Origin of the sequence: Roseobacter sp. OBYS 0001, from assembly GCF_019654895.1 — a bacterium.
Lineage (GTDB): Bacteria > Pseudomonadota > Alphaproteobacteria > Rhodobacterales > Rhodobacteraceae > Roseobacter > Roseobacter litoralis.
Genome location: NZ_BPES01000011.1, coordinates 1 through 115343, shown reverse-complemented (window position 1 = coordinate 115343; position 115343 = coordinate 1). Strand labels below are relative to the sequence as shown.

At 57.3% G+C, this 115343-nt stretch carries 94 protein-coding genes (1 of these 94 running past the window's edge); 58 read left to right on the top strand and 36 right to left on the bottom strand.

Annotation, left to right across the window (positions count from 1 at the left end; all coding sequences use genetic code 11):
* On the bottom strand, positions 1–962 hold the 5' portion of the coding sequence (gene puuE, locus K5Q35_RS17960) for an allantoinase PuuE (RefSeq protein WP_374758658.1). Its footprint begins 451 nt before the window's first position; 962 of the gene's 1413 nt are visible here — the first part of the coding sequence; it begins with the start codon at positions 960–962; the stop codon falls past the left edge of the window.
* A gap of 147 nt (positions 963–1109) precedes the next feature.
* Here puuE and uraH point away from each other — a divergent pair, with 147 nt between their 5' ends.
* Positions 1110–1463, top strand: a complete 354-nt coding sequence (gene uraH / locus K5Q35_RS17955) for a hydroxyisourate hydrolase (protein WP_013960299.1) — start codon at positions 1110–1112, stop codon at positions 1461–1463.
* 54 nt (positions 1464–1517) lie between these two features.
* Here the strand turns inward: uraH and K5Q35_RS17950 are convergent, their stop codons facing one another.
* A complete protein-coding gene (locus tag K5Q35_RS17950; RefSeq protein ID WP_220800808.1) occupies positions 1518–2447 on the bottom strand; it encodes a LysR family transcriptional regulator in 930 nt (309 codons plus the stop codon).
* A gap of 100 nt (positions 2448–2547) precedes the next feature.
* On the opposite strand from K5Q35_RS17950, the gene K5Q35_RS17945 reads away from it, so the two are divergent.
* Together K5Q35_RS17945 and K5Q35_RS17940 are read left to right on the top strand one after the other, a co-directional pair.
* Positions 2548–3780 carry a urate hydroxylase PuuD gene (locus K5Q35_RS17945; protein ID WP_220800807.1) on the top strand — a complete coding sequence of 411 codons (1233 nt, stop codon included), beginning with the start codon at positions 2548–2550 and terminating at the stop codon, positions 3778–3780.
* 237 nt (positions 3781–4017) lie between these two features.
* The gene (locus K5Q35_RS17940) at positions 4018–4962 is read left to right on the top strand and encodes an N-acetylmuramoyl-L-alanine amidase (RefSeq protein WP_220800806.1); all 945 of its coding nucleotides are present in this window, start codon (positions 4018–4020) and stop codon (positions 4960–4962) included.
* A gap of 68 nt (positions 4963–5030) precedes the next feature.
* Here the strand turns inward: K5Q35_RS17940 and K5Q35_RS17935 are convergent, their stop codons facing one another.
* Positions 5031–5909: a LysR family transcriptional regulator gene (locus K5Q35_RS17935; RefSeq protein WP_220800805.1), complete on the bottom strand. Its 879-nt coding sequence runs from the start codon at positions 5907–5909 to the stop codon at positions 5031–5033.
* A 108-nt stretch (positions 5910–6017) separates the two neighbouring features.
* Between K5Q35_RS17935 and K5Q35_RS17930 the strand changes: the two genes are divergently transcribed.
* Together K5Q35_RS17930 and K5Q35_RS17925 are read left to right on the top strand one after the other, a co-directional pair.
* Positions 6018–7577 (top strand): proton-conducting transporter membrane subunit, encoded by a 1560-nt coding sequence (locus tag K5Q35_RS17930; protein ID WP_220800804.1) that lies wholly within the window; start codon positions 6018–6020, stop codon positions 7575–7577.
* A 21-nt stretch (positions 7578–7598) separates the two neighbouring features.
* Entirely contained in the window at positions 7599–10001 is a 2403-nt protein-coding gene (locus tag K5Q35_RS17925; protein WP_220800803.1) for a YbcC family protein, read from the top strand.
* Between the two features lie 67 nt (positions 10002–10068).
* On the opposite strand, the gene argE is transcribed toward K5Q35_RS17925, so the two are convergent.
* From argE to K5Q35_RS17900, 5 genes are all read right to left on the bottom strand, one after another.
* Positions 10069–11217, bottom strand: a complete 1149-nt coding sequence (argE, locus tag K5Q35_RS17920; protein WP_220800802.1) for an acetylornithine deacetylase — start codon at positions 11215–11217, stop codon at positions 10069–10071.
* A gap of 12 nt (positions 11218–11229) precedes the next feature.
* Positions 11230–13299, bottom strand: coding sequence for an FAD-dependent oxidoreductase (locus K5Q35_RS17915; protein ID WP_220800801.1), 2070 nt, complete (start codon positions 13297–13299; stop codon positions 11230–11232).
* Between the two features lie 105 nt (positions 13300–13404).
* Complete coding sequence (locus tag K5Q35_RS17910; protein WP_220800800.1) at positions 13405–14340, bottom strand: LysR family transcriptional regulator; 936 nt, start codon at positions 14338–14340, stop codon at positions 13405–13407.
* 207 nt (positions 14341–14547) lie between these two features.
* Entirely contained in the window at positions 14548–15222 is a 675-nt protein-coding gene (locus tag K5Q35_RS17905; RefSeq protein WP_220800799.1) for a DUF1028 domain-containing protein, read from the bottom strand.
* Positions 15219–15635, bottom strand: coding sequence for a RidA family protein (locus K5Q35_RS17900; protein WP_013960310.1), 417 nt, complete (start codon positions 15633–15635; stop codon positions 15219–15221). The genes K5Q35_RS17905 and K5Q35_RS17900 overlap by 4 nt, the downstream gene beginning before the upstream one ends.
* 275 nt (positions 15636–15910) lie before the next feature.
* Between K5Q35_RS17900 and K5Q35_RS17895 the strand changes: the two genes are divergently transcribed.
* Positions 15911–17206: an NAD(P)/FAD-dependent oxidoreductase gene (locus K5Q35_RS17895; RefSeq protein WP_220800798.1), complete on the top strand. Its 1296-nt coding sequence runs from the start codon at positions 15911–15913 to the stop codon at positions 17204–17206.
* Between the two features lie 45 nt (positions 17207–17251).
* Here K5Q35_RS17895 and K5Q35_RS17890 read toward each other — a convergent pair whose 3' ends face one another.
* From K5Q35_RS17890 to K5Q35_RS17870, 5 genes are all read right to left on the bottom strand, one after another.
* Positions 17252–18289: a histone deacetylase family protein gene (locus K5Q35_RS17890; RefSeq protein WP_220800797.1), complete on the bottom strand. Its 1038-nt coding sequence runs from the start codon at positions 18287–18289 to the stop codon at positions 17252–17254.
* A gap of 66 nt (positions 18290–18355) precedes the next feature.
* Positions 18356–19390 carry an extracellular solute-binding protein gene (locus K5Q35_RS17885; protein ID WP_220800796.1) on the bottom strand — a complete coding sequence of 345 codons (1035 nt, stop codon included), beginning with the start codon at positions 19388–19390 and terminating at the stop codon, positions 18356–18358.
* 17 nt (positions 19391–19407) lie between these two features.
* A complete protein-coding gene (locus tag K5Q35_RS17880; RefSeq protein WP_220800795.1) occupies positions 19408–20217 on the bottom strand; it encodes an ABC transporter permease in 810 nt (269 codons plus the stop codon).
* A 3-nt stretch (positions 20218–20220) separates the two neighbouring features.
* The gene (locus K5Q35_RS17875) at positions 20221–21147 is read right to left on the bottom strand and encodes an ABC transporter permease (RefSeq protein WP_220800794.1); all 927 of its coding nucleotides are present in this window, start codon (positions 21145–21147) and stop codon (positions 20221–20223) included.
* Positions 21147–22238 carry an ABC transporter ATP-binding protein gene (locus K5Q35_RS17870; protein ID WP_220800793.1) on the bottom strand — a complete coding sequence of 364 codons (1092 nt, stop codon included), beginning with the start codon at positions 22236–22238 and terminating at the stop codon, positions 21147–21149. The genes K5Q35_RS17875 and K5Q35_RS17870 overlap by 1 nt, the downstream gene beginning before the upstream one ends.
* 351 nt (positions 22239–22589) lie before the next feature.
* Between K5Q35_RS17870 and K5Q35_RS17865 the strand changes: the two genes are divergently transcribed.
* On the top strand, positions 22590–23618 hold the full coding sequence (locus K5Q35_RS17865; RefSeq protein WP_220800792.1) for an extracellular solute-binding protein: 1029 nt from the start codon (positions 22590–22592) through the stop codon (positions 23616–23618).
* Positions 23619–23754: 136 nt separating this feature from the next.
* Here the strand turns inward: K5Q35_RS17865 and K5Q35_RS17860 are convergent, their stop codons facing one another.
* Positions 23755–27660: an Ig-like domain-containing protein gene (locus tag K5Q35_RS17860; protein ID WP_220800791.1), complete on the bottom strand. Its 3906-nt coding sequence runs from the start codon at positions 27658–27660 to the stop codon at positions 23755–23757.
* Between the two features lie 695 nt (positions 27661–28355).
* Here K5Q35_RS17860 and K5Q35_RS17855 point away from each other — a divergent pair.
* From K5Q35_RS17855 to K5Q35_RS17820, 8 genes are all read left to right on the top strand, one after another.
* On the top strand, positions 28356–30089 hold the full coding sequence (locus K5Q35_RS17855) for an ABC transporter substrate-binding protein (protein ID WP_220800790.1): 1734 nt from the start codon (positions 28356–28358) through the stop codon (positions 30087–30089).
* A 98-nt stretch (positions 30090–30187) separates the two neighbouring features.
* Complete coding sequence (locus K5Q35_RS17850; RefSeq protein WP_013960321.1) at positions 30188–31252, top strand: ABC transporter ATP-binding protein; 1065 nt, start codon at positions 30188–30190, stop codon at positions 31250–31252.
* Positions 31252–32325, top strand: a complete 1074-nt coding sequence (locus K5Q35_RS17845; protein ID WP_220800789.1) for an ABC transporter ATP-binding protein — start codon at positions 31252–31254, stop codon at positions 32323–32325. Before K5Q35_RS17850 ends, K5Q35_RS17845 begins: the two co-directional genes overlap by 1 nt.
* The gene (locus K5Q35_RS17840; protein ID WP_013960323.1) at positions 32322–33185 is read left to right on the top strand and encodes a carbohydrate ABC transporter permease; all 864 of its coding nucleotides are present in this window, start codon (positions 32322–32324) and stop codon (positions 33183–33185) included. The genes K5Q35_RS17845 and K5Q35_RS17840 overlap by 4 nt, the downstream gene beginning before the upstream one ends.
* Positions 33182–33979 carry a carbohydrate ABC transporter permease gene (locus K5Q35_RS17835; RefSeq protein WP_013960324.1) on the top strand — a complete coding sequence of 266 codons (798 nt, stop codon included), beginning with the start codon at positions 33182–33184 and terminating at the stop codon, positions 33977–33979. The genes K5Q35_RS17840 and K5Q35_RS17835 overlap by 4 nt, the downstream gene beginning before the upstream one ends.
* Entirely contained in the window at positions 33979–34377 is a 399-nt protein-coding gene (locus K5Q35_RS17830) for a DUF2160 domain-containing protein (protein WP_259650575.1), read from the top strand. Before K5Q35_RS17835 ends, K5Q35_RS17830 begins: the two co-directional genes overlap by 1 nt.
* An 80-nt stretch (positions 34378–34457) precedes the next feature.
* Entirely contained in the window at positions 34458–34856 is a 399-nt protein-coding gene (locus tag K5Q35_RS17825) for a BlaI/MecI/CopY family transcriptional regulator (RefSeq protein WP_013960326.1), read from the top strand.
* Complete coding sequence (locus K5Q35_RS17820) at positions 34840–35979, top strand: M56 family metallopeptidase (protein ID WP_220800788.1); 1140 nt, start codon at positions 34840–34842, stop codon at positions 35977–35979. The genes K5Q35_RS17825 and K5Q35_RS17820 overlap by 17 nt, the downstream gene beginning before the upstream one ends.
* Positions 35980–35996: 17 nt before the next feature.
* On the opposite strand, the gene K5Q35_RS17815 is transcribed toward K5Q35_RS17820, so the two are convergent.
* Positions 35997–37337, bottom strand: a complete 1341-nt coding sequence (locus K5Q35_RS17815) for an aspartate aminotransferase family protein (RefSeq protein ID WP_220800787.1) — start codon at positions 37335–37337, stop codon at positions 35997–35999.
* A gap of 103 nt (positions 37338–37440) precedes the next feature.
* Entirely contained in the window at positions 37441–39831 is a 2391-nt protein-coding gene (locus tag K5Q35_RS17810) for an FAD-dependent oxidoreductase (RefSeq protein WP_220800786.1), read from the bottom strand.
* A gap of 110 nt (positions 39832–39941) precedes the next feature.
* On the opposite strand from K5Q35_RS17810, the gene K5Q35_RS17805 reads away from it, so the two are divergent.
* The 9 genes from K5Q35_RS17805 to K5Q35_RS17765 all read left to right on the top strand — a co-directional run bounded on the left by K5Q35_RS17805 (position 39942) and on the right by K5Q35_RS17765 (position 49415).
* Positions 39942–40802, top strand: coding sequence for a MurR/RpiR family transcriptional regulator (locus K5Q35_RS17805; RefSeq protein WP_013960330.1), 861 nt, complete (start codon positions 39942–39944; stop codon positions 40800–40802).
* A gap of 35 nt (positions 40803–40837) precedes the next feature.
* Complete coding sequence (locus K5Q35_RS17800; protein WP_013960331.1) at positions 40838–41806, top strand: TAXI family TRAP transporter solute-binding subunit; 969 nt, start codon at positions 40838–40840, stop codon at positions 41804–41806.
* A 97-nt stretch (positions 41807–41903) separates the two neighbouring features.
* Positions 41904–44504, top strand: coding sequence for a TRAP transporter permease (locus K5Q35_RS17795; protein WP_220800785.1), 2601 nt, complete (start codon positions 41904–41906; stop codon positions 44502–44504).
* Positions 44501–44929 (top strand): universal stress protein, encoded by a 429-nt coding sequence (locus K5Q35_RS17790; protein WP_220800784.1) that lies wholly within the window; start codon positions 44501–44503, stop codon positions 44927–44929. The genes K5Q35_RS17795 and K5Q35_RS17790 overlap by 4 nt, the downstream gene beginning before the upstream one ends.
* Before the next feature lie 288 nt (positions 44930–45217).
* On the top strand, positions 45218–45550 hold the full coding sequence (locus tag K5Q35_RS17785; RefSeq protein ID WP_259650574.1) for a potassium channel family protein: 333 nt from the start codon (positions 45218–45220) through the stop codon (positions 45548–45550).
* 97 nt (positions 45551–45647) lie between these two features.
* Positions 45648–46118 (top strand): CIA30 family protein, encoded by a 471-nt coding sequence (locus K5Q35_RS17780; protein WP_220800782.1) that lies wholly within the window; start codon positions 45648–45650, stop codon positions 46116–46118.
* Between the two features lie 132 nt (positions 46119–46250).
* Positions 46251–47675: a circularly permuted type 2 ATP-grasp protein gene (locus tag K5Q35_RS17775; protein ID WP_013960339.1), complete on the top strand. Its 1425-nt coding sequence runs from the start codon at positions 46251–46253 to the stop codon at positions 47673–47675.
* Position 47676: 1 nt separating this feature from the next.
* On the top strand, positions 47677–48618 hold the full coding sequence (locus tag K5Q35_RS17770; RefSeq protein ID WP_220800781.1) for an alpha-E domain-containing protein: 942 nt from the start codon (positions 47677–47679) through the stop codon (positions 48616–48618).
* A complete protein-coding gene (locus K5Q35_RS17765) occupies positions 48618–49415 on the top strand; it encodes a transglutaminase family protein (protein ID WP_013960341.1) in 798 nt (265 codons plus the stop codon). Before K5Q35_RS17770 ends, K5Q35_RS17765 begins: the two co-directional genes overlap by 1 nt.
* Positions 49416–49578: 163 nt before the next feature.
* Here the strand turns inward: K5Q35_RS17765 and K5Q35_RS17760 are convergent, their stop codons facing one another.
* The 4 genes from K5Q35_RS17760 to K5Q35_RS17745 form a co-directional block, all read right to left on the bottom strand.
* The gene (locus K5Q35_RS17760; RefSeq protein ID WP_013960342.1) at positions 49579–50358 is read right to left on the bottom strand and encodes an IclR family transcriptional regulator; all 780 of its coding nucleotides are present in this window, start codon (positions 50356–50358) and stop codon (positions 49579–49581) included.
* A gap of 17 nt (positions 50359–50375) precedes the next feature.
* Complete coding sequence (locus tag K5Q35_RS17755) at positions 50376–51737, bottom strand: TRAP transporter large permease (protein WP_013960343.1); 1362 nt, start codon at positions 51735–51737, stop codon at positions 50376–50378.
* Positions 51737–52405: a TRAP transporter small permease gene (locus K5Q35_RS17750; protein ID WP_013960344.1), complete on the bottom strand. Its 669-nt coding sequence runs from the start codon at positions 52403–52405 to the stop codon at positions 51737–51739. Before K5Q35_RS17750 ends, K5Q35_RS17755 begins: the two co-directional genes overlap by 1 nt.
* A gap of 117 nt (positions 52406–52522) precedes the next feature.
* On the bottom strand, positions 52523–53755 hold the full coding sequence (locus K5Q35_RS17745; protein ID WP_013960345.1) for a TRAP transporter substrate-binding protein: 1233 nt from the start codon (positions 53753–53755) through the stop codon (positions 52523–52525).
* Positions 53756–53862: 107 nt separating this feature from the next.
* Between K5Q35_RS17745 and K5Q35_RS17740 the strand changes: the two genes are divergently transcribed.
* Positions 53863–55458, top strand: coding sequence for a GMC family oxidoreductase (locus K5Q35_RS17740; RefSeq protein ID WP_374758652.1), 1596 nt, complete (start codon positions 53863–53865; stop codon positions 55456–55458).
* 125 nt (positions 55459–55583) lie between these two features.
* Complete coding sequence (locus K5Q35_RS17735; protein WP_220800819.1) at positions 55584–58796, top strand: reductive dehalogenase; 3213 nt, start codon at positions 55584–55586, stop codon at positions 58794–58796.
* 55 nt (positions 58797–58851) lie between these two features.
* On the opposite strand, the gene K5Q35_RS17730 is transcribed toward K5Q35_RS17735, so the two are convergent.
* A complete protein-coding gene (locus K5Q35_RS17730; protein WP_220800778.1) occupies positions 58852–59535 on the bottom strand; it encodes a DUF1045 domain-containing protein in 684 nt (227 codons plus the stop codon).
* Positions 59536–59686: 151 nt separating this feature from the next.
* Here K5Q35_RS17730 and K5Q35_RS17725 point away from each other — a divergent pair, with 151 nt between their 5' ends.
* On the top strand, positions 59687–60649 hold the full coding sequence (locus K5Q35_RS17725) for an NADPH:quinone oxidoreductase family protein (RefSeq protein ID WP_220800776.1): 963 nt from the start codon (positions 59687–59689) through the stop codon (positions 60647–60649).
* Positions 60650–60659: 10 nt separating this feature from the next.
* The gene (locus tag K5Q35_RS17720) at positions 60660–61022 is read left to right on the top strand and encodes a YigZ family protein (RefSeq protein ID WP_013960350.1); all 363 of its coding nucleotides are present in this window, start codon (positions 60660–60662) and stop codon (positions 61020–61022) included.
* Here K5Q35_RS17720 and K5Q35_RS17715 read toward each other — a convergent pair.
* The gene (locus K5Q35_RS17715) at positions 61009–61986 is read right to left on the bottom strand and encodes a DMT family transporter (protein WP_013960351.1); all 978 of its coding nucleotides are present in this window, start codon (positions 61984–61986) and stop codon (positions 61009–61011) included. The genes K5Q35_RS17720 and K5Q35_RS17715 overlap by 14 nt on opposite strands.
* A 151-nt stretch (positions 61987–62137) precedes the next feature.
* On the opposite strand from K5Q35_RS17715, the gene K5Q35_RS17710 reads away from it, so the two are divergent.
* From K5Q35_RS17710 to K5Q35_RS17665, 10 genes are all read left to right on the top strand, one after another.
* Positions 62138–63076: an ABC transporter ATP-binding protein gene (locus K5Q35_RS17710; protein WP_013960352.1), complete on the top strand. Its 939-nt coding sequence runs from the start codon at positions 62138–62140 to the stop codon at positions 63074–63076.
* Positions 63073–63834 (top strand): ABC transporter permease, encoded by a 762-nt coding sequence (locus K5Q35_RS17705; RefSeq protein ID WP_013960353.1) that lies wholly within the window; start codon positions 63073–63075, stop codon positions 63832–63834. Before K5Q35_RS17710 ends, K5Q35_RS17705 begins: the two co-directional genes overlap by 4 nt.
* Positions 63835–63902: 68 nt before the next feature.
* The gene (locus K5Q35_RS17700) at positions 63903–64700 is read left to right on the top strand and encodes a S49 family peptidase (protein ID WP_220800774.1); all 798 of its coding nucleotides are present in this window, start codon (positions 63903–63905) and stop codon (positions 64698–64700) included.
* 174 nt (positions 64701–64874) lie between these two features.
* Complete coding sequence (locus tag K5Q35_RS17695) at positions 64875–65822, top strand: calcium/sodium antiporter (RefSeq protein ID WP_013960355.1); 948 nt, start codon at positions 64875–64877, stop codon at positions 65820–65822.
* 22 nt (positions 65823–65844) lie between these two features.
* Entirely contained in the window at positions 65845–66624 is a 780-nt protein-coding gene (locus K5Q35_RS17690; protein WP_220800772.1) for an SDR family oxidoreductase, read from the top strand.
* A gap of 289 nt (positions 66625–66913) precedes the next feature.
* On the top strand, positions 66914–68791 hold the full coding sequence (gene uvrC / locus K5Q35_RS17685; RefSeq protein ID WP_220800770.1) for an excinuclease ABC subunit UvrC: 1878 nt from the start codon (positions 66914–66916) through the stop codon (positions 68789–68791).
* 102 nt (positions 68792–68893) lie between these two features.
* The gene (gene pgsA / locus K5Q35_RS17680) at positions 68894–69562 is read left to right on the top strand and encodes a CDP-diacylglycerol--glycerol-3-phosphate 3-phosphatidyltransferase (RefSeq protein ID WP_220800768.1); all 669 of its coding nucleotides are present in this window, start codon (positions 68894–68896) and stop codon (positions 69560–69562) included.
* Complete coding sequence (gene moaD / locus K5Q35_RS17675) at positions 69559–69804, top strand: molybdopterin converting factor subunit 1 (RefSeq protein ID WP_013960359.1); 246 nt, start codon at positions 69559–69561, stop codon at positions 69802–69804. The genes pgsA and moaD overlap by 4 nt, the downstream gene beginning before the upstream one ends.
* Before the next feature lie 3 nt (positions 69805–69807).
* Entirely contained in the window at positions 69808–70251 is a 444-nt protein-coding gene (locus tag K5Q35_RS17670) for a molybdenum cofactor biosynthesis protein MoaE (protein WP_220800762.1), read from the top strand.
* A 90-nt stretch (positions 70252–70341) separates the two neighbouring features.
* Positions 70342–70791: a universal stress protein gene (locus tag K5Q35_RS17665; RefSeq protein WP_013960361.1), complete on the top strand. Its 450-nt coding sequence runs from the start codon at positions 70342–70344 to the stop codon at positions 70789–70791.
* A 12-nt stretch (positions 70792–70803) separates the two neighbouring features.
* On the opposite strand, the gene K5Q35_RS17660 is transcribed toward K5Q35_RS17665, so the two are convergent.
* Genes K5Q35_RS17660 through ubiA form a run of 3 tightly spaced genes read right to left on the bottom strand, consistent with a single transcriptional unit; the run spans position 70804 to position 74068 of the window.
* Positions 70804–71133 (bottom strand): hypothetical protein, encoded by a 330-nt coding sequence (locus K5Q35_RS17660; protein ID WP_013960362.1) that lies wholly within the window; start codon positions 71131–71133, stop codon positions 70804–70806.
* A gap of 34 nt (positions 71134–71167) precedes the next feature.
* Positions 71168–73045: an OmpA family protein gene (locus tag K5Q35_RS17655; RefSeq protein WP_220800753.1), complete on the bottom strand. Its 1878-nt coding sequence runs from the start codon at positions 73043–73045 to the stop codon at positions 71168–71170.
* 60 nt (positions 73046–73105) lie between these two features.
* Positions 73106–74068, bottom strand: a complete 963-nt coding sequence (gene ubiA, locus K5Q35_RS17650; RefSeq protein ID WP_220800752.1) for a 4-hydroxybenzoate octaprenyltransferase — start codon at positions 74066–74068, stop codon at positions 73106–73108.
* On the opposite strand from ubiA, the gene K5Q35_RS17645 reads away from it, so the two are divergent.
* The 3 genes from K5Q35_RS17645 to K5Q35_RS17635 all read left to right on the top strand — a co-directional run bounded on the left by K5Q35_RS17645 (position 74069) and on the right by K5Q35_RS17635 (position 76799).
* The gene (locus K5Q35_RS17645; protein WP_259650573.1) at positions 74069–74812 is read left to right on the top strand and encodes a 16S rRNA (uracil(1498)-N(3))-methyltransferase; all 744 of its coding nucleotides are present in this window, start codon (positions 74069–74071) and stop codon (positions 74810–74812) included. It begins immediately after the preceding gene.
* A gap of 30 nt (positions 74813–74842) precedes the next feature.
* Positions 74843–75364 (top strand): hypothetical protein, encoded by a 522-nt coding sequence (locus K5Q35_RS17640; RefSeq protein ID WP_220800744.1) that lies wholly within the window; start codon positions 74843–74845, stop codon positions 75362–75364.
* A 64-nt stretch (positions 75365–75428) separates the two neighbouring features.
* On the top strand, positions 75429–76799 hold the full coding sequence (locus tag K5Q35_RS17635; protein WP_220800742.1) for a glutamate--cysteine ligase: 1371 nt from the start codon (positions 75429–75431) through the stop codon (positions 76797–76799).
* Between the two features lie 53 nt (positions 76800–76852).
* Here K5Q35_RS17635 and K5Q35_RS22715 read toward each other — a convergent pair whose 3' ends face one another.
* The 9 genes from K5Q35_RS22715 to xdhA all read right to left on the bottom strand — a co-directional run bounded on the left by K5Q35_RS22715 (position 76853) and on the right by xdhA (position 87658).
* A complete protein-coding gene (locus K5Q35_RS22715; RefSeq protein WP_259650572.1) occupies positions 76853–77509 on the bottom strand; it encodes a VPLPA-CTERM sorting domain-containing protein in 657 nt (218 codons plus the stop codon).
* A 273-nt stretch (positions 77510–77782) separates the two neighbouring features.
* Positions 77783–78193: a universal stress protein gene (locus tag K5Q35_RS17625; RefSeq protein WP_013960369.1), complete on the bottom strand. Its 411-nt coding sequence runs from the start codon at positions 78191–78193 to the stop codon at positions 77783–77785.
* A gap of 180 nt (positions 78194–78373) precedes the next feature.
* Positions 78374–79450, bottom strand: a complete 1077-nt coding sequence (locus K5Q35_RS17620; RefSeq protein ID WP_220800735.1) for a BMP family ABC transporter substrate-binding protein — start codon at positions 79448–79450, stop codon at positions 78374–78376.
* A gap of 53 nt (positions 79451–79503) precedes the next feature.
* Complete coding sequence (locus tag K5Q35_RS17615; protein ID WP_220800734.1) at positions 79504–80424, bottom strand: ABC transporter permease; 921 nt, start codon at positions 80422–80424, stop codon at positions 79504–79506.
* Positions 80424–81506, bottom strand: a complete 1083-nt coding sequence (locus tag K5Q35_RS17610; RefSeq protein ID WP_013960372.1) for an ABC transporter permease — start codon at positions 81504–81506, stop codon at positions 80424–80426. Before K5Q35_RS17610 ends, K5Q35_RS17615 begins: the two co-directional genes overlap by 1 nt.
* A 41-nt stretch (positions 81507–81547) precedes the next feature.
* Entirely contained in the window at positions 81548–83062 is a 1515-nt protein-coding gene (locus K5Q35_RS17605) for an ABC transporter ATP-binding protein (protein ID WP_220800732.1), read from the bottom strand.
* Positions 83059–83991: a xanthine dehydrogenase accessory protein XdhC gene (gene xdhC / locus K5Q35_RS17600; RefSeq protein ID WP_220800729.1), complete on the bottom strand. Its 933-nt coding sequence runs from the start codon at positions 83989–83991 to the stop codon at positions 83059–83061. Before xdhC ends, K5Q35_RS17605 begins: the two co-directional genes overlap by 4 nt.
* The gene (xdhB, locus tag K5Q35_RS17595) at positions 83991–86288 is read right to left on the bottom strand and encodes a xanthine dehydrogenase molybdopterin binding subunit (protein ID WP_220800727.1); all 2298 of its coding nucleotides are present in this window, start codon (positions 86286–86288) and stop codon (positions 83991–83993) included. The genes xdhC and xdhB overlap by 1 nt, the downstream gene beginning before the upstream one ends.
* A complete protein-coding gene (gene xdhA / locus K5Q35_RS17590) occupies positions 86285–87658 on the bottom strand; it encodes a xanthine dehydrogenase small subunit (protein ID WP_220800725.1) in 1374 nt (457 codons plus the stop codon). Before xdhA ends, xdhB begins: the two co-directional genes overlap by 4 nt.
* 223 nt (positions 87659–87881) lie before the next feature.
* Between xdhA and dnaE the strand changes: the two genes are divergently transcribed.
* Positions 87882–91406, top strand: a complete 3525-nt coding sequence (gene dnaE / locus K5Q35_RS17585; protein ID WP_220800723.1) for a DNA polymerase III subunit alpha — start codon at positions 87882–87884, stop codon at positions 91404–91406.
* 41 nt (positions 91407–91447) lie between these two features.
* Here the strand turns inward: dnaE and K5Q35_RS17580 are convergent, their stop codons facing one another.
* Positions 91448–91642, bottom strand: a complete 195-nt coding sequence (locus K5Q35_RS17580; RefSeq protein ID WP_011570120.1) for a SlyX family protein — start codon at positions 91640–91642, stop codon at positions 91448–91450.
* A gap of 114 nt (positions 91643–91756) precedes the next feature.
* Here K5Q35_RS17580 and hisS point away from each other — a divergent pair, with 114 nt between their 5' ends.
* Genes hisS through hisG form a run of 3 tightly spaced genes read left to right on the top strand, consistent with a single transcriptional unit; the run spans position 91757 to position 95120 of the window.
* Complete coding sequence (hisS, locus tag K5Q35_RS17575) at positions 91757–93352, top strand: histidine--tRNA ligase (protein ID WP_220800721.1); 1596 nt, start codon at positions 91757–91759, stop codon at positions 93350–93352.
* Complete coding sequence (locus K5Q35_RS17570; protein ID WP_220800719.1) at positions 93349–94431, top strand: ATP phosphoribosyltransferase regulatory subunit; 1083 nt, start codon at positions 93349–93351, stop codon at positions 94429–94431. Before hisS ends, K5Q35_RS17570 begins: the two co-directional genes overlap by 4 nt.
* Positions 94428–95120 carry an ATP phosphoribosyltransferase gene (hisG, locus tag K5Q35_RS17565; RefSeq protein ID WP_220800717.1) on the top strand — a complete coding sequence of 231 codons (693 nt, stop codon included), beginning with the start codon at positions 94428–94430 and terminating at the stop codon, positions 95118–95120. Before K5Q35_RS17570 ends, hisG begins: the two co-directional genes overlap by 4 nt.
* Positions 95121–95127: 7 nt before the next feature.
* Here the strand turns inward: hisG and K5Q35_RS17560 are convergent, their stop codons facing one another.
* On the bottom strand, positions 95128–95577 hold the full coding sequence (locus K5Q35_RS17560; RefSeq protein ID WP_013960383.1) for a DUF1489 family protein: 450 nt from the start codon (positions 95575–95577) through the stop codon (positions 95128–95130).
* A 92-nt stretch (positions 95578–95669) separates the two neighbouring features.
* Between K5Q35_RS17560 and K5Q35_RS17555 the strand changes: the two genes are divergently transcribed.
* From K5Q35_RS17555 to fusA, 13 genes are all read left to right on the top strand, one after another.
* Positions 95670–98165: an adenosylcobalamin-dependent ribonucleoside-diphosphate reductase gene (locus K5Q35_RS17555; RefSeq protein WP_220800715.1), complete on the top strand. Its 2496-nt coding sequence runs from the start codon at positions 95670–95672 to the stop codon at positions 98163–98165.
* Positions 98166–98517: 352 nt separating this feature from the next.
* Complete coding sequence (gene secE / locus K5Q35_RS17550; protein WP_011570082.1) at positions 98518–98715, top strand: preprotein translocase subunit SecE; 198 nt, start codon at positions 98518–98520, stop codon at positions 98713–98715.
* A 208-nt stretch (positions 98716–98923) separates the two neighbouring features.
* Entirely contained in the window at positions 98924–99457 is a 534-nt protein-coding gene (gene nusG, locus K5Q35_RS17545) for a transcription termination/antitermination protein NusG (protein WP_013960388.1), read from the top strand.
* 125 nt (positions 99458–99582) lie between these two features.
* Positions 99583–100008: a 50S ribosomal protein L11 gene (gene rplK / locus K5Q35_RS17540; RefSeq protein WP_013960389.1), complete on the top strand. Its 426-nt coding sequence runs from the start codon at positions 99583–99585 to the stop codon at positions 100006–100008.
* 1 nt (position 100009) lies between these two features.
* Positions 100010–100708, top strand: coding sequence for a 50S ribosomal protein L1 (gene rplA, locus K5Q35_RS17535; protein WP_013960390.1), 699 nt, complete (start codon positions 100010–100012; stop codon positions 100706–100708).
* 239 nt (positions 100709–100947) lie between these two features.
* Entirely contained in the window at positions 100948–101463 is a 516-nt protein-coding gene (gene rplJ / locus K5Q35_RS17530) for a 50S ribosomal protein L10 (RefSeq protein ID WP_011570078.1), read from the top strand.
* A gap of 74 nt (positions 101464–101537) precedes the next feature.
* Positions 101538–101909, top strand: coding sequence for a 50S ribosomal protein L7/L12 (rplL, locus tag K5Q35_RS17525; RefSeq protein ID WP_013960392.1), 372 nt, complete (start codon positions 101538–101540; stop codon positions 101907–101909).
* A gap of 257 nt (positions 101910–102166) precedes the next feature.
* Positions 102167–106303 carry a DNA-directed RNA polymerase subunit beta gene (rpoB, locus tag K5Q35_RS17520; protein WP_013960393.1) on the top strand — a complete coding sequence of 1379 codons (4137 nt, stop codon included), beginning with the start codon at positions 102167–102169 and terminating at the stop codon, positions 106301–106303.
* 207 nt (positions 106304–106510) lie between these two features.
* Positions 106511–110755, top strand: a complete 4245-nt coding sequence (gene rpoC / locus K5Q35_RS17515) for a DNA-directed RNA polymerase subunit beta' (protein WP_220800707.1) — start codon at positions 106511–106513, stop codon at positions 110753–110755.
* Between the two features lie 162 nt (positions 110756–110917).
* Complete coding sequence (locus K5Q35_RS17510; RefSeq protein WP_220800705.1) at positions 110918–111787, top strand: DMT family transporter; 870 nt, start codon at positions 110918–110920, stop codon at positions 111785–111787.
* Positions 111788–112151: 364 nt separating this feature from the next.
* A complete protein-coding gene (gene rpsL, locus K5Q35_RS17505) occupies positions 112152–112523 on the top strand; it encodes a 30S ribosomal protein S12 (protein WP_011570072.1) in 372 nt (123 codons plus the stop codon).
* 12 nt (positions 112524–112535) lie between these two features.
* Positions 112536–113006, top strand: coding sequence for a 30S ribosomal protein S7 (gene rpsG, locus K5Q35_RS17500; protein ID WP_013960396.1), 471 nt, complete (start codon positions 112536–112538; stop codon positions 113004–113006).
* A gap of 81 nt (positions 113007–113087) precedes the next feature.
* Complete coding sequence (fusA, locus tag K5Q35_RS17495) at positions 113088–115214, top strand: elongation factor G (protein ID WP_013960397.1); 2127 nt, start codon at positions 113088–113090, stop codon at positions 115212–115214.
* The last annotated feature ends 129 nt before the right edge of the window (positions 115215–115343 follow it).

Below are 115343 nucleotides of genomic sequence, written 5' to 3'. Positions count from 1 at the left end.
AAAACCCCGCCAAATTCAGCCACAAAAGTCTCCTTGTCCATGTCAGACGGGGCGGCCGTGTCGACTGGCGGATGTGTCTTGGCCCAATGCTCGGCAATCTCAAGCCTTGTGGCAAACCACACACCGTCGTGGGATTTGAAGTGCTCAATCGCGCGTTTCAGCGCGGCGGCGCGACCGGGGCGCCCGATCAGGCGGCAATGCAACCCGATGGACAGCATCTTGGGCTGACCGGCCATACCTTCTTCGTAGAGTACATCAAAACTGTCCTTGAGGTAGCTTTCAAACTGATCGCCAGTGCTGAAACCGGCCTGAATGGCAAAGCGCATGTCGTTGCAGTCCAGCGTATAGGGCACGATCAGCTGGTCGCGCGCGCCCTCCCTGATCCAATAGGGCAGATCATCGGCATAGCTGTCCGCTACATAGTCAAACTGACCGGTCTGGGCGACCAGACGCACGGTGTTGTTTGAGCAGCGCCCGGTGTACCAGCCGCGCGGCGGTGTGCCGATAACTTCATGGTGCAGCTTGATGGCCGCCTCAATCTGCGCGCGCTCTTCTTCTTGGGGCATGTCTTTGTGCTCGACCCACTTGAGCCCATGGCTTGCAATCTCCCAGTCTGCGGCTTTCATCGCTGCGACCTGTTCGGGGGCCCGCGCAAGGGCTGTTGCCACACCGTAAACGGTCAGCGGCACGTCTTTCAGCAGGCGGTGCACCCGCCAGAAACCTGCACGCGCGCCGTATTCATAGATCGATTCCATGTTCCAGTGCCGCTGACCGGGCCAAGGCTGCGCGCCGGTTATCTCTGACAGGAACGCCTCCGAGGCGGCATCGCCATGCAGGACGTTGTTCTCTCCACCTTCTTCGTAGTTCAGAACGATCTGCACGGCGATCTTTGCGCCGTTTGGCCATTTTGCATTCGGAGGGGTCTCGCCGTATCCGGACATATTTCGGGGATAACGCTTCACAGTCATATCCTTTTTGTGTGATCAACGTATAAATCAAAACAATCCAATCCTTTTTCAAAAAAAATGCGAAGCAGCCTCTTGTGAAGGTTTCTTTGCTGATTGGAGTGAACTCTGCATATAAATCAGTCAAAGCAATGCGAGGAAAGTATGACCGGTTATTTGACGACACATGTGCTCGATACAGCACGCGGCTGCCCTGCCAAGGGCATCAGGATCGAACTGTTCCGGTTGCAGGGGGATTCGCGACAGCATCTTGTCTCGCTGGTTACGAATGATGACGGGCGGACAGATCAGCAGATTTTGCCAGAGGATGCGTTTGAACCCGGCACCTATGAACTCGTTTTTCATGCGGGTGAGTATCTCGATGCAATCGGTGTCGCGCCCGAGACACCCCGTTTTCTGGATGTCATTCCGATCCGTTTCGGGATGTCAGAGGCCACGCATTACCATGTGCCGCTGTTGCTGTCGCCTTTCGGGTATTCCACCTATCGCGGCAGCTGAAACGTCATGCGAAAGACCTGAAGAATCCGCCGCTGTCTGAAATCAGATATTTCGTCAGACGCTATAGGTCGGATCAGAGCCGTCGCGCACGAATGCGGCGATGCGTTCAATAACGAAATCCATGAACAGACGTGTTTTTGGGTCCTGCCCCTTTCTGTGTGTGAAAAGGCAGGCCATCTGGCTGGGTTCGGGCGGGGTTTTCGCCGCCACTGGCACCAGCCGCCCGGCCTTGAGGTGGTCACTGATTTCAAACACAGGCTTGAGCGTAATGCCGTGCCCGGCCAGCGCCCAGTCTGTCAGAACATCCCCGTCATCAGATTCGTACCGCCCCGTGACACGGTATTTTTTCAAACCCTCCGCCGTCCTGAGCCGCCACTGAAACTCTGTCGCGCCGGGAAACCGCAAGTTGAGGCATTCGTGCCGGTCCGCAACCAGTTCATCGCCAGACGTTGGGTTGCCGCGCGCCGCGATATAACTGGGGGCCGCACAAAGAATGCGCGGCACATCCGCGATTTTTCGGATGCGCAGGGTGCTGTCCGCAGGCTGGCCGAGGAAAAACGCCAGATCCAGCCCTTCGGTGGTCAGATCAACCTTGCGGTCGGTCAGGCGCAAACGGATGCTGACCTCCGGGTAGGCCGCCAGAAACGCAGGCACCTGCGGCGCGATCAGGCGTCGCCCCAAACCAAGCGGTGCCGCAACATAAAGCGCGCCCTTAGGGTTTTCGGTGATATCAACGACTTGTGCTTCGGCATTTTCGACCGAGCTGAGAATTTCGCAGGCCCCGCCATAAAACGCCTTGCCCTGTTCGGTCGGGGTCAGGCTGCGTGTGGTGCGCTGAAACAAACGCACGCTGAGGTGGTCCTCAAGTTGCGAGATGCGCGATGACGTCACTGCGGGCGAAATACGCAGATCGCGCCCGGCGGCGGACATACTGCCTAATTCGTAGACACGGACAAAGGTGCGAATGTTATCCAGATACGACATTGTTTTGTTTTTTTTGATGCTCTTTGGTCTTTTGTGTCAATAGCAGAATAATCGAGCACCGCATAGACTGGGTGCATCTCGTCAACACAGGAGAGAAACCATGTACGATCTGGCAATCATTTGGGACTGGATCGCCTTTTCGGTCCGGTGGCTGCATGTCATCACCGCGATGGCGTGGATCGGTGCATCGTTTTACTTCATCGCGCTTGATCTGGGGTTGCGCAAGGCGGCGCAGATGCCTGCCGGATGCCACGGTGAGGAATGGCAGGTGCATGGTGGCGGGTTTTACCACATTCAAAAGTACCTCGTCGCGCCTGAAAACATGCCGGAACACCTGATCTGGCATAAATGGCAGAGTTACTTCACCTGGATTTCCGGTGCCGCCCTCCTGATGATCGTCTATTGGGTCGGGGGGGCGCTTTACCTGCTGGACCCCACCAAGGCTGCGCTGTCCTTGTGGCAGGGTATCGCGATTTCCGGCGGCTCACTGGCGATTGGCTGGCTGTGTTATGACTTCTTGTGTCGCTCCAAGCTGGGCGAGAGGCCAACCGTGTTGATGCTGCTGTTGTTTGTCATCCTTGTGGTGATGTCATGGGGCTACAATCAGATATTCACCGGGCGTGCCGCGCTTTTGCATCTGGGGGCTTTCACCGCAACGATCATGACCGCGAATGTGTTTTTCATCATCATGCCCAACCAGCGGATCGTGGTCAAAGACCTCAAGGAGGGGCGCATACCGGATGCGAAATACGGAAAGATTGCCAAATTGCGCTCCACACATAACAACTACCTGACGCTGCCTGTGATCTTTTTGATGCTCAGCAACCACTATCCGCTGTCCTTTGGCACGCAATATGCGTGGATCATCGCCAGTCTGATCTTTTTGACCGGGGTTACGATCCGGCATTATTTCAACACGATGCACGCCACCGGCAAGGGGCCGCATTGGACATGGGCCGTCACCGTCCTGTTGATGTTGGTCATCGCCTGGCTCTCTACAGTGCCCGGTCACGAAACATGGGAAGAAGCAGAGGCGCGTCCGCTGACTGCCTATGAGCAGCGGTTTGCCTCGGCTGAAGGTTTTGAGGCGGCTTATGACACAGTCGTTGGCAATTGTTCCATGTGCCACGCGCGCGAACCCGTTTGGGGGCGCATGCAATGGGCGCCCAAAGGCGTTTATCTGGAAACCGAAGCGGATGTGGCACGCCATGCCGGTCAGATTTACCTGCAGGCCGGGATCAGTCACGCGATGCCGCCACCGAATGCCTTGCAGATGGACGCCGAAGCGCGCGAAACGCTTGTGGCTTGGGTGCGCGCGGCGCGCAGCCAGTAGTCGTTTTCCCAGATGTGCGCTCGTGCAAAAGGCTGACCTTTCTGCGGTCTGGGACCCTAAGAGCGGGTGAGACGACACACTTTTCCCTTGTAAACCTGACGAAACGCCATCCAAAGTAACCGACCTTTGCCGTCGCAGATGTGTACTGCCGTGCAGGTTGTATTTTGATTTTTCACCATTTCGGCTTAAGGTTGAGCATCTTTTAGATATTTTTATTCATATTTTCAGAGGTGCATTATGCTTTCTATTTCCGATGATTTTGCCGATGGCGCGAAGAGAATTACGAGTTTGGGGGCCGGTAACCCGATGACGCCAACGCGCATCGTTCTGCATTACACCGCCGGTTCCAGCCTGTCAGGGGCCGTTAACGCGCTCAAATCCCGCGGTCTTTCCTATAATGTGCTGGTCGATCTGGATGGCAGCTTGCATCAGGCGCGTGCGTTCAACCGGCGTGCAGGTCACGCGGGGCGCAGTAATTTCAAAGCGACATCCGGGCTAAAGAACCAATCGTCCCTGAATGGGTCAACCATTGCGATCAGTCTCGTCAATCTGGGCTTTCATGAACATTTTTCCGGGGGGCACTGGTGGTATGCCAGATCCAGCGGCAAGCTGCGCGGGCCAAAAGTGGTGGATGTCGAGGCCAACAAGATGTCGTCGATCTATAATCCGGGGCTGGTGATGCATTGGGTGCCTTACACGGACGCGCAGGTGGCGTCTTGTGAGGCGCTGATCGAGGCGCTGGTGGCCAAATACCCGAGCATCACCGAAATCGTCGGCCATGATGATGTGTCGATCAACGCCAAACTTGATCCCGGCCCCGCCTTGCCGACCCAAGCGTGGCGCGAAAAGTTCAACATGCAGGGCGACCTCGGGCTTGAGGCGGCGGTGAATTCTCCCGATGGGACGCTGAATATGCGCGATCGGCCCGCGTACCTTGGCGGGCGCGTGGTCAAGGTGCTGTCGCAGGGGGACAAGGTTCATATCCGCTCTGTTGCATATTCGAGCGGGCGCAGCAGTGCGGCGCTGATCAATTCATCCGGGCGGGCACTGACCGGTTGGGCGTCCATTGATGTGGAGGGCGACAATAAACACCATGGGTTCGTGTACATGGGCTATCTGACGAAAACGCCGTTGCACGCTGACTATGCGCGCAAGCTTCTGGAAGGCGCAGCTGTTTTCTAAAGACGCCCTTCAAAAGAGGTAGGATGGTGTACTGCTGAACAGCACATGTTGCGTATGGGAGGAATGCCTCAAAGCGCGCGGCTTTTCAGCAGGTCGCTCAAAATCGGATTGGGAAAGCGGCGCGTGATCGTGACCGCGTAAAAGGTCTCACCAATATCGGGCAGCTGGCCCACTTCGATCAGCCGACCGCTGTTCAGCTCATCCTGCACGACAATCGGCGGCAGAACTGCGAGGCCAACGCTCTCGCGCGCGAGCAGTCGCATCATGGCCATATCGTCGACCTCTGCGGCGATTTGGGGCCGGACGCCCAAACGTTCCGTCCACGCATCGAACCCGATCCGAATACCGGTGTCTGCAATGGGCAGAATGACCGGCTCCGTGCTCAGCAGTTCGGGCAGGCTGCGGTTCCCGGTCAGCCGCGCGGGCGTGCCCACAAGGCTGACGGGCTGTTCGGACAAGCGGTGCGATACGAATGGGGTCACCGCATCGCGCGCCGGGGGCTGGTTGATCAGCACGATATCTAGGTTCAACGCCTCAAGCGCGCGCAACAGATCGGCGCTGGTGCCAGAGCGCAGGATGATATCCACATCCGACCGGTCCAGAATCGGGCGCAGAAACTCCATCTGAAAATTGCGCGACAGGGTTGCGAGGGACCCGATGCGGATCGCCTGCCGCTCGCGTCCTTGTTCCTCCAGCGTGCCCACCAATTCGCGTCCGGCCGAAAAAATCGCATCCGCATGATCCAGCGCGATCCGGCCCGCTTCGGTCAGGATCAACTGGCGCCCCCGCCGTTCAAACAGCGCATGGCCAAGCTGCGCCTCAAGTTGCTTGATCTGGATGGAAACGGCGGATTGCGACAGGTTGAGCCGTTCTGCCGTGCGGGTCAGATTGCCGTCATGGGCCACCGCCCAGAAATATCGCAAGTGGTGATAATTGAATTCTGACATACACATTTATAAAACAGAACGAAATAGAATAAACAATGAATTTTATTTATATCAGTCAGCAGACTACCTCTTGGCCTGAGCATCCGCCCGCGAGAAGGAGTCTTCGCTTTGTTACACGCTGTCCTGCCGTTTCTGGCACCCCTTGCCCTGATCTTTGCCGCCGTCCTCGCCTTTCGTGGACAGCAGTTACGACCTGTTCAGACGTTGCGCGGTGTTGAGGCTGCGTCGCTCGCCGCTTTGGCCGTTGCGGTTGTTTCCGGTGTGTTACTTATCCTGAATGGTCCGATAAGCAGCGGGCTTATTGGTCTTTCGGGTCTGGGCTTTTCCATCCGGCTTGATGCGGTGAGCGCGGTCATGCTGCTGCTTGTCACCTTTGTGGGGTGGGTCGTGGTGCGTTTTGCCGCGACCTACATGGATGGCGAGCCGCTGCAGGGGCCATTTACCGGCTGGCTCTGTGCCACCTTGGGGGCTGTGATGCTCCTGGTGATTGCGGGCAATATCGTGCAGCTGACGCTCGCGTGGGTTGCAACGAGCATCTTCCTGCACAAGCTGCTACTGCATTATCCCGACCGGGTTGCTGCACAGCGGGCCGCACGCAAGAAATGGGTCACTGCGCGGGCCGGGGATGTGGCACTGCTGGTCGCGGCTGTTCTGCTCTATCGTCAGTATGGCACCGGTGACATCGCGGATATCCTCGCAGCCGCCAGAGCGGGCGAGGGGCTGGACACCGCCGTCTACATCGCAGGTGCGCTGATGCTGGCGGCCATCCTCAAATCGGCACAGTTTCCCATGCATGGCTGGCTGACCGAAGTCATGGAAACCCCAACCCCGGTGTCGGCGCTGCTGCATGCAGGTGTGATCAATGCAGGGGGATTTTTGCTGATCCGGTTTGCGGATGTGATGATCCTGTCGCCAGCTGTGCTGGCGGTCCTGATCATCATCGGTGGCTTCACCGCGCTGTTCGGCGGTCTTGTGATGCTGACGCAGTCGGCGGTCAAGACGTCACTGGCGTGGTCCACCGTGGCGCAGATGGGGTTCATGATGCTGCAATGCGGGCTGGCCTTGTTCCCGCTTGCGCTGCTGCATATCGTGGCCCACTCACTTTATAAGGCGCATGCCTTTCTGGCCTCTGGCATGGCGGTGGATGGGGTTGCCTCCATTCGTCGTCCCGGGCCTGTCGCCATCCCGAATGGCAAGGCGGTCGGGCGTGCCTTTGTGATTGCGCTGGCAATCTATGCGGTCGTCGGGTTCATCTTTGGTGTCGCCGGAAAGTCGCCGCAGGCCATCGTGCTGGGGGCCATCCTGATTTTCGGCGTGGCTTACCTGCTGGCGCAGGGGCTGGCGGATGCCGCGCCAAGGGTTCTGACACAGCGCACCGCCGCCTATTCGGTCGCCGCCGCATTCGGGTATTTCGCGCTGCAAACCGCGGCGGAGTGGCTGATGTTTGGCACATTGCCCGCCACACCGGCACCGGGCCCGCTGGAATGGGCGCTGATCGTTCTGGCCCTGCTCAGCTTTGGCATCGTTGCGATTGCGCAGGCGATGTTCCCGCTCTGGGCCTATCACCCTGCCGCCGCCGGATTACGGGTGCATCTGTCCAACGGGCTTTATGCCAATGCCGTCTTCGACAAGCTGCTGCGCAGCTGGTCAACCAAACGTGCTTCCTGAACGCAGCAAAGGATCAAGATCATGAATACCAATTCCGAACTTTCGCTTGAAAACCTCAATGCTGCCGGTGATGCCGCCGCGCGTGCGATCCCGCCGCTCTGGCCACTCGCGTCCTCTGTCGCGGTCAACCCCTACCTCGGTCAGACCGCTGAAACGCTGGCGCAGGCAGGGGCGCGGCTGGGCCGTGCCGGGGGCGTGTCGGTCACGATGCCGCGCGCGTGGTATGCCGCGCGGATCGCGGATGGCACGATTACAGATGCGGACCTGTCGGCGGCTCTGGCCGTGAACCCGACAGCGGCGGCTGATCTGAAAGCCCTGAAAGCACGTGCCGAACAGCCTGAGAGCGCGCAGAAACCCTTGCCAACGCTGGCTGACCTTGCCGCCGGAGCATCCGGCATCGACTGGCCCGGCATCCTTGCGGATCGCATTGGTCTCTGGGCAGCGGGGTATTTTGATCAGGGTCAGGCGCTTTGGGCTGCGCCGCACAGGCGCGGCGCCTATGATGCATGGCGCCAATACGCGACCCATGACCTGACGCCCGAAATCGCCGGGCTGAGCGGTTTTGCGCAATTTGTCAGCGAAACGCCCGATACGGCGGATCAGGCAAGCACGCGGGCGGCAAACCGTTTGGGTCTGAGCGATGCCGCGCTTGAGACCTACCTGCATCAGCTGTTGTTCACGCTGGGCGGTTGGGGGCAAGTAGCGCGCTACCGGCTGTGGCAGGCAGAGCTTGCCGGCAAGAGCGATGCGACAATCACGGATATGCTGACGATCCGGCTGCTGTGGGAAGAAGCGCTTTTCACCCAATACGAAGATGAGATCGGTGCCGAGTGGCAAAAGATTGTCGCTGCACATGCCGCTCCCGTCGTGTCGGATGCGGATTTGCAGGTGAACGCGGTGCTGCAAGAGGCGTGGGAGCGGGCAGGTCAAAGAGATCTGGCCGAGACGTTTTCCATCCCCGCGCCCAAGGCTGACGACACGCGCCCTGCGCTGCAGGCAGCCTTTTGCATCGACGTGCGTTCAGAGGTCTTCAGGCGCGCGCTCGAAAGCCTGACGCCCGAAATCAAAACGCTCGGCTTTGCGGGTTTCTTTGGTTTGACGCCCGCGCATAAGGGTTTTGCCTCGGATGTGGATGAGTTGCGCCTGCCGGTTCTGCTCAACCCCGGTCTGACGTCCACGTCGCAGGGCGATGATGCAGAGGCGGATCAGACGGCCCGTTTCAAGGCCCGCGCCAGCCGGGCATGGGGCCGGTTCAAACTGGCGGCGGTTTCCTCTTTCGCCTTTGTGGAGGCGACGGGACCAATCTATGCGGGCAAACTGGTGCGCGATGCGCTCAACATGGCCCCGAATGACGTGCCGGGCGGGCCGATGCCCCGGCTGGACCCGTCGGTTGATCTGGCCGCGCAAACGGATGCGGCGGAAACCATTCTGCGGGCCATGTCGTTTACCGACAACTTTGCGCGTCTCGTCGTTCTGGCGGGACATGGGGCCAATGTGGTCAATAACCCTTTTGCAAGCGGGCTGCATTGCGGGGCCTGTGGCGGGTATTCGGGTGAGGTGAACGCGCGTCTGCTGGCCGGTTTGCTGAACAATGTGGACGTGCGCAGCGGGTTGGTTGAACGTGGGATTACGATCCCCGAAGATACGATCTTTGTCGGCGCGTTGCATGACACGACCACCGATGCGGTCACGCTTTATGAGGCGGATCATCCGTCAAAGGCGCATGCCGCTGACCTCAAACAGGCCAAGGCGTGGTTCCTGTCCGCAGGGTTCGTCACCCGCGCGGAACGTGCGCTGCGCCTGCCGCGGGCGGATGGGACTGACGACATCGCCCTGCGCTCCAGAGACTGGGCGGAAACCCGGCCGGAATGGGCCTTGGCCGGATGCAAGGCCTTTGTTGCGGCCCCGCGCCAGCGGACAGCGGGCAGGAGCCTTGAGGGGCGGGCGTTTCTGCATGACTACGATTGGCAGCAGGACAAGGGGTTCGGCGTGCTGGAATTGATCATGACCGCACCCGTCGTCGTCGCCAGCTGGATCAGCCTGCAATATTATGGCTCGACCGTGTCGCCCGATGTGTTCGGCTCCGGCAACAAGCTTTTGCACAATGTCACCGGCGGCATCGGCGTCGTTGAGGGCAACGGCGGGACGCTGCGCACGGGCCTGCCATGGCAATCCGTGCATGAAGGCGAAGATTTCGCCCACGAGCCTTTGCGCCTGTCGGTTTGCATCGAAGCGCCGCGCGAAGCGATGAGCGATATTCTCAAGCGTCATGACGGGGTGCGGGCCTTGTTTGACAACCGCTGGCTGCATTTGTTCGCGCTGGATGAAAATGGCCAGATGGCGTGGCGCTATGAGGGCGACCTTGAATGGTCGCAGATGCCAGTCGCTTCTGAGGCCATGCCCGAAACCGAGGTGGCTGCGTAAAGCCACTGACTTTGCCGCGCGGTCCGTATCGGGCTGCGTGGCCAAAGGATGCAACTGCGCGGCTGCCCTAGCCGGTCAGATCCTGCAGTACACGCGTCATCATTGCATCGCATTGATCAAGTTGCGCAAGGTCGAGACCCTCATCCGCTTTATGCCCGTCGCGCGCCATATCGCCCGGCCCGATCACCAGCGTGTTCAATCCAAGTTCGGCGAAAAAACCGGCCTCGGTGCCAAAGGCAACCTTGGTCGTCTCACCGCCTTGGGTGATCTTGCGTGCCCAATCAATCGTCGGGGCATCCGGTGCAACGCACAATCCCGGATAGCTGGTGCGCTGCTTTATCGTCACCGCGCCGTCCGGGGCGAAGGCTTGTTTGCTGCGCGTGGCGGCGGCGTTGATCTCGGCCAGAATGTCGCCGGGTGATGCATCGGCAAGATGCCGGAACTCCATGGTCAGCGTCACAAGGTCTGGCACGATGTTCAGCGCCTGACCGCCGGAAATCTGCCCGACATGGATCGTGGAATAGGGGATGTCATAGGCATCGTCTTTGACTCCCTCGGCCAGTCTGGCCTGAAGTGCTTGCAATTCGGTTACGAAATGGGACGCCACATGGATCGCATTGACGAATTGCGGGGCCAGCGCGCTGTGACCTGCCTGCCCGTGGCATGTGATGTCCAACGCTGATTTGCCCTTGTGCCCGATGGCGATCTGCATGGCGGTCGGCTCGCCGACGATTACGACATCGGGTCTCGCGATAAGGGGCTTCAGCTCTGGCAGCATCTCGCGCAGCCCGACGCAGCCGATCTCTTCATCGTAGGACAAAACGAGGCTGAGCGGGGCTTTCAGGCATCTCGACTGTGCTTGTTCCGCCATGGCGAGGGCAGAGGCCAGAAACCCCTTCATATCTGTCGCCCCACGCCCAAAAACGCGCCCCCCCTCTTGCGTGAGCTTGAAGGCAGGGCGGGTCCAGTTTTGCCCCTCGACAGGCACAACATCGGTATGACCTGACAGGCAGATGCCCCCGTCGATCCGGGGTCCGATCCGGGCAAAAAGCCCTGCCTTGTCGCACGCCGGTGACCAGATCCGCGTCACCTCAAAGCCGCACCCGCTCAGCAGCGCCTCGGCCCAGTCGATCAGATCGAGGTTGCTGTCACGGCTGACCGTCGGAAAGGCCACCAATCTGTCGAGCAACGCCAGAGTGCGGGTGGGGTGCGGCATGAAGGCTCCGGTTTAATCTCGTGCAAGCTCGGTTATTTCACGGCGAAAGGGAAGGGCATCCCCGATGTCGTCCCCGTCGAGTTCGCGCGCATATCTGTGACCTGCGTAAGTGGCCCACGCGATAGGGCCGGGCGCGTTGGCATCGCCGATCAGCTTGACCGCCTTTATGCCCGCATCCGCCCACTCATCCTCGCGGGACTTGAGGTCCAGATAAACGCCGTTGTTCTCGTGTTTTGAGGCGACCATCACGACGGCTTCGCAGGCGTAATTGCGGATCGTATCCGTGTAAACGCAGTTGGCTTTGACATGATCCTGCGCGATTTCAGCAACGCCATGGTTGAGGATGATTTCCACGCCCAGACCTGCCAGTTTTTTGTGGATCGCATGTTGTTCAAGCGTATTCACCGTCCAGTCCGACAGATAGGCAGAGGGCGTGACGATCGTGACATCGCAGCCCTCCTGAACCAATAGTTCAGCCAGAACGCCGCCCATGTAATAGTGATCATCATCATAGATCACGACCTTGCCGGCGGGTTTTGTGCCCCCCATGATGTCGTCGGGTGTATAGAGCGGCATCTTGGCATCCAGCGGCATCGGGACCACGTGCTGTCGGCTCACCCCATCGCGACGCCACTGCGCCCCCGTTGCGATACAGACGTTTTCAAACCCGAATTCGAGGATGCTGCCCGCGTCCAGTTCGCTGTCAAAATAGGTTTCGACGTTGGGTTTCTGGCTGATCTGGTATTCGCGATAATCCACGACGCGGCCCCATGCGCTCAGCCCCGGCAATTGCCGCTCGCGGGTGACGCGGCCGCCTAAAACGGTGCCCGCTTCGGCAAGGGCCACGTCATATCCGCGTTCAGACAGGGCGCGTGCCGCCTCCAGACCCGCCGGGCCAGACCCCACGACCAGTACGTTCTCGCTGGCGCCTTTGGCGTTCATCTGTTCAGGGTGCCAGCCTTTGCGCCATTCTTCCATGAAGGTAGGATTCTGCGTGCAGCGGCTGATCGACATGGTCATATCCCCCGTGATGCAGATGTTGCAGCCAATGCACTCGCGGATATCTTCGATCCGCCCTTCTTCAATCTTTTTGGGCAGGAAGGGGTCGGCGATGGATGGGCGTGCGCAGCCGATGAAGTCAAGCGTGCCCGAGCGGATCATCTTGGCCATTACGTCGGGCGAGGTAAACCGCCCCACGCCTACAATCGGCTTGTCCGTCAACTCGTGAATGCCGCGCACCAGTTGCTCTTGTGCGGCTTCTTCTTTGAACCGTGAGGGGCCGGAGCAATCCTCCCACGTGCCCTGAGCCAGATCCCAAAGGTCCGGCAGATCGCGGTTTATCTCGATAAAGTCGCGCACCTCGGCGTTTGAAAACCCCAGATCACCGATTGTCTCATCCAGCGAGACACGCAGCGTGATGCCCATCGTGTCCCCGACGGCCTCCTTTATCTCGGTAATAACCTCATTGACGAACCTTGCGCGGTTCTCAAGACTGCCGCCATATTCGTCGCTGCGCTGATTGGTGGCGCGGCTCAGAAAGTGCTGGAAAATGCCAAAGCCATGCGCGCCATAAAGGCAGATCAGATCAAACCCTGCCGCCTTGGATCGCTTGGCCGCGTTCACGAACCACCGCCGCAGATCGCGAATGTCGGATTTGTCCAGCGCACGCGCCTGAACCGGGTCATTGGTAAAGGTGCGGATCGGCATGGCAGACACGGCCAGCGGGACCTCTTTGGTATAAAGGTTCGGACCATTTATCCCTGAATAGGCAAGCTGGATACCTGCCAAGGCACCGTATTCCTTCATCTTTTCCGACATTTTGCGCAGCTGCGGGATGTCTTGATCTTCCCAGAGGCGCAATTCGATGAACGGCGTGATTTCGGAGGTGTGGTGCATTTCGCATTGCTCGGTAAACACAACGCCCCATCCACCCTGCGATTTGATGCCCCGCATGGCGGCGGCAGCTGACGGGTCACGATACCCCCCGCCATTGCAATGGGGCACCTGATAAAACCGGTTCTTCGCGGTGACGGGCCCGATCTGCATCGGCTCAAACAGAATATCGTAGCGTGGATCGCGCACTCTTATCTCCTACAGCTGCGTTTGCGGCAGTCTACCCGGCTCCCTGTGACCTCAACAGTCGGGCTTGCAAAAGCGTTGATTAGGGCGGCCCTAAGGCTTGGTGCTTCAAAGGTCCCGGATCAGGTTTAATCCGGGTACATGCCCGTCTTTATGCTCGTTCTTGCAGTGTTCGATAAAGGTGCGGATGACATTGACGCTTTCCGCCTCGGATGAGGTCAACAGTCCCAGCTTCATCGGGCGCATGTCGCCTTCCAGAGGGATGAAACGCAGCGGTTTACCGTCGGGGGACAGATCATTCAGAGGGCGCACATTCACGATCGAAAACCCGAAACCGTTTGCAACAAGACTGCGCATCACGGCCATATCGCGGGTCCTTTCAGCGATCTGCGGCTTCAGGCCGGTGGCACCAAAGAACGACAGAAAGTATTCAGAACTGAAGGGCAGGTCGAGCAGCACCATCGGGAAGCCCAGCAAATCGGTGACGCTGATGCTGGCTCGTCCTGCCAGAGGGTGATCTTCGCATAAAATCGCGTAAGGGGGCAGTGTCGCAATCGGTTGAAATTTCAGATCACTCGGCAAATCAAGATCATACGTCAGGGCAACGTCAATTTCACTGCGCCTGAGCATCGAGAAGATCTGCGCCTGATCCAGTTCATGCTGTGTTACGCGGACGTCTGGATAGAGCTTTTCGAAACTTGCCCTGAGGGCGGGGACCACCACCTGCGCAAACGTCAAGAGCCCGCCAATTGACAAAGGGCCCTGCACGTTGCCGGAAATATCTGCGGCCAGATCAACCAGACCTTCAGCGTTTTGCAACACCAGCTTGGCTTGTTTGAGCATCTCGCGGCCCGCGAGGGTCGGCGACAGCCCTTGCGCATGCTGACGCACGAACAGCGGCAGGCCGAATTCCTTTTCCAGCTGATTGATCGCCGCAGAAATTGACGGCGAGGACACGTTCACCTTTTCGGCCGCCAGTGCAATGCTGCCCATCTCGCCGACCGCGACGAAGTATTCCAACTGACGTAGGGTGAACCTTAGCATGTGTTTTGCCGTTCGATCTGGGTCACGCTTTGTTTTTATCCATCCGGGGAGTCATGCCGCGTTACATACCCTATGCATGCACCGAAAGATCAGGTTCAGGCCAGAGCGTTTCATCGCGCGGGCTGAAAAATGTGCCACTGGTAGGGTTGCAGGGTCAGTTCAAAGGCAAAACAGGCGCTGGGTCGTCTTTCGCCAAAGGCGTAACCGTCAGGCGTCGCCCGGAACGCCATATGAGGGCGCCTCGCGCGGATCGAGGGCGCGTTGGACGTAAGCCTCCAGTTGCGGTTTGTAGACGTCCCACGCGGTCGCGACGTTTTCAATCGGGCACTCGGTCGTCCAGTCGCAGCGCAAATCTGCAACGGGCCAGCTGACCTTGTCGACAATCATCATCCCCGCTGAATGGACCGGTCCGGCTTCTCCGCCCGCTGCAAGCGCTGCGCGCAGGGCTGAGATCAAACGATCACCGATATGACCGTCGCTGCGCAAAAAACCGTCCAGCATGGCTTGTGGGACACCATCATTGTCCAACAGGTTCCCGCCAGAGGCTGCGTTTTGCGCCGTTGCCTGTGTCCAGATGCCCAGTGAGTTCGGACCGGAATGAATTGCGGTTCGCCCTGTGGCGTCAACGGCCAGAACCTGACGATATTCAATGTGCTTGCCCCGTGCGCGCACCTGTTCGATTGCCTGCGCCGCGTCCAGACCCTGCGCCATCAGATCCAGCGCCAGCGGCCCCAGACTGGGGTCGGTGATGTTTTGTGAGGCAACCGCGCCAATTCCGGCGCGGGCATAGGAACAGCGGGCAGCAACGGCTGGTGAGGAGGAGGAGATTGCAACGCCGAACATGGCCGTGTCAGCGCAGCGGGCGACAATGGAAAAGGTCATTCCGGGATCACCGCCGTGCCATCAATCTCAACCAGCCATTCGGGGCGGGCAAGCGCCTGCACCACAAGACCTGTTGAGACAGGGTGCACGCCTTTGATGTATGCGCCCATGGTGCGATAGACGGCCTCGCGGTGGCGCACATCGGTAATGTAGACGACGACCTTGACCAGATGCTCCATCCCGCCGCCTGCTTCTTCAATGAGTTGTTTGATGTTCTGCATGACCTTATGGGTCTGTGCGACTGGGTCATGGCTGTCAAGATTGACCGCGTCATCCAGATTTTGCGGGCATTGGCCGCGCAGCCAGACGGTTTTGCCGCCCTGCGTGACCACGGCCTGACACAGATCATTATCGAGGTTTTGCTCTGGATAGGTGTCGGATGTGTTGAATTTCCGGATACGGGTATGCGCCATTCTCATTTCCCTTTGTGCCAGTCGTAGCCGCGCGCGCGGCCAGATTGCGCCGGAGCGTGCCGCAAATCACGGGCAGAGTCATGGGCTTTTGCGCCAACACAACGCACGGTCTCCCTCACTGGTGGTTAGCCTGTGGCTAAGGGCGCGCCTGAGACGTGGTACTTTAGGTTCAGCCTAAGCAATGCTGAATGATTTACTGTTTTCGCAGGCCAGATGTGCGGCCTAGGTTGCCTGATCAAGACCCGCACCGTCGAAACCTGTGAAAGGATCAAACCATGCCTGCTGAAAAAACAGATACGTTGGTTGTCGGTGCCGGTCAGGCCGGTATCGCCATGAGCGAGCATCTGAGCGCGCATGGCATTGCGCACGTCGTGCTGGAGCGCGACCGGATCGCGGAGCGTTGGCGCACGTCGCGCTGGGATTCGCTGGTCGCCAATGGTCCGGCCTGGCACGACCGCTTTCCGAACCGTGATTATGATGACCCCGATCATGATGCCTTCATCCCCAAAGAGGCCGTTGCCGATTACTTTGTCGATTATGTGGACCAGATCAACGCGCCGGTGCGCTGCGGGGTCGAGGTGGAACAGGTCACGCGGCGCAGGGCGGGTGGCGGTTTCGATGTCAAAACAACCGGTGGTGACTTTGAGGTCCAGCATATCGTTGCGGCAACCGGCGCGTTTCAAGATCCTGTCATGCCCGCTCTTGTGCCACCTGCGGATGGCCTTATGCAAATTCATTCCAACGCCTACCGCAACCCCGCGCAATTGCCAAAAGGGGCGGTGATGGTCGTCGGGGCCGGGTCATCCGGTGCGCAGATCGCCGAAGAACTGATGAATGCAGGCAGGCAGGTCTATCTGTCGGTCGGCCCACATGACCGCCCGCCACGCGCCTACCGGGGGCGTGATTTCTGCTGGTGGCTGGGTGTTCTGGGAAAATGGGACATGCAAACCCCCGGACCGGGGACCGAACATGTGACCATTGCCGTCAGCGGTGCAAATGGCGGGCGGACCGTTGATTTCAGGCGTTTTGCTGCGCAGGGCATGCAGCTTGTGGGCCGAACGCAGGCGTTCCGGGAGGGCCAGTTGCATTTTGCCGATGACCTGCGCGCGAATATCGCGAAGGGGGATGCAAACCACCTCTCCCTGCTGGATGAGGCGGACACTTACATCGAACGTTTGGGCCTCGATCTGCCGCCGGACCCGGAGGAGCGCAAGCGCTGGCCCGACCCCGCCTGTCTGACGCAGCCGATCCGCACGCTTGATCTGGCTGAGGCGGGGGTGACGTCGATCATCTGGGCCACCGGGTTTTCCTGCGACTACAGTTGGCTGCAGGTCGATACCTTTGATGAAAACGGCAAGCCGATCCACGCGCGCGGTGTTTCAAAAGAGCCGGGGATCTATTTCCTCGGACTGCCATGGCAGTCGCGGCGCGGCTCCTCGTTTGTCTGGGGCGTGTGGCATGATGCAAAATTTGTGGCGGATCACATTGCTACGCAGCATAGCTATCTGACCTATCGCCCATCACAGCAGTCACAAAGCGAAGACACCGTGAACAAGGTCGCCACTGGCTGAGTGGCGCCGGATCAATACGCGCATGCGCCGATCCGGCCCAATCGTTTATGGGGCATTCGCGCGTTCGAATCCTTGCAGAACATTGACCGCATTGACGCCGATCTCATCGACGTCATAGCCCCCTTCCATGATGAAATGGGTTGACAGCCCTGCGCTGGCGATATCGGCACCCATGGTCAGGAAATCATCACTTTTCAGTTTGAAAAAACTGATCGGGTCGGTTTCGAACGTATCAACGCCCAGTGAAATGATCAGCACGTCGGGTTTGTATTCAGCGATGCGCGCAAGCCCTTTGTGCAAGGCTGCCTGCCAGACATCAAAAGGTGTATCGGGTGGCATTGGGAAGTTGAGGTTGAAGCCTGTGCCGGCACCGCTGCCTGTCTCTTCGGCGTGACCAAGGTGATAGGGGAAGGTCTCCAGCGGGTCGCCATGCAACGAGATAAAAAGCACATCGCTGCGGTCATAGAAAATATCCTGCGTGCCGTTCCCGTGGTGAAAATCAACATCGAGGATCGCAACGCGTTTGGCCCCGTGATCAAGGAAATGCTGCGCGCTGATCGCGGCGTTGTTGAAGAAGCAATAGCCGCCATACATATCCGCCGTCGCGTGATGGCCCGGTGGACGGCAGAGCGAAAAGACAGCCCCCGCACCGGCACGAATACGGGCCGCCCCCGTCAGCGCGACCTGCGCACTGGCGTAGGCCGCCTCCCATGTGCCTTCCGTCAGGCTCGTTTCACCGGCAAGCGCGTAGTAGCCCAACTGGCCTTCGACATGGTTTGGCCGGATATGTGACATGCGCCGCCCGACCCATGTTGTGGGGATCGCCTCACCGTTAAACCCCGCCTCTTTCCAGCGCGCGGGGGCCGTTTTCAGAAAGGCGACGAACTCGGTATCATGGATGGCAAGGATCGGGTCCATGCCGAAATCATCGGGATCGCTGACCGGGCCCAGATCGGTTTCGCGGACGCGATCCAGCACGTATTCGGCGCGGCTGGGCCGCTCGAAAGGTTCGACCAATTCACCGCCGCAGAGCTCCGTCTTGGCGTCGCGGAGCTTGTGTTTTTCCGTGTAGATGGTTTCCATCGGGGGTCTTTCTCAGTCATTCTTGGCACCGGGCGATGCAGCCTGCAGCGCCCGGTGCCAGTGTCCCTATTTCTTGAGGTTGGTCCAGATGCGGTCATAGACGGCCTGCACTTCCTGCGTGCATGTTTCGACAAATACGCCCTCAATACCCGCCGGTGGGTTGCCTTCGGGTTCCAGCGCCAAGGTTGGATCGTGAAAGGCCTCGCTGCCTTCGATCGCATCACGATAGCGGGCGTAGTTCGTCACGGCGGCGATGTTTTCAGGTTCCAGCAGGAAATCCATGAACAATATCGCATTTTCCGGGTTTGGTGCGTCTTTGAGCAAGACGACGCTGTCCATCCAATTCACCCAACCCTGTTTGGGAAAGGCATATTGAAGGGTCGCGCGCGCCTCACGGGCTTTGGCGCCAAAACCGTTAAAAATCATGCCCGCAGCCACATCGCCGGCCTCCAGCACTTCCTTGGCGGTATCGGAGTTGAAAGAGGCCCAATGTGGTTTTGCCGCCTGTAGCATTGCATCCAGCGCCTTGAGCTGTTCACGGTCGGTTGAACACTGCGGGATGCCCATATGTACAGCGGCGAGTGCGAGAACTTCGCCCTGACTGTCGATCATATTGATCTTGCCCTGCAATTCCGCGGGCGGGTTAAAGATAATGTCGGTGGTGTTTATGTCACCGGAATAAGCCGCCGTATCTACCGAAAAGCTGGTCGTGCCCCCTTGATAGGGGATCGAATGCCGCAAGCCCGGATCATAGGCTGGGTCTTTGAATTCGGCTTTGATGTTGGCCATATTTTTGCGCGCACCCTCGGGGATCTCACTCGCCATGCCTTCCGCAATCAGGATAGAGACCATGTAATCGGTCGGAACCACTACGTCATAGCTGCCCAAGGCCCCGGCTTTCAGCGTGGCCAGCATCGCTTCGTTGGAATCGTAGGTGTCCATGACCACTTCGACATCGTGTTCTGCCGCGAATTTGTCGAGCAATTCCTGCGGGATATACTCAAACCAATGATAGATGGAGAGCTTTCCCTCGGCCTGTGCGCCGCCCGTTGCCAAAATGAGTGCCGCGATGGCGGCTGTTGATCTGAGTAGTGGTTTCATTGGTTTTCCCCGTTGGTTTATTTCTTGTCGCCGGATTTACTGACGAAATATGAGATCGTGACCATCACGATCGAGAATGCCAACAACATGGTCGAAATGGCCATGATATTGGGTTTGATGCCCTGTTTGACCGCCCCGAAAATCGCCGTCGGCAACGTTTCCACGCCCGCGCCTTTCACGAAATTCGTGATGATGAAATCATCCAGCGAAATGATGAAGGCGAGCAGAAACCCCGAAATGATACCGGGCATCATCAACGGCAGCAGGATCTTGGTGAACGCCTGCCGCTTGGTGGCATAAAGGTCCATGGCGGCTTGTTCATATGTGTCCTCGATGCCCTGCATGCGCGCGGCAATGGGCAGATAGGCAAAGGGAATGCAAAAGGCGATATGTGCCAGCAGAATGGTCAAAAGACCCCGGTCAAAGCCAATGGAGTTGAAGAAAATCAGCGTTGCTACGGCGGTGACGATTTCCGGCACCATCAGCGGCAATGAAATCAGCCCCAGCGACACAAGGCGCAGTCGAAAACGCCCGCCCCGGATCATGGCCGTTGCCGCAAAGGTCGCGATCGTCGTGGACATCGTGGCGGCGATGATGGCGATGACAAAGCTGTTGCGTGCCGCGACTTTGAACTTGGCACTTTCCGGTCCGACAAAGACGTCTTTGTACCATCTGAGGGAAAAACCTTCCCAGACCACGATGGATGCGGAGGCGTTGAAGCTGTAGATCATGACCACCATCAGCGGCACATAGAGGATCAGCAGGCACAGCACTGTGATCTGGGCGAAGCCGGGATAGGCTTTGACGTCGAATTTGCGTGCGGCCATGGCTTAACCGCTCCCGCGATTGGCGCGTGCCTGCTGGCGCGCGTAAAAGAGCAGGATCAGCAACACGAGGGTCAGCAGGATCATGGAGGCCGCCGCCCCAAAGGGCCAGTTGCCTGCGTTGCCCTTGAACTGCTCTTCGATCAGTGAGCCGATCATGAAATTCTTGGCCCCGCCCAGTAGGTCGGGGGCGAGAAACGCGCCCAAAGAGGGTACGAACACCAGAATGCAGCCCGCGATGACGCCCGGTTTGATCGAAGGCAGAATGATCCGCCGCAGCGTCGTCCATTTGGAGGCATAAAGATCCGATGCCGCCTCGCTGAGGGAAAAGTTGTAGCGTTCAACGGCGGCGTAGATCGGCAGGACCATGAAGGGCAGGTAGGAATAGAACAGACCGATCTGCACGGCGAAATTGGTGTTGATCATCTGCAGGGGGCTGTCGATCAGGCCGCTCCACATCAGGGTGTTGTTGATCGGCCCTTCCTCGCGCAGCATGAACCGCATGGAGACCGTGCGGATCAAAAGGTTGACCCAATAGGGAATGGTGATCAGGAACACCCAGAGCGGGCGCACATTTGCAGGGCGCGTGGCGATGAAATAGGCGGTCGGAAAGCCGATCAGCAGGCTGAGGATGGTCGCCAACCCGGCCTGCCAGATAGAGCGCCAGAAGATTGTGATATAGGTCCATTCGATGGTGCAGGGTTCATCACCAAAAAGGCCCCGGTCGCAGAAAAACTGTTCGTAAGCTGCGAACGAGAACTCCCAGATGACGCCACCGCGAAATTCCTTGGTCAGGAACGAATAGACCAGCATCAGCGATACAGGCAGCAGCACAAGCACGATCAGCGTGACCCAGGCGGGCATCAAAAGCCACGTGCGTGCTTCCTTGTAAGTATCGCCCTGTGTACCGCCGCTGGCAGTGCCGCCCGCCATCAGTTCGCCAGCAACCGGGCAGAGCCGAATTCGACATCGACGAAAACCTCCGCGCCGGGTTCAAAGGTCATCGTCCTGCCTGTTTCGGAGTTCTGCGTGCGCACGGCCAATTGCATCCCGCCCTGCAGATGCACAATGGTCTGCACATCTGTTCCGGCATAGATATTTTCAACGACTTGTCCCTGAAAGTTCTCTGTTTCAACTTTGGTGCTGCGCAGTTTTATCCGTTCAGGGCGGATGGACATATGCACCCTGTCGCCGATGTTTATACCCTCCACCGCGTCGCAGGTCAGGGTGAGGCCATTTGAAAACGCACAAAGCACACGGGTTCCGTCGCGCGATTTGATCGTAACCTCGATCAGGTTGGTCTCCCCGATGAAATCAGCGACAAACCGGTTTGCAGGCTTTTCATAAATGTCGCGGGCATCGCCGAGTTGCTGTAACTCGCCTGCGGACATCACCGCAATCCGGTCGGACATCGTCAACGCCTCGTCCTGATCATGGGTCACAAAGATGAACGTGATGCCCGTCTCGCGTTGCAAATGCTTTAGCTCCAGCTGCATCGCTTTGCGCAGTTTCAGATCGAGGGCCGACAGTGGCTCATCCAGCAACAAGACCTTTGGTTGCGGGGCCAGCGCGCGGGCCAGCGCCACACGTTGCTGCTGGCCGCCAGACAGTTGCGAAGGCTTGCGATTGGCGAATTGCGATAACTGCACAAGTTCCAGAATTTCGCCCGCCCGCGCGCGTGCCTGCGCCTTGGGTTTACCCAGCATCTCCAGCCCGAAACTCACGTTTTCCATCACGTCCATATGCGGGAACAGCGCGTAATTCTGAAAAACCGTGTTTACCGGGCGCTTGTTGGGCGGCAAATCCTCAATCTCTTCGCCATAGAGGAATATCTCGCCTTCGGTCACGTCTTCGAAACCGGCGATCATCCGCAGAAGCGTTGTTTTCCCACAGCCGGACGGGCCAAGCAGCGTGAAAAATTCATTGTCTCTGATCGACAGTGAGATCGTTTTGAGAGCGGTGAAATCACCATAGCGCTTTACGGCATTTCGCACATCAATCGCGTTTGGAACCTCTTGAGACACCGGCTCTCCCCAAAGTCGTCAGAATTTAACAAAACATATTGAGCGGTCTTGTACCACGTAAGCATTCTCTGCCTCAGCCTGTATTAGGCACAGCCTAAGGGGATCGTTCTTTTTCTACATTAATCAGACCATTTTTTGATCAACCCGCACAGACAGGGGGCAGTCGCGCAAGTCTTTCTACCTGTGGTTTAGGCGTCTTCCGGGGGTCGGGGCTGCAGACCGTGCAACACCGCTCAGGATCATAGCACAGCGATCCGTGATTATGTCATTGATGGTCGCAAACGTTGCGATTTTCTGCTTTGTTTCAACGCAAAGCGATAAAAAAGCAAACAACAACTCGGAGAGAACAACATGAAGCTACTGAATTCCACCGCCCTCGCCACCGCATTATTCGCCACCAGCGTTGCTGCCGAGGGCGAGTTGGTTCTGTATCACTGGTTTGAGTATATGCCGCAGGAATTGCTGGAAAAGTTCACCGCTGAAACCGGCGTAAACGTCACCATGGATACATATGATTCAAACGAAGCCATGCTGGCGTCGCTCAAGGCCGGTGGTATGGGCACCTATGACCTCGCCGTGCCGGGCGACTATATGGTTGAGATCATGGCGGGCGAAGGTTTGCTGGACACAATTGCGGATGGTGAGTTGGCCAATAAGGGCAATATCGCAGCGGAATGGGCGGACCCCAGCTTTGACCCCGGACGCAAGCATTCAATCCCCTATCAATGGGGTTCTACCGCTTTTGCGGTTGATACCGATGCGTTCAGCGGGAACATCAATACGACGGATATTCTGTTTAACCCGCCTGCCGAACTGTCGGGAAAAATCAACATGCTGGATAGTCAGGGTGAAGTTCTGGCCATGGCGTCCCTGCATATGGGCATCCCGCAGTGTTCAACGGATCGTGCGCAACTCAGCGCTTTGAACGATATGCTGCAGGAGGCCAAAACGCATTGGGCGTCTTTCAACTCTGACACCGCCAAAGAGGTTCTTGTGTCCGGTGATGTGGATGTTGGCATGATCTATGACGGCTTCAGCGCCAAGGCCCGTGCGGAAAAAGCGTCGATCACATATGCTTTCCCGGCCGAAGGGTACGTTGTCTGGATGGACAATGTGGTTTTGTTGAACGACGCGCCAAACCGGGACAACGCCATCAAATTCATGGATTTCCTGCTGGAACCCGAAAACATCGCGGCAGTGTCGAATTATGCCCGCTATGGCAATGGCGTGACGGGCACCGGTGAATTCCTTGACCCGGAACTGGCGACTTTGCCTGAATCAAACCCGCCAGCAGATGCGGGTGCGGGTGCCTTTATTCAGGTTTGCGATGAGGCGACACAGGCGGTGTACGATCAGATTTGGGTCAATCTGAAAAAGTAGTCCGGCGATAGCATGGATCCGGCGGGTTTACGCACCGCCGGATCCCGGAGCCAAAGACGATGGCCTCTGCCACGCATAGATGTCCCGCGGCGCAGGCTGGCGCACAAAATCTCTCCCACAGGTAAAAGCCACCGGATCAGGCCATGAAGCTATCCAGATAGATCAATCCGTCTTGCAGGGCGAGATACCCGGCAACCTCGTTTGTGTGGTCCACTTCAGTGTCCGCAGACCGCTCTTCCTGCACAAACATCGAGACGCCGTTTGCGTCGATCTCGCTCAGGCGCAGCGTGGCCGTGTCAACGCCGTCTGTGGTTTGCATGTCTGCAATAAAGACGGGCGTGTCGGTAAAGGGTTGCGTGAATACAAAGCTGTCGGCGCGTTCATCAAGCTGATCGCCTGTGCGCACGGCTTCCAACCCGCCGCTGCCGCCGGTTTCAATGGCGATCCAGGAGACGGTCTCGGCGACATGGGCGCCGCCGGCTTCTTCCTCTTCGATCTGAACCTCGAACCCTTGGTCGGTGACGCTGCGGATGCGCGTGGCAAGGGCTGCAGCGTCGTTCACCGTGGTGGTCTCCGCAAAGACAATGGCATCGTCCAGCGTTTCCCCAAAGGCGACAGCGGCGAACCCAACGCCAACAGACGCCGTTGACGCGACGATGGTCTGGCCGCTGTTTAGGGTGTGTGAGCCTTCGGCGATGGCCAGCCATCCGATATCCTCGACGCCATGAACCCCGTCCAGATAATCCCATTCGTCGATCTGGAACTCGAAACCGTTGTCGGTGACATTTCGCACTCGCGTGGTCAATTCTTGCGCATCGTTACTTGTGACGGGACCCAGCACCACGACTGCGTTTTCGATTTGCGTGTCAAACGCCACGCTATGCCATTGATCTGGTCCCGTTTGACCTACCGAAGCGACCCCACCTTGTCCGATAGCATCCGTCAGCAGCGGTTCGTCCAACCCGTTGATGGTTACCGTCACGGAGGCGCTGGATATAGCGCCATCCGCATCCGTGACGGAATAAACAAACTGATCTGTCGCGGTCTGCCCTGTACTCAATGCATCGAATGCACCGTTCTGATCATAGGTGAGGGTCTGGTCGGTATCCCATTTGACGCGCGCGCCCGAAGCAAGCGTGACCGTCTCACCGATGGTAACTGGCTGACCTTCGATGCCGGACAAAGACAACACATCGCCGTCTAAATCCACATCATTCGCCAGAACATCCAGCGACAGCGCCACGTCCTCGGTCACGGTTGCGGTATCGTTCTGCGCCACGGGTGCGGTGTTTGGCTGGTCATTGACAAAGATCAGGCCACCCTTGAGCGCCACGACACCAAGGGTTTCATCCGTATGGCCAATTTCGGTGTCTTGAGATTGCTCTTCCTCGACAAAGAGAGAGACGCCCGTGGCGTCAACAGCGGCGAGGCGCGTGGTTGATGTGTCTGCGCCATCAGTGGATTGCATGTCGGCCAGCACCACCGGCGCGGTCACAAAGTTGGCGTTAAAATCATAGCGCGACGCTGTCTCGTTCACCTCATCCGGGGTGATGAACGCCTCGAAAATCGCGTTTTGACCGGTTTCAATCGCGATCCACGACACGGTTTCATCCACATGCGCGCCGCCTGCTTCTTCTTCGGTGATCTGCGTCTGAAAGCCCTGATCGGTGACGTTGCGGATGCGGGTGGTCACGGCACTGGCCTCATTGAGTGATGTAACCTCAGCCAAAACCACGGCGTTGCTCAGCGTTTCACCAAAGCTGAGCGTTTCAAGGCCGGTGCCAACGGATGCGGTCGCGGCAACAATCGTCTCGCCGCTGCTGAGCGTATGGGATCCCTCGGACACGGCCAGCCAGCCGATACTCTCGCTTGCGTGGACCCCGTCCAGATAATCCCATTCGTCGATCTGGAACTCGAAACCTGTGTCCGTGACATTGCGCACCCGTGTGCTGAGCGGGGCATCGTCAAAGTCACTTGCCGGGCCCATCACGACGACAGCGTCTGCAATTGCCGTTGCAAAGCTGACCGTGTGCCATTGACCAGGGCCGGCTTGTGACACGGTGGCCACGCCACTTTGCCCGACGGGTGCCGTCGCAGGGCTATCATCCACGCCGTTCACCGTGATCGTCACAGTAGCCGTGTTCGATTGGTCACTGTCATCGGTTGCGGTATAGGTGAAACTGTCGGTAGCTGATTGCCCCTCGTTAAGGGCATCGAACGCGCCGTTGGGGTCATAATCGAACGTCCCATTCGGATCGACCGTCAGCAATGCGCCGGAGGCGAGGGCAATCTGACTGCCGACATTCGCGGCTTCGTTGTTCACGGTGGCGACGCTGAGCGGGTCGCCATCGCCATCGGTGTCATTGGCCAGAATACTGGCCGCTGCAAGCGCGCTGGCCTCATCGGTTGCAAAGGTGTCGTCGCTCGCAATGGGTGCCGCATTGCCGCCCAGCCCATCCAGAATGTTCTGAAAGCTGAAGGTCTGATCATCAAAGCTGAGGAATTCAACAGTGTTTTCTACAAGGTCCATCGCGACATTGATCACAGAAAGGAACGTGCCGCTGATGCTGAAGGAATAGTTTGAAAACAGACCGAGAAAATCGACCGTGTCGGTGCCGGAGCCGCCGTAATAGGTGTCATCCCCAAGGCTGTCGTTAAAGGTGTCGTTGCCACCATTGCCCCTGAAAACATTCGAGGCATCATTGCCAAAAAACGTATCCGATCCCGAACCGCCAATGGCGTTCTCGATGATCGTGCCTTCAGCGAGCGTCAGATTGCCCGTCAGACCGCCGATGTTGGAGATAGACGGTGCCGTCGCGAACTGGCTGGTGGGGGTCAGGTTGATCAGTTGGTTTGCGGAATATCCACTGAAATCAAGCGTGTCGATGCCGCCTGCATCCACAATCGTCGAGGCGGTTCTGTTTGCATAGGTTGCAAACTCAGCCCAGATGTTCGACGTGCTGGCGGAGATATTGGTGTTGAACCCATAGACCGTATCGCCCAGAAACGCGTTGCTGATGCCAAAATTCGTGCCGCCAGAGCTCTGATCGCCGTACATGTCCTGCAAGGCGATCCAATCCACGGCCATGGGTGTCTGGAGAAAGGCAAAGCTGGCCGGGATCGTGGTGTTTTCGTTCTGGCTGAAATACGACATCATCGTCGCCTGCCAGCTGTCATTGTCAAAATCGGCATCACTCGGAAATGAACCGCTGCCATTGTAGAGACCCTGATGACCCAAGCCCAATGCATGGCCGACTTCGTGGAAAATCGTCTGCAGCGTGTAGTCGTTGTAGGTCGATGTACCCCCGGACCAGTCTTGTCCAATGTTGATCCATGAATATTGCACGCCTGCTGAAAACCCTGTTGAGTTCGCATAGGCACGACCCGCGTCGGTGTCCTTGAAGAAAATATCCGTGAAATCGGCGTTCGAGGAACTCGTCTCAACGAATGAGATACCGAGCACCTCGCCAAAGACATCCATGACATCGCGGACCAGATCAGCACGCGGCGCTGTCAGCCCATTTGTGTCCGTGCCAGCGCGGTTCACGTTTGAAAAACCGCTGACATTGTAATGCAGTACACCGCTTTTTGGATTGAGGCCCGAATCCGTCAGGTTGAATTGTCGTGGGACGGTGCCAAAGGCTGTCCAGAAATCTGTCGTCAGAAAATCAGCCAGATCGCTGAGCTGTGACGGGGCGGACAAGTTGACTGCCCCAAGCTCGTTGTCCGGATCATTCGCGGCGATGGCTCTGGTGAGAACGAGGTCTTCGGGGGGCATGCCGCCGCAGCCGATACAACAGCACCCGGTCAGGTGGTTGATCTCGACAAAAGGGATATTGTCTTGCGTTTCATCAGCGCCAAAAAGACCGGGTGTGAAAGAAACGACGGGTTTGGCACCACCGGAAAGGTTGTCCGCGGCTGTGGTGTTCGCATCCGAAAGAGACTGCGCCAGCCGGGAGGTCTGGCCATACGTGCCCAGACTGTCTTCAAAGGCCAGAACGCTTTGGCCCGAGCCACTGGTTGTTTTGATATTTCCACTCATGAAAGGGCCACCGATTGGTCACTCATCTTACGGTCCATTCTAATTGATATTAAAATTTAAATACTTCGTATCGTCCCGAAATTTGTAAAAGAAAACGGACGATTACTGCAATGTTTCAATTGGCCGCTATCGTTTTCGGCAGTGTTTCGCGGCTTTTAGTCATACTTTAATTAAAAGAGGCGGGTTGGTGCGTGTCCAAATCGACGTGAAGTGCTGGGATAATGAATGTTCTGTAAAAGCCGCATTTCGCGCGCAAACCTGTTGGTTTTTCTTTTTTGCTGAACGTCTCCTTTTTGCGGGTCAAGGGCTCAGATTTGAGCATGTGAACACATCGTTTTGAGGCGTCCATTAACCATAGTACAGAGCGAATAAGGTTAATCTTTTGTTAATGCCCGCATGCAGCAAGAAACCAATGCAGGTGCTATTTCGCGACGGTGAACGGCCCGGATCATGCGTGCATGCACGCTTTTCTTTTGAGGCGCTGATAGGGTGCTACCACAGTAACAGTGCGCGCCGGAAAGACTCGCATCAAAGGTCTGTCGAGTTGAGCGGAGTATTGCCAGTCATAAATAGTCAAATAAAAACAGTGGTATGAATATCTACTAAATATTTAGTTTGACAGAATTGTGCAGATAACAGTAGCGTGATCCCGCTGGCACAGGCTGGCGACTTTAAAAAATTTGGGAGGAGAAAAGATGCGCAAGTATCTGCTCTCCGCGACCGCGGCTATGGCCGTCATCGCGGGGTCTGGGACTGCTTTTGCCGATACGGCTGCAGCTCAGAAATGGATTGATCAGGAATTCCAGCCATCGACCCTGAGTAAAGAAGAACAGCTCGCTGAAATGGAGTGGTTCATTCAGGCGGCGGAACCCTTTGACGGAATGGAAATCAACGTCTTGTCCGAGGGTATCCCGACCCATGGATACGAATCCGAGGTGCTGACGAAAGCCTTCGAAGAGATCACCGGGATCAAGGTAAACCATCAGATCCTCGGTGAGGGCGAAGTCGTGCAGGCGGTGCAAACCCAGATGCAGACCCGCCGCAACCTCTATGACGGGTATGTCAACGATTCCGATCTGATCGGGACGCACTCACGTTTGCAACTGGCCTACAATCTGACCGAACAGATGGCCGGCGAATGGGCCGACACCACGTCGCCGACGCTGGACCTTGATGACTTCATGGGGATTCAGTTCACGACGGGTCCCGATGGGAACCTCTACCAGCTGCCGGATCAGCAGTTCGCGAACCTTTACTGGTTCCGCAAGGACTGGTTTGACCGCGAAGACCTCAAGGCGGCGTTCAAGGAAAAATACGGCTATGAACTAGGCGTGCCGGTCAATTGGTCCGCCTATGAAGACATCGCGGAGTTCTTTTCCAACGACGTCAAGGAAATCGACGGCGTGACGATCTACGGCCACATGGACTATGGCAAACGTGCACCTGATCTGGGCTGGCGGATGACTGACGCATGGCTTTCCATGGCCGGTGCCGGTTCGGTTGGTGAACCCAATGGCGTCCCGATTGATGAATGGGGCATCCGGATGGAGGCGGGTTCCTGCAACCCGGTTGGCGCATCTGTAACCCGTGGGGGCGCGGCGAATGGCCCGGCGGCTGTCTATGCGATCCGCAAATGGGACGAATGGCTGCGCAACTATGCCCCTCCGGGTGCGGCGAGCTATGACTTCTACCAGTCTTTGCCAGCGCTTGCGCAGGGTAATGTCGCACAGCAGATCTTCTGGTACACGGCCTTTACCGCAGACATGGTGAAACCGCAGTCTGAAGGCAACAATACCGTCGATGCAGACGGCAACCCACTGTGGCGGATGGCACCCAGCCCGCATGGTCCCTATTGGACCGAAGGGCAAAAGGTCGGCTATCAGGATGTGGGATCGTGGACATTCCTGAAATCAACACCCACTGATCGTGCGCAAGCGGCATGGCTTTATGCTCAGTTTGTCACCTCCAAGACCGTTGACGTCAAGAAATCCCACGTGGGTCTGACCTTTATCCGCGACAGCACGGTGAATCACGAAAGCTTCACCGAACGCGCGCCCAAACTGGGCGGTCTGGTGGAATTCTACCGCTCGCCCGACCGTGTGGCATGGTCACCAACCGGCATCAACGTGCCTGACTATCCCAAGCTGGCTCAAATCTGGTGGCAGCAGATCGGTGACGTGAACTCCGGTGCGTTTACGCCGCAGGAAGCGATGAACCGTCTCGCCGAAGAGATGGACATCACCATGGCACGCATGCAGCAGGCCGATGAAGCAGCCAACGTCTATGGTGGCTGTGGTCCGCGCCTCAACGAAGAACGCGATGCCGAGTTCTGGTTTGCCAATGGCGGTGCCAAGCCCAAGCTGGACAACGAAAAGCCGCAAGGCGAGACCGTCAACTATGATGATCTCGTTGCGCGCTGGAACCAGTAAGCCAACCTGCGGCCCGGCAGTCGTGTCGGGCCACTGAACACAGCCGGAGCATCCGATGCGATGCTCCGGTTTCAAGGACCGAGGGCGCAAGGTACAAGATGAGCATCGAACTGATAGACGCCACCAAGGTGGTCCGGGGGATCACCCATATCAAACCCACATCACTGGTTTTGCACACGGGGCACTTCAACGTGCTCTTGGGGCAGACAGGAGCAGGCAAGACATCCCTGATCAAATTGATGGCGGGCCTTGATCCGCTGGCGTCCGGCAAAATTATGATGGATGGGCAGGACGTATCGAAACTCTCGACACAAAAGCGCAACATCGGCCTCGTGCATCAGTTTTTCGTAAACTACCCCCATATGACCGTTTACGATAATATCGCCTCGCCGCTGAAAGTGGCCGGGATGGCCAAGTCAGAGATCGCAGGACGGGTGGAGGAGGCGGCAGACATTTTGCAACTGCGCCCGATGCTGCACCGCCGACCGCAGGAATTGAGCGGCGGGCAACAGCAGCGCTGCGCCCTTGCGCGCGCCATTGCCAAAGAAAGCCGCGCGGTGTTTCTGGATGAGCCGCTGGCCAATCTGGATTACAAACTGCGCGAAGAACTGCGCGAGCAATTGCCAGAGCTTTTCGCCGGGCGCGGAACGGTTGTGGTTTATGCCACGTCAGAACCCGAAGAGGCTTTGATGTTGGGAGGGCAAACGGCCCTCATGGATGACGGTTTGGTTACTCAATTCGGCACGACCGCCGAGATTTATCGCAAACCCGCGACGCTGACGGCGGCACGGGTGTTTTCCGACCCGCCGATCAATGCCGCACAGATCACCAAGACGGGCGGCATGGCATCGCTGGACACTGGCGTGACATGGCCACTGTCAGGTCCTGTCGCTGATCTGGCGGATGGCAGCTATACGGTTGCTGTGCGGCCCCACCATGTCACCCCGTTTTCAGCCTCGCAAAATGAGGTGGAACTGAACGGCGTGGTGCAGGTGACCGAGCTTTCGGGGTCGGAATCCAGCGCGCATTTCCAAATGGGGAATGAGGGTTGGGTGTCATTGGCACATGGCGTGCATCCCTATCAAATCGGCGAGGAGCATCGCTTTTTCATGGACATCAGCAAAGCCTTTTACTTTGCCCCGGACGGGAGCCTCGTTGCCTGATGGCTAAGATCACGCTTTCAAACCTGCGCCATTCCTATTTCCCAAATCCGTCGGGACCTGAGGACTATGCGCTTAAAGCAATCGACCTCGATTGGCAGGACGGGGGCGCCTATGCGCTTTTGGGGCCATCAGGGTGCGGTAAATCCACCTTGCTGAACATCATTTCGGGGCTGCTGGTTCCGTCGGAGGGGCGCATCCTGTTTGACGGCAAGGACGTCACCGACCTGCCACCCGATCAACGCAACATCGCGCAGGTATTCCAGTTCCCGGTGATTTACGACACAATGACGGTGCGCAATAACCTTGCGTTCCCGTTGCGCAACCGTGGTGTGCCCGAAGCAAAGATCGCAGAGCGCGTGGCCGAGATTGCGGGCATGCTTGATGTGGAAGACATGCTTGATACACGCGCCGCGCATCTGTCGCCGGACAACAAGCAAAAGATCTCAATGGGGCGCGGATTGGTGCGCGATGATGTGAATGTGGTAATGTTCGATGAGCCACTCACCGTCATTGACCCGCATTTGAAATGGAAGCTGCGTTCCAAGCTGAAAGAGCTGCACCAAAGGGTGCGAGCCACCATGATTTACGTCACCCACGACCAGACCGAAGCGCTGACCTTTGCGGATCAGGTGGTCGTCATGCAGGACGGCGAGGTGGTGCAGATCGGCACGCCGGTTGAACTGTTTGAGCGGCCGCAGCATACGTTTGTCGGCCATTTCATCGGCTCGCCAGGCATGAATGTGCTGCCGGTGGTCGAAAACGGCGGTGCGGTGCACTTTGAAGGCCATCCTGTCGCGCTCGAGGGATCAATCGCGGGCGAGGGCGGCAAGACCGCCATCGGCATCCGCCCCGAATTCGTCACGCTCTCCGATGCGGGCTTGCCTGCGCGGGTGCGCAAAGTGTCCGATGTGGGCCGCCATTCTGTCGTTGAGGCGATGGTGGGCGACACACCCGTCAAAGCGGTCGTCGAGGGCGATGTGCCCGAGCAGGGCGCGCCCGTGCATCTGGCGTTCCGGCAGGATCAGACACGCCTTTACCGAAACGACTGGATCGCGACGGAGGCCGCATCATGAAAACCGAAAACCAAAAAGCATGGTTCTTTGTGCTGCCGGTGCTGTTCCTTGTGGCGTTCAACGCACTTGTCCCGATCATGACGGTCGTGAATTATTCCGTGCAGGAGACGTTTGGCAACAACCTGTTTTTCTGGCAGGGGTTGGACTGGTTCGAACAAATCCTGCGTTCTGAGCGGTTTCACGCAGCCCTCGGCCGCCAGTTTCTCTTTACCGGCCTGATCCTCGCAATCGAGATACCACTGGGCATTATCATTGCCCTCTCCATGCCGAAACGTGGCATCTGGGTGCCGGTGTGTCTTGTGCTGATGGCCTTGCCGATGCTGATCCCGTGGAACGTGGTGGGTGCGATGTGGAACATCTTTACCCTGCCAAAGATCGGGATGATGGGGTACTTTATTAATGACGTGCTGGGCGTGCGCTATGACATGACGCAGGACCCGCTGGCCGCATGGATCACGATCATAGTGATGGATGTGTGGCACTGGACTTCATTGGTGGTGCTGCTGTGTTATGCGGGCCTCGTGTCGATCCCGGATGCCTATTATCAGGCGGCCAAGATCGACGGCGCGTCCCCTTGGAAGGTGTTTCGCTACATCCAGCTGCCCAAGATGAAAACCGTTCTGACCATCGCGATCCTGCTGCGGTTCATGGATAGCTTCAACATCTACACCGAACCCTTTGTGCTGACCGGTGGGGGGCCGGGCAATTCGACGACGCTGTTGTCGATTGATCTGGTGAAAATCGCGCTGGGCCAATTCGATCTGGGGCCTGCGGCGGCCATGTCGCTGATCTACTTTGCGATCACATTGCTGGTGTCGTGGCTGTTTTACACATTGATGACCAAGGATGACGACAAATGAGAAAACGCTCCCTCATCCCCATTTTCTATATCATCTTTCTAATGCTGCCGATCTACTGGCTCGTCACGATGAGCTTCAAGACCACCAATGACATCCTCTCGGGCTTCAGCCTCTTTCCCGAGACATTCACACTGGACAACTACCGGGTCATTTTCACGGACCCGACATGGTACTGGGGATATTTCAATTCGATCATCTACGTGTCGATGAACACCGTGATTTCGATCTGTGTGGCCCTGCCCGCGGCCTACGCGTTCTCGCGCTACCGCTTTCTGGGGGACAAGCAGCTGTTCTTTTGGCTGCTGACGAACCGGATGGCCCCTGCGGCGGTGTTCGCGCTGCCGTTCTTTCAGCTTTACTCATCCGTTGGCTTGTTCGACACGCATCTCGCGGTGGCTTTGGCGCATTGCCTGTTCAACATCCCGCTTGCGGTCTGGATCCTTGAGGGGTTCATGGGCGGTGTGCCCAAGGAACTGGATGAGACGGCCTATGTGGATGGCTATTCCTTCCCGCGCTTTTTCGTCACGATTTTCCTGCCGACAATCAAGGCCGGTGTCGGCGTTGCCGCCTTCTTTTGTTTCATGTTCTCGTGGGTTGAGCTTTTGCTCGCCAAAACCCTGACGGCGGTTGCAGCCAAGCCAATCGCCGCCACTATGACCAAAACGGCATCCTCTGCGGGATACGAGTTGGGGCTGCTGGCAGCGGCAGGCACCTTGACCATCATTCCGGGCGCTATCGTGATCTACTTTGTACGCAACTATATCGCGAAGGGCTTTGCCCTGGGGAGGGTGTGATGAAACGGCTGACAGTCTTATTGACATTTCTTCTGGCAAGCCGAGTCCTCGCCCAAGGCTGGGGAAACGTCGCCCAACAGGAGGAAGAGACGGGGTTTTCGTGGACCGAGCCGCTCTGGCCGGAGTTCTGGATGGCCTGGACGCCCGCAACGTTCTTGCTGTTTTGCGGTATATTCAGTGCCATGGCGATCCTCACCATTCTTGAAATACGCAGGCCGGGCGGGGACGAACGGCGCGGTATCCTCGGGCTGACCACCACGCGGGGCGACAGGCTGTTTATTTCCCTTTTGGGGACGTCTTACATCTTTCTTGCGTGGCTCGGTCTGGTGGGCCAGCCCGTCTGGTGGCCGGTGGGCATTTCCATCGTCTGGGCCATATTTTGTTTTCGAAAGGTATGAGAAATCTCTTTGGAATACGAAAATCATAGTATTTACTTACAGGCGTTCTGGCATGAGCCGCGCCAAGGGATGGCTTTTTCATGAGAGAACGCAAAAAAAGTGAGCTTCTGACTGAGGTGGAGTTGGAATTCATGAACGAGCTGTGGGCCTTGGGGGAGGGGACCGTGCGCGATGTGTTAAGTCAATTGCCCAAAGAACGTGACCTTGCCTATACGTCCGGCGCGACCATTCTGCGGATCCTTGAGCAGAAAGAGTTCGTGACCAGCCGCAAGGTGGGCAAACAGCTTGTCTATAAGCCTGAGTTGGAGAAAGACGTCTATCAATCCCGCTCGCTTAAGGATCTGTCGCGCAAACTCTTTGACGACACCCCGGAATCCCTTGTGGCGCGATTGGTCAATGACGACGAATTGACCGAAGAAGCCCTTGGCGAAATCCGCGCACTTGTAGACCGGAGGTTGAAAAATGATACCGGCGGATAAGCTGCTAGACGCCTATGTGAATGCCAATATCCTTTTTGTCTGTGCGTATGTTTTCTGGGTGTTGGTGCGCGGGCGGCTCAGCCTTTTTGGTCTGGAGCGCGCCTATGGGACGCAATTGCGGTTGCTCAACAGTATTTTCCTGACGATCTTGCTGGCGCCTCTGATCGCGATGGGTTTCGGGCTGCTGCAACAGACCGGGCTTGCTCAGGGTGTGACGCTGAACCTGTCTGATATGGTGGTTTCCTACTACCTGAACGGCGGTCTGCAGATGCGCGCAACAGAGTTTGAGGCGCTGGTGACGCTGCGCAACACGGTCACGCTGAACATCGTGTCCGGCGTGGGGTGGTTTGCCTGGCTGACCATGGCTGTGCTGGGTATGGGCTTTGTCATAGGGGTGATGCGTTTGGTGGTGTCCGTGATGTGCTTGCGACGGATTGTGCGGGGCAGCTATGCTTGGCGTCGTTTTGGCAGGGTGCATTTGCGATTGTCAGACCAATCGCTTGTCCCGTTCTCCACGCGTGGTTTTTACAACTATTACGTGGTGATCCCATCTCACATGCTGGCGGAGGCACATGAGCTTAAGGTGTCTTTGGCGCATGAGTTTCAGCATATCCGGCAGGGTGATCTTGAATGGGAAATCCTGATCGAGGCGCTCAAGCCGGTCTTTTTCCTCAACCCGGTTTATCACGCATGGAAGCGGCAGGTCGAAAACCTGCGTGAGCTGAATTGCGACAGCGAGGTTTTGTCGCGCGGTCGCATCGATATGCGCGAGTATTGCGATACGCTTTTGTCCGTGTGTCAAAAAACCCTCAGCCGCGACCGTGACTTTGTCATCGCCGTGCCAAAGGTGACGCTGGTGAGCGCTGACAGACCCACATTACGGCAGGGCGGCAAGAGCTTTCTGGAAGCGCGCATTCTGTCGCTCACGAACTTGCGGGATGCCAAGCAATCGCGGCTCGCCGTTCTGGCATTGGTTTTGCCTTTCGTTGCGGCAGTAGCGCTGCTGTCGCTGGCGATCCAAACCCCGCCAGATTGGAGCCAGGATCGCTTGATGCTCTCCACGGTCGTTAACCTCGAACGGCTTGATGAAATAAACCGCTTGTCCGCATTTGGCCGTAACTAAGCGAGCGTCAGACCCGGTTAAACCGCAGCAGGGTCAGCACCGATAACCTGTTCAAGGGCTGTCGCCAGCTTGCCGACCAATTCATCGATCTGGCTGTCTTCAATGATGAAAGGCGGCGCCAGCAGCACGTGATCGCCCGCCCGTCCGTCGCGCGTGCCCGCCATTGGATAACAGATCAGCCCTGCGTCGAAGGCTGCTGTTTTGATTTTCGCGGCATATCCCTTTGCAGGGTCAAAGGGTGTTTTAGTTTCCCTGTCCTCAACGATTTCGATGCCCTGAAACAGCCCTCTGCCGCGGATATCGCCCACATGTGGATGTTGACCGAATTGGTCATGCAGCGCTTTTGACAGCACCTCGCCTTGCCGCCGGGCCCGATCGCATAGTCCGTCGCCAACAATCTTGCTCACCACCGCCAGCCCGGCAGCGGCGGCAACCGGATGGCCGAGATAGGTGTGACCATGCTGAAAAAAGCCTGTTCCGTTCTTTATTGTTTCGTAGATTTCGCCCGTGCACAGCATCGCCCCAATGGGTTGATAGCCCGCGCCAAGCCCCTTGGCGATGCACAGGATATCAGGCGCGATCCCATCTGCATCGCAGGCAAACAGATGGCCCGTCCGACCCATGCCGCACATCACTTCATCAAGGATCAGAAGCACGTCGTAGGTGTCACAAATCTCACGGATGCGCTTGAAATACCCTTCAACAGCGGGAACAGCACCGAGTGTCGCACCCACCACAGGTTCGGCCATGAAGGCCATGACGGTTTCAGGCCCAAGGCGCAAAATCTCGTCTTCCAGCTCCTGTGCGGCACGAAGACCATAAGCAGCGGCACTTTCACCCTCTTCACGCAGCACATATTCGTAACAGGGTGCGATATGATGAACGTCAAACAGCAAAGGCGCAAATTGCTGCCGCCGCCATTCATTCCCGCCTGCCGCCAATGCGCCAAGCGTATTGCCATGATAGCTTTGCCGCCGCGCAATCAGGTGCCGTTTTTCTGGCTGACCCTTTTCGACAAAATACTGCCGCGCAAGTTTGATCGCGGCCTCCGTCGCCTCGGAACCGCCAGAGACGAAATAAACACGTTCTATGTCAGCGGGTGCATGTTCAATCAACAGATCGGCGAGCGCTTCGGCTGGTTCAGACGTCAAAAACCCGTTATGCGCAAAGGCAAGGTCAGCGACCTGTTTCTGTATGGCGGCGATCACATCCGCATCACCATGTCCAAGGCAGGAAACAGCAGCACCGCCTGATCCATCCAGATACGCCTTGCCGGTGCTATCATAGAGATAACACCCCGCGCCACGGACGGCGGTGGGGATGGCTTTTTTACAATGACGCGGAAACACATGCGACATCAGGTTTCTCCTGTGCAAAGCGGAATGGCAAAGTGAGCGTTGGTTTTTTCTAGAGCATGGCGCGCGCAGAATCCATCTGGGTCTGCCGGGGCGGTTTGGTTGATCATGGGCGCATCCGCACACCGCTGGGATCAAACGCCGCCGCAAACTGCATGCGTCCGGTGTATTTGGTCCCTGCGATATCGATCTCGACCGCGCCGCCATCAACGGCAGCGTTTACATGGGCCAAGGCGACAGGTGCGCCAATCCGATACCCAAAACTGGCAGAGGTTATCTGGCCGATGATGTCCGGGCCTGCGTAAACCGGTTCATGACCCAGAGGCACGGCGGTTTCATCGTCAAAGACAATCGTGACCAGAGAGCGTTTTGACGTCTGCGCGCGCTCTGCCAAAGCCTGTGCACCGATAAACCCACCGGTCTTTTTCGCCATGCCGTGCATGCCAACCTCGACCGGGCTGAGATCACCGTCAAGTTCATGTCCCATGGCCGCGAACCCTTTTTCAATGCGCATGGAGGATTGCGCAAAAAGACCTGCAGGGACAGCACCCGCAGATTGGAATGCTGCGTAAATCGCCTGCGCGTTTTCGGCTTTGCAGGTGATTTCCCAGCCCGCTTCGCCCACATAGGACATACGCACGGCGCGGACATGTTTGCCTGCAATGAATGCAGGCCCGACTTTGAAATACCCAAGGTCGCATAGTTCCGGTGCACCCGTCGCGGCAACGATGCGTGCGGCCTCCGGCCCCATCAGGCAGAGAACGGCGTAGTCTTCGGTGCTGTCTTTCAGCGTGACGTCAAAACCGTCGCTCTGCCGCAGTGCCCAAGCCAGATCGCGCTTGATCGCATTGGTGCCGACGAAAAGCCTGTAATGATCGTCTGCGATGCGGTGTGCCGTGATGTCGCTTTCATAGGTGCCGCGCTCATTCAGCAGGGGGGTGTAAATCGCTGTTCCGGCGGGGCGATCCATGTTGCGCATGGCCAGATGCTGCAGAAAGGCGCAGGCATCGGGGCCTGTCACTTCGATTTTGCCAAAGGGGGATGCGTCAAAAACTGCGGCGGCCTCATGTGCTGCGTGGACTTCCCTGCGCACATTCTCAAACCAGTCGGGCCGTCCAAAGGTCATCTTTGGGTCCGCTGATTTGCCAAAATAGAGCGGCCTTTCCCACCCGTAGACCTGACCGAAATGCGCATTGGCCTTGGCGTATTCCGCATGCAGCGGCAGCACGCGCAGATCGCGCGCGGTCTTAAGCTGACGTCCGGGGTAGGCGATTTCATAATGTGTGCCAAGGATTTCAGGCGCGCGGGCCATCAGATGATCAACCGAGTTGAACACAGGCGCGAAACGCTTGGCGTCCGCTTCGCCAAGGTCATAAGCAGTATGCCCATGGACGATGCAATGGGCCAGATTCATGCCCGCCCCGCCCCCGGATGCCATGCCGACCGAATTCATGCCGCAGCCCAAAAACAGCCCGCGTGTCTCAGCCGTTTCCCCAAGCATGAACATACCATCGGGCGTAAAGCTCTCGGGGCCATTCAGCAGCATTTTAACTTCTGCCGTTTCCAGACAGGGCAGGCGGTGCAGGGCGTTGAGCATCATGGGCTCGAAATGATCCCAGTCTTCGGGCAAGAGGCCAAATTCGAAATTCTGATCCAGAACTCCGGGGGCAATTGGCTTGCCCATCGGCTCAAAGCACCCCACCAACAAACCGCCGCTGTCGTCGCGAATGTAAAGATGATTGTCATGATCGCTGAGGGTCGGCACATTGCCCTCGATCCCCTCAAGCGGTTTTGTCAGCAGGTAAAAATGTTCGCAGGCCAGCGCGGGTACCTCGGCACCTGCCATGCCACCAATCTTGCGCGACCACAGCCCCGCACATAGTGCCACGGCATCGCAACTGACGGTTCCCTTTGTTGTTTCGACACCCGTGATGCGCCCGTTTTTAGTCAGAATGCCGGTGACGCCTGTGTTCTCGAAAATGCCTGCGCCGTGGCTTTTGGCTGATTTGACCAGCGCGGCACAGACGTCTGAGGGTGAAACGCGGCCATCCTCAGGCGACCAGACAGCCCCCAGCACATCGCTTGCGTTCATCAGGGGCCAACGCTCTTGTGCTTCGCCCGCACTGACCCAATCGGCCTTGATGCCAAAAGCATGCGCAAGGGCTTCTTGCCGTCTGACGTGAATTGCCCGGTCTGGTGTTGTCGCGATGGACAGGGACCCTTTCTGGATCCAACCCACATTCTGGCCGGTTTCCTTTTCCAACTGCGCATATAGATCCACAGAATACTGGATCATGCGCGTCAGGTTGCGCGAGTGTCTGAGCGCGCGCACCTGCGCCGCGGAATGCCATGTGGTGCCCGAGGTGAGCTTGTTGCGCTCCAGCAGGATCGCGTCTGTAACGCCCATCTTGGCCAGATGGTAGAGGGTCGAGCAGCCCATGATGCCGCCCCCGATGACGACGACGGAGGCATGTGCAGGTATTTCTGAAGGTGTCATGGTATTTCTTTCGGTTACACGCCATTTGAAACACTTGTTTCAGCCATTGACAATATCAAAACATATGAAACAGTGTATTTAACGTTTAGGATGGAGCCATTATTGCCAACATGACAGTTCAGGACAGGATCAGCGGGTCATATGCAGATTTGAGCGACAAGCTGAGGGTTGCTGCAAAATTCGTGTCGGAAAACCCTGCGGAAATTGCAACGCGCTCTCTGCGCTCGGTTGCACAGAGCAGTGGCGTATCACCGGCGACGTTTTCGCGGCTTGCGCGTGCGCTGGGGTATCGTGACTACGAACAGTTGCGCGAAGAGGGCCGTCTTGTCGTTGAGCGTCAGATGTCGCCATTCTCGGAACGCGCGGCCAAACTACGCGCGCAGGCAGGCAAGGAGCAAGGCCGCGCGCTGCTTGAACATCAATCCGCAGCCTGCATTGCAAATGTCGAAAAGCTGGTTGCAAGCGTAAACAGGGATGCGCTTGAACGCGCCGTCCGGCAAATTGACGAGGCGAAGACTGTTTTGTTGGTCGGCTCCATGGGGTCGGCGGGGGTTATCGATTATCTGGGATACATGGGCCAGTGGTTCAAACAAAACTGGAAGGTGGCAGGGCGCAATGGGATTGAGCTTTCTGCCACGCTGTCGCGGATCAATGAGGGCGATGTCGTCGTCGGACTGGTCAAAGCACCATATGCACGCCGTACCGTCGCTGCGCTGAAAGCTGCGCAAGACAGGGGGGCGAAAACGGTTGTCATTTCTGACAGTCCGACATCTCCCGCATTGCAATTTGCCAATCATAGCTTCATCGTGGCGACACAGAGCCCTCAGTTCTTTTCATCCTATGCGGCAACGCTAGTATTACTGGAGACGATAATTTCTATGCTCATCGCCCGGGCCGGACCCGATGCTGAAGAGCAAATACGCGCAGCAGAACAAACTATTGAGCGTCTTGGAGAGAACTGGACGCCATAAATACCGAATTGCAACATATAAAGGGAGATCAACACATGTTCGCAAAACACTTTCTGACAGGGGCGGCAATGGCCGCTTCGCTTGGCATGGCTGGAGCCGCAAGTGCCGAGCAGACGTTTATCACGATTGGCACAGGTGGTGTCACGGGCGTTTACTATCCAACCGGCGGTGCAATTTGCCGTCTTGTGAACAAGGACCGCAAAGAGCACAACATCCGCTGCTCTGTGGAGTCCACTGGCGGGTCTGTCTATAACACACGCACAATTCGCGAAGGTGAATTGGACTTTGGCATTGTTCAGTCAGACGTTCAATCCGCAGCCATGGAAGGTGTTCGTGCCTTTGACGGGGATGAACCATACGCTGATCTGCGCGCAGTTTTTTCAGTACACCCTGAACCGATGCATGTGATGGTCCGCGAAGACGCAGACATTAATTCCGTCATGGATATGAAGGGCAAGCGGGTCAATATCGGCAACCCCGGATCGGGCACGCGCGTGCTTGCAGACGTCCTGATGGAAGCTGCCGGTGTTACGCCGGGTGATTTCTCTCTTGCGGCGGAATTGAAGTCGTCAGAGCAAGCAGCAGCGCTGTGTGATGGCAAGATTGATGCAGCTATCTGGGCCGCTGGTCTTCCAAACGGCTCCACCATGGAGGCGACGTCGACCTGTGGGATCAAAATCCTCGACCTGACGACCTCGGGTACGGACAAGGTACTGTCAGCCAACCCTGCCTATGCGGCAGCGACCATCCCGGCGGGCCTGTACCCGGGCAATGACGCAGAAATTGCGTCCTGGGGTCCCAAAGCCACCTTCGTGGCAGATGCCAATACACCGGATGAAGTGGTGTACGTGCTTGTCAAAGCGGTTTTCGAGAACTTTGAAGATTTCAAGAAACTGCACCCTGCCTTTGGTCGCCTGACGGAAGAAGAGATGATCAAGGATGGCCTCAGCGCCCCGCTGCACCCCGGTGCTGCGAAATACTATGCTGAGCGTGGCTGGATGTAAGCCTTTCAGAATTGAAACAGCTCCCGGCGCTCTGAGCGGCGGGAGCAAAAACCGATAAAAACAAAAATAAATTGATATTCCCAACAAGGGGGACAGCATGACAGATGCACAGTCAAAGGGCCCGGATACGGCCCTTCAAGATATCGTGGCCGATGCCGATACCGGCGGGCGCAACCCGGACGACGCATTTGGCAGAGCGGCTCTTTGGTATCTGCCCCTGGTCTGGGCAATCTATCAGCTTTGGATCGCATCCCCCTTACCGTTCATGCTCGGCATGGGCGTCTGGAACGACACGCAGACGCGCGCCATCCACCTTGGCTTTGCGGTCTTGCTGGCCTTCCTCGCCTTTCCGGGGCTGAAATCCAGCCCGCGCAACCGTATTCCGGCGATCACATGGGCCGTAGCGATCGTCGCGGCGATTGCAGCCTCGTACCTTTGGTGGGACTATCGCGGCGTCGCCCAACGCACCGGCGCGCCCAACACGACAGATGTGGTGATCGCGGGCATCGGGATCGTTCTGCTGATGGAGGCCGCACGACGGTCCCTCGGGTTCCCGCTGATGGGTGTGGCGCTGTTTTTCCTCGCCTATGTTTTCTTTGGATCTTGGTCAGGCTTGCCAGAAGTGGTGCAATGGAAAGGGGCCTCCTTCGAGAAGGCGATGAGTCACATGTGGCTCACGACCGAAGGGGTGTTTGGCGTCGCACTTGGTGTTTCATCAGGCTTTGTGTTCCTGTTCGTGCTGTTTGGTGCTTTGCTCAATCAGGCGGGGGCGGGCAACTATTTCCTCAAGCTGGCTTTCGCGGCACTCGGCCATCTGCGCGGCGGCCCGGCCAAAGCGGCGGTTATCGCCTCGGCTGCCACCGGACTGATCTCAGGGTCTTCGATTGCCAACGTGGTCACGACAGGCACATTCACGATCCCACTGATGAAAAAGGTCGGTTTTCCGGCCACAAAGGCTGGCGCGATCGAGGTGTCCTCTTCGATTAACGGGGTGCTGACGCCACCTGTCATGGGCGCGGTTGCCTTTTTGATGACGGAATATGTGGGCATATCCTACGTCGAGGTTGTGAAAACCGCTATCGTGCCTGCCGCCATTTCATACGTGGCGCTTGTCTACATCGTTCACCTTGAAGCGCTGAAAATGGGCATGACGGGTACAAGCCGCATGCACCCGGTCAAGTTTATCCTTGGCGCGATTTTCATCATTGCGATTTCTATCGTTATTGCGGGCGGTACGCTCTTTTTGTGCGGCTTTCTCGTCGACGTGATCAGTTCAACCTTTGGCGGCGCATCTCTCTGGGTCATTCTGTCGATCATGCTGGTCGCTTATATCGCGGCTGTGCGCTACGCGGCTCAGGGTCCTGATCTGGATATGAGCATCGACTCCATGCAGCACCTGCCGCCCACGCGCGAGATTTTCAAGACTGGCGTGCATTACCTGATGCCGATCCTTTTGTTGATGTATCTGCTGATGATTGAAAGAAAGTCGCCGGGGCTGTCGGCTTTCTGGTCCACGATCTTCATGCTTTTCATCCTGCTGACGCAGAACCCGCTAAAGGCCTTTTTCAGAGGCGAGGGGGAGGCCCTGCGTCACGTGCGCGAAGGTCTTTCTGACATCGCGGAAGGCATGATTGCCGGGGCGCGCAACATGATCGGACTGGCCGCCGCGATGGGCGTCGCCGGTATCATCGTTGGTGCGGTGACCCTGACGGGTATCGGTCAGGTCATGGCCGAATTCGTTGAATTTCTGTCGGGCGGGAACCTTCTGGCGATGCTGTTCTTCGTCGCGGTGATTTCGATCATTTTGGGGATGGGTCTGCCGACAACGGCAAATTACATCGTCGTATCCTCATTGATGGCCGGAGTTGTTGTCGAACTGGGTGCTCAATCGGGTCTGATTGTCCCTCTGGTCGCGGTGCATATGTTCGTGTTTTACTTTGGTATAATGGCGGATGTGACGCCCCCTGTGGGACTGGCGAGTTTTGCCGCCGCCGCGATTTCCAAGGGCGATCCGCTGAAGACCGGGTTCCAGGCGTTCTTTTATTCGATAAGGACCGCGCTTTTGCCTTTCCTGTTCATCTTCAACACGGATCTTCTGTTGATTGATGTGGGGCCGGTGCAGGCCATCTTCGTGTTTATCGTGGCCCTGATCGCCATGCTGTTGTTTGCCGCCGGGACGATGAATTACTTCATGGTGAAATCGAGGCTTTATGAAAGTGCCGTGCTGCTGTTTGCGGCCTTTATGCTGTTCCAGCCGGGGTATTTCCTGAACCGGATTGCACCGGAATTCGAAACGATGCCGGGCACGCAACTCTTTGAAATGGCGCAATCGGCTGAATCGGGGGCGTCGCTCAGGGTGCGATTGGTTGGTGAAAACCTCAACGGTGACATGATCGACGCGCGCTATCTTTTGCCGGTGGGGGATGCAGGTGCCGACGGGGTTACCCGCCTGTTTGATGGCGCAGGCATAGAATTCCGTGAGGAAGACGACAGGATATTTGTCGACAACCTCAACTTTGGCGGACCAGCCGAGCAATTGGGCATCGATTTTGACTGGGAAATTGTCGAGTTGGAAGTCGAAGCGGACAGGATACCCAAAGAGGTCTTTTACCTCCCCGCTTTCCTTTTGGTGGGCGGCGTTTACCTGCTGCAAATGGGCCGCAAACGCAAACAGGAAGCGAAGGAGGCCGTCGCATGACAAATCACATCCTGTGTTCTGTTGATCTGACCCATGAGGATGAAGCTGCCAAATTGCTGCGTGAAGCTTACAATCTGGCGGGTTTCTATGGTGCCACGCTCAGCGTTGTGACGGTCCTGCCGGATTATGGGTCATCATGGGTCGGCTCGTTTTTCAAAGAGGGCACGATGCATGACGCCGCCGAAGCGGCAAATGAGGCGCTCCATAAACTCGTCAGCGATACGCTGCCACAGGCGGAAGGTGTCCAGCATATCGTTGAGATCGGCGTGGTTTATGAAAAGGTTCTTGAAGCCATCGCGTTGAGCCACGCTGACCTCGTTATCGTTGGTGCGCACAAGCCGGACCTCGCCGATCGCTTTATGGGGCCGAACGCCGCCCGTATTGCGCGACACGCGGGGATATCGACGTTGGTTTTGCGGGTGTAATCGATTGAGTTGATACAGGTGTGTTCGCCAAGGCTGTGATGATCCGAAAGGCCCGTCGCTAAAATGCCCGTTCCTGTTGAAACCGGGTCTGTGCAACGGCAACTGTTTTGCCTTTAGATTGCAGCGCGTTTTTGCTATCGCGTCCGACAAGTGTCATCTGGATGTATATCTGACGTGTCCGTTCTGTTTCAAATCACGCTAGGCAGCTCGTTACTGGTGTTGTGCACCTTTATTCACGTGGGTGTCATGGTGTCGTTGACCCGGCGACTTCGAATGATGAAGCAGGCCATGGAGCCCACCACCCAAAAGAAATATTTTGCGGTCCATTCGGCTGTCGTCTTCGCATTGATGCTGTCGCACACGATACACCTCTATATCTGGGCATTCTCTATCTGGGCCCTTGGGGCTTTACCGGGCTACGAAGAGCCGATCTATTTTGCACTCGTGACCTACACAACTGTTGGGTATGGGGACACAACGCTTGGGCCTGCCTTCCGCATTTTTGGGGCCATGGCATCAGTGAACGGGATTCTTGCGTTTGGAATGACGACAGCTTTTCTGGTTGGTTTGTTTCCGCGTGTCCTTGGCTTGCCGACAGAAAAGGACGACCCGGAACCGTGATGCATTGTCGCCGCGAAAACCGCATTTCAATTGTCGGCTCTTTTAGGGGCCGGTCCATGATCTTTCTGTGCCAAAGCGATGTACTCTTGGGGGCTTTGTGAAACTGAACCCGACATGGGAATATGTGTCGGACCGTGTCATGGGCGGTGTGTCCGACGGTAGCTTGTCCATTGATATGGACGCTCAACAACCGGTGGCGCGACTGACGGGGCACGTAAGTCTGCAGAACAATGGTGGTTTTATTCAGATGGCTTTTGATCTGTCCCCGGACGACGGCGTGGTGGATGCATCGGATTGGACCGGTTTGGAAATCAAATTAAGGGGCAATGGCGAAAGCTATGATGTCAGGTTGCGCACTGCACAGCTGAGCCGACCGTGGCAGTCTTTTCGCGCACAAGTCACATCAACCGCATCGTGGCGCGTTGCACGTCTTCCCTTTTCTAGTTTTCAACCGCACCGAACCGATAGTACGTTTAACCCTGCGGCCCTGCGCAGGATTGGCATTCTGGCGATTGGCAAAGCGTTTGAGGCTGACATTAGCGTCGCGCACATCGGATTTTACCGCTAGCCTTGCCTGAACACGATGCTGGAATTGGTCAATATTTAGGCAAATGTCATATTTTTCAGCCTGTTAGCTATGCCGTCAGGGCCTTTTCATAAACGTGGTTGCACCCTTTGAACGGTCCGCTACGCTGGCAACATGACAAAAAAAATAAATCACTTCAGTGAGATGACGGCAGGGGATGATGTGCGCGCACCTTATCGCCACTATCAATCCTGGTTTGCCGGACAGGACGTTAACAGATTGTCGCGAAAAGCGCAGGAAGCGGAAGTCTTCTTTCGACGCACCGGGATTACATTCAACGTTTACGGCCAATCGGACGCCGAAGAACGGCTGATCCCTTTCGATCTGGTGCCGCGTATTCTGTCGGGGGCGGAGTGGACAAAGCTGTCGCGCGGCATCGAACAGCGCGTGCGGGCAATCAATGCGTTTTTGCACGACATCTACAATCGGCAGGAAATCCTGCGTGCGGGTATTGTTCCCGTTGAACTGATCGCAAAGAACGCAGCATTTCTGCCGCAGATGATGGATTTTACACCGCCCGGTGGCGTCTATACGCATATTGTCGGGACAGATATCGTGCGCACCGGCGAAGATGATTTCTACGTGTTGGAAGACAATGCGCGGACGCCATCCGGTGTCAGCTACATGCTCGAAAACCGCGAAACGATGCTGCAGATGTTCCCCGAGCTTTTCAGCAAGATCAAAGTGCAGCGCGTGAGCGATTATCCCAAGAACTTGCGCCGCTCACTTGAGGGCTCGGCACCTGCGGGATGCACCGGGCGACCGTGTGTTGTGGTGCTTACCCCGGGCATTCACAATTCTGCCTATTATGAACACAGCTTTCTCGCGGACCAGATGGGTGTCGAACTGGTGGAGGGGCACGACCTGCGCGTCATTGACGGGCACATCGCAATGCGGACCACACGCGGCTACAAGGTGATCGATGTCATCTACCGGCGTGTGGATGATGATTTTCTCGACCCACTCACCTTTAATCCCGCATCCATGCTGGGTGTGCCGGGTATTATGGATGTGTACCGTGCCGGAAATATCACGATCACGAATGCGCCGGGCACAGGGGTTGCGGACGACAAGGCAATCTACAGCTACGTACCTGAAATCATTGAATTCTACACCGGTGAAAAGGCGATCCTGAAAAATGTTCAGACGCACCGTTGTTCAGAACCGGACACGCTGAAATATGTGCTCGATAACCTCGCGGATCTGGTGGTCAAAGAGGTGCATGGCTCGGGCGGGTACGGCATGCTTGTAGGACCGGCCGCCAACAAAAAGGAACTGGCGGATTTTGCGGATAAGCTAAGGGGCAACCCTGCGAACTATATTGCGCAGCCGACGTTGTCGCTCTCGACTGTGCCCATATTGACCGACGCGGGTCTTGCCCCGCGGCATGTGGACCTGCGCCCCTTTGCACTGGTGTCCCCCAATTCCATCAACATCGTGCCGGGTGGTTTGACACGCGTGGCGCTGACCGAAGGCAGTCTGGTTGTGAACTCAAGCCAAGGTGGCGGAACCAAAGACACTTGGGTATTGGAGAGCTGATATGCTGGGCAAAACCGCAGGTGGATTATTTTGGATGTTCCGCAATCTGGAACGTGCCGGAAATACGGCGCGTCTGATTGAGGCAGGGTTTCGCATCGCGCTGACGCGATCAAACGATCCGGAATCTGAATGGAAATCGGTCATCGTAACCTCGGCGTCGCGGCCGGCGTACACAGCCAAACATGATGGTTATGACAGCGCGCGGGTCACGGATTTTCTGTTGCGCGACCCGGACAACCCGAACTCGGTTCTATCCGTGATCAAGGGCGCGCGCGACAATGCGCGACTGGTGCGCACGGCACTGACCACCGAAGTCTGGATGGCGGTCAACGAAACATGGATGGTGCTGACAAAAGCCCTGAAAGATCCTGTTCCGGAAACCGATTTGCCCGAAGTTTTGAGCTTGATCCGCCAGCAATCGGCGTTGGTACGCGGCGCATTGCATGGCACGATGCTGCGCAATGACATCTATGATTTCAGCCGTTTGGGGAATTTCATCGAACGGATGGACAGCACGGCGCGGATCATTGACGTGAAGTATCACGCCCTGCTGCCTGCCACGTCTTTTGTGGGCAGCCGCATGGACAACGTGCAATGGGAAATGATCCTGCGGTCGGTTTCAGCACATGCCTCGTTTCGCTGGGCTGTCGAGGGAGATTACAACGCACCCAACATTGCCAGCTTTCTGATCCTCGACCGTCGCCTGCCGCGATCTCTGGCCTTTTGCGCGTCACAGATCGTGGATCACCTGACCTATCTTGCGGACGAATACCGCGACCGTCCCCAAAGCCTTGATCTTGCGCAGGATCTGAACGCACGTCTTAGGGACCGCGATATCAGTTCGATTTTTGATGAAGGGTTGCACGAATTTCTGAATGCGGTGATCCGGGATACAAACACGCTTGGTCTTCAGATCCAGCAAGATTACAGGTTCAACGCATAATGGAACTCTCCATCCGACATAAAACCGAATACGCGTATGAAGCGCCAGTTGGTTTTGCCTTGCAGAAGGTACGGCTGCATCCGCTGGATTCTGGCCTGCAAACGGTCCATCGCTGGAGCCTCGACGTTACCGGTGGCAAGGTGGAGGCGAGTTACAGTGATCACTACGGCAATCATGTTGATCTGGTCAGCGCCGAAACCGGCACGCAAAAACTGCAGCTTGTCGCCAGCGGGGTCGTGCAAACGCGTGATACCGCCGGTGTCGTGGGCAAAGTGTACGGGTGCGCGCCACTTTGGCATTTCGCGCAGAACACGCCGCTGACCAAGGCGGGACCGCAGATTACAGTACTCGCTGAGACTGTCGGCGCTGAAAAGGACAGGCTGGATGGGCTGCACGCGCTGAGCGCGGCGATCCTGAAAACGGTGCCTTACGAGGCTGGCCACACACATTCATCGACCCCGGCCGAAGAGGCGGTGAATGTGGGCAAGGCCGTGTGTCAGGATCATGCAAACATCTTCGTGTCTGCCGCCCGGGTCGCCGGATTGCCCGCGCGCTATGTCAGCGGATACCTGTTGATGAACGAAACCATTGATCAGGATGCCAGCCACGCATGGGCCGAAGTCCATCTTGATGACCTTGGATGGGTCGGCTTTGATGTGTCCAATGGTGTCTCCCCGGATGAAAAGTACATTCGCATTGCCATCGGGCGAGATGCGCATGACGCAGCACCAGTGTCCGGTCTGCGCAGCGGGTCCGGGGCAGAGAGCATGATGGTCTCTTTACAGGTCCAGCAGTAACCCGGAGCAGCGCGGCAAAGACATGTTGGATTGAGGTCAAATAGCCTCTGGCTTGCGCCTGTGTCGCGCTTTCATGTGCTGTAACAGCGTGGCCTCGAAGAATGAACAAGCGGTTCAATCAATGCGTTTAAACAAGCTACGTTTGGGTGGATGGCGTCGTCGGCTAGGAGTTGATCAGCTCTGACAGATCGCTTGCAGCGGCAAACAGACTGTCAACTTTGGCGACAAGGTCCTCAAGGCTCTGGCGTTGCAAGGGTGCATGCACGGACAGGGTTGAGACCAGCCTCTTTTGCGTATCATAGATTGGGACAGCGACCGCTGCCATACCTTCCATGAACTCTTCGGCATCCGTGGAGAAACCACGTTTGCGGGTCAGTTCCAGCTCTGCCTTGAGCGCGTCTCGGTCGGTGATTGTGCCGGGGACATATTCATCCAATTTCAGATTGGCCAGCAGTCTGTCGAGATAGGCGGGGCGCAGTGCAGAGAGGTACATCTTGCCACTTGCGGTGCAATGAAAGGGCACGTTTGAGCCGACAGGCAGTTGAATACGCAAGGGCCAATGGGTTTCCACCCGGTCGAGATAGGTCATCCCTTCGCGGTCAGGTGTCGAGATGTTGCAGGTCTCTCCGATTTCCTCGGCAAGGCGGCGCAGGATCACGAGTCGCAGCATGCGCACCCGTTGCGAAGAAACCGTGTTGACCGCCAGTTTGCGCAATCGAGGGCCGGGACTATAGGACCGGCCGTCGATGTCGCGCTGTAAGAACCCTGCTTCCTCCGCGGTGTGAAAGAGGCGGTGCAGGGTTGGTTTCGGCAAGTTCAGCGTATCTTTTAACGCCGAAGGCGTGACCGGAACCCCAACCCTGGCGACCTCTTCAAGCAAGACCAGCAGCCGCAAATTCGTCGGTATCTGGCCGTGCTTTTCAGGAGAGAGGTCGTCAGGCATAGTGGTTCCGTCTCAGGTTACTGCATGAACCCAACCAACCACAAAGCGGTGATCGGCGTGAGTGCGACAAATACCCAAACTATCAGCAGCGCAGCAAGGTACATCGTGGAGAACCTGAGCAGCCTGAAGTAAGGCACCCCTGTCACCCCTGAGGCCACATATAGGTTCAACCCGTAGGGCGGCGTAATGAACCCAATTGACGCACCCACAAGGAAGACAACCGCAAAGTGGACCGGATCAACACCGACAGACACGGCAATCGGGGCCAGAATTGGCGCAAGGATGATGGTCACAGGCAGGGATTCAAGGATCATGCCCGTGATGAAGACAATCGCCATCGCCGTAAACAGCACCGCGTAGTACCCGCCCATGCCGGTCACGAACTCGCCGATGTATTCTTTTGCACCCAGCGATGACAGGACCTGTTGCATCGCAACCGACACCGCGATCAGTGGCACCAGAATACCTGTAATCTGTGCGGACCGGGACACGATGCCTGGCACGCTTGGCAAGGTGAAACCTTCGACGACAAACATCGACAGAAAGCTCTTTTCGTTCACTGGCACGTCGGCATCACTACCGAGGACCTTGTTGAGCGGATAACAAAGCAGACCCACGAACACACAAAAACCAACGGTCACACCCGCAGCCTCGGTTGGCGAGAATTTACCCGTGTAGATACCCCAGAGTACCAGCCCGATTGCAAAGAACCCGAGCCACGCCCCGAATGCGGTTTTGATCACCCGCTGAAAGGACAGACCGATCAGGATACCCCAGCCATTGATCGTGCAGACGATGAACGCAACCGTCATCATGGCGAGGACCATCATCGTTCCGGGCACGATACCCGCGATGAACAGCTCGGAAATGGGAAGGTTCATCAGGAACCCGTAGACGATAAAGATGATCGACGGCGGAATGATGATGCCGACCGTACCGCCCGCCGCCGCCGTGGCCGCAGAAAAGCGTTCGTCGTAGTTGCCTTTGACCATTTCGGGATGCAGCATCGACCCGATCGTAGCTGTTGTGGCTGAGTTCGACCCTGAGATCGCCGCGAAAAGCCCGCATGCCGCGATGGATGCCATGGCCAAACCGCCGCGCAGCCACCCCAGACAGGAATAGGCAAAATTCGATAATCGTCGCGCAATTCCGGATTGGTTAATCAAATCCCCGGTCAGGATGAACAGGGGCATGGCAAGCAGGGCAAAGCCCTTGCTGAACACGTTGATCAACTCGTTGCCAGTGTTGGCCAGCGGCAGATCAATGACAAAGCTACAGCCAATCACCCAGTAGAAAATGACGAGCAGGACAGGCGTGCCGAGCATGAACAAAGCCGTGACGGCCAGCGAAATAAGTGTAATCCAAGATCCATCTGACATTATACGTCTCCGCCGATAACAGCTTGTTTGATGATGGGGGTGCCGGAGCGGAAATTGTTCCAGTCCTCCAGCCAGTTTCCGATGACGCGGCCTGACATGAGCGTGAATGCAATCGGGACGGTCAGGTAAAACCACCATTTCATGACATCATCGACGCCATCGACCAACTGAAAATTGTCAGCGGACAGTGCGGTAAACCGCAAGGAGGTTGTAATAGCGATCCAGCAAAAACCGAGCCACAAAGCAGCGTCCAGCGTCAGTGTCGCCATCTGCCCGACAGGGCGCATTTTTGAGCGAAATTCACTAAAACTAAGGTGCGTGCGCAGTTTGACGTTATAGGAACAGGCAAACCACGCCATGACCATGAAGAGGAAGGGGGGAACCGTCGTGGACCCGGACCATTGGTGCGAGAAGACAAAGCGGTCGATCACACCCCAGCAGATGATACCCGCGATGATGAGATACATTGTAACTGACAAGCCACGTTCAAGATGCTTTTCGCAGAACGGGACAAACTTGTAGAACAGATGCGCCAGATACCCGCAAACGAGCGTGGCCACGAAACAGAACAGCCACATGCCATCTGTGTCAAACGCGCTTCTCTTTTCCCAGGCACTACCTGAAAAAAGAGCAGGAACAATAGCTACGGCTTCAGAAATTAAAGACATATAGATCTCCCCCTCACTTTAGGAATTCCACCATTATGAGGTGGTATTTTTGAGATAATAAGGCCGACCCAAACGCCTCTTCGGGTCGGCCCTTTCTCATTGTGCGTCAAGCCTGATTTAGGCTTTCCACCACCGGCGAGGTTCAACATTCTCGGGCAAGGTGTCACCGGGAATCTTGCGTACTTCGTCGTAGATGTCCTGATAAGTATCAAGGCCACCGGACCAGCCGTTGAGCCGCTCGCGCCATGATTCCCACAATTGTGGTTGATACTCTGGCGAGCACATTTCTTCGGCTTTCTTGATCTCTTCGGCAGACAGGAACGCGTTGCGCACGTTGTTCTGGGCAAAGATCGTGTTTGGCAGCTGTGGATCAGACTGACCAACAGTGTTGATCAGCGCGACCTCATTCGCGGCCTGAACATGGACCTGCGCCAAATAGGACGATTCCATCACAGCATCCTGCAATTCGCCACCAAGGCTGTCAAAGACAGACGCAGACATGGCTGTATGCTCTGTGCCGCAGAAGAAGTTCAGGTGAACCGACTGCGATACAACTGGTGACATATTGGCATAGGCAACGGCAGATGCCCATGTTTCGGCACCGTCAATCAGGCCCTGCTTGAGGCCATCAAGGGTTTCTTCCCACGCCACCGGAACCGGGTTGAGGTTCAGCGCTTCCATAGCGATCCGGCCAAGCTGTGTCCCTGTGACACGGTTCTTGGTGCCTGCAAGTTGTTCAACGGACGTCACCAAAGGCTTGTCTTCAAAGTTCAGGCCCAACTGGATGCCGCGTAGTTCTGCATGGCTGAACAGGAACTTCAGGCCGTGGCGCTTTTCATAGGGCTCGCGCAGCAGAGCCTGCGACGCGGGTGAATAGAGGAAGTGGTACTGATCCGCCCGGTTGCGGAACATGTAAGCGTAATCGAGAACGTTCAGATATGGGGCACCACCCGCAGAGTTCTGCGTGGATGCCGCATAGATATCGACGATACCTTGCTGCGTTTTCTCAACGCAGGATGTTTGTCCACAGATCTGATTGTCGCCGATGAACTCGACGCGAATCTCGCCGTCCGTGCGGCTTTCGAGGTCGCGCGCGAATTCCAGACAGCCTGCGCGTTCAATCAAAAGGTTGCGTGCATTGAAGCCCGAAGCACCAAACTTCAGCGTATACTTCGCCTCTTTCGCAAAGCGTTTTTCATATGTGGATTCAGCAGCTTTTGCCAAATTTGCAAAACTCATTGCACCGCCGAACGTGCCGGCTGCAAGGAGGGTCGAGCTCATGCCGTAGCGACCTGCGATTTTAAACAGATCGCGGCGTGAGATGCCCTTCAAATTGTTATGTAATTTCATGCGTTCCTCCCTGAACGTCGATTATTGAGACATTTCGTCCCAAAAAACCCTAGTATGGTTAATCGTTTTTGCCTAGAGTTTTTTTATTCTACATGGGGGAGTGCGTCGTGGAAGCAGATTTTGTCATTGTCGGAGCAGGTTCAGCCGGTTGTGTCCTTGCCAATCGTTTAAGCGCTGACCCCAAAAACAAGGTGATCCTGTTGGAGGCAGGCGGGCGCGATCTGAACCCGTGGATCCACATCCCCGTTGGATACTTCAAAACCATCCACAATCCAAACGTTGATTGGTGTTACAAAACCGAACCCGATCCGGGTCTGAACGGGCGGTCCATTGAATGGCCGCGTGGCAAGGTGCTGGGCGGGTCGTCATCGCTGAACGGGTTGCTCTATGTCCGTGGGCAACCACAGGACTATGATCGCTGGCGGCAGATGGGCAATACCGGGTGGGGCTGGGATGATGTTTTGCCGCTGTTCAAGCGGGCCGAATGCAATGAACGCGGTGCGGATGAGTTTCACGGGGATCAGGGGCCGCTTTCGGTCTCGAACATGCGTATCCAGCGGCCCATCACGGATGCATGGGTCGCGGCGGCGCAGGCTGCGGGTTACAAATATAATCCCGATTACAATGGCGCCGAACAGGAAGGCGTCGGCTTTTTCCAGTTGACCAGCCGCAATGGGCGGCGGTGCAGTTCTGCGGTGGCCTATCTGAATCCTATCAAGAAACGGCCCAACCTCAAGATCATTACGCATGCGCAGGCGGACAAGGTCGAGATCAAAGAGGGCCGCGCGGTTGGTGTGACCTATACGGATCGGTCTGGTCAACAGCACATGATCCATGCCCACCGCGAGGTTATCCTGTGTGGCGGGGCGATCAACTCGCCGCAGCTTTTGATGTTGTCGGGGATCGGCGATGCGGAGCAATTGTCTGAACACAACATAGACGTCAAAAAGGCCCTGCCGGGAGTTGGCAAGAACCTGCAGGACCATTTGCAGGCGCGTCTGGTCTATAAATGCAACGAACCCACACTCAATGATGAGGTGACAAGCCTGATGGGGCAAGCCAAGATCGGGCTGAAATACGCCTTGTTCCGTGCTGGTCCCATGACCATGGCCGCCAGCCTTGCCACCGGGTTTCTGAAAACCCGCGATGATCTGGAAACCCCTGATATCCAGTTTCATGTGCAACCCTTGTCGGCGGAAAACCCGGGCAAGGGGGCGGACAAGTTCTCAGCCTTCACGATGTCCGTGTGTCAGCTGCGCCCTGAAAGCAAAGGTGAAATCAGACTGGCCTCGGCCAATGCGCGCGCCTACCCCAAGATCATCCCCAATTATCTCTCGACTGAGACGGATTGCCGGACGGTGGTCGCTGGCGTCAACATCGCCCGCTCCATTGCGCGCCATGCCCCGCTGACCTCCAAGATTTCGCAGGAGTATCGCCCGCATGAAAGTCTGGATATGGATGACTTTGACGCGACACTTGATTGGGCACGCAACAATACCGCCTCCATCTATCACCCCACTGGCACCTGCAAAATGGGCGATGGCGCGGATGCGGTCGTGGATCATAAATTGCGCGTTCACGGCATCGACGGGCTGCGCGTTGCCGATTGCTCAATCATGCCCGAGATCGTCTCAGGCAATACCAATGCGCCCGCGATCATGATCGGAGAAAAGGCGTCCGATCTGGTTTTGAACGCTGCCTGATGCGCGTGATGGCGCAGGGCTGGTAAAGCCGCGCCGTTTGCGTATAGGTTTGATTGATCTGGCGGTGCTGCTGCCCGGTGAAGGGTGCCGTTGTGGTCTCCTGTCAGGCTGATTGAGTGTCCACAGTGACGACAAGGTTTTTCTCTACCGCAAAACGCCCGCCGCACCTTGGCCCTTACCCGATGGAACGCTTGCAGCGTGGCGCAATGCCCGACCTTACGTCCGTGCCTGCGATGAAGCCCCTGTCGTTTGAAAACCACGATGACCCGCTGTCGATCATTCATGCGATGGATGAATATCAGGCCACCATGGATGCGATCCGCGACGGTTTGGTGAACCGCACGCGGGCGACCTGCCCGGATGACCCGGATGAGCGGTCCAAGCATTTGAAAGCCTTCGGCTATTTCAGCGATGCGGCCATGGTGGGCGTTGGGCCTGTGCCCCGAAGCGCCTTGCTCGCGCAGCCTGTGCGAAATGCGGGCATTGATCGCTTGGCGCAGGAACTCAAGGCCAAACAGGTCAAGACGCTGGCGTCTGGCATCGATACGATCATGGCGGATTTGCAGGAAAGCGTGCAGGCACCCCCCAGCACCATCGTGGATCATGAGCACGCGCTGGTCTTTCTTTATGACATGCCGCGCGACCCACGCGCCGACGAAACGGGCGCCGCCTGGATCCAGCATGCGCAGGCGCATCGGGCCTGTCTGCGCGCGTCCGAAACGGCGGTCGTTCTGGCCGAATACATCAGGTTGCTGGGCTGGGATGCCAAGGCGCATACCGCCACCAGCACGGACGTTGATCTGAACCAGTTGACCGTCGCGGCAGGCTTGGCCGTTGTTGATGCCGGTAAACTGGTGAACCCCTTTGTGGGGGATCGTTTTGGGGTGGCGGTTGTCACGACGACACTGCCAGTCGCGCATGACCGACCGCTGCGTCCATTGCCCGAGCAAAGATGGCTGAAAACAAATGCACCTGCGTGGTGGGTTGGCTATGGAACCGCAAAATCAGCACTGAACAAGGACCCGTTTGCGCGGCGCGATTTTGCCAAAGGACCGCACCCTTTCGAGACGCTGAAACGGGTTGAGCAGCCGACGACCTATATTGATGAGGCGCATGTCGCGCGGGTGCCCAAACGGGCGGACATGTTCGCGCGTGCGCAATTCGGTGATCTGGGTAAGGCGGTGCAGAAGGCCGCCGCCGGGGGCTACTACGCGCGCAAATCGGCCCCTTCGATGGCGCAACGGCGGATGTTGGGTGCTTTGATCCCGTTTCAGGATGGCCCCGAAGCGGGGCAGAAACACATTGCGACCGCAGAAGAGAACGCAGCTAACATCAAGGCCACGAGTTACTTTCTGGGCGTCGATGCGGTCGGCATCAGCCGTTGCCCAGACTGGACGTGGTATAGCCATGATGCAACGGGTGCCGTGCTGGACCCGCCGCATGATCAGGCGATCAGCATGATTATAGATCAGGGTTTCGAGACGATGGAGGGGGCCTCGGGCGATGACTGGATCAGCGTGGCGCAATCCATGCGGGCCTATCTGCGGTTCTCGCTGCTCGGCGGGGTGATCGCGCGTCAGATCAGGCGCATGGGCTATAAGGCCAAGGCGCACACGGTCATGGATGGCGAGGTGCTGCAACCGCCCCTGTTGCTTTTGTCCGGTCTGGGCGAGGTCAGCCGCATTGGTGAGGTGATCCTGAACCCGTTTCTGGGGCCGCGCCTGAAATCCGGGGTGGTGACGACCGATATGCCGCTTGCGCATGACAAGCCGATTGATTTCGGGCTCCAGCGGTTTTGCGAAAGTTGCAACAAATGTGCGCGCGAATGCCCCTCGGGCGCAATCACCGCAGGGCCGAAAAAGATGTTCAACGGCTATGAAATCTGGAAATCGGACAGCCAGAAATGCGCAACCTATCGCATTACGACCAAGGGCGGTTCGATGTGTGGGCGCTGCATGAAAACCTGCCCGTGGAACCTTGAGGGTTTGTTTGCGGAAAAGCCGTTTCGCTGGGCGGCGATGAAGGTGCCAAAGGCCGCACCGGTGCTGGCGCGGTTGGATGACGCTTTGGGCAATGGGGGGCTGAAGCCCGTCAAAAAGTGGTGGTGGGACATCGAGCTTGATCAGGACGGCGGCTACCACCCTGCGCGCGCACCGGTGAATGCGCGGGATCTGCAGGTCGACCTCGACCTGAAATACGCCGATCAGACGCTGGCGGTATACCCGGCACCGCTGGCCCCACCGCCTTGGGCCTACCCGTTTCCGATGGACCGTGAGGCGGGGATCGCGGCCTATCAGAACCTGATATCTGCAGCGGAATACAAGCGTCGGCGCAAGGCCGGCGAAACAGGTGCCTGGGCGCACGCTTACGCGGCCGACACCAATGACAGCCCTGTCGTTCAGGTGCAGGTCGCGCGCGTTACCCATCTGACGGATAAAATCAGTCACTACCTGCTGAAAGCGACAGATGGTGCGGTGCTGCCCCGCTGGGACGCCGGGGCGCATCTGGACATTGTCATCGCGCCTGATGCCCTGCGCCAGTATTCCCTGATGGGAGACCCGGCAGATCGCACATGCTATGAAATTGCGGTGTTGCGCGAAGAGACCGGCAAGGGCGGTTCGCGGCTGCTGCACCGTATTTTCGCTGAGGGCCGAAAGGTCTTTGTCTCCAGACCGATCAACCATTTCCCGCTGGTGCGCGACGCCGACCACAGTTTTCTGATAGGTGGGGGCATTGGGCTGACACCCATGATCGCGATGGCCCATTCGCTTCATGCTGAGGGGCGGTCGTTCGAGGTGCATTACTCGGTCTCACATCAGAAAACGGCGGCATTTGTGCCGCTGCTGCACTCCGTGCCATGGGCAGACAGGGTGCATGTTTACAACAGTGAGAATGGTACGCGCGCACCGCTCGATGCGATTTTCCTCGCCCCCCGGACAGGTGCGCATGTCTACGCATGTGGCCCTGATCGCTATATGGCGGCCGTTATGGAGGCGGCCGAGAAGGCGGGCGTCTCTGAAGAGGCGCGCCATCTGGAGTATTTCACGGTTCCCGACCTGCCGGAGTATCAAAACCATGATTTCACGCTGGCATTGAAAGACGGTCGGCGCATCCCGGTGCCCGCCGATCAATCTGCCGCGCAGGCGCTGATTGCAGCGGGCGTCGCCGTTGACCTGAAGTGTTCCGACGGTCTGTGCGGCGTGTGCAAATGCGGCGTTATCTCGGGTGAGGTCGAGCATCGGGATTTTGTTCTGTCCGCTAAACAGCGCAGCGATCAGATGATTTTGTGCCAGTCGCGTGCGCTGCAGGATGGCGGTGAATTGGTGCTTGATCTGTAAAACACGCCGCCCGCGTTTGTGGATCAGGTGGGGAGCGACCTCATGCGGCTGGCCTTCATATTGCGGCACCGGTCTGCGGGTCGCGCAGCCTCGCCTGTTCTATCGACTTGAAAGTACCATCCGCGCGTTCGCCGACAAGCGTGATCGTGGCGATTGTCAGCGGTGCAATTTGCGCTGGTGCGAAATGCGCCTCGGCCTGCGTCATCACCCTGTCGCGGATGTGTTTGGGGAGCGGACCGCTCAGCGTCATGTGAAACCGAAACGAGTCCATCACATGGGCATATCCCCATTGTTCGAGGTTCTGGCGATGCGCCTGCGTCATATGCGGTTTTGTTTTTCGCAGACGCTCCGCTTCGCTCATGGGCGCGCGAAAAAGGTCAAGCCGCGTGACGCAGTTGGCTGCAAGGCTTTGCAAGGCATCCTTATTTCCAAAGGGCTCCAACGCCACAAACCCGCCGAGACGTCTGACCTCGAGCCCCTCCAACGCGACGGGCGCGAGGTTCTGACCCAGATCGCGAAACGCACAAAGCAGGTGATTTTCCGTGACCCCGTCCGCAAGAAAGAACGGCGCTTTCAGGGTGGCATGAAACCCGTATTTGCGCGGGGTCGCGACGATATCAAGGTCTGGTGAACCGACGGGCTGGCCTTTGGCGATGTCCCATCCAAGCCAGCGCGCACCAAGCTCGGCAAACCGCCCGGGCGGTGGCGTGTAGTAGATGGCATAGCGGGTGTAGGTCATGCTGTGTCCGGCGGCTTGGTCGCACCGCTGTCCTGACATGACGACCACAGGCTTGCCAAGACCAAAAGGCGCATCGCACCGCTGCGCCCCTTGCAAATACGCACGCCCTCTGGGCAGATAGGCGCAGAATGCGGCAGTAAAGGATGTTTCGATGCGCGCGATGCAAGTGACGGAACTTGGCAAACCCCTCAGCCTGCGAGACATACCGCACCCCTCCGCCGGGGCCGGGCAGGTTGTCGTCAAGGTGCACACCTGCGGTCTGAACTTTGGCGATTTGCTGGCGATCAAAGGCACCTATCAGGAACGGCCCGACGTGCCCTTTACCCTTGGTATGGAACTCTGCGGGACGGTCACCGAGGTGGGGCAGGGCGTGGATAGGTTCACGGTCGGTCAACGGATCGCTGCCTATTGCGGCTTTGACGCCTTGGCGGATTTCGCGGCAATTTCCGCCGATATCTGTGTGCCGATCCCGGATGTCATGTCCGATGAAGATGCCGCCGCTTTCCTCATTGCCTATGGGACCAGCCATGTTGCGCTCGATTATAAGGCGCATCTGCGTGCGGGGGAGCGATTGCTCGTGCTTGGGGCCTCGGGCGGCGTTGGGCTGACGGCGGTCGAGTTGGGCAAATTGATGGGCGCAGAGGTGATCGCAGTGGCGCGGGGGGCGCAGAAACTACAGGTGGCCAAGGCGGCAGGTGCGGATCATCTGATCGATTCCGAGACGGATGATATTCGGGACTGCGTCAAGGCATTGGGCGGCGCGGATGTGGTCTATGACCCGATCGGGGGTGAGCAGTTCAAGGCGGCCTTGCGGGCGTGCCGACCCGAGGCGCGCCTGATCCCGCTGGGGTTTGCCTCGGGCGAGGTGCCGCAAATTCCGGCCAACCATCTGCTGGTCAAGAACCTGACGGTGATCGGCTTTTACTGGGGTGGTTATACGCGGGTGAACCCAAAGGTCCTGACAGATAGTTTCGAGGTGCTGACCGATTGGTATGTGGCCGGAAAGATCAAACCACATGTCAGCCATGTCCTGCCGCTGGAGCAGGCCAATGAGGCGCTTGATTTACTACGCACGCGCAAAGCAACCGGCAAGGTTGTGGTCCGGGTGGCGTGAGGGGCTGGGCGTGCAGGTTTTCGAAGGGATCATAAGCGATCGCGGGTCAAAATATGCCGTCTCCGGCGGGCCCTGCGCAGATGAAACAGCGGCCAAGGCCTTTGTCAAAGCGCTGCTGCGGCGAAAGAAATTTGCCAAGGCGACGCATCATTCATGGGGCCTTTTGACTTCCAGCGGTCCGCTCAAAAATGATGACGGTGAGGCCGGGGCCGGTATGGTGATCCTGCGCATGTTGGAGCGCGAAGGGCTACAGGACGAAATCGTTGTCGTGACGCGCTGGTACGGGGGCAAGCATCTGGGCGGAGACCGTTTCCGCCATGTGCAGGACGCGGTGCGGTATTATCTGGAGCGACGCGACGCTATTGACGCTTGATCGGGCCGCGCGCCACCACGCGGGCTTTTTGCTGCTCGCGCAGGAACACGAACAGCCCCGAGCCGAGGATAAGCGCGATACCCGCCCAGACCTCCCAGACCGGGAGTTGCGCAAAGATCAGCCATCCCCAGAAAACCGCCAGAGGCAGCCCGACATATTCAAACGGCGCGACTGTTGCGGCATCCGCGATACGGTAGGCTTGGCTCAGGCAATAGCCGATGATAGCGGCATTGGCGCCCATCCCGAGGATGAACCACCAGTCTATGCCCACCGGCCAAATCCACGCGCGCAACAGAAATTCTACTGAGGCGTTTTCTGTCCCCGCCGCGAACCGGCCATCCCCGGCAACAAGATAGAACCCCAGCGAGACCACGATGAACGACATGTGAATGTAGACCGACAGCGCAGAGGCTTTGCTGCTGACCCCAAGTTTTCGCGTCATCAACTGGTTGAGCGCATACATCAAGGCGGCAAAGACGGGCAGCAACAATACAAGACGCGACGCCTCAAGCGTGTCAGCGCCCGCCCAGGGCCGCTGCATCAGGATCACACCGCAAAACCCGACCAGAACGGCCGTCATGCGCAGGATGCCAACCTTTTCCCCCAGAATCGGGATCGACAATAGGGTGATCAAAAGGGGTGCGGCAAAAAACAGCGCCGTTGCATCCGCCAGCGGAAGCGCGGCAAGGGCCGCAAAATAGCTCATGTTCGCTGCGACAATGAGCAGGCCGCGTATCGCGTGCAATACAGGTTGGCGCGTTTTCAGAATGCGCCAGCCGCCTTCCATCTGGACCAGAAACACCGAAAATGCGAGCCCCAGAACCGAGCGCAGAAAGACGAGTTCGTGCAGTGGATACTGGCCGGAAAGCTGTTTGATCAGCATATCATTGACGGAAATGGCCAGAACCCCGAATAGGATGAACAGGATCGCAAGGCCTGACTTGTTCTCAGCAACAGTTGTCATTTGCTACCCATATCATGCAAACGATGCAGGTCTTGCACAGATGCGACACGCTGCACCGCATCCGGGACGCAGAGGTACTGCGCATTTCTGCTCTGTCCATTCCGGCCACCTGGCCCTATTTGTTCGGGCAATTCTGTGGGGGAGCGTTCAAATGACGGCCATTCTTGAGATCAAGGACCTGCGCAAAGTCTATTCTGACGGGTTCAAAGCGCTCAACGGTGTCAGCCTTGAGATTGAAGAGGGCGAGATCATCGCCCTGCTTGGGCCGAATGGGGCAGGCAAAACGACGCTGATTTCCACTGTTTGCGGGATCACGCGGGCCAGCGGCGGGAGCGTGCGCGTGGGTGGGTTTGACATCATCAAGGATTTTCGCGCAGCCCGGGGCATGATCGGTCTGGTTCCGCAGGAGGTCAATCTTGAGCCCTTTGAGCGTGTGATCAACACGGTGCGTTTTTCGCGCGGGCTGTTTGGCAAGCCGAGTGATGACACAAAGGTGGAGGCGATCCTGCGGCAACTGTCTTTGTGGGACAAGCGCGACAATCAGATCCGTGAGCTGTCCGGCGGCATGAAACGACGTGTGTTGATTGCCAAAGCTTTGAGCCATGAGCCACGCCTGCTGTTTCTGGACGAACCAACGGCAGGTGTGGATGTCGAGTTGCGCAAGGACATGTGGGAGATCGTTGCGGATCTCAAGGCGTCTGGTGTGACAATCGTGCTGACGACCCATTACATCGAAGAGGCCGAAGCCATTGCGGACCGGGTTGGCGTGATCGCCAAGGGCGAGTTGCTGTTGATCGAGGAAAAATCCGAGCTGATGAAGCGCATGGGGCAAAAGCAGCTTCAGGTGCAACTGACCCAAACGCTCGACGGCATTCCCGCGGCTTTGGCGAAATACGGCCTCAGCCTTGCTCAGGACGGTCGCTCACTGACCTACACCTATGACACGCGCGCGGAACGCACGGGCATTACGTCGCTGTTGGCGGATGTTGCGGCTGCGGGGCTCGTGCTGCGCGATGTCGTAACGCGCCAAAGCAGTCTGGAGGACATTTTCGTTGATCTGGTCCATCAAGACGCGGAGGTCGAAGCATGAACCTGATCGCCGTAAAAACCATCTTTATGTTCGAAATGGCCCGGTTCTTCAGAACCATCGCACAAAGCCTGCTGTCCCCGGTCTTGTCCACATCGCTTTACTTTGTGGTTTTCGGCGCGGCCATTGGCAGCCGCATTCAGGAAGTGGACGGGGTCAGTTATGGCGCGTTCATCGTGCCGGGGCTGATCATGCTGTCGGTAATCACGCAGGCGATTTCCAACGCATCCTTTGGCATCTATTTCCCCAAGTTCATCGGGACGACCTATGAACTCCTTTCCGCCCCCGTGAGCTTTCTTGAGATCGTCGCGGGCTATGTGGGTGCTGCTGCCGCAAAGGCGATGTTTATCGGGGTGATTATTTTGGCCACGTCCTTTGCTTTCGTGGACATTCAGATCGCGCACCCAATCGCGATGATACTGTTTCTCGTCCTGACCTGCCTCAGCTTTTCGCTTTTGGGTTTCATCATCGGCATATGGGCAAGCAATTTTGAACAGTTGCAACTGGTGCCTTTGCTCGTGATTACCCCTCTGGTTTTTCTGGGTGGCGCATTTTATTCAATTTCGATGCTGCCGCCGGTTTGGCAAACGATTTCGCTTTTCAACCCGGTCGTCTACCTGATTTCAGGATTTCGATGGTCGTTTTTCGGCGCTGCAGATGTGCCGATTGGCCTTTCCCTTATGGCTATTGCAGCCTTTACGGGCGTGTGTCTGCTGGTGATCGGCTGGATCTTCAAAACCGGTTGGCGTCTTCGGCAATAAAGTGACGTGTGAAAACTCTTGTCGTATCCGCCTTGTTTGATGCGGGACGTCATTCTACATGAGCACACATGAAACGTTGGATACCCTTTCTGAAATCAGACCCGACCATCGCAGTGATCCGCCTGGCTGGTGTGATCAGCGCCGCGGGCCGTGGCACTTTGAACGACGAAAGCCTCGCGCCTGCGATTGAAAAGGCTTTTTCGCGCGGCAAGCCTGCGGCCGTCGCTCTGGAAGTGAATTCACCCGGTGGCAGCCCCGTGCAATCCTCCTTGATCGGTGCACGCATTCGGCGGTTAGCCGAAGAAAAAGGCATACCCGTGATCGCATTTGTCGAGGATGTGGCCGCATCTGGTGGCTATTGGCTCGCGGCGGCTGCGGATGAAATCTACTCGGACGAAAGCTCGGTTGTCGGATCGATCGGTGTGATTTCGGCGTCTTTTGGGGCGCATGAGCTTTTGGCACGCCAAGGCATAGAGCGTCGTGTCTACACGGCAGGCAAGTCAAAATCCATGCTTGACCCGTTCCGCCCGGAAAATCCCGAAGATGTGGCCCGCCTGAAAGGTTTGCTCGAAGACATCCATGGCAATTTCAAAGATCACGTCTCCGCGCGCCGCAGCGGCAAACTGCCCGAGGACCGCGATCTGTTCACCGGAGAAGTCTGGTTGGGACGCCGCGCCGCTGAGCTTGGGTTGATCGATGGTATCGGCCACCTCAAACCCATGATGATTGAGCGCTTTGGCGACAAGGTGAAGTTTCGCAGCTATGGCGTGCGCAAACCCCTGCTCAGCCGCTTTGGCAGCCGTATCCTAGACGATACGTTGCACAGTATCGCAGAACGCAGCGCCTTCGCGCAGTTTGGTTTGTAACCGGATGATTTTCAAGATCGTCACTCTGTTTCTCGTCTTCATGGGGGTGCTTGCCATGTTCGGCAAGATGCACTGGTTGGGTGGAAAACGCCTCGCGTCGGCCAAGTGCAAATCCTGCGGACGCTACCGTATCGGGCGGGGTCCCTGCGGGTGTGGCGATAAAGGAAACCGTACATGACGCCTTGGCTGTTGTCCGGCCTTGGGCTGCTTATCCTCCTGCTTGCTGGCGATTCACTGGTCAAGGGTGCGGTGAACCTGAGCCTGCGCCTTGGGGTGCCTGCACTGATCGTGAGCCTGACAATCGTGGCCTTTGGCACCTCTGCCCCTGAGCTGCTGATTTCGGTGCAGGCCGTGCTGGACGGTGTGCCGGGATTGGCCTTGGGCAATGTGGTCGGATCGAACACGGCGAACATCCTGCTGGTGCTTGGTATTCCGGCCTTGCTGGCGACGATGCACACCTCAGAATGTGACACGCGTAAGACATATATTCACATGATCCTAGCGTCTGTCCTTTTCATAGGTTTGGCTTATCGCGGTGTCTTTGACTGGATTGCGGCGCTTGTTCTTCTGGGCGCTCTGGCGCTGGTGCTTGGGGACGCTTTTCGGGACGCCTACAATCACAGCACGTCAGAATGTGAGAACCCCGAAGAGGACCTCGAAGGGGTTGATCCAAATCTGCCGATGTGGCGGATTTTTATCTTTCTCGGGTTGGGGTTGGTTGGTTTGCCCTTGGGCGCAAGCCTGCTGGTCGAAAATGCGACGGTGATTGCAAAAGAATACGGCATCTCCGACACGGTCATCGGCTTGACGCTCGTCGCGATCGGGACCTCGCTGCCGGAACTGGCGACGACTGTTATGGCCGCCTTGCGCCGTCAGGCTGATGTAGCCTTGGGCAATGTCATCGGCTCGAATATGTTCAACCTGCTGGCGATCATTGGCGTTGCGGCCTTTGTGGGGCCGATCCCGGTTGATCCCGAGTTCATGCGGTTTGATTTTTGGGTCATGCTGGCGGCGTCCTTCCTGCTTTTGCCTTTCGTCTTTTTCGGATGGAATATTACGCGGGCATGGGGGGTGGTTCTGTCGGTGCTGTATATCGCCTATCTTGTCTTACTTCTTGCGTGACACGGGATCGGAGGCTTTTCTGATGACAAGGGCGTTGGTAACAGGTGCGGGCCACAGGCTGGGACGTGCGATGGCGGTGTATCTTGCGGGACGCGGCTACCGGGTGGCGGTGCACTATGCCTCATCAGCTGAGGGGGCCACAGAAACGGTGCGCCTGATCGAGGCAGCGGGGGGGCAGGGGCATATGTTGCAAGCCGATCTGCTGGACGATGCGCAGACGGCCAACCTCTTTGTGCAGGCCCGTGACTGCCTTGGCGGGGACATCACATGCCTGGTCAACAACGCATCCATTTTTGAATATGACACCATCGACACTGCCACACGAAAAAGCTGGGACCGGCATATGCAGAGCAATCTGCGCGCGCCTTTCATTCTGACGCAGCAAATGGCGGATCAGCAGATGGCACCGAAAACCGATGACGCGGGCGAGCCTTATGCGTCGGGGGTTATCGTCAATATGATCGACCAGAGAGTGCGCAAACTCTCGCCGGAGTTCATGACATACACGCTGGCCAAGATGGGGCTATGGGCGCTAACCCAGACGACGGCACAGGCGTTGGCTCCTGCGATCCGTGTGAACGCCATCGGGCCCGGCCCGACCTTGCAGGGTGGACGGCAAACCGATGAACAGTTCAGGACGCAAAGAGCGCACACGGTTCTGAAACGAGGATCGAATCCGGCAGATATCAGCGCAGCGCTCGGGTATATTCTGGATGCACCAGCCTTGACAGGTCAGCTGCTTTGCATCGATGGCGGGCAGCATCTGGGCTGGGAAACGCCAGACATACTTGGGGTTGAATAAGTCAGTCCGAGAAAAGTTTTGCACGTTTCGGATCGTCGTTACAAAAGTATTACAAAAATGCTAATATTTTCAAACCCTTGCCAGATCTGCAAGAAAGTTTTCTGTAAAAACAAGGGGTTGAGTTTGTGCCTGTTTTTTGGGCATTTCGTGGAAACATCAAGAAAAAAAGGAAAAATCCCGGCTGGGTGCAAGTTATCAGCAGAGTTGTCCACAGGTTCGGTGGACACCTTAAGCCTTGCAGCCACCTGCGTTACAGTGCAGCCGAAACGGGAATCATGTAAAGAGCGTTATGACAGTTAAAGTTGACACTCATCCGGAAGGCGAGGTGCTGGGCTGCGAGGTTATTCAGGGCTATCTGAAAACGCTTGATGTCTCACCGGGCGTATACCGGATGCTCGATTCTGAGAGCCGGGTGCTCTACGTCGGCAAGGCGCGCAACCTGCGCGCGCGCGTGTCGAGCTATGCGCGGCCAACTGGTCATACGCCCCGCATCGCACGGATGATATCCCTGACGGCGTCGATGATGTTTCTGACCACAAAGACAGAGACCGAAGCCCTGCTGCTTGAGCAGAACCTCATCAAACAGCTCAAGCCCAAGTTCAATGTGCTGCTGCGCGATGACAAGAGTTTTCCAAACATCCTCGTTTCTGCAGATCATGATTATCCGCAGATCAAAAAGCACCGCGGGGCGAAGAAGGAAAAGGGCAGCTATTACGGCCCCTTCGCGTCGGCGGGGGCGGTGAACAGAACGCTCAACCAGCTGCAACGCGTGTTTCTGCTGCGAGATTGTTCCAACAGCATGTTCGAGAGCCGGACGCGCCCCTGTTTGCAGTACCAGATCAAACGCTGCTCTGCGCCCTGTGTTGGCAAGATATCCCCGCAGGAATACCGGCAGACGGTCAAGGATGCGGAAAAGTTCCTGACGGGCAGAACGACGGATATTCAGGCGCGGCTTGCGCGTGATATGTCGCAGGCCTCCGAGGCGATGGAGTTTGAGCGTGCGGCAGCTTTGCGCGACCGTATCAAAGCGCTGACGCAGGTGCAGACCGCGCAGGGAATCAACCCCAAGGGCGTGGCCGAGGCAGATATCGTGGCGCTGCATCTGGAAAACGGACAGGCCTGCGTGCAGGTGTTTTTCATTCGCGCCAATCAGAACTGGGGGAACCGCGACTACTATCCGCGCGTCGGGGCGGACGTAGATGCGGCCGAGGTTCTGGAGGCATTCCTCGGTCAGTTTTATGACACCCGCGAACCGCCGCGCCAGATCATATTGAGCAGTGACATTGAAAACCCGGACCTGATGGCAGATGCCTTGTCCGGAAAGCTTGGCCGCAAAGTTGAATTGATCGTACCCAAGCGCGGTGAGAAGGCGGAGTTGATCGATGGTGCCCTGCGCAACGCCCGCGAGTCCCTTGCACGCAAGATGGCAGAGACCGCGACGCAGGCGCGCCTGATGAAAGGGCTGGCCGAAGCCTTTGACCTCAAGGCCCCGCCCGAGCGGGTCGAAGTCTATGACAACTCGCATATTCAGGGGGCCTTTGCCGTCGGTGCGATGATCGTGGCCGGGACCGAGGGGTTTTTGAAAAATCAGTACCGTAAGTTCAACATTCGCGGGGAGGATCTCACCCCCGGCGATGATTTCGGTATGATGAAAGAGGTGCTGACACGGCGCTTCAAGCGCCTCATCAAAGAGGATCCGGAACGCAAAGAGGGGCACTGGCCAGATCTGTTGCTGATCGACGGGGGCGCAGGACAGGTCAGTGCCGTGGCGTCGATCATGCGGGAGTATGGCGTTGAGGACATTCCGATGGTTGGCGTTGCCAAAGGCGTCGACCGCGATGCAGGCAAGGAAGAATTCTATCGCACGGGCAATCGCCCTTTTGCCCTGCGCCACAATGATCCGGTCCTCTATTTCATCCAGCGGATGCGGGACGAAGCGCACCGATTTGCCATTGGCACACATCGGGCCAAGCGGTCCAAGGCTGTGGGGGCCACCCCGCTTGATGATGTGCCCGGCGTTGGCGCTGCCCGCAAACGCGCGCTTCTGGCGCATTTCGGTTCGGCCAAGGCGGTTGCGCGCGCCAATCTTACTGACCTCAAGGCAGTGGACGGCGTTTCGGGCGCTTTGGCGGAAAAAATATATGACTATTTTCACGAACGCGGCTGATCTGTTCACGCCCCGTTCAGTGATTGGGGGTTTTATTGCCGTAAGCGGTATTGCACTTGGTTGTTGCTTTCACCCGCAAACCCGGCGGTGTAAGGTGTTGACATGAGAATGACTATTCCAAACCTGTTAACCATTACCCGCCTGATAGCTGCCCCGATGGTGGCGGTCATGTTCCTCTATTTCACGCGACCCTATGCGGATTGGTTCGCGTTGATCCTGTTTGTCACGGCTGCCGTGACGGACTGGTTTGACGGCTATCTTGCGCGCGCGTGGAAGCAGGAGACCAAGCTGGGCACGATGCTGGACCCGATTGCGGACAAGGCCATGGTGGTGATCGCCCTCATGGTCATCATCGGCTTTTCCAGCTGGTCGCCCTGGCTGGTTTTGCCCGCCACGGTGATACTGTTTCGCGAAGTATTTGTGTCAGGGCTGCGCGAATTTCTGGGCGATACGGCCGGCACTTTGAAAGTGACTGTATTGGCCAAATGGAAAACGACGCTTCAGATGGTTGCCATTGCGGTGCTCTTTTCGCACGGTGTCTTTGAACATTATCTGGGGATGTCCGCCTGGGGCATGGATCAGACGATGGTCGATGCTGTTTTTGCGGGTGCTGAACCGGACCTGCAAGGTTTGCGCTGGAAACACATGGCAATGGAATGGGCCGGGTCGATTGGGCTGACTCTATTGTGGATCGCGGCAGCGCTCACGTTGATAACCGGTGTGGATTATTTAATGAAAGCCATGCCGTATCTGAAGGATGACGACAAATGAATGTGCTTTATTTTGCCTGGGTTAGGGAACGTATTGGCACCCCGCGCGAGACTGTCGAGACGTCGGCGGCAACCGTGAACGATCTCGTGGCGGAACTGCGCGCCAAGGAAGAGCGTTATGCTGCGGCCTTTGCCGATACCTCGGCTTTGCGCGTCGCGATAGATCAGGAGTTGTGCGAATTTGACGCCCCGCTCGCGGGCGCAAAAGAGGTTGCGTTCTTTCCGCCCATGACCGGAGGTTGACGCATGCGGGTCGTGGTGCAGGACGCCCCCTTTGACTTTGGCCATGAGGCACAGACCTTTGCGTCAGGGCATAACAGTATGGGAGCGATTGTCACGTTTACGGGCATCGTGCGGGACACACATGAAGCCCCGCTTGAGGCGATGGAGATTGAGCATTACCCCGGCATGACCGAGGCGGCATTGACGGATATTGGCGAGCAGGCAATGTCGCGTTGGTCGCTGGGCAATGCGCTCGTCATTCACCGTCATGGCCGCTTGGTGCCGGGCGAAATGATCATGATGGTCGCAACCGCTGCACGCCACCGCAAGGATGCATTCGAAGCTGCGGAGTTTCTGATGGATTACCTTAAATCCCGCGCGCCTTTCTGGAAGCGCGAGATCACGTCCCAAGGCGCATCATGGGTTGCCGCGCGCGACGAGGACGAAGCCGCGCTGGAGCGATGGTAACCAATACGCTGTAGCGTTGATCCAAGTCATATCGCACGTAGTGCTGTTCGAGGTATAATCTTCCCATCAGAAATAGAGGGAGATTAGACGATGTTTTCGACAATTTGTGTGGGCTATGACGGTTCAGAACCTTCGGATAACGCTATTCGGATGGCCTGTGATCTGGCGACGAAATACGATTCATCCGTGCATGTCGTGCATACGCCGCATCCCGAAACTGTTGCCTTTGCCATGGGGGCTGTTGCGGGTTACCACGTTGCAACAACGATGCCCTCAGCCGAAGAAACAGCCAAATCAACGGCTGTGATGCTCGAAAAAGCCATCGAAACTGCCAAGGCTGCCGGACACACCGGTGAGATCAAAACCTATGTGGGTGAAGGCGATGCAGCGAAAGCGCTGATCGAATACGCAAACAGCGTTGACTCCGACCTGATCGTGACCGGGCGCCGTGGGCTCGGCAATCTTTCTGCGCTCGTACTGGGCAGCACGTCGCAAAACGTGGGGCATCATGCAAGCTGCGCCCATCTGACCGTAAAATAACGCGATACGCCGTCAGCCAGCCTGTTGTTTCTGGTTGACGCGTGCACGCATCTCTTCGGCTTCGTGACGGGCGTCGCGAAGCCCATCCATCGCCGCGCGCAACTCGGCTTCGGTCTGCGCAAGTTGGTTGGTCAGTTCGGCTTCGCGCTGTTGCAAGTAGGTGATCGCCTGATCGCGGGTTTCCTCCGCTTCATGCAGTTCCTGGCTCATGCGGTCCAGCTGCGCGACATCATCGGCTGCGACGCGTGAAAAACGGTGCACCAGCCAATTGGCAAACCATCCGAGGCAAAAGGCGATAAACAGCATGATTGCTGTCGCCACCACAAATTGCGGGCTGGTCATTCTACTGTCCTTTCGACGTACCGGTTGGCGCGGATTATTCGGTTTCTGTCACTGTATCGCTTTTTTCGGCAATGCTTTCCAGCGCAGATTCGCCCTCTGGCAGACTTGGTTCGGGTCGGATCAGTTTAAATTCGATGCGCCGGTTGGCCTCGCGCCCCTCTTCGGTGTCATTGTCGGCAATCGGGTTGGCCTCGCCGTAGCCCTTCGCGATGAAGTTTGATGTCAGAACCTTGCGCGCCCTCAGTTCATTCAGCACCGATTGTGCCCGCGCCTGACTGAGCGAGCGGTTCATTTCCTCGCGGCCCTGACTGTCGGTATGACCCTGCACCTCGAGTTTCAGATCCCCGCAGACCCGCAATACATCGGCGATTTGATCCATGGTGGTGAGTGCTGCCGCATCTATTGTTGCCGAACCGGGTTCAAAGTTGATTTTGCCCCCGGCCACGATGTCGGCGATCTTCATTTCGCACTCTTCGGCAGTGGGCAAGGCTGCAACAGGGTCGAGCGCTTCGACGTAGGCAATATCGACGTCAAAGGCTGCATCATTGCCCAGTTTTTCCACCATCAGTCGCGCAATTGTCTCGCTGGCCTCAGCGTTGCCGGATCGTCCCGACAAGGTGATGCGTTCGGGTGTGACCGTCACGGCCCCGCTGTTGAGAAAGCCAAGCGCTTCGATGCTGGCCAGAACGCGCGTGGACCAATCCATTGGCAGGTCCGCGACATTGCGCGTTGCCGTATAGACATTGTCCGATCCGAATTTGGCCTTTGCAAAACTGTCCGCGACATCGCGTATCGCTTCGCCCGGCATCCGACCGCGCAATTGCACCTGCCCTTCCGGGCTGAGGGTTGCAATGAACTCAGACGGGCCGCTGTCCGCATCACTTGGCGATGGCAAAACGGCGTTCAGGACAAAGACGTCTGGCAGGGTCGCTTCCAACTCGCCAATAACCCGGTCAAACAGACCCGCATCTGTCCCTTCAGCCGCAGCAAGGGTGACATCGGCATCGGAAAAAGTGACCGTCCCGTCGCCCAAGGTGTTGAGCGCGTCAATGGCGTTTACGACCGCTTCGGTCCATGAGGGGGATGGCACGCCCATGCCAACGGTGCAGCGTCCCGGACCCGTCAGCCCGGCCTTGAAAGCCGCATCCAGAATACGGCCCCTCGCCTCATCCGTATCGGCGGAGCAGGCGTCAAATCGCGTGCCGCTGCCGTCTTTCACGAATCGGAGTGTAAAGGGCGTGATCACCGGACGCGGGGCAGTGATATTCAGCGATACGCGCAGCGCGGGAGGTGCAATCCGGAACAAATGCGCCTCCATCTCGGCCTTGTCTGCGGCGCTGTCCGCAATGGCCGTTATTGAGACGCGACCGGCATCGACCGACACTTTGGCGCGCGGTAAATCCTTGATAGCGGTGATGGCATAGGCCACCGCGTCCTCCCAGCCACTTGGGGCCGGGTAGTCGGCGGTTTCCAGGAGGTCCGTGACGGGCAAGTCGCTCATTGCCGAGAACCCCTCCATGATCGCCGCGCGGTCGGTGCTTTGCGGGATCAGCCCTATAACGGAAACACCTGCGGTATTCCTGAGGACTTCGGCTGAAAACCGCGGTGCCTCCAATTCAGCGACCGCTGCCACTTCCATTTCATCGACCACGCGGGCGGCGTCCACGATCGAGCCAGCGAGGCTCAGTGCCCGGAACCGGAGCGCTTCGGTCGGTGCGACACCTGCCATCATGACCCGAAGGCCGTCGGCTTCGACTTCGGCCCAAGTCAGTCCGTTGCGATCCAGAAGATAGCGTATTTCAGTCTCTGATCTGTCTTCGATGACGTTTACCGAATAGCTTGCTGCCAGCAAGGACGCGCCTGCAGCAGTTGCAAAGGCTGTCGCAACGAGGTGAGCACGAGAAAGTGGCATATCATCCTGAAACTGTTAGAGGTTGCGCCCTTTGATACGCGGCACGCGCGCAGGTTTCAATCACAGCAGGAGCGCGATGCCAAAGAACACAAGCGGGATTATGCCGGTGTCGCGGTTCGACCGAAACAGCTGCAATAGTTTTGCGTTGTCATCGGTATCCAGACCGCGCAGCTGCCACGCCATATGCCAGCCCATGGCCCATGGCCCGCCGAGGGCGACGACAAGGGCCAGCATATTCGCGGCTGGCATGACGGCAAAGATCACGGCGACACCCATCAGCCCAACCGTCGCCATCAGAAACCGGCGCAACCATGCGGCGGTTTTGTTTCCAAAGAGCCGTGCGGTGGATTTAATCCCGATCAGCGCGTCATCTTCTGTATCCTGATGGGCATAAATCGTGTCGTAAAACAGGGTCCATGCGATACCGGCGGCGTAAAGAACAACGGCTGGCGCATCAAGCTGGCCGCTATGGGCCGTCCATGCCAAAAGCGCGCCCCAGTTGAACGCAATGCCCAAAAATACCTGTGGCCACCACGTAAAACGTTTCGCAAAAGGGTAGATCGCGACAGGCAGCAGTGCCAGGATACCAAGGCCGATTGCGGCAAGGTTGAATGTCAGCAGAATGCAGAACGCCAGCAAGGCCTGCAGGCACATCCAGATGACGGCGCCGCGCAGAGTGACCTGACCCGAGGGGATCGGGCGCGAGCGGGTACGTTCAACCTGCCCGTCAAAATCACGATCGGTGATGTCATTCCACGTGCAGCCCGCACCGCGCATCAACCAAGCGCCGAATGCGCAGCCAATGGCGATCCACAGATCGAACCAGCTGGCCTGCTGATCATAAAGCATGGATAGCGAAAGCCCCCACCAGCAGGGCAGCAGCAACAGCCATGTGCCAATCGGGCGATCCGCACGGCTGAGACGCAGATAGGGGCGCGCCGCCGCCGGGGCATAGACATCGACCCAGTTGTCTTTTGGCGCATCTGCGACCTGACCATCTGGCGCTTGGGCTGGCTCTTGCATATGTATCTCCGTATGGACCGCTCAGTCACAGCCAAAATCCGCCTCTATGTAGATCACCCTTTAGGGGAGGGGCAATCTGTTCCTGTGTCGCGCGATCAGGCACATTACCTTTTCGGCGTGATGCGTCTGGTCGTCGGCGCGCATGTTCTGGTTTTTGACGGGCAAAGCGGCGAGTGGCTGGCCGAAGTGGCACAGGCAGGTAAGCGGGCAGGGGAATTGCGTCTGCTTCGTCAGACACGGCCCCTCTTGTTGCCCCCGGACCTCTGGCTGTTGTTCGCGCCGATCAAAAAGGCCCGAACGGATTTCATTGTGGAGAAGGCCGTGGAAATGGGGGCTGCGCGGATCATGCCGGTGCAAACGGAATTTACCAATGCAGGGCGCATTCAGCGCGACAGACTGCAGGCGCATGCGGTGGAAGCTGCCGAGCAATGTGGCGGTACTTTTGTACCCAAAGTCGACGATCTTGCGCGGCTGGACCGGGTGCTGGACGGTTGGGATACCACGAGAAGTATCATGTTTTGTGATGAAGAACGTGCAGGCGAGAGCATGACACTGCCCCAAAAGGCGGGGCCATGGGCCATCCTGATCGGACCGGAGGGTGGTTTTTCGCCCCGTGAACGTGAAAAACTCGGCAGTCTTGCACATGCGCACCCCGTGTCGCTTGGGCCGCGCATCCTGCGGGCGGATACGGCGGCGGTTGCTGCATTGACCGTTTGGCAACAGGCGTTGGGGGACTGGACATGAGGGCGCATCACGACAGCGAAAGGATGCGAGATGATCCGACCTGAGGCCAAGGCGCAAATCATCCGCTGGCGCGAGGCATTGATCGGTGCGGTTGCTGTTTGCATCGGGCTTTTGTGGCTCAGTGATGCGGGTCCGCTGTTCTTGTTGCCTGCACTTGCCGCGCTTGTGGGCGGGGCGGCGCTGATCTGGATCGGGGTTCAGCGTGCCAGATTTCGCCATGCGGGTGACGGTCCGGGATCGGTGCAGGTCGATGAAGGGCAGATCACCTACTTTGGCCCTTTGACCGGTGGTGCTGTGGCGTTGCGCGAACTGACCAGCGTGACGCTTGATCACACGCATTTCCCCGCGCATTGGCGGCTGCGCGAAGATACAGCACCCGAGTTGCTTATCCCGGTGAACGCCGAAGAGGCGGAAGCGCTTTTCGATGCCTTTGCGACATTGCCCGGCCTTCGGATGGAACATGTGCTGGCCGCTTTGAAGTCGTCAGAGAAGACCACAAAGGTGATCTGGCAGCGTGGCAGGCCAGTTGACGCAAAAGCCCGGTTGCATTGACACCCGGCTAAATTCGGCCCATCCCTCTGGGGCAATGTGAATTAAAACAGACGGAGCCTCCCCTATGTCTATCCCTCAGTCTGGCGGCGGCCCAATTACGTCATACGACCAGATGGTCAGCTATCTGGCCAGCGGCTGTAAGCCCAAGGAAGAATGGCGGATCGGCACAGAGCACGAGAAATTCGGCTACTGCAAGGATACCCTGTTGCCTTTGCCCTATGAGGGGGATCGCTCCATTCGGGCCGTGCTCGAAGGGTTGCGCGATACCTTCGGCTGGGCACCGGTTTCTGAGGACGGCAAGATCATCGGCCTTGAAAAGGACGGCGCGAATGTCAGCCTTGAACCCGGCGGCGCACTGGAACTATCCGGCGCACCGCTCGAGACGATCCATGAGACATGTGATGAGGTCAACATCCACCTGCGCGAAGTGAAAGAGGTCGCCGACCGGATCGGCGTGGGTTTCATCGGGCTGGGTGCTGCCCCCATCTGGACGCATGAGCAGATGGATCTGATGCCCAAGGGGCGTTACAAACTGATGAATGACTACATGACCAAGGTCGGCACGATGGGCCGTGTCATGATGCGGCGTACCTGCACGGTTCAGGTTAATCTGGATTTCGGCTCCGAAGCGGACATGGTTCAGAAGATGCGCGTCGCACTTGCGTTGCAGCCTGTTGCAACTGCGCTTTTTGCCAACTCACCTTTCTTTGAGGGCAAGTTGAACGGCCATAAATCCTGGCGCTCGCGCGTGTGGCGCGATCTGGACGCGGCACGCACGGGTATGCTTCCCTTTGTTTTTGAGGAGGGTTTCGGGTTTGAGCGCTGGGTCGAATATGCCTTGGATGTGCCGATGTATTTCGTTTACAGGGATGGCAAATACATTGACGCACTCGGCTTGTCTTTTCGCGACTTCCTTAAGGGTGAATTGTCAGCACTGCCGGGGGAGATTGCGACATTGTCCGACTGGGCGGACCACTTAACAACAGCATTTCCCGAAGCACGGATGAAGAAATACATCGAAATGCGCGGTGCGGATGGCGGTCCGTGGCGCAGGCTTTGTGCGCTGCCGGCGTTTTGGGTTGGGTTGATGTACGACCAGTCAGCGCTTGATGCCGCATGGGACCTTGTCAAAGGGTTTGACGCCGAGACGCGCGAAGAATTGCGAGTTGCTGCGTCGGTTGATGGCCTTCAGGCACAGGTTAACGGCATCAGCATGCATGATCTGGCGCGTGAAGCAGTCGCGATCAGCCAATCAGGCCTTGCCGCGCGCGCACGGCCCGGTGCCGGGGGCATGGTGCCGGATGAAACGCATTTCCTGAACGCGCTGCATGAGAGCATCGAGACCGGTAAAACATCCGCTGATGAACTGCTTGATCACTATCATGGCGACTGGAACGGCGATCTGACGCGCATCTACAGCGAGTATTCATACTGAACGCAAAAAAAGCAGCCCCGAAGGGCTGCTTTTTCGTAGACTACTTGGATATGTTACGCAGCTTTGCGGCGGCGCATCCAAGCGAAAGTTCCAAGACCGGCCAGCAGCAGGGGCAGGCCTGCAGGCAGCGGCACGGTTGACGGCAAGCTATCACCAGTGACTTTCAATACTGATGGGTCGCTGTTGGTCGCTGCGTAGAGCAGGTTCCATTCGCCACCATTAAAGCCTAGAGCGGCTGTATCAACAACCGTGGTCGGCGCGGACTTTTCAGCAATTTCAACGCCGTCATCAAAGACCGAGATGCCGTCATCATGTGAGATCATCGAGTCGAAACCACTTGCGAATACACCAAAAATGTCGAACCACGTCGTTCTGGCTGTACCGTTGGAGATGCTCGGTTCGCTCAGCGTTAAACCACCAATGGGATTGTTCAGTGTATACGTTCCACCACCGGTGTTGAGCCAGCTTTCGATTGTCGTCGCTGTACCGTTGTTCGTGCTGAAATCCAAATCGCCTGTATATGTGATTGTGTCGAGTAGCGTACTGTTGCTACCACCCAGGTTTGACTTCAACGCGCTGGACTGCGCCGAGTTCAAACCAGTGCCCTGATAGATATCGATGGTAAAAGTACCGTTGAGCGTTGCAGCAGTTGCCTGTGCAACAAAACCAACGGACACGATTGCCGCAGCTATAATTGATTTTTTAAACATTGCTTGTTCGCCTTAACTTGAAGTTAAAAATAGTTTTAGTGGAGTGTTTGAAGTGCAGTCGATCTGCACCAAACACATGATATTAGCTTTTTATTAACCAATATTGTCCCTCTTTCATAGAGAGGGTTCTAGCACTGGTTGAGATCTGGACGATTATTTTAATAATTAATTAGAAAACTCGGATTTCTTTTCCAGTAATGCCGGTTTTCTAATCAATTCACGCGCATCTCAAGTTACAGGTTAAGCTGATCGTGTAGCGCTATTGTCTTTGGTTCAGCGCAAAATATGCACGCCGCATTTTGCGTGGCGCACGACCCTCGCCGCGGTCGAGCCCAGAAAGTAGTCCTCGAACCCCGGTTTGTGGGACGCGATGACAATGCAATCTGCTTCATGCGTTTTGCTGTATTGCAAAATACTTGTGTAGGCGTGGCCATGTACGACGGCAAATGCACAGTCTGCCGTCAAACCCTTGGCCATTTCGTTCAGCCCTTCCACAGCGTCTTTTTCATGCTGCTCCTTCAACCCTTCGGGCAGGTAGGTTGTTGCGTAAGAAGGCACTTCTTCCATGACGTGTAGCAGTGTTATTTTTCCGCCCTCTTCCAACAGTTGCTGGGCAACTTTCAAAGACTGTGCACTGCGTTCGCCATGATCGAATACGACTGGAACGATGATATTGGTGTACATTTCAACTTCTCCTTTAAGTTAATTGAACTTTACACCACCGCTCAGTGGTAAGCCTTGATCAGGATCAGATTGCAGACGTTTTACGCGCTTTTGTGTGTCGGCTGACCGCATAAATCCACGCGCATAAAAAAGCCCCGGAGGAGTTCTCCGAGGCTTTGTTTTCGCGGTTATGATCCGGGGTTATTGCGGAATGTCTCCGGTGACACCCTCAACATAAAAGTTCATGCCAGCAAGGGTTCCGTCGTCTGCGGTTTCACCTTCCGCCAACCAGACGGACCCGTCCTGCTTGTTGATCGGGCCAGTGAACGCGTGATATGACCCGTCAGCCAAGGATGCCTTGAGGGCCATTGCTTCTTCTTTGACATTCGCGGGAACCGCATCTGTAATCTCGCCGATGCCAACCATGCCATCACCGATACCGTGCCATGTGTCGACACTTTCCCAGGTGCCATCCATGACCGCTCTGGTCCGCGCGATATAGTAGTCACCCCATTCGTCCAGAATCGCGCTGACGCGCGGGAATGGCGCATAGGCGGACATATCCGAAGCCTGCCCAAAGGTGATCACATTGCCGGCCTCCTGAGCCGCCGCATGCGGTGCTGTGGAGTCGGTGTGCTGCAAAATCACGTCTGCGCCCTGTTCGATAAGGGCTGTGGCCGCGTCGGCCTCTTTCGCAGGGTCAAACCATGTGTAGACCCAGATGATCTTGAACTCCACATCTGGGTTCACCTTGGAAGCGTGAAGATAGGCAGAGTTTATACCGCGAATAACTTCCGGGATGGGAAAGGACGCGATGTATCCGACGATATTGCTTTCGGTCATGCTGCCTGCAATGTGGCCCTGCACGGCACGCCCCTCGTAAAAACGGGCGGAATAGGTCGACACATTGGGGTGCAGGCGTTTGTAACCGGTCGCATGTTCGAATTTCACGTCGGGGAATTTGGCCGCTACATTGTTGGTGGGATCCATATAGCCAAAGGAGGTGGTGAAAATCAGATCCGCACCATTAAGCGCCATCTGCGTCATGACACGTTCTGCGTCCGGGCCTTCAGCGACGCTTTCGACAAAGACCGTTTCAACGGCATCGCCGAACTCGGCCTCGACCTGTTGACGGGCCTGATCATGCGTAAAGGTCCAGCCACCGTCGCCAACGGGGCCCACGTAGACAAAACCTACTTTGGTTGTGTCCTGCGCCACCGCTGCGGTGGCCAGGCCAAGCGCTAAGGCAGCACTGGCCAGTAGGGTTGTAATTTTCATAGTCAGGTCTTCCCCATGTTAAACCGCCCCTGTGCCGGAGCGCTGATATGCCTCTAGCTTGAGGCGTGAAACGTCCGGCCCAATGAACCGGGGGCAGCGCTCTTATCCGCAGACAGGATAACGAGCACAACGATTGTAATAACGTAGGGCGACATTGCCAGATATTCGACCGGAATGGCAACGCCAGCTCCCTGCAAATTAAGCTGTAACTGGCTGATTCCGCCAAAAAGATAGGCACCCAGCAGCACACGCCATGGCTTCCAACTGGCGAATACCACCAGTGCGAGAGCGATCCACCCGACACCTGCCGTCATCCCTTCGGTCCACTGAGGCACCCGGATCAGGCTGATGTAGGCACCACCCATCCCCGCACAAGCCCCGCCAAACATGATCGCCAGCGTTCTGATGCGCACAACCTTGTATCCCAGAGCATGGGCCGCGTCATGGTTTTCGCCCACAGCGCGCAGAACGAGCCCTGCACGGGTAAATTTCAGTGTCGCCCAGACTGCAGCCACCAAGCCGATCCCAAAGTACAAAATGGGATCGTGCGACAACAAAATCGGGCCGATAAGCGGGATGTCCGCCAGAAAACCAAAATTCACATCGGGCATGCGTGGTGGTTTAATGCCAACGTATCCCTGACCCAAAAGCGCCGAGAGGCCCAATCCAAAAAGCGTTAGCGCCAGCCCGGACGCAACCTGATTGGCCAATGTCACCTGTGTCAGGAAGGCAAAAAGCAGGCTCAACATCGCGCCGCCGAGGGCCGCTGCGATAAAACCGACCACCGGGGACCCGGTTTCAACCGCAATCGCAAAGCCACAGATGGCACCGACGATCATCATGCCCTCGACGCCGAGGTTCAGGACACCTGCACGTTCGGCGACCAATTCACCGGTGGCGGCCAGCAAAATCGGGGTCGCGGCACTCATCAAGGCGGCGATCAGCAGGATCGGGTTGATGGCAGACAGATCCATTATGCAACCTCCGTCCGGCCAAAGCGCAGCCGGTAATTGGTGAAAAGATCAAGCGCCAGAAGGAAAAACAACAACATCCCCTGAAAGACCTGAATGGCGGCGGCGGGCAGGCCCAATTGGCCCTGTGCGATGTCGCCGCCGATATAGGTCAGCGCCATCAAAAGCCCGGCCAGCACGATGCCGACAGGGTGCAAACGCCCCAAAAACGCGACGATGATGGCCGTGAAGCCGTAGCCCGCGTTGAAATCGATGCCGACCTGACCGGCGGGTCCTGAGACCTCAAAAAGCCCGGCAAGGCCCGCCAGCATGCCCGATGTGCCGAGGCAAAAGATGATCAGCCGCTTTGGGTTCACACCAGAAAAACGCGCGGCACGCGGTGCTTCACCGGTGACGCGGATGGCAAAGCCGAGCCGGTGGCGGGCCAGAAGAACATAGGCAAAGATTACCGCAATCATCGCCGCAACGACGCCCCAGTGCATGCCCGTATTCGCGATCAGATCGGCATTATGGGCAGATGGATACTGTTGCAGGTTGCGACTGCCGGGAAAGCCCATGCCTTCGGGGTTTCTCAATAATCCCAGTGACATGGAGGCAAGAAATTGCTCTGCTACATAGACCAGCATCAGCGAGACGAGAATTTCGTTTGTGCCAAATTTGACCTTGAGCAATGCTGGGATCATGGCCCAGATCCAGCCACCAAAAGCACCGGCCAGAACCATCGCAGGAAAGATCAGAACACTTTCCGCCGGGTAAAATGCCAACCCGACACCCGCCCCGAACAGCGCGCCCATGATATATTGCCCCTCGGCCCCGATGTTCCATATCCCTGCTTTGAAACCGAGGCTGAGGCCAATCGCGATCAGCACAAGCGGCGCGCCTTTGATCAATAATTGCGGGCGGTAGAAAAACGAGAACTCGCCAAATAGTGGCTCCCAGAAAATCGTGATGATGGATTCGACCGGGTCCTTGCCCAAGGCTGCAAACAGGAGTCCGCCGAAAAAGAATGTGGCAAGCACGGCCAGAACAGGGGTTGCATAGGCAAAGAGGCGGCTGGGCTGGGGGCGTTTTTCAAGCCTGAGCATGTCGGACCCTTATCTGGCGCATTGGTGTTTGGTTCTGCGGGCTAAACATGCGCCACCTCCATCCCGTGTGCGCCGCCCATCATCAGGCCGATCTGTTCAACCGTGAGCCCTTTGGTGGGGCGCGGCGTCGACAGGCGACCCTCGTTCAGCGCGGCGAAGTGATCGGAAATCTCCATCAACTCATCAAGGTCCTGACTGATGACGATGACAGCGGCATTACCTTCGGCCAGATCCAGCAGCGCTTGCCGGATCGCGGCAGCGGCAGAGGCATCAACGCCCCATGTCGGCTGATTGACCACAAGGACTTCGGGGCGCTGCAACACCTCGCGGCCGATCACGAATTTCTGCAGGTTGCCGCCCGACAGCGAGCGCGCGGCGTTTTCCGGACCCGGCGTGCGTACATCGAAAGCGTCGATGATACGTTCGGCAAAGCTGCGCGCGGCGGGCCAGTTGAGAAACCCGTTCTGTTCCAGTTTCTCGCGCGCCGCCCCCGTTAGCATGGCGTTTTCGGTCAGTGACATATCCGGGGCTGCCGCATGGCCCAAGCGCTCTTCAGGGGCGGCCAGTATGCCCAGCTTTCGCCGCGCGTTTGGCCCTGCTTTGCCGATATCCGTGTCGCGAAAAAGAACCATGCCCGGATCGGCGAGTGTCTCACCGGATAAGGCCGCCAGCAGTTCATCCTGTCCATTTCCGGCCACACCCCCAATGCCGAGGATTTCGCCTTGCCGCAAGGTCAGTGTGATATCGCGCAGCGGCATGCCAAAGGCGGAAGGCGCTGGCCGTGACAGGTTCTTCAGGTGCAACAAGGGTTCTCCCAAGGCCACGCCGGACCGTTTCGGGGTGGTCAGCACCTTGCCCACCATCATTTCCGCCATGTCGCGTGCGCTGGTGTCGCGTGGGATGCAATCGCCCACCACCTTGCCCAAGCGCAGTATCGTGGCAGCATCACAGAGAGTTCGGATCTCTTCGAGTTTGTGGGAGATATAAAGGATCGATGTGCCCTCAGCACTCAGGGTACGCAATGTCTCAAACAGGATATCAACCTCCTGCGGGGTCAGGACCGACGTGGGTTCATCCATGATCAACAGCTTGGGCGCTTGCAACAGACACCGAATGATTTCAACGCGTTGCCGCTCACCTGCCGATAGATCACCGACGATGCGATCCGGCGAGAGCGGCAGACCGTATGTATCCGAAACCCTGCGGATCTGTTCGGACAGCGCCCCCATTTTCGGGGCGTCTTCCATGCCCAGAGCGATGTTTTCCGCCACGCTGAGGGCATCGAAAAGCGAAAAGTGCTGGAACACCATGCCGACACCGGCAGCACGGGCCGCGCGGGGTTCGGGAGGTGAAAAAACCTCTCCGTGCAGGCGCATGTCGCCTGTGTCGGGTTTGACCAGGCCATATATCATCTTGACCAGCGTGGATTTGCCCGCGCCGTTTTCGCCAAGCAATGCGTGGACTTCACCCGGTTCGATCTGGAGCGAAACGCTGTCATTGGCCAGCACGCCCGGATAGGCTTTGGTCAGACCCTGCAAAGATAAAAGGGGTGTCATGCGTATCCTTCCATGCGGGCAGCGCCCGATGTGTGGCGCAGCAGATCCGCCGCCACCCCTAGGGCAATAACATGTGGGTGTTTGCCGAGGGACGGATCACCAATCGGGCAAGTGATACGGTCAATCGACGCACCGCTATGCCCCAATCCCTTGAGCCGGGATTTGAAACGCGCCCATTTGGTGGCCGACCCGATTAGCCCGGCAGAGGCAAACCCGTGGTGCAACAGCCGATGGCAGAGCTCCAGATCCAGATCATGCGAAAAGGTGACGATGATATGTTCAGCCTGTTGCGGTGCATAGGCGACAAGCCGTTCGGGGCGTGCTGCGGTTAATGTGGTGACTGCGTCGGGGATATGGTCGGGAAAGCGGCCCGCAGTCACGTCCACCCATGTCAGTCTGACGCCGGGCAAAGGGGCCAGCACCGATATCAGGGCGCGACCCACATGGCCCGCGCCCCAGATCCAGATGTCGCGGGTGGGCGTGGTTACGGGTTCAACCATCCAGCCCGAGACCAGCGCAGGTTCCGGCAGCACGCCCGTGTTGCGCGCGGTCGTTTTGATCCGGGCGACGGGCAGCGGCATGTCGCCGGGGCCGCGGGCTATCACATCCTCTTGCAAGGCCTCGGCAGCGGCCAGATCAAAGCTCTCGGTCACGATATCAACCGATCCGCCACAACACTGTCCCATATCAGGGCCCAATGCGTGGCGTGTGATGTTGAAATAGCCGGGTGAGGCTATGTCGCGCGCGGCCGTCATAAGCGCATGTTCCAAGGCGCCGCCACCGATCGTTCCGGAAGCGCCCGCGCGCCAGACCAGCATGGCGGCACCCACCTCACGCGGGGCCGATCCGCGCACGCGCGCCACGACGACGCGCGTCACGAGGCCGTGGTGTTTGCACGCGTCGATCATGGCAGAGCGGTCAAATGACATTAGTCCCAAACCTCTTTGCGGGTGCGTTTTATCGCCTTTAAAATTGCCTCGGCAGTCGCCGGGGCCTGCAGGTCCGCATAGGCCGGGCCACAGGATTGAACCGCTTGCGACAGGGCGGAAAATGCCGAAATGCCCAGCATCAAAGGGGGTTCTCCCACGGCTTTTGAACAATAAACGGTGTTTTCCTTGTTGGGCGCGTCCCAGAGCGAGACGTTGAACACATCGGGTCGATCCGAACAGGCGGGGATCTTGTAGGTGGAGGGCGCATGGGTGCGCAAACGGCCCTGATCGTCCCAGATCAGTTCCTCGGTTGTCAGCCATCCGACGCCCTGCACATAGCCACCCTCAACCTGCCCGATATCAAGGCTGGGGTTCAGGGAGGCGCCTACGTCATGGATAATATCGGCGCGCAGTATGCGGTTTTCCCCGGTCAGCGTATCGACCGCAACCTCTGTCGCCGCGACGCCATAGGCAAAGTAAAAGAACGGGCGGCCCTTGCCCTTGATCCTGTCCCATTCCAGTTTCGGCGTCTTGTAAAACCCGGTCGCAGATAGGCTGACCCGTGCGAGATATGCCTTTTGCGCGACATCCGCAAAACTGTATTCAGCACCGGAAACTGACACGATGCCATCCCTGAACACCACATCCGCCGGATCGCATTGATGCTCCTGCGCCAGTAGATCGGCCATACGGCCTCGAATGGTATCGCAGGCCGCCTGTACGGCCATCCCATTCAGATCGCTCCCCGAAGAGGCAGCGGTTGCGGAGGTATTGGGCACTTTGGCGGTATCTGTCGCGGTGATCTTGACCTGTGCGGTGTCGATGCCAAAGCGCGCAGCGGCGACCTGCGCCACCTTTTGAAACAGCCCCTGACCCATTTCCGTGCCACCATGGTTCAGATGCACTGACCCATCCTGATAGACATGCACCAATGCGCCCGCCTGATTAAGATGCGTAAGCGTAAAGGAAATACCGAATTTGACCGGTGTCAGGGCGATGCCCTTTTTGATCCAGCGGTTTTCTGCATTCCACTGTGCGACCGCCTGCACGCGCGCGTCATAGTCACAGTCTGTGCGCAGCCGGGCGATCATTTCCGGGACAATGAAGTCTTCGACCGTTTGGCCATAAGGGGTTTGATTGCGCGCCAACGCACCGGGTGCTGCGTAAAAATTCCGGTGCCGCACATCGAGCGGGTCGAGATCAAGGGTGGCTGCGATATGGTCCATGACCCGCTCAATCCCCAGCATCCCTTGCGGGCCGCCAAACCCCCGAAAGGCCGTCGCGCTTTGGGTGTTTGTTTTCAGCCTGTGGCTGGTGATGCGCACGGCAGGCAAGTAATAGGTGTTGTCCGCGTGCAGCATCGCGCGATCCGCCACCGGCAGGGACAGGTCCTGCGCCCATCCGCAGCGCGCAAGGTGTGTGAAATCAATGGCGGCAATTCGACCACGGGCATCAACGCCAACCTTGTATTCGACACGGAAATCGTGCCGCTTGCCGGTGATAACCATATCATCATCACGATCGTATCGCATCTTGCAGGGGCGGCGTAACATGTCTGCCGCCACGGCGCAGGCAACGGCCAAGGCATTGCCCTGGCTCTCTTTTCCGCCGAAACCACCGCCCATGCGCCGGGTTTCGACCCGGACCGCATGCATGGGCACGCCCAAGGCTTCGGCGACCTTATGTTGGATTTCGGTGGGGTGCTGGGTAGAGCTGCTGACCAGCATATCGCCGCCTTCCTGCGGGAAAGCGATAGCCGCCTGACCTTCGAGGTAGAAATGCTCCTGACCGCCGATGTCAAGCTGCCCTTCGATCACATGTTCTGCCGCGGCGAAACCGTCGCCAAGGTCGCCGCGTTCATAGATGCGCGGGCCGTCTTCAAAGCGGCTGTTTGCTTTGAGCGCGTCATCAACCGTCAGCAGCGCGGGCAGGGCTTCGATCTCGATCTCGCCAAGGCGTGCGGCGTGCCGTGCTGCCAGATGCGAGGTGGCCACGACGAGGAAAATCGGCTGGCCCACATAGTGAACCACCCCTTGCGCGAGCAAAGGTTCATCGTGGGCGGCGGGGGAGACATCATTCGTGTGGGGCAGATCCTCTGCGGTCAGAACCGCGACAACCCCTTGCGCCTGTCCCACAGGGTCAAGGTTCATACCCGTTACTTTGCCATGGGCGACCCTAGACACGCCGAATGCAAGATGCAGCGTGTCGGTGGGGCTGGGGATATCATCAACATAGCGGGCATCGCCGGTCACATGCAGGCGCGCAGCATCATGGGGAAGCGGTTTGGCGACGCTCATGGGGCCACCTCAAGCACGGATGTGGTGATGCCCTGATCCTCAAGCCAATAGCGGTGCAGCATGTTTTGCGCTGTCATCATACGGTATTGCGCGCTGGCGCGCATGTCGCTCATCGGTTCGAAGTCCGCGCTGAGAGCCGCCATTGCAGCGGTGACGCTGGCCTCGGACCATTCGGCACCTTGTAGTGTGGCCTCTGCCTGCGATGCGCGTTTTGGCGTGCCCGCCATGCCACCAAAGGCCAGCCGTGCCTGCGCAACACGCCCGTTTTCCACGGTGATCGAAAAGCACCCGCACAGGGCGGAGATATCCTGATCAAACCGTTTGGAAAGCTTGTAGCACCGCAATCGGTCTGGCTGATGCGGAAGGGTGATTTTCTCGACAAACTCGCCGGGGGCGCGGTCCTGTTTGCCATACTCCAGAAAGAAATCCTCAAGCAGCATGCTCCGGCGCGCCGCCCCACGGCGCAAATGCAGCACCGCCCCCAGTGCGATCAATGCAGGCGGGCCATCCCCGATCGGGGAGCCATTGGCGATGTTCCCGCCGATGGTGGCCGCATTGCGCACCTGCACAGATCCATAGCGTCGGATCAGGGCTGCAAAGGACGGGTGCGGGTCTGCCATCGCGGTTTCCAGATCGCTCAATGTGACCGCCGCGCCGATCTCGATCCCGTCATCGGTTGATGTGATCGCCCGCAGGTCAGCGCAGTTGTTCAGAAAGGCGACCTGACCAAGATCACGGAAGTCCTTGGTGACCCACAAGCCCACATCCGTGGCCCCGGCGATCAACGTGCCATCCGGGTGTTGCATGTACCATTCGGCCAAAGCGTCCGAAGTCTTTGGTTGCGCATGACCCGCAGCGGATACGAGCGGCGAAGGGTCGGGGGAGGTGTCCTGCATATGGGGTGGCACGGCCGCATCGCGGGCGGCCTCGCAGGCGCGGATGATCGGCGCATAGCCGGTGCAGCGGCACAGGTTCCCGGAGAGTTGCACATCGTCATCGCTCGCCCCATTGAGATGCGCCGTCGCCATGGAGACCACGAAACCGGGGGTGCAAAACCCGCATTGGCTGCCGTGATGGTCGATCATCGCCTGTTGCACCGGGTGCAGCGTTCCGCAGGGCGCAGATATCCCCTCGACGGTGCGCAGGGCTTTGCCGTTGATCTGCGGCAGGAACAGGATGCAGGCGTTCAGCGCTCTGGCGCCGGTTTCATCCGTCACCATGACGGTGCACGCGCCGCAGTCGCCTTCGTTACAGCCTTCTTTCGTGCCGGTCAGCCTTTTATGATCCCGCAACCAATCCAATACTGTCGTTGTCGGCGATACATCCGAGAGCGTTACAGTTTCTCCGTTCAGGCGAAACGTGATGTTCATTCAGTCAGATCCGCCGCGTTACTTCAGACCCTTGGGTGTGCCTTGCGTTCGATGCGGCGTAGAACAGCAGGCGGTCGACAATTGCCGACGCTATTCAAGCAAGCCGGGTGTGGCAAGAAAAAATATAGGTGACAAAGCCGTCTTTCAGGGCTGTGCTGAAAATATGATCTTGGCGTGTCTGTGCTCTCTGGCAGCGCTGCGCGCGCTGGCATAGGGTGTCTTCATGAGCACACATCCCCGATTCATTCACCTGCGCACCCACTCCGAATACTCACTGCTGGAGGGGGCTTTGCGCCTGAAAAAACTCCCCGCTTTATGCCGTGATGCGGGCATGCCTGCTTTGGCGTTGACGGATAAAAACAACATGTTTGCCGCACTGGAGTTTTCAGTCGCCATGTCCGGGGCAGGCGTTCAGCCCATTCTGGGCTGTCAGGTCGATGTGGCCTATGTCACCGCGCAGCCCGGTGAGAGGGAACGCGCGCCCGCACCCGTGGTTTTGCTGGCCCAGAACGAGACAGGGTACGAGAACCTGATGCGTCTGAATTCATGCCTTTATATCGATAAGGGCGGGGCCTTGCCGCAGGTGACCCTGTCGGAACTCGAAATCAATGCAGGCGGGATTATCTGTTTGACGGGCGGGCCGGATGGGCCTGTCGGGCAACTCTTGCAACTTGGTCAGATGCCTGCCGCGCAGGCGCTGATGGACCGGCTGAAAGCGGCGTTTCAGGACCGGCTCTATGTCGAATTGCAGCGCCATCCGGGCGAGTCCGGCCAGCCGGAAAAGGAACGGTTGACTGAGCGCGGCTTTGTAGAGATGGCCTATGCGATGGACCTGCCGCTGGTTGCGACCAATGACGTCTATTTCCCGAAATCAGATATGTATGAGGCGCATGATGCGTTGATTTGTATTGCAGAGGGCGCTTACGTCGATCAGCAGGATGACCGTCGCCGTCTGACCAATCAGCATTATTTCAAGTTTCAATCGGAGATGATCGCTCTGTTTGCGGACCTGCCGGAAGCCATTGAGAACACTGTTGAGATCGCCAGACGCTGCGCCTTTCAGGCGTATCGGCGCGACCCCATTCTGCCCAAGTTTGCAGATGACGAGGTCGAGGAACTGCGCAAACAAGCACATGCAGGTCTCAAGGCGCGGCTGGAGGTTATACCTCATGCCACAAGCGTCGAAGACTATACAAAACGGCTCGATTTCGAACTTGGCATTATTGAGGGCATGGGCTTTCCCGGCTATTTCCTGATCGTTGCGGATTTCATCAAATGGGCCAAGGAGCAGGGGATACCCGTGGGGCCGGGCCGGGGGTCGGGCGCGGGAAGCCTTGTGGCCTATGCGCTGACGGTCACGGACCTTGATCCGCTACGCTACAACCTGCTGTTTGAGCGGTTCTTGAACCCGGAACGTGTGTCTATGCCGGACTTTGACATCGATTTCTGTATGGATCGGCGGGAAGAGGTCATCCGGTACGTTCAGGAAAAATATGGCCGCGACAAGGTGGGACAAATCATCACTTTTGGTGCGCTTTTGTCAAAGGCTGCGGTGCGCGATATCGGCCGTGTTCTGCAAATGCCCTACGGTCAGGTGGACCGTCTGTCCAAGATGATACCCGTCGAGGGCGTCAAGCCCGTGTCGATCGAAAAGGCACTGGCGGATGAGCCGCGCCTGCGCGAGGAAGCCAAAAACGAAGAGGTCGTGGCGCGGCTGCTGAACTATGGCCAGCAGGTCGAGGGGCTGTTGCGCAACGCGTCCACCCACGCCGCCGGGGTTGTGATCGGCGACAGGCCGCTCGATGCTTTGGTGCCGCTTTATCAAGACCCAAGGTCTGAAATGCCCGCCACCCAGTTCAACATGAAATGGGTGGAACAGGCAGGGCTGGTCAAATTCGATTTTCTGGGCCTCAAGACACTGACCGTGATCCAGAACGCGGTTGAGCAGATCATGGCATCGGGCAGGCCGCTGCACGTTGCCGCCGACAGAACGGAGCTTTACGCCCCCGCAGCAGGCACGGAAAACGACATCAATGCGATCCCGCTGGATGATGAGCGGTCCTACAAGCTTTATGCCAGCGCCAAGACGGTGGCTGTGTTTCAGGTGGAAAGCTCGGGCATGATGGATGCGCTCAAGCGGATGAAACCCACTTGTATCGAGGATATCGTCGCACTTGTGGCGCTTTATCGTCCCGGCCCGATGGAGAACATCCCGACCTATTGCGAGGTCAAGAACGGGCTGCGCGCGCTTGAATCCATCCACCCGCTGATCGACGATATCCTCGAAGAAACGCAAGGCATCATCGTCTATCAGGAACAGGTGATGCAGATCGCGCAGGTCATGGCGGGCTATAGCCTTGGCGGCGCGGACCTCTTGCGCCGCGCCATGGGTAAAAAGATCGCCGAAGAAATGGCCAAGGAACGCCCCAAGTTCGAAAAGGGCGCGGTGGCCAATGGCGTCGACAAAGACAAGGCGCGCGAAGTCTTTGACCTGCTTGAGAAATTCGCCAACTACGGGTTCAACAAATCGCACGCGGCGGCCTATGCGGTGGTCAGTTACCAGACGGCTTGGCTCAAGGCGAACCACCCGGTGGAATTCATGGCCGGTGTCATGAATTGCGATATCCACCTGACCGATAAGCTGGCGATCTATTTTGAAGAGGTGCGCAAGCGGCTGGAACTGCCATGGGTGCCGCCCTGCGTGAACCGCTCTGCCGCGACGTTCAAGGTTGAGGAGGGCGCGTTAATCTATGCGCTCGGTGCGCTCAAGAACGTGGGCGTCGAAGCCATGAAACTGATCACAGAGGGGAGGGGCGACAAACCCTTTGCCACGCTCTTTGATCTGGCGCGGCGGGTTGACCTCAAACGTGTGGGCAAACGCCCGCTTGAGATGCTCGCGCGCTCCGGGGCGTTTGACGCATTGGACGCCAATCGGCGGCGCGTCTTTGGGGCGTTGGATGCGCTGGTGAATTACTCAGCGGCGATCCATGAGCAGAAAGCCTCCAATCAGGTGTCTCTCTTTGGCGAGGCGGGCGATGATCTGCCCGAACCGCGCCTGCATCCGGTGGACGACTGGCAACCCGCCGAACGGCTCAGCGAGGAATTCAAGGCGGTCGGCTTCTACCTCTCTGGCCACCCGCTTGATGATTACATGGGTCAGCTGAAACGCAAATGGGGCAATGACCGCGGCGTGCCGTTCATGACCCTTGATGAGCTGACTGAAAAAGTCACCGAACGGGGGGCTATGAATGCGCGCCTTGCGGGTATCGTCGCCGGTCGGCAGGAACGTAAATCGGCGCGTGGCAACCGCTTTGCCTTTGCGCAGATGTCGGACCCGACCGGTGCCTATGAGGTGACGCTGTTTTCTGACACGCTGGAGGCGGCCCGCGATCATCTTGAGGCCGGTTCAAAGATCGTCGTCACGATTGAGGCGACGATGGAATCTGATCAACTTAAACTGCTGGGCCGCTCGGTCGGGCCGATTGACGCCGCGACGGCAGATGTCAGCAGCATGGGGCTCAAGGTTTTTGTCGACGCACCCGAAGCGGTGGCTGCCGTTGCAACGGTGCTCGAAGGTGCGGGCCGCGCGGTCAAGGGCCGTGCGCAGGGACCGGTCATGCTGTGCCTGATGGGGGCGGATTTGCCGGGCGAGGTCGAGGTTGAACTGGGGCAGGATTTCATCGTGAACCCGCAGATCAAGGGCGCGATCAAATCCCTCTCCGGCGTGCTGGAGGTTGAGGAAATCTGATGGCGTTTTGCGTTTGCATCGCCTGACGCAACGCGTCCTGATCAGTAATGCGGCGGGCGCTCATCGCCCAGAACCACGCTGCCGGAACCTTGCGCCTCGCGTTCGCCTTCCCGCTGCATCAGCATGAAAACACGGCGGGTCAGCACCGCGATTTCACTTTCCTGCCGCGCAACCACATCGGACAGGTCTTCGACGGTGCGGGTCAGATGGGCGATCTGTTCTTCAAGCTTTTCCATGACCCAGCCCCTAGCATGCACACCCGGCGCGATAAAGAGCCTGCGCGCCCATCTTGTTTGTAGCCGTTGCATCCGCTAGACCGCGCGCGACCAGACCAGCCAAAGGGACCCCTCATGGCCAAGCCCAAAAAGACACCCCGCCCCAAGGCGCAGACGCCAAAGGGCTTCCGCGACTATTTCGGTGCCGAAGTCAGCCAGCGCGCAGAGATGCTGCAAAAGATTGCCGGGGTCTATCATCGTTATGGGTTTGATGCGCTGGAAAGTTCAGGCGTGGAAACGGTTGAGGCCCTGGGCAAGTTCCTGCCCGATGTGGACCGCCCCAATGAGGGCGTGTTCGCCTGGCAGGAAGACGCGGACGCGGACAAACCCGGCGACTGGCTCGCCTTGCGCTATGATCTGACGGCCCCCTTGGCGCGGGTCTATGCCCAGCACCAGAATGACCTGCCCAAACCCTACCGCCGCTACGCGATGGGCCCCGTCTGGCGCAATGAAAAGCCCGGTCCGGGGCGGTTTCGCCAGTTTTATCAGTGCGATGCGGATACGGTCGGCGCATCGTCGGTGGCTGCGGATGCCGAGATCTGCGCGATGCTCTGCGATTGCCTTGAGGCGGTCGGGATCGAGCGTGGAGACTATGTGGTGCGGATCAACAACCGTAAGGTGCTGAATGGGGTCATGGAGGTCGCAGGAGTACTAGATATGCTGCATCCTGAACGCCATTCTGAGAAACGTGGGATGGTACTTAGGGCAATAGACAAGCTAGACCGACTTGGTGTCGATGCGGTTCTACAGTTGCTTACCGAGGGCCGGCGTGACGAAAGTGGAGATTTCACGGAAGGCGCAGGACTCACAAGTCACCAAGCCGCTACGGTTATGACTTTTGCAAATTCTAGTGATGCAATGGACAGATCAGTGGCTGAAATAAAGAAGGGCAATGCGTCTGCAGAGGTTCAAAAACTTCAAGACGTGATTGGTTTTCGTAATTTTTTGACCTGTGGTCACCTGAAAGAGATCGTTGGCCTGAGCCAAGTTGGAAAACAGGGTGTGGAAGAGTTGAAGCAAATCGCTGAAACTGTCGCCTCGTTAGGTTATGACACTGACCGCATCGTCATCGACCCCTCCGTCGTGCGCGGCCTTGGCTACTACACCGGCCCGGTCTATGAGGCAGAACTCACCTTCGAAATTCAGGACGAAAAGGGCCGCACCCGCAACTTTGGGTCTGTCGCAGGCGGCGGGCGGTATGATGATTTAGTGAAACGCTTTACAGGTCAGGAAGTGCCTGCGACGGGCGTCTCGATCGGGGTGGATCGGCTGCTGGCGGCGCTTCATGCCAAGGGGCGTTTGGACACAACAGACGTAGGCCCCGTGGTCGTCACCGTCATGGATCGCGACCGTATGGCGGATTATCAGGCGATGGTCGCTGAACTGCGGCAGGCGGGCATCCGTGCGGAGGTCTATCTGGGCAATCCCAAGAACTTTGGCAATCAACTCAAATATGCCGACACGCGCAACAGCCCCGTCGCCGTGATCGAGGGCGGCGACGAGCACGAAAAGGGCGTGGTGCAGATCAAGGACCTGATCCTTGGTGCTGAAATCGCCAAAAGCGCCACGCTTGAGGAATGGAAGGACCGCCCCAGCCAGTTTGAGGTGCCGCGCGCAGACCTTGTTGCAAAAGTGCGCGAAATTCTGGCGCAACACGGGTTGGAAAAATGACAACGCGTGCAGCGACGCTGGCGCGTGCGGCGGACCTATGTGCGTCTTTTGAGGCGGCAGGGGCGCAGCGCATCGAGGCGCCTATTTTGCAACCTGCCGATGCGCTCCTTGATCTCTACGGCGAGGAAATTCGCGCCCGGGCCTATGTAACATCCGATGCGCTTCGGGGTGAGCAGATGCTGCGCCCGGATTTTACAGTGCCCGTGGTTCAGATGCACATGGCGCATGGGGCAGAACCTGCGCGCTATACCTACGCTGGCGAAGTGTTCCGCCGGCAGGAACACGACCCGTCGCGTGCGAATGAGTATTTTCAGGTCGGCTATGAGGTCTTTGACCGCGAAAACCCGGCCGCTGCGGATGCAGAGGTGTTTTGCCTGTTTGAAACTGTGCTTTCGCCCTTGGGCCTGCGCGCAGCGACGGGGGATATCGGCATTCTGACCGCTGCCGTGCGGGGTCTGCGCACCACAGATGCCCGGAAATCCGCGCTTTTGCGTCACATCTGGCGCCCGCGCCGGTTCCGCAGCCTGCTGGACCGCTACGCCGGACGGATCAAACCGTCAAAACAGCGGTTGGAATTGTTGGCAGGCCATACGGCCGTCCCGGATGCACCCCTGATCGGCAAACGCAGCCAGAGCGAGATCGACGCGCGGATCGCCTTGTTGCATGCCGATGCCGCGACCGCCCCCCTGAGCGAGACCGAGGTGGACCTGCTGGATGCGCTGGTCAATGTGCGCGAAACCATGCCTTTCGCCTTGCAGCAGCTGCGCGATCTGGCTGTGGATATGCCGAGTATCGAACAGGCGGTTGCACGCTTGTCTGACCGCGCCGAAGCACTGGCCAAACGCGGTGTGGATGTCGACGCGCTGCCGTTTGAGGCGAGTTATGGGCGTACTTCGATGGAATACTACGATGGCTTTGTCTTTGGCTATTACCACCCGAAACGTCACGATTTGCCCGCGGTGGCGACAGGCGGTCGCTATGATGCGCTGACCCGGCGATTGGGAGGTGGTGCGGAAATCCCCGCCGTCGGTGGGGTCATCAGGCCCGATCTGATGCTGATGCTGGAGGGCGGCACATGACCGTGAAACTGGGTGTCCCGTCCAAAGGGCGGTTGATGGAAAAGACCTTTGACTGGTTCGGCCAGCATGGCGTCACCCTGTCGCGCGCAGGGTCGGATCGCGAATATGCCGGGGCGGTGGATGGTATCGAGGGCGTGGCGTTGATCCTGTTGTCCGCAGGCGAAATGCCGCGTGAACTGGCGGCTGGTCGGATACATTTTGGCGTCACGGGCACGGATCTGGTGCAGGAGAAACTGCCGCTCTGGGATCAGATGGTCGAGCCTGTGCAGGAGCTTGGCTTTGGGTTTGCGAACCTTGTGCTTGCGGTGCCAAAGGCCTGGGTGGATGTGGATACGCTGGATGATCTGGATGCGGTTGCCACGGCGTTTCGGCAAGCCCACGGGATGCGTCTGCGGATCGCGACGAAATACCATAGGCTTGTGCGCGAGTATTTACGTCAGGGCGGCGTTGCGGATTATGCACTTGTTGACAGCCAGGGCGCGACCGAAGGTACGGTGGCCAATGAAACGGCCGAAGCGATTGCAGATATTACCTCAAGCGGAGAGACCTTGCGCGCCAACCACCTCAAGATACTCTGCGACGGTCCCGTATTGCGGTCACAGGCGACGCTGTGGCGCAGCAGAGCCGCCGCGTTGGACAAAGCCGACCGGCAGATTGCCGAGCAACTGATTGCGCAGATCGGCGGTTAGAGGCGGGCTATAATACGCCGATCTCGGCCAATGCACGATTGAGTTCAACCGGTAATGGTTCTTCTGAGGCACGCCCCTTGGGCAGGTCCGGTGGCGCGTCAGAAACCGGCAGATACCGCCAGCCTTGAAACGGTCGCTTCAGACTCGTCTGCGTGCGGATAATCTGGGGATCAAGCACGATGGCGCAACGTCTTATCCCATCCTGACTGATGTACTCATCCAAGCGCATTACCGTCTGGCGGCACTGAATAACGCCTTTGATCACCCAGTAAATCGAGCCGCCATTCAGGATTTCCACTTCGCGTTTGGGCCACATGCGGGTGACATGGCGCGGCAAGCCGTCCGGCGTCTGCGCGCGTTTCGTCGCTTGCCAAGCCGCAAGGTCGTCTACTGTCTCTGTTCCCACGGAGAGTTTGATAAGATGCGTGCGTTTGGTGCTTTGATTCTTTGTATCCATGGCGTATATAGTAGCTTCGGAATTCATACCCTCAAGAGATAGTATTTTTTCCACAGCCGTCTGTGGATAACTAAGATCAGGAGACCCCACCAGTGTCAGCCTTTACCACCCCAATTGCCGAACAAATCTGGGATATGAAGTACCGCTTCAAGGAAGCAGGCGGCGCGCCCATTGATGTCACGGTGGAGGACACATGGCGGCGCATCGCGCGCGATCTGGCGCGGGTGGAAAAGACACCTGACATTTGGGAAGAGCAATTCTATTCCGCGCTCAAAGATTTCAAATATCTGCCTGCGGGTCGGATCACGGCTGGGGCGGGCACAGCGCGGTCGGTGACGCTGTTCAATTGCTTTGTGATGGGGACGGTTCCCGACAGCATGGGTGGAATTTTTGACATGCTGAAAGAGGCCGCCTTGACCATGCAGCAGGGCGGCGGGATCGGCTATGATTTCTCGACGATCCGTCCCAAGGGTGCAGACGTAAAAGGCGTGGCGGCGGATGCCTCTGGCCCCTTGTCGTTCATGGATGTCTGGGATGCGATGTGTCGCACGATCATGTCGGCAGGGTCGCGCCGAGGGGCAATGATGGCCACCATGCGTTGCGATCACCCGGATGTGGAGGATTTTATCGCCGCCAAATCGGACCCCGCGCGGCTGCGCATGTTCAACATGTCCGTGCTGGTGACTGATCCCTTCATGGAGGCGGTCAAGGCGGATGGCCCGTGGGACCTTGTGTTTGACGGTCAGGTCTACCGCACTTTGCAGGCGCGTGATCTGTGGAACCGCATCATGCAGGCGACCTACGATTATGCCGAACCCGGTGTGATTTTCATTGACCGGATCAATCAGGCCAACAACCTGAATTACTGCGAAACAATTGCCGCGACGAACCCGTGCGGCGAACAGCCCCTGCCGCCCTATGGCGCGTGTTTGTTGGGGTCCATCAATATGGCTCGGCTTGTCAGCGCGCCTTTTGAAGAGGCGGCAAAACTGGATGAGGTCGCGCTGAATGATCTGGTGGCGACCGCTGTGCGCATGATGGACAACGTGGTGGATGCCTCGAAATTCCCATTGGAAGCGCAGGCGCGCGAAGCACATGCAAAGCGGCGGATCGGGCTGGGTGTCACGGGTCTGGCGGATGCGCTGTTGATGGTCGGGCTGCGCTATGGTTCGGACGAGGCGGCGCGTCAGACCGACCGCTGGTTGCACGCGATCGCCCGCGCCGCATATCTGGCGTCGGTGGACTTGGCGAAGGAAAAGGGCGCGTTCCCGCTCTTTGATGCGGACAAATATCTGGCGTCCGGCACGATGCAGGCAATGGATGAGGACGTGCGCGAAGCTGTGCGTGAACATGGAATTCGCAACGCGTTGCTGACCTCGATTGCACCAACGGGGACGATCAGCCTTTATGCGGGGAACGTCAGTTCGGGCATCGAGCCGGTTTTCGCCTATGCCTACACCCGCAAGGTTCTGCAAAAAGATGGCAGCCGGACCGAGGAAGAAGTCGTCGATTATGCGGTTCAGATGTGGCGTGAGAAGTTTGGCGACAAAGAACTGCCCGACTATTTCGTGAACGCCCAGACGCTGGCTCCGCTGGAGCACGTCAAAATGCAGGCGGCAGCACAGAAATGGGTGGATTCGTCGATCTCAAAGACGATCAACTGCCCTGAAGACATCGGCTTTGACGCGTTCAAGGACGTCTATATGGAGGCGTGGGATAGCGGCTGTAAGGGATGTACGACGTATAGGCCGAACGCGGTGACAGGGTCGGTGTTGAGTGTGGCGGAAGAGAAGCCATTACTGAGTGGTGACTTGCGTCAAAACATTGGGAAAATGATCGACTACCGCAAGACTAGTGTTGCAGCTCTTTCTAAGTTGGCCGGGTTGGATGTAAGCACTCTCCGTAAGTTCCTCAGTGGTTCTAGTGAAACCTTGAGGTCGGATAGTCTTTCGGCTGTTGCTTTATCGCTAAACGTCAAGGTTTCGGAATTGCTGGGGGAAAGTACAGCCCCCGAAGTCATCACAAACGATGCCGCCGAACCGCAGCAACCCCATGGCGATGTGATCTACATGTCCGAACCGCTGGATCGCCCCAGCGAGTTGGAGGGCAACACCTACAAGGTCAAATGGCCCGACAGTGAGCATGCCCTGTATATTACGATCAACGACATCGTGCTGAACGGGCATCGGCGACCGTTTGAAGTCTTCATCAATTCCAAGAATATGGAGCACTTCGCGTGGACTGTCGCGCTGACGCGGATGATCTCGGCAGTATTCCGGCGCGGGGGGGATGTGTCCTTCGTGGTCGAGGAACTGAAGGCAGTGTTCGATCCGCGCGGCGGCGCGTGGATGCAGGGCAAGTACATCCCGTCGATCCTCGCGGCGATTGGCGGTGTGATCGAACAGCACATGATCGCGACCGGGTTTATCGCAGGTGAGGGATTGGGTCTGAAATCGGACCCACAGGCACAGGTCGTGGGCTTGGATACCCAGCGCGGGCAAGCCTGCAGCAGCTGTGGCCAGTTCGATTTGCGCATGGTCGAGGGATGCATGACCTGTGGGTCGTGTGGGTATTCCAAATGCGGGTAACACTCGTTCGAGTGCATGGTGTGGCGGCTGGTCATGGATAGCCGTCCGATCGCGTAAGATGCCGCGGGAATATCTTGCGCACGACGGTGTCGACTTTCGACGACGTGGCAAAGGTGCTTGATGGAAGGGTTTTCCTGAGGCTATGGCAGTTTGATTCTGTGGCTTTGTCCGGTCGTCTTTTTCAGGCTTCGTCATCCGCGCGTTTGTGCCTTGGTCGGGCCGTCCTTGACCCGGTTGTTACAGAGCAGTGACCCTGTTGGGCAAAGGCAACGCAGACTGATCGCAATGGTCTCTTGAATTCTGTAGCTTTGGCCGTTACATCGCCATAGCTAGCTCACAAAGAAGGTGTCCCATGGCCACGACCAATCCGCTCCAGTTCATCCAGCAGGTTCGTGCTGAAGTGTCCAAAGTCGTGTGGCCAACGCGTCGTGAGGTGATGCTGACCACAGTTATGGTTTTTATTCTGGCGGCGCTCACGGCTGTATTTTTCGCTTTGGTGGATATTTTGATCCGCTGGGGCTTGCAGTCTGTCTTGACGATGTTCGGGTAAGGCGTCTTTCGAGCCGCACAAAAAACAGATTAATCCCCTTGAAACATTCAGGTTTGCGGAGTATCCCGCAACCCTGACCTGAGCGGGGGCGTGCGGCGATTCGAGTTGTGCGCCGATTTTCTGTTCGGGGATAGCGGCCAAAAGGCTTGATAGTAAAAGAAAAATTGGCGCACTGATGTGTCGATCGCAGACAGGGAATAAGGTTCAAATGGCAAAGCGGTGGTATTCGGTCAGTGTCCTGTCGAACTTTGAGAAAAAGATCGCAGAACAAATCCGTACGTCCGTGGCCGAGCAGGAGCTGGAAGACCAGATTGACGAAGTCTTGGTTCCAACCGAAGAGGTCATTGAAGTGCGGCGCGGCAAGAAAGTGACCACTGAGCGCCGGTTCATGCCGGGCTATGTGCTGGTGCATATGGAGATGTCGGACAAGGGCTATCACCTTGTGAACTCCATCAACCGCGTTACCGGGTTCCTCGGGCCGCAAGGTCGCCCTATGCCAATGCGGGATGCGGAAGTGAACGCGATTCTCAACCGTGTTCAGGAAGGCGAAGAAGCGCCGCGTACACTGATCCACTTTGAAGTGGGTGAAAAGGTCAAGGTTGCCGACGGTCCGTTTGAGGACTTCGATGGCATGATCGAAGAAGTAGACGATGAGAACCAACGCCTGAAGGTGTCGGTTTCGATCTTTGGCCGGGAAACACCGGTCGAACTGGAATTCACGCAGGTCAACAAGCAGACCTGACGTGTGTAAGGCGTGGGAGGCGAAGGTGCCGCGGCATCTGAACCGGACCACGACAACAACGGCGGGTTTCCCGCCGAGGACCTGAAGCAGCGCGCTGCGACAGGGTTGGAAAAAGGAGAAGGCCAATGGCCAAGAAACTCGTTGGCAGCATGAAGCTGCAGGTGCCCGCCGGGCAAGCAAACCCATCCCCGCCGGTTGGCCCGGCGCTGGGTCAGCGCGGCATCAACATCATGGAATTCTGCAAGGCGTTCAACGCCAAGACCGCAGATATGGAGCAAGGCGCCCCTTGCCCGACCGTGATCACCTATTATCAGGACAAATCCTTCACGATGGATATCAAGACGCCGCCAGCGTCTTATTACCTCAAGAAGGCCGCCAAGCTGTCGTCTGGTGCCAAGACGCCGTCCCGCGAAGTCGTGGGATATGTGAGCACCAAGCAGGTCCGCGAGATTGCGGAAGCGAAGATGAAAGACCTGAACGCCACGTCGATCGAAGCGGCAATGAAGATCATTCTGGGCTCTGCCCGTTCCATGGGCATCGAGGTGAAGTAAGATGGCAAAACTTGGAAAAAGAGCGCGTTCCGCGCGTGAGGCATTTGCCGGCAAAGAGAACGTCACTGTCGAAGAAGCCGTGGCCCTGATGAAGGCAAATTCCTCGGTCAAATTCGACGAGACAGTTGAGATTGCGATGAACCTTGGCGTTGATCCGCGTCATGCTGACCAGATGGTTCGTGGCGTCGTTGGCCTGCCGAACGGCACCGGTAAAACAGTGCGCGTCGCTGTGTTTGCCCGTGGCGCAAAAGCGGATGAAGCAACGGCGGCTGGGGCTGATATCGTTGGCGCAGAAGACCTGATGGAAACTGTCCAAAGCGGCAAGATCGAATTTGATCGCTGCATTGCGACACCGGACATGATGCCGATCGTCGGTCGTCTGGGTAAGGTGCTTGGCCCGCGTAACCTGATGCCGAACCCAAAAGTCGGTACCGTGACGATGGATGTCGAAGCCGCGGTGAAAGCGGCAAAAGGTGGCGAAGTTCAGTTCAAGGCTGAAAAAGGCGGCGTCGTGCATGCAGGCGTTGGCAAAATCAGCTTTGATGAAGCCAAGCTGGTCGAAAACATCCGCGCCTTTGTCAGTGCGGTGTCCAAAGCCAAACCATCTGGGTCCAAAGGGGCCTATATGAAAAAGATCGCGCTGAGCTCGACCATGGGCCCGGGCGTGTCAGTCGCTGTCGAAGACGCGAACGTCGAATAAGAATTTGGCGGGGCAACCCGTCAAGTAGGCAGGGCCAATACGTTGGCCTTGCTTTCTGTCCGAGACGGAGGGTTCGGGGGTCACCTCGCATAATTCCTTCCCGAGATGGGAAACGAGATCATTCAAGCCTTCGGGCGGTCATGGCTCGGGACCCTGAATTGGACCCGAAACGAGAGGCAGAAGATCGCTTCTCTAAACTGAGCCGGTCGGGGGAACTCGACCACAATTGGAGTGAAACTGTGGATAGAGCACAAAAAGAACAGCTGGTCGACGAACTCGGCCAGATCTTTGAAAGCTCTGGTGTCGTTGTGGTTAGCCACTACGCCGGTCTGACAGTTGCTGAAATGCAGGACCTTCGTGCGCGCGCTCGCGACGCGGGTGGGTCTGTGCGTGTTGCCAAAAACAGGCTCGCCAAGATCGCCCTTGAGGGCAAGCCATGCGCAAGCATCGCTGACCTTCTGACGGGTATGACCGTTCTGACCTTTTCTGAGGATCCTGTGGCCGCGGCCAAGGTTGCTCAGGACTATGCCAAGGAGAATCAAAAATTCGTGATTCTCGGCGGCGCAATGGGTGAGAACGCGTTGGACGCCGCCGGTGTAGAAGCCGTGTCCAAAATGCCTTCGCGCGAGGAGCTTATTGCTACTATCGCGGGCATGTTGGGCGCACCTGCTTCGAACATCGCCGGGGCCATTGGCGCACCTGCAAGCAATATCGCATCCATCTTGTCCACTGTTGAGGACAAGGCGGCCGCTTAAGCAATCGTCTTATTGGCGTTGGGTTGAACACTCGGCGTTGGAACACACATATCGTTAACGGAAAGAGCTAAAACATGGCTGATCTGAAGAAAATGGCGGAAGAGATCGTTGGTCTCACTCTGCTCGAAGCACAAGAACTGAAGACAATCCTCAAAGACGAATACGGCATCGAGCCAGCAGCCGGTGGCGCTGTCATGATGGCCGGTCCTGCCGATGCAGGCGCTGCCGAGGAAGAAAAGACAGAGTTTGACGTTGTATTGAAAAGCCCAGGCGCTTCGAAAATCAACGTCATCAAAGAAGTACGCGGCATCACCGGTCTGGGCCTCAAAGAAGCCAAGGACCTGGTTGAAGCTGGCGGCAAAATCAAAGAAGGCTGCGACAAAGCCGAAGCCGAAGAGATCAAAGGCAAGCTGGAAGCAGCTGGCGCCGAAGTCGAACTGGCCTAAGTTGCCTCACTCGGAAGCCGGACTACATGGCTTTCGATGACAAAAACCGAGCTGGACCTGAGATTTCAGGTCCGGCTCAACCTGTCTTGGTAAGGGCCTTTCAATGAGGGCGTTTTCCAAGATGCGGTTCAATGGTCGGGAGGGCACCGGTGGGACGGTGCTCACGAATAGACCGAAACGTATCGTCTCGTATGGGCGAGGTGCCGTGGCCCGACGGCGTCCTCGACCGGTGAGAACTCTGAAAGGTGACACCTAATATGGCTCAATCGTTCCTTGGCCAGAAACGTCTACGTAAATATTATGGCAAAATCCGCGAAGTATTGGATATGCCGAACCTGATCGAGGTGCAAAAATCCTCATATGATCTGTTTTTGAACTCAGGCGAAGCAGATGTGCCCACCGATGGTGAGGGCATTACAGGCGTATTCCAATCTGTATTTCCGATCAAAGATTTCAATGAAACGTCGGTACTTGAGTATGTAAAATACGAGCTCGAAAAACCCAAATACGATGTCGAGGAATGTCAGCAACGTGACATGACCTACAGCGCGCCCCTGAAGGTGACGCTGCGCCTGATCGTATTTGATGTGGATGAAGACACCGGTGCAAAATCGGTCAAAGACATCAAAGAACAAGACGTCTTTATGGGCGATATGCCTTTAATGACGCCCAATGGGACCTTTGTGGTGAACGGGACCGAACGTGTGATCGTTTCCCAGATGCACCGTTCCCCCGGTGTGTTCTTTGATCATGACAAAGGTAAAACGCATTCGTCGGGCAAGCTGCTGTTTGCCTGCCGGATCATTCCCTATCGCGGCTCCTGGCTGGACTTTGAGTTCGACGCAAAAGACATCGTCTTTGCGCGGATTGACCGTCGCCGCAAGCTTCCCGTGACCACGCTGCTTTATTCGCTGGGTCTCGACCAGGAAGCGATCATGGACGCTTATTACAACACCATCACGTACAAGCTTGAGAAGAACAAAGGCTGGGTCGCCCCATTCTTCCCTGATCGCGTGCGCGGGACCCGCCCGACATACGATCTGGTGGATGCGGCATCCGGTGAAATCCTTTTCGAAAAGGGCAAGAAAGTCACGCCGCGCGCGGTCAAGAAACTGATCGACGAAGGCAAAGTGACCGAATTGTTGCTGCCGTATGAGCACATCGCGGGCAAGTTTGTCGCCAAGGACATCATCAACGAAGAGACCGGCGCGATTTATGTCGAGGCTGGCGATGAGCTGACGCTTGAGTACGATAAAGACGGCACGCTGATCGGCGGTACTGCAAAAGAGCTTGTCGAAGCAGGGATCACCGAGATTCCGGTGCTGGACATCGACAACGTGAATGTGGGCCCTTACATGCGCAACACCATGGCGCAGGACAAGAACATGAACCGCGACACCGCGCTCATGGATATTTACCGCGTGATGCGTCCGGGCGAGCCCCCCACCGTCGAGGCGGCATCGGCCTTGTTTGACACATTGTTCTTTGACGCTGAGCGGTATGATCTTTCTGCCGTTGGCCGCGTGAAAATGAACATGCGTCTGGCACTGGACGCCGAAGACACGCAGCGCACGTTGCGCCGCGAAGACATTGTGGCCTGCATCAAGGCGCTGGTAGACCTGCGCGATGGGCGTGGTGACATTGACGATATCGACCACCTCGGCAACCGTCGTGTGCGGTCCGTCGGCGAATTGATGGAAAACCAGTACCGTGTGGGTCTGCTGCGCATGGAGCGTGCGATCAAAGAACGCATGTCGTCGGTTGAGATTGACACGGTGATGCCGCAGGATCTGATCAACGCCAAACCAGCAGCCGCTGCGGTGCGTGAATTCTTTGGTTCCTCGCAGCTCAGCCAGTTCATGGACCAAACCAACCCGCTCTCGGAAGTGACGCACAAACGTCGTCTTTCTGCGCTTGGGCCGGGCGGTCTGACACGTGAACGCGCGGGCTTTGAGGTGCGCGACGTGCACCCGACCCACTATGGACGGATGTGCCCGATTGAAACGCCTGAAGGGCCGAACATTGGTCTGATCAACTCGCTGGCTACGTTCGCCCGCGTGAACAAATACGGCTTCATCGAGACACCGTACCGCAAGGTCGAAAACCGCATGGTAACGGACGAAGTACAGTATATGTCCGCCACCGAAGAGATGCGTCACACTGTTGCGCAGGCGAACGCGCAGTTGGATGAGGACGGTCGTTTCAAAAACGATCTGGTCAGCACGCGTCAGTCCGGTGACTATACCTTGGCACCCTCCGAGAATGTCGACCTGATCGACGTGTCGCCCAAGCAGTTGGTATCTGTTGCGGCCTCGCTGATCCCGTTCCTCGAAAACGATGACGCGAACCGGGCCTTGATGGGCTCGAACATGCAACGTCAGGCGGTTCCACTGCTTCAGGCCGAGGCCCCTCTCGTGGGTACTGGCATCGAAGAAGTGGTTGCGCGCGACTCCGGTGCGGCGATCATGGCGAAACGCGCGGGCATCATCGACCAGGTGGATGCACAGCGTATCGTTATTCGTGCGACATCTGATCTGGAACTGGGTGACGCGGGTGTGGACATTTACCGCATGCGCAAATTCCAGCGCTCCAACCAGAACACCTGCATCAACCAGCGTCCGCTGGTGAAGGTGGGCGACACGGTGCTCAAAGGGCAGGTGATTGCGGATGGTCCGTCCACCGATATGGGGGAACTGGCGCTCGGCAAGAACGTCGTCGTCGCCTTCATGCCGTGGAATGGCTACAACTATGAAGACTCCATTCTGATCTCCGAGCGGATCGCCCGTGACGACGTCTTTACCTCGATCCATATCGAGGAATTCGAAGTCGCCGCGCGTGACACCAAGCTGGGGCCAGAAGAAATCACCCGCGATATCCCGAACGTCGGCGAGGAAGCGCTGCGCAACCTCGACGAAGCGGGCATTGTCTATATCGGTGCCGATGTGGAGCCGGGCGATATCCTCGTAGGCAAGATCACACCGAAGGGTGAAAGCCCGATGACGCCAGAAGAAAAACTTCTCCGCGCCATCTTTGGTGAGAAAGCGTCGGATGTGCGGGATACGTCATTGCGCGTCAAACCGGGTGACTTCGGCACCGTCGTCGAAGTGCGCGTGTTCAACCGCCATGGTGTGGAAAAAGACGAACGTGCGCTGCAGATCGAGCGGGAAGAAGTCGAACGTCTGGCCCGTGACCGTGACGATGAAATGGCGATCCTTGATCGCAACATCTACGCGCGTCTCAAGTCCACCATCATGGGTAAGGTGGCGGTGAAGGGGCCGAAAGGTGTCTCCTCCAACGCTGAGATCACTGATGATCTGCTGCAAATGCTCCCGCGTGGTCAGTGGTGGCAATTGGCGCTCAAGGATGAGGCGGATGCACAAGTCGTTGAAGCCCTGAACGAGCAGTACGAAATCCAGAAACGCACGCTTGATGCGCGCTTTGAGGACAAGGTGGAAAAAGTCCGTCGTGGCGATGATCTGCCCCCGGGCGTGATGAAGATGGTCAAGGTCTTCGTGGCGGTAAAGCGCAAGCTGCAGCCGGGCGATAAAATGGCCGGTCGTCACGGGAACAAGGGTGTTATCTCCAAAGTCGTTCCCATGGAAGACATGCCGTTCCTTGGCGACGGGACACCGGTCGATTTCTGTCTGAACCCGCTCGGCGTTCCATCTCGTATGAACGTGGGTCAGATCCTCGAAACACATATGGGCTGGGCCGCGCGCGGTCTCGGTGTAAATGTGGATGAGGCGCTGCAGGAATACCGTCGTTCTGGCGATCTGACACCTGTGCGCGACGCGCTCAGCCTTGCCTATGGTCAAGATGTCTATGACGAAGGCATTGTTGGCATGGATGAGGACACGCTCATCGAGGCGGCAGGCAATGTCACACGCGGTGTGCCGATTGCGACGCCGGTCTTTGACGGCGCGAAAGAGGCGGATGTGAACGATGCGCTGACCCGCGCGGGCTTTGATACATCCGGTCAGTCGGTGCTCTTTGATGGTCGCACAGGTGAGCAGTTTGCCCGCCCGGTGACCGTGGGTGTCAAATACCTGCTGAAACTGCACCACCTTGTGGATGACAAAATCCACGCGCGCTCAACCGGTCCATACTCGCTGGTCACCCAGCAACCCTTGGGCGGTAAAGCGCAGTTCGGTGGTCAGCGCTTTGGTGAGATGGAGGTCTGGGCGCTCGAAGCTTACGGCGCTGCATACACCCTGCAGGAAATGCTGACCGTGAAGTCGGACGACGTGGCCGGACGGACGAAAGTCTATGAAAGCATCGTCAAGGGCGAGGACAACTTTGAAGCGGGCGTGCCCGAGAGCTTTAACGTTCTGGTCAAAGAAGTCCGCGGCCTCGGCCTCAACATGGAACTCCTGGATGCGGAGGAGGATGAGTGACAACAACCGGACCAATCCAAATGGGATTGGTTGGGTGCTTCTTTCTCGCCATCGACATTATGAATGCCTTCTGGCCGCATGATCGAGAAGCCAAATGGTATGAAAGAAGCGTCCACTACACCATGAGATTGGTCTGAGTCACGATTTTCGCTGCACTTGCAATAGATTTTCTTGTCTACGGACAAACACCCATATGGGGAGACTAAAATGAACCAGGAACTTACAAACAACCCGTTTAACCCGGTTGCACCGGTGAAGACATTCGACGAGATCAAGGTCTCTCTGGCATCGCCAGAGCGGATCCTGTCTTGGTCTTTCGGTGAGATCAAGAAACCCGAAACCATCAACTACCGGACCTTCAAGCCTGAGCGGGACGGTCTTTTCTGTGCGCGTATCTTTGGCCCGATCAAAGATTACGAATGCCTCTGCGGCAAATATAAGCGCATGAAATATCGCGGCGTTGTCTGCGAGAAATGCGGTGTGGAAGTCACGCTGCAAAAGGTGCGCCGTGAGCGGATGGGCCACATCGAACTGGCCTCGCCGGTTGCGCATATCTGGTTCCTGAAGTCGCTGCCGTCGCGCATCGGTTTGATGCTGGACATGACGCTGCGTGATCTGGAACGTGTGCTTTATTTCGAAAACTACGTTGTGATCGAACCGGGCCTGACAGAACTCACCTACGGTCAGATGATGACCGAAGAAGAGTATATGGATGCGCAAGACATCTATGGCATGGACGCTTTCACCGCCAACATCGGTGCCGAAGCGATCCGCGAAATGCTGGCCGCGATTGATCTGGAAGCCGAAGCAGACCAGTTGCGTGCTGATCTGAAAGAAGCCACAGGTGAGCTGAAGCCCAAGAAGATCATCAAGCGCCTGAAGGTCGTGGAATCTTTCCTCGAATCCGGCAACCGCCCGGAGTGGATGGTTCTGACCGTGATCCCTGTGATTCCGCCTGAACTGCGCCCGCTGGTACCACTGGATGGCGGTCGTTTTGCGACCTCCGACCTCAACGATCTTTACCGTCGGGTGATTAACCGGAACAACCGTCTCAAGCGTCTGATCGAATTGCGCGCACCTGATATCATTGTGCGTAACGAAAAGCGGATGTTGCAGGAATCTGTCGATGCGCTGTTTGACAATGGCCGTCGCGGCCGTGTGATCACGGGTGCCAACAAGCGTCCGCTGAAATCGCTGTCTGACATGCTGAAGGGTAAACAAGGCCGCTTCCGTCAAAACCTTTTGGGCAAACGCGTCGACTTCTCGGGTCGTTCGGTCATCGTGACCGGTCCCGAACTCAAGCTGCACCAATGTGGTCTGCCCAAAAAGATGGCGCTCGAACTCTTCAAGCCGTTCATCTATTCGCGACTTGAGGCCAAAGGGCTTTCTTCGACTGTGAAGCAGGCGAAAAAGCTGGTCGAAAAAGAACGTCCCGAAGTTTGGGATATCCTCGACGAGGTCATCCGCGAACACCCTGTGATGCTGAACCGTGCGCCGACATTGCACCGTTTGGGCATTCAGGCGTTTGAACCCGTGCTGATTGAAGGCAAAGCGATCCAGCTGCACCCGTTGGTCTGTTCCGCCTTTAACGCGGACTTTGATGGGGACCAGATGGCCGTTCACGTGCCGCTGAGCCTTGAGGCGCAGCTTGAAGCGCGCGTTTTGATGATGTCCACGAACAACGTTCTGTCCCCTGCAAACGGCGCTCCGATCATCGTGCCGTCGCAGGATATGATCTTGGGTCTGTATTATACGACCCTTGAGCGTGCGGGCATGAAGGGCGAAGGGATGGTCTTTGGCTCCGTCGAAGAAGTGCAACATGCGCTTGACGCCGGGGTGGTCCATTTGCATTCAAAGATCACCGCGCGGATCACACAGATCGACGAGAATGGTCTCGAAGTGATGCAGCGGTTTGACACGACACCGGGCCGGATCCGTCTTGGCGCGCTGTTGCCGCTCAATGCCAAGGCACCGTTCGAGTTGGTCAACCGTTTGCTGCGTAAGAAGGAAGTGCAGCAGATCATCGACACCGTCTACCGTTATTGCGGTCAGAAGGAATCGGTCATTTTCTGTGACCACATCATGACCATGGGTTTCCGGGAAGCGTTCAAAGCCGGGATTTCCTTTGGCAAGGACGACATGCTGATCCCCGATACCAAATGGCCGATCGTCGGTGAGACGCGCGACCAGGTTAAGGATTTCGAACAGCAGTACATGGACGGTCTGATCACTCAGGGCGAGAAGTACAACAAAGTGGTCGATGCCTGGTCTAAGTGTAACGACAAGGTCACGGACGCGATGATGGGCTCAATCTCGGCCAGTCAGACGGACGTGGACGGCTCTGAAATGGAACCGAACTCGGTCTATATGATGGCACACTCCGGTGCGCGTGGATCGGTGACACAGATGAAACAGCTCGGCGGGATGCGCGGCCTGATGGCCAAGCCGAACGGCGACATCATCGAAACGCCGATCATTTCCAACTTTAAGGAAGGTCTGACCGTTCTTGAGTACTTCAACTCCACGCACGGCGCGCGGAAGGGTCTGTCGGATACTGCTTTGAAAACGGCGAACTCCGGTTATCTGACGCGGCGTTTGGGTGATGTTGCACAGGACTGCATCGTGCGCATGCGCGATTGTGGCACCGAAACGTCAATCACAGCCGTCGCTGCTGTGAACGATGGTGAAGTTGTGTCGTCGCTGAGCGAACGTATTCTGGGCCGTGTCGTGGCCGAGGATATCGTGCGTCCGGGCACGGATGAGGTGATCATTGCCTCTGGTACTTTGATCGACGAACGCATGGCGGATTCTGTTGAAGAAGCAGGTGTCGCATCGGCGCGGATCAGAAGCCCGCTGACCTGTGAGGCCGAAGAGGGCGTTTGTGCCATGTGCTATGGTCGTGACCTCGCACGCGGTACGATGGTCAATTCTGGTGAGGCTGTCGGCATCATCGCGGCACAGTCCATTGGTGAACCGGGTACACAGTTGACCATGCGGACGTTCCACATTGGCGGTGTTGCACAGGGTGGGCAGCAGTCCTTCCTCGAGGCAAGCCATTCCGGCAAAGTTGTCTTTGACAATGCTCAAACGCTTGAAAACGAGGCGGGCGAGATCATGGTCATGGGTCGGAACATGAAACTCATCATTCATGATGATAATGGGGAGGAGCGTGCCAGCCACAAAGTAGGGTATGGTACAAAGCTGTTTGTTACCGAAGGCCAAAAAGTGGTGCGCGGCGACAAGCTCTTTGAATGGGATCCCTACACGTTGCCGATCATTGCGGAAAAATCCGGCATGGCGAAATTCGTGGACCTCGTGTCCGGGATCGCCATCAAGGATGAGACCGATGATGCAACCGGCATGACACAGAAGATCGTGATCGACTGGCGTTCCGCGACCAAGGGCAACGAGCTGAAGCCTGAAATCATTCTGGTAGATGCCGATGGGGAACCTGTGCGCAACGATGCGGGCAATCCGGTGACCTATCCGATGTCCGTTGATGCGGTTCTGTCCATTGAGGACCAAACCGAGATCAAGGCGGGCGATGTGGTTGCGCGTATCCCGCGTGAGGGTGCCAAGACCAAGGACATCACCGGTGGTTTGCCACGTGTGGCCGAACTCTTTGAGGCACGTCGCCCCAAAGATCACGCTATCATTGCGGAAATCGATGGTTATGTGCGCTACGGCAAGGACTATAAGAACAAACGTCGTATCGCGATTGAGTCCTCCGAAGATCCGGATCACAAGGTCGAATACATGGTGCCCAAGGGCAAGCACATCCCGGTTGCGGAAGGTGACTTTGTCCAGAAGGGCGACTACATCATGGACGGTAATCCGGCGCCGCATGACATTCTTGCCATTATGGGTGTCGAAGCGCTGGCGGATTACATGATCGACGAAGTGCAGGATGTCTACCGTCTGCAAGGCGTGAAGATCAACGACAAGCACATCGAAGTCATCGTGCGTCAGATGCTGCAGAAGTGGGAAATCCAGGAATCTGGGGACACCACGCTGCTCAAGGGCGAACATGTCGACAAGCAGGAGTTTGATCAGGCGAACGAAAAAGCGCTGAGCAAAGGCGGCCGCCCCGCAAAGGGCGAACCGATCCTGCTGGGGATCACCAAGGCGTCGTTGCAGACCCGCAGCTTTATTTCTGCGGCGTCCTTCCAGGAAACCACGCGTGTTCTTACGGAAGCCTCTGTGCAAGGTAAGAAAGACAAGCTGGTCGGTCTGAAAGAAAACGTCATAGTGGGTCGCCTGATCCCAGCCGGGACTGGTGGCGCGACCATGAAAATGCGTCGTGTGGCTCAGGATCGCGACAATGTTGTGATCGAAGCACGCCGTGAAGAAGCAGAAGCGGCAGCGGCCCTCGCGGCACCTGTGGTGGACGATATGGTGGGTGGCGACGTCTTTGATCAGCCAGTGCATCACGAGGAAGACAGCCGCGACTAAGACTGCGGCTCATGAAATAGAGAGGCCCTCATCGGATCATACCGGTGGGGGCTTTTCATTTTGTACAAAAGGGTATTTTCTCACACATGGCAGTTGCCGGTCAATTTTGACGCCATTTCGCGACGCGAAGCCCCTTAAACCTACAGTCCAGGATCTGAATTGATGTCGGCAAACATGAATGGCGCCTTACTCATGATCGCGTCCATGGCTTGCTTTACGCTGAACGATGCATTCCTGAAGGCCACCGATGGGGACTTGCCGCTTTTCCAGCTTCTTTTTCTGCGTGGTGTTCTGTCCACTGTTTTTATTGGCTTTTTAGCACATGGAAACAAGGCTTGGCAGTTTGATATATCGCGGCGTGACTGGGTACTGATTGGTGTCCGGTCGGCGGCCGAGGTGGCGGCAGCAGTGTTCTTTGTGACGGCGCTGTTGAATATGCCATTGGCTAACGCGACCGCTATCCTGCAAATGCTGCCGCTGATGCTGACGCTCGGATCGGCGCTGTTTTTGCGAGAAGCCGTCGGCTGGCGTCGGTTTGCAGCCATCGGCGTTGGATTCATTGGCATGCTGCTGATTGTGCGCCCCGGCGCGGATGGGTTTTCGATCTGGTCGATTTTGGCTCTGCTTGCCGTTATCTGCGTAACGGTTCGCGATCTTTCTACAAGATGCATGTCTGCGCGCGTCCCTTCGCTGCTGGTCACGTTTGCCGCGTCATTTTCAGTCTTGGTGACATCGGGTTTTGCTTGCCTGTTCATCGAATGGGCACCCGTGACGCCGCAACTGGGCGGTATGGTTTTCGCGGCTGCTCTGTTCATTATAGGCGGCTATTTCTTTTCGGTTCAGGTGATGCGGGCGGGGGATGTGTCTTTCATCGCGCCGTTCAGATATACGGGGCTGATATGGGCGCTGCTGCTGGGGTGGACGTTTTTTGGGGACTGGCCCACGCCGCTGACTTTTTTCGGGGCGGGTCTTATCGTGGCAACGGGGTTGTTCACCTTTTACCGGGAACGCCAGTTGATGGCCGCCCACTAAGGACAGCTCGATTTCACAGCGTCACCGGAACATGTGCGCCGTTTCAGGCAAGCTGTTGACACCCTTGGCGACTCCTTTTATACGCGCGCTATCTCGGAGCAGGAATTACGCTTGCCTGCACTGACATCATACTAAAGTGGTCACGATCCGGCCCCCTATCGGCCCGATCCTCTGTTAACCCACCGCGTCGTTTCCTCGGTACGGAAGCGGAGGCGGTTTTTTTGTTGTCGCGCGGTCTTGCGACAAGAAATAAACGCGCTTTTTGCGCAAGGGGCGGCTCATGGACGCGTGAGCCGTGTAAAATTGAAACCGCACGGGGCCGTCCCGTGCACACATATGTGAGCAACACGGGGATAAAGCCGGAATGCCAACGATCCAACAGCTGATCCGCAAACCGCGGCAGCCTAAAATCAAACGATCCAAATCGATGCACTTGCAAGAGTGCCCGCAAAAGCGCGGCGTTTGCACGCGCGTTTACACAACCACACCCAAAAAGCCCAACTCTGCGATGCGTAAAGTTGCAAAGGTTCGTCTGACCAATGGCTTTGAGGTCATCAGCTACATTCCGGGCGAAAGCCACAACCTTCAGGAACACTCCGTGGTTCTGATCCGTGGCGGTCGTGTCAAAGACCTTCCGGGTGTCCGTTACCACATTCTGCGTGGTGTTCTGGATACCCAAGGCGTCAAAGACCGTAAGCAACGCCGTTCGAAATACGGCGCGAAGCGTCCGAAGTAAGAGGAATACGATATGTCCCGTCGCCACGCAGCCGAAAAACGCGAAGTCCTGCCCGACGCCAAATATGGTGATCTGGTTCTGACAAAATTCATGAACAACCTGATGATCGACGGCAAAAAGTCGATCGCAGAAACCATCGTTTACAACGCCCTGACGCGCGTTGAAACCAAGATCAAGCGCGCGCCAATCGAGGTGTTCCACGAAGCGCTGGACAACATCCAGCCTTCCGTCGAGGTGCGCTCGCGCCGTGTCGGTGGTGCCACCTATCAGGTGCCCGTCGAAGTGCGCCCTGAGCGTCGTCAGGCGCTGGCCATTCGCTGGTTGATCAAAGCCGCCCGTTCGCGCAATGAGAACACCATGGAAGAGCGCCTTGCAGGCGAACTGATGGATGCTGTTCAGTCTCGCGGTACTGCCGTGAAAAAGCGCGAAGACACGCATAAAATGGCAGACGCGAACAAAGCGTTCAGCCACTACCGCTGGTAAACCGGGCGGGTTCCCCCGCCAAGTCGCGCCCCGTCTGGGGGCGCGTTCAACCGTTTTTAGATATCTCGAGGAAGCAGCCCCATGGCACGCGACTATCCGCTCAACCGGTACCGTAACTTTGGCATCATGGCCCATATTGATGCCGGCAAAACAACCTGTTCCGAACGTATTCTGTTTTACACCGGCAAATCCCACAACATTGGTGAGGTGCACGATGGCGCCGCAACCATGGACTGGATGGAGCAGGAGCAGGAACGCGGGATCACCATCACATCCGCTGCGACCACCACGTTCTGGCAGCGTCAGGAAGAGCCCACAGCAGAGGCGACTTCTGACACGAAATACCGCATGAACATCATCGACACACCCGGCCACGTTGACTTCACCATCGAAGTTGAGCGTTCGCTGGCGGTGCTTGACGGCGCGGTTGCCGTTCTGGATGCAAATGCTGGTGTCGAGCCGCAGACCGAAACCGTTTGGCGTCAGGCCGACCGGTACAAAGTCCCGCGCATTGTGTTTGTCAATAAAATGGACAAGATCGGCGCTGACTTTTTCAACTGTGTGAAAATGATTCAGGACCGCACCGGTGCGATCCCGGCCCCTATCCAGATTCCAATCGGTGCAGAGACCGAGCTCGAAGGCATGATTGACCTCGTGACCATGGAAGAATGGGTCTGGGAAGGCGAAGACCTTGGCGCGAGCTGGGTCAAGAAACCGATCCGCGACAGCCTGAAAGAACAAGCCGACGAATGGCGCGCCAAACTCATCGAGACTGCGGTCGAGATGGACGACGATGCCATGGAAAATTACCTCATGGATGGTGCAGAGCCAGATGTGGACACGCTGCGCAAACTGATCCGTCAGGGCACGCTGGAAATCAAGTTCATTCCGGTGCTGTGTGGCTCAGCCTTTAAAAACAAGGGTGTTCAGCCGCTGTTGAACGCGGTTATCGACTACCTGCCCAGCCCGCTGGACGTTGTCGACTACATGGGCTTCAAGCCTGGTGATGAGACAGAAACCCGTGATATCCCGCGTCGTGCGGACGATGACATGGCGTTTTCGGGTCTTGCATTCAAAATCATGAACGACCCCTTCGTCGGTTCGTTGACGTTCACACGCATCTACTCGGGTCAGATGAAAAAGGGTGATACTCTTTTGAACTCGACCAAAGGCAAAAAAGAACGCGTTGGTCGCATGATGATGATGCACTCCATCAACCGTGAAGAGATTGACGAGGCGTTCGCCGGTGACATCATCGCGCTTGCGGGTCTGAAGGATACCACAACAGGCGATACCCTGTGTGCCGTAAACGATCCGGTTGTTCTGGAAACGATGACGTTCCCGGATCCGGTGATCGAGATCGCGGTTGAGCCAAAAACCAAGGCTGACCAAGAGAAGATGTCTCAGGGTCTTGCACGTCTGGCGGCGGAAGATCCGTCTTTCCGTGTGGAAACAGATATCGAATCCGGTCAAACGATCATGAAGGGCATGGGTGAACTCCATCTGGACATCCTCGTTGATCGCCTGAAGCGTGAGTTCAAAGTCGAAGCAAACATCGGTGCGCCACAGGTTGCGTATCGTGAGACGATTTCTCGCGAAGCCGAAGTAGTTTACACCCACAAGAAGCAATCGGGTGGGTCCGGTCAATTTGCTGAGGTCAAGATGATCCTGTCGCCAACCGAAGCGGGCGAAGGCTATTCGTTTGAATCCCGCATCGTTGGTGGTTCGGTTCCGAAAGAATACATTCCGGGTGTCGAAAAAGGCATTAAATCGGTGATGGATTCTGGTCCGCTGGCGGGTTTCCCTGTGATCGACTTCAAGGTCGCTCTGATCGACGGGAAATTCCACGACGTTGACTCCTCTGTTCTTGCGTTTGAAATTGCAGGACGGATGGGCATGCGCGAGGGCATGAAAAAAGCGGGCGCAAAGCTGCTTGAGCCGATCATGAAAGTGGAAGTGGTTACACCGGAAGAATACACTGGTGGCATCATTGGTGACCTTACCTCACGCCGGGGTCAGGTGTCCGGTCAGGAACCACGGGGCAATGCGATTGCGATCGACTGCTTTGTGCCGCTTGCCAACATGTTCGGGTATATCAACACTCTGCGGTCCATGTCTTCGGGTCGGGCGCAGTTTACGATGCAATTCGATCACTATGACCCCGTGCCACAGAATATCTCCGACGAGATTCAGGCAAAATTCGCTTAATTTGGTCGCCCCTGCCGGGGCGGCAAGTACCAACACCGGGTTGATCGACAACTCAAATGAATATCTAAGGAGGCCATCATGGCAAAGGCAAAGTTTGAACGTAATAAACCGCATGTTAACATTGGCACG

Excerpts from the sequence above, each read along its gene's own strand:
- K5Q35_RS22715 (WP_259650572.1), bottom strand. The coding sequence starts at position 77,509 with ATGTTTAAAAAATCAATTATAGCTGCGGCAATCGTGTCCGTTGGTTTT.
- K5Q35_RS17820 (WP_220800788.1), top strand. The coding sequence starts at position 34,840 with ATGATACCGGCGGATAAGCTGCTAGACGCCTATGTGAATGCCAATATC.
- argE (WP_220800802.1), bottom strand. The coding sequence starts at position 11,217 with ATGCCGCACCCCACCCGCACTCTGGCGTTGCTCGACAGATTGGTGGCC.
- K5Q35_RS17860 (WP_220800791.1), bottom strand. The coding sequence starts at position 27,660 with ATGAGTGGAAATATCAAAACAACCAGTGGCTCGGGCCAAAGCGTTCTG.
- K5Q35_RS17790 (WP_220800784.1), top strand. The coding sequence starts at position 44,501 with ATGACAAATCACATCCTGTGTTCTGTTGATCTGACCCATGAGGATGAA.
- K5Q35_RS17905 (WP_220800799.1), bottom strand. The coding sequence starts at position 15,222 with ATGACCTTTTCCATTGTCGCCCGCTGCGCTGACACGGCCATGTTCGGC.
- nusG (WP_013960388.1), top strand. The coding sequence starts at position 98,924 with ATGGCAAAGCGGTGGTATTCGGTCAGTGTCCTGTCGAACTTTGAGAAA.
- K5Q35_RS17875 (WP_220800794.1), bottom strand. The coding sequence starts at position 21,147 with ATGGCGGGCGGCACTGCCAGCGGCGGTACACAGGGCGATACTTACAAG.
- K5Q35_RS17560 (WP_013960383.1), bottom strand. The coding sequence starts at position 95,577 with ATGGATACAAAGAATCAAAGCACCAAACGCACGCATCTTATCAAACTC.
- K5Q35_RS17910 (WP_220800800.1), bottom strand. The coding sequence starts at position 14,340 with ATGCTAAGGTTCACCCTACGTCAGTTGGAATACTTCGTCGCGGTCGGC.
- K5Q35_RS17840 (WP_013960323.1), top strand. The coding sequence starts at position 32,322 with ATGAAAACCGAAAACCAAAAAGCATGGTTCTTTGTGCTGCCGGTGCTG.
- uvrC (WP_220800770.1), top strand. The coding sequence starts at position 66,914 with ATGACAGTTAAAGTTGACACTCATCCGGAAGGCGAGGTGCTGGGCTGC.
- K5Q35_RS17850 (WP_013960321.1), top strand. The coding sequence starts at position 30,188 with ATGAGCATCGAACTGATAGACGCCACCAAGGTGGTCCGGGGGATCACC.
- K5Q35_RS17570 (WP_220800719.1), top strand. The coding sequence starts at position 93,349 with ATGACAACGCGTGCAGCGACGCTGGCGCGTGCGGCGGACCTATGTGCG.
- rpsG (WP_013960396.1), top strand. The coding sequence starts at position 112,536 with ATGTCCCGTCGCCACGCAGCCGAAAAACGCGAAGTCCTGCCCGACGCC.
- uraH (WP_013960299.1), top strand. The coding sequence starts at position 1,110 with ATGACCGGTTATTTGACGACACATGTGCTCGATACAGCACGCGGCTGC.
- rpsL (WP_011570072.1), top strand. The coding sequence starts at position 112,152 with ATGCCAACGATCCAACAGCTGATCCGCAAACCGCGGCAGCCTAAAATC.
- K5Q35_RS17885 (WP_220800796.1), bottom strand. The coding sequence starts at position 19,390 with ATGAAACCACTACTCAGATCAACAGCCGCCATCGCGGCACTCATTTTG.
- K5Q35_RS17950 (WP_220800808.1), bottom strand. The coding sequence starts at position 2,447 with ATGTCGTATCTGGATAACATTCGCACCTTTGTCCGTGTCTACGAATTA.
- K5Q35_RS17620 (WP_220800735.1), bottom strand. The coding sequence starts at position 79,450 with ATGAAAATTACAACCCTACTGGCCAGTGCTGCCTTAGCGCTTGGCCTG.
- K5Q35_RS17730 (WP_220800778.1), bottom strand. The coding sequence starts at position 59,535 with ATGACCTACACCCGCTATGCCATCTACTACACGCCACCGCCCGGGCGG.
- K5Q35_RS17940 (WP_220800806.1), top strand. The coding sequence starts at position 4,018 with ATGCTTTCTATTTCCGATGATTTTGCCGATGGCGCGAAGAGAATTACG.
- K5Q35_RS17700 (WP_220800774.1), top strand. The coding sequence starts at position 63,903 with ATGAAACGTTGGATACCCTTTCTGAAATCAGACCCGACCATCGCAGTG.
- K5Q35_RS17880 (WP_220800795.1), bottom strand. The coding sequence starts at position 20,217 with ATGGCCGCACGCAAATTCGACGTCAAAGCCTATCCCGGCTTCGCCCAG.
- K5Q35_RS17760 (WP_013960342.1), bottom strand. The coding sequence starts at position 50,358 with ATGCCTGACGACCTCTCTCCTGAAAAGCACGGCCAGATACCGACGAAT.
- ubiA (WP_220800752.1), bottom strand. The coding sequence starts at position 74,068 with ATGCAAGAGCCAGCCCAAGCGCCAGATGGTCAGGTCGCAGATGCGCCA.
- K5Q35_RS17610 (WP_013960372.1), bottom strand. The coding sequence starts at position 81,506 with ATGCTCAGGCTTGAAAAACGCCCCCAGCCCAGCCGCCTCTTTGCCTAT.
- K5Q35_RS17835 (WP_013960324.1), top strand. The coding sequence starts at position 33,182 with ATGAGAAAACGCTCCCTCATCCCCATTTTCTATATCATCTTTCTAATG.
- xdhB (WP_220800727.1), bottom strand. The coding sequence starts at position 86,288 with ATGAGCGTCGCCAAACCGCTTCCCCATGATGCTGCGCGCCTGCATGTG.
- K5Q35_RS17770 (WP_220800781.1), top strand. The coding sequence starts at position 47,677 with ATGCTGGGCAAAACCGCAGGTGGATTATTTTGGATGTTCCGCAATCTG.
- moaD (WP_013960359.1), top strand. The coding sequence starts at position 69,559 with ATGAATGTGCTTTATTTTGCCTGGGTTAGGGAACGTATTGGCACCCCG.
- K5Q35_RS17800 (WP_013960331.1), top strand. The coding sequence starts at position 40,838 with ATGTTCGCAAAACACTTTCTGACAGGGGCGGCAATGGCCGCTTCGCTT.
- K5Q35_RS17795 (WP_220800785.1), top strand. The coding sequence starts at position 41,904 with ATGACAGATGCACAGTCAAAGGGCCCGGATACGGCCCTTCAAGATATC.
- K5Q35_RS17625 (WP_013960369.1), bottom strand. The coding sequence starts at position 78,193 with ATGTACACCAATATCATCGTTCCAGTCGTATTCGATCATGGCGAACGC.
- K5Q35_RS17655 (WP_220800753.1), bottom strand. The coding sequence starts at position 73,045 with ATGCCACTTTCTCGTGCTCACCTCGTTGCGACAGCCTTTGCAACTGCT.
- K5Q35_RS17830 (WP_259650575.1), top strand. The coding sequence starts at position 33,979 with ATGAAACGGCTGACAGTCTTATTGACATTTCTTCTGGCAAGCCGAGTC.
- xdhA (WP_220800725.1), bottom strand. The coding sequence starts at position 87,658 with ATGAACATCACGTTTCGCCTGAACGGAGAAACTGTAACGCTCTCGGAT.
- secE (WP_011570082.1), top strand. The coding sequence starts at position 98,518 with ATGGCCACGACCAATCCGCTCCAGTTCATCCAGCAGGTTCGTGCTGAA.
- hisS (WP_220800721.1), top strand. The coding sequence starts at position 91,757 with ATGGCCAAGCCCAAAAAGACACCCCGCCCCAAGGCGCAGACGCCAAAG.
- K5Q35_RS17845 (WP_220800789.1), top strand. The coding sequence starts at position 31,252 with ATGGCTAAGATCACGCTTTCAAACCTGCGCCATTCCTATTTCCCAAAT.
- xdhC (WP_220800729.1), bottom strand. The coding sequence starts at position 83,991 with ATGTCATTTGACCGCTCTGCCATGATCGACGCGTGCAAACACCACGGC.
- K5Q35_RS17810 (WP_220800786.1), bottom strand. The coding sequence starts at position 39,831 with ATGACACCTTCAGAAATACCTGCACATGCCTCCGTCGTCGTCATCGGG.
- rpoB (WP_013960393.1), top strand. The coding sequence starts at position 102,167 with ATGGCTCAATCGTTCCTTGGCCAGAAACGTCTACGTAAATATTATGGC.
- rplA (WP_013960390.1), top strand. The coding sequence starts at position 100,010 with ATGGCAAAACTTGGAAAAAGAGCGCGTTCCGCGCGTGAGGCATTTGCC.
- K5Q35_RS17510 (WP_220800705.1), top strand. The coding sequence starts at position 110,918 with ATGTCGGCAAACATGAATGGCGCCTTACTCATGATCGCGTCCATGGCT.
- rpoC (WP_220800707.1), top strand. The coding sequence starts at position 106,511 with ATGAACCAGGAACTTACAAACAACCCGTTTAACCCGGTTGCACCGGTG.
- fusA (WP_013960397.1), top strand. The coding sequence starts at position 113,088 with ATGGCACGCGACTATCCGCTCAACCGGTACCGTAACTTTGGCATCATG.
- K5Q35_RS17745 (WP_013960345.1), bottom strand. The coding sequence starts at position 53,755 with ATGAAATTACATAACAATTTGAAGGGCATCTCACGCCGCGATCTGTTT.
- K5Q35_RS17640 (WP_220800744.1), top strand. The coding sequence starts at position 74,843 with ATGATCCGACCTGAGGCCAAGGCGCAAATCATCCGCTGGCGCGAGGCA.
- K5Q35_RS17755 (WP_013960343.1), bottom strand. The coding sequence starts at position 51,737 with ATGTCAGATGGATCTTGGATTACACTTATTTCGCTGGCCGTCACGGCT.
- K5Q35_RS17670 (WP_220800762.1), top strand. The coding sequence starts at position 69,808 with ATGCGGGTCGTGGTGCAGGACGCCCCCTTTGACTTTGGCCATGAGGCA.
- K5Q35_RS17935 (WP_220800805.1), bottom strand. The coding sequence starts at position 5,909 with ATGTCAGAATTCAATTATCACCACTTGCGATATTTCTGGGCGGTGGCC.
- K5Q35_RS17825 (WP_013960326.1), top strand. The coding sequence starts at position 34,458 with ATGAGAGAACGCAAAAAAAGTGAGCTTCTGACTGAGGTGGAGTTGGAA.
- pgsA (WP_220800768.1), top strand. The coding sequence starts at position 68,894 with ATGAGAATGACTATTCCAAACCTGTTAACCATTACCCGCCTGATAGCT.
- rplK (WP_013960389.1), top strand. The coding sequence starts at position 99,583 with ATGGCCAAGAAACTCGTTGGCAGCATGAAGCTGCAGGTGCCCGCCGGG.
- rplL (WP_013960392.1), top strand. The coding sequence starts at position 101,538 with ATGGCTGATCTGAAGAAAATGGCGGAAGAGATCGTTGGTCTCACTCTG.
- K5Q35_RS17925 (WP_220800803.1), top strand. The coding sequence starts at position 7,599 with ATGAATACCAATTCCGAACTTTCGCTTGAAAACCTCAATGCTGCCGGT.
- K5Q35_RS17805 (WP_013960330.1), top strand. The coding sequence starts at position 39,942 with ATGACAGTTCAGGACAGGATCAGCGGGTCATATGCAGATTTGAGCGAC.
- K5Q35_RS17580 (WP_011570120.1), bottom strand. The coding sequence starts at position 91,642 with ATGGAAAAGCTTGAAGAACAGATCGCCCATCTGACCCGCACCGTCGAA.
- K5Q35_RS17695 (WP_013960355.1), top strand. The coding sequence starts at position 64,875 with ATGACGCCTTGGCTGTTGTCCGGCCTTGGGCTGCTTATCCTCCTGCTT.
- K5Q35_RS17865 (WP_220800792.1), top strand. The coding sequence starts at position 22,590 with ATGAAGCTACTGAATTCCACCGCCCTCGCCACCGCATTATTCGCCACC.
- K5Q35_RS17900 (WP_013960310.1), bottom strand. The coding sequence starts at position 15,635 with ATGGCGCATACCCGTATCCGGAAATTCAACACATCCGACACCTATCCA.
- K5Q35_RS17855 (WP_220800790.1), top strand. The coding sequence starts at position 28,356 with ATGCGCAAGTATCTGCTCTCCGCGACCGCGGCTATGGCCGTCATCGCG.
- K5Q35_RS17895 (WP_220800798.1), top strand. The coding sequence starts at position 15,911 with ATGCCTGCTGAAAAAACAGATACGTTGGTTGTCGGTGCCGGTCAGGCC.
- K5Q35_RS17725 (WP_220800776.1), top strand. The coding sequence starts at position 59,687 with ATGCGCGCGATGCAAGTGACGGAACTTGGCAAACCCCTCAGCCTGCGA.
- hisG (WP_220800717.1), top strand. The coding sequence starts at position 94,428 with ATGACCGTGAAACTGGGTGTCCCGTCCAAAGGGCGGTTGATGGAAAAG.
- K5Q35_RS17635 (WP_220800742.1), top strand. The coding sequence starts at position 75,429 with ATGTCTATCCCTCAGTCTGGCGGCGGCCCAATTACGTCATACGACCAG.
- K5Q35_RS17785 (WP_259650574.1), top strand. The coding sequence starts at position 45,218 with ATGGAGCCCACCACCCAAAAGAAATATTTTGCGGTCCATTCGGCTGTC.
- K5Q35_RS17815 (WP_220800787.1), bottom strand. The coding sequence starts at position 37,337 with ATGTCGCATGTGTTTCCGCGTCATTGTAAAAAAGCCATCCCCACCGCC.
- K5Q35_RS17945 (WP_220800807.1), top strand. The coding sequence starts at position 2,548 with ATGTACGATCTGGCAATCATTTGGGACTGGATCGCCTTTTCGGTCCGG.
- K5Q35_RS17605 (WP_220800732.1), bottom strand. The coding sequence starts at position 83,062 with ATGACACCCCTTTTATCTTTGCAGGGTCTGACCAAAGCCTATCCGGGC.
- K5Q35_RS17890 (WP_220800797.1), bottom strand. The coding sequence starts at position 18,289 with ATGGAAACCATCTACACGGAAAAACACAAGCTCCGCGACGCCAAGACG.
- K5Q35_RS17710 (WP_013960352.1), top strand. The coding sequence starts at position 62,138 with ATGACGGCCATTCTTGAGATCAAGGACCTGCGCAAAGTCTATTCTGAC.
- K5Q35_RS17660 (WP_013960362.1), bottom strand. The coding sequence starts at position 71,133 with ATGACCAGCCCGCAATTTGTGGTGGCGACAGCAATCATGCTGTTTATC.
- dnaE (WP_220800723.1), top strand. The coding sequence starts at position 87,882 with ATGAGCACACATCCCCGATTCATTCACCTGCGCACCCACTCCGAATAC.
- K5Q35_RS17615 (WP_220800734.1), bottom strand. The coding sequence starts at position 80,424 with ATGGATCTGTCTGCCATCAACCCGATCCTGCTGATCGCCGCCTTGATG.
- K5Q35_RS17645 (WP_259650573.1), top strand. The coding sequence starts at position 74,069 with ATGTATCTCCGTATGGACCGCTCAGTCACAGCCAAAATCCGCCTCTAT.
- K5Q35_RS17690 (WP_220800772.1), top strand. The coding sequence starts at position 65,845 with ATGACAAGGGCGTTGGTAACAGGTGCGGGCCACAGGCTGGGACGTGCG.
- K5Q35_RS17765 (WP_013960341.1), top strand. The coding sequence starts at position 48,618 with ATGGAACTCTCCATCCGACATAAAACCGAATACGCGTATGAAGCGCCA.
- K5Q35_RS17750 (WP_013960344.1), bottom strand. The coding sequence starts at position 52,405 with ATGTCTTTAATTTCTGAAGCCGTAGCTATTGTTCCTGCTCTTTTTTCA.
- K5Q35_RS17665 (WP_013960361.1), top strand. The coding sequence starts at position 70,342 with ATGTTTTCGACAATTTGTGTGGGCTATGACGGTTCAGAACCTTCGGAT.
- K5Q35_RS17715 (WP_013960351.1), bottom strand. The coding sequence starts at position 61,986 with ATGACAACTGTTGCTGAGAACAAGTCAGGCCTTGCGATCCTGTTCATC.
- K5Q35_RS17705 (WP_013960353.1), top strand. The coding sequence starts at position 63,073 with ATGAACCTGATCGCCGTAAAAACCATCTTTATGTTCGAAATGGCCCGG.
- K5Q35_RS17775 (WP_013960339.1), top strand. The coding sequence starts at position 46,251 with ATGACAAAAAAAATAAATCACTTCAGTGAGATGACGGCAGGGGATGAT.